At 47.7% G+C, this 115,343-nt stretch carries 93 protein-coding genes, 3 tRNA genes, 2 rRNA genes and 19 pseudogenes (2 of these 117 running past the window's edge); 91 read left to right on the forward strand and 26 right to left on the reverse strand.

The genetic code is table 11. From position 1 onward, the window contains the following. From LDO51_RS08900 to rrf, 3 genes are all read left to right on the forward strand, one after another. Nucleotides 1–34 (forward strand) — tRNA-Glu (locus LDO51_RS08900); it begins 42 nt to the left of the window's first position. A gap of 227 nt (nucleotides 35–261) precedes the next feature. After that, nucleotides 262–3,167: ribosomal RNA gene (locus LDO51_RS08905) — 23S ribosomal RNA — on the forward strand. 130 nt (nucleotides 3,168–3,297) lie between these two features. Beyond that, nucleotides 3,298–3,413 (forward strand): 5S ribosomal RNA (gene rrf, locus LDO51_RS08910). A 504-nt stretch (nucleotides 3,414–3,917) separates the two neighbouring features. Here rrf and idi read toward each other — a convergent pair. The 4 genes from idi to LDO51_RS08930 all read right to left on the reverse strand — a co-directional run bounded on the left by idi (nucleotide 3,918) and on the right by LDO51_RS08930 (nucleotide 8,084). Continuing rightward, entirely contained in the window at nucleotides 3,918–4,439 is a 522-nt protein-coding gene (idi, locus tag LDO51_RS08915; RefSeq protein WP_225577174.1) for an isopentenyl-diphosphate Delta-isomerase, read from the reverse strand. Between the two features lie 179 nt (nucleotides 4,440–4,618). Beyond that, complete coding sequence (gene narL / locus LDO51_RS08920; protein WP_006662852.1) at nucleotides 4,619–5,257, reverse strand: two-component system response regulator NarL; 639 nt, start codon at nucleotides 5,255–5,257, stop codon at nucleotides 4,619–4,621. 54 nt (nucleotides 5,258–5,311) lie between these two features. Continuing rightward, nucleotides 5,312–7,090, reverse strand: a complete 1,779-nt coding sequence (gene narX, locus LDO51_RS08925) for a nitrate/nitrite two-component system sensor histidine kinase NarX (protein WP_225577175.1) — start codon at nucleotides 7,088–7,090, stop codon at nucleotides 5,312–5,314. Between the two features lie 73 nt (nucleotides 7,091–7,163). After that, entirely contained in the window at nucleotides 7,164–8,084 is a 921-nt protein-coding gene (locus LDO51_RS08930) for a DUF808 domain-containing protein (protein WP_225577176.1), read from the reverse strand. Nucleotides 8,085–8,296: 212 nt separating this feature from the next. On the opposite strand from LDO51_RS08930, the gene LDO51_RS08935 reads away from it, so the two are divergent. The 5 genes from LDO51_RS08935 (at nucleotide 8,297) to LDO51_RS08955 (ending at nucleotide 13,870) form a co-directional block, all read left to right on the forward strand. Beyond that, the gene (locus LDO51_RS08935; RefSeq protein ID WP_225577177.1) at nucleotides 8,297–9,283 is read left to right on the forward strand and encodes a glycosyltransferase; all 987 of its coding nucleotides are present in this window, start codon (nucleotides 8,297–8,299) and stop codon (nucleotides 9,281–9,283) included. Nucleotides 9,284–9,523: 240 nt separating this feature from the next. Then, on the forward strand, nucleotides 9,524–10,270 hold the full coding sequence (locus LDO51_RS08940; protein WP_225577178.1) for a helix-turn-helix transcriptional regulator: 747 nt from the start codon (nucleotides 9,524–9,526) through the stop codon (nucleotides 10,268–10,270). A 349-nt stretch (nucleotides 10,271–10,619) separates the two neighbouring features. Further along, a complete protein-coding gene (locus LDO51_RS08945) occupies nucleotides 10,620–11,921 on the forward strand; it encodes an NAD(P)/FAD-dependent oxidoreductase (protein WP_225577179.1) in 1,302 nt (433 codons plus the stop codon). Between the two features lie 57 nt (nucleotides 11,922–11,978). Continuing rightward, a complete protein-coding gene (locus tag LDO51_RS08950; RefSeq protein WP_224060114.1) occupies nucleotides 11,979–12,347 on the forward strand; it encodes a cupin domain-containing protein in 369 nt (122 codons plus the stop codon). A gap of 29 nt (nucleotides 12,348–12,376) precedes the next feature. Next, complete coding sequence (locus tag LDO51_RS08955) at nucleotides 12,377–13,870, forward strand: aldehyde dehydrogenase family protein (protein ID WP_225577180.1); 1,494 nt, start codon at nucleotides 12,377–12,379, stop codon at nucleotides 13,868–13,870. A 63-nt stretch (nucleotides 13,871–13,933) separates the two neighbouring features. On the opposite strand, the gene LDO51_RS08960 is transcribed toward LDO51_RS08955, so the two are convergent. After that, entirely contained in the window at nucleotides 13,934–14,602 is a 669-nt protein-coding gene (locus LDO51_RS08960; RefSeq protein ID WP_225577181.1) for a helix-turn-helix transcriptional regulator, read from the reverse strand. A gap of 397 nt (nucleotides 14,603–14,999) precedes the next feature. Between LDO51_RS08960 and LDO51_RS08965 the strand changes: the two genes are divergently transcribed. The 4 genes from LDO51_RS08965 to LDO51_RS08980 all read left to right on the forward strand — a co-directional run bounded on the left by LDO51_RS08965 (nucleotide 15,000) and on the right by LDO51_RS08980 (nucleotide 19,196). After that, entirely contained in the window at nucleotides 15,000–16,493 is a 1,494-nt protein-coding gene (locus tag LDO51_RS08965) for an APC family permease (protein WP_225577182.1), read from the forward strand. Further along, a complete protein-coding gene (locus tag LDO51_RS08970) occupies nucleotides 16,468–17,073 on the forward strand; it encodes a DUF3156 family protein (protein ID WP_225577183.1) in 606 nt (201 codons plus the stop codon). Before LDO51_RS08965 ends, LDO51_RS08970 begins: the two co-directional genes overlap by 26 nt. Before the next feature lie 196 nt (nucleotides 17,074–17,269). Next, complete coding sequence (phoA, locus tag LDO51_RS08975; RefSeq protein ID WP_225577184.1) at nucleotides 17,270–18,709, forward strand: alkaline phosphatase; 1,440 nt, start codon at nucleotides 17,270–17,272, stop codon at nucleotides 18,707–18,709. Between the two features lie 232 nt (nucleotides 18,710–18,941). Then, complete coding sequence (locus tag LDO51_RS08980; protein ID WP_225577185.1) at nucleotides 18,942–19,196, forward strand: DUF1435 family protein; 255 nt, start codon at nucleotides 18,942–18,944, stop codon at nucleotides 19,194–19,196. A gap of 106 nt (nucleotides 19,197–19,302) precedes the next feature. On the opposite strand, the gene LDO51_RS08985 is transcribed toward LDO51_RS08980, so the two are convergent. From LDO51_RS08985 to rsmC, 3 genes are all read right to left on the reverse strand, one after another. Further along, nucleotides 19,303–19,388 (reverse strand) — tRNA-Leu (locus LDO51_RS08985). A gap of 94 nt (nucleotides 19,389–19,482) precedes the next feature. Next, nucleotides 19,483–19,568 (reverse strand) — tRNA-Leu (locus tag LDO51_RS08990). A gap of 174 nt (nucleotides 19,569–19,742) precedes the next feature. Next, nucleotides 19,743–20,756, reverse strand: coding sequence for a 16S rRNA (guanine(1207)-N(2))-methyltransferase RsmC (gene rsmC, locus LDO51_RS08995; protein ID WP_225577186.1), 1,014 nt, complete (start codon nucleotides 20,754–20,756; stop codon nucleotides 19,743–19,745). Between the two features lie 134 nt (nucleotides 20,757–20,890). Between rsmC and LDO51_RS09000 the strand changes: the two genes are divergently transcribed. The 5 genes from LDO51_RS09000 (at nucleotide 20,891) to LDO51_RS09015 (ending at nucleotide 26,003) form a co-directional block, all read left to right on the forward strand. Further along, nucleotides 20,891–21,301 carry a DNA polymerase III subunit psi gene (locus LDO51_RS09000; protein ID WP_225577187.1) on the forward strand — a complete coding sequence of 137 codons (411 nt, stop codon included), beginning with the start codon at nucleotides 20,891–20,893 and terminating at the stop codon, nucleotides 21,299–21,301. Continuing rightward, a complete protein-coding gene (gene rimI / locus LDO51_RS09005) occupies nucleotides 21,270–21,740 on the forward strand; it encodes a ribosomal protein S18-alanine N-acetyltransferase (protein ID WP_225577188.1) in 471 nt (156 codons plus the stop codon). Before LDO51_RS09000 ends, rimI begins: the two co-directional genes overlap by 32 nt. 123 nt (nucleotides 21,741–21,863) lie before the next feature. Further along, nucleotides 21,864–22,934, forward strand: coding sequence for a tartrate dehydrogenase (locus tag LDO51_RS09010; RefSeq protein ID WP_225577189.1), 1,071 nt, complete (start codon nucleotides 21,864–21,866; stop codon nucleotides 22,932–22,934). 716 nt (nucleotides 22,935–23,650) lie between these two features. Further along, nucleotides 23,651–23,839 (forward strand): helix-turn-helix transcriptional regulator, encoded by a 189-nt coding sequence (locus LDO51_RS19650; RefSeq protein ID WP_000127615.1) that lies wholly within the window; start codon nucleotides 23,651–23,653, stop codon nucleotides 23,837–23,839. Between the two features lie 145 nt (nucleotides 23,840–23,984). Beyond that, nucleotides 23,985–26,003, forward strand: a complete 2,019-nt coding sequence (locus tag LDO51_RS09015; protein WP_000211147.1) for an ATP-binding protein — start codon at nucleotides 23,985–23,987, stop codon at nucleotides 26,001–26,003. Nucleotides 26,004–26,132: 129 nt separating this feature from the next. On the opposite strand, the gene LDO51_RS09020 is transcribed toward LDO51_RS09015, so the two are convergent. From LDO51_RS09020 to LDO51_RS09030, 3 genes are read right to left on the reverse strand one after another with little or no spacing between them, the layout of a single operon-like run. After that, entirely contained in the window at nucleotides 26,133–27,374 is a 1,242-nt protein-coding gene (locus LDO51_RS09020; protein WP_001218618.1) for a tyrosine-type recombinase/integrase, read from the reverse strand. 1 nt (nucleotide 27,375) lies between these two features. Continuing rightward, complete coding sequence (locus LDO51_RS19655; RefSeq protein ID WP_001995600.1) at nucleotides 27,376–27,645, reverse strand: hypothetical protein; 270 nt, start codon at nucleotides 27,643–27,645, stop codon at nucleotides 27,376–27,378. 2 nt (nucleotides 27,646–27,647) lie between these two features. Further along, on the reverse strand, nucleotides 27,648–28,622 hold the full coding sequence (locus LDO51_RS09030) for a ParM/StbA family protein (protein ID WP_000497807.1): 975 nt from the start codon (nucleotides 28,620–28,622) through the stop codon (nucleotides 27,648–27,650). 464 nt (nucleotides 28,623–29,086) lie between these two features. Between LDO51_RS09030 and mobI the strand changes: the two genes are divergently transcribed. Beyond that, nucleotides 29,087–29,530, forward strand: a complete 444-nt coding sequence (mobI, locus tag LDO51_RS09035; protein ID WP_000348524.1) for a conjugative transfer protein MobI(A/C) — start codon at nucleotides 29,087–29,089, stop codon at nucleotides 29,528–29,530. Nucleotides 29,531–29,540: 10 nt separating this feature from the next. Here the strand turns inward: mobI and umuC are convergent, their stop codons facing one another. Further along, nucleotides 29,541–30,713: a translesion error-prone DNA polymerase V subunit UmuC gene (gene umuC, locus LDO51_RS09040; protein WP_001142610.1), complete on the reverse strand. Its 1,173-nt coding sequence runs from the start codon at nucleotides 30,711–30,713 to the stop codon at nucleotides 29,541–29,543. A 274-nt stretch (nucleotides 30,714–30,987) separates the two neighbouring features. Here umuC and LDO51_RS09045 point away from each other — a divergent pair. The 10 genes and pseudogenes from LDO51_RS09045 to LDO51_RS09085 all read left to right on the forward strand — a co-directional run. Then, a pseudogene (locus LDO51_RS09045) lies at nucleotides 30,988–31,566 on the forward strand (Tn3 family transposase); the annotation flags it as partial. Nucleotides 31,567–31,703: 137 nt separating this feature from the next. Then, on the forward strand, nucleotides 31,704–34,682 hold the full coding sequence (locus LDO51_RS09050) for a Tn3 family transposase (RefSeq protein WP_156734129.1): 2,979 nt from the start codon (nucleotides 31,704–31,706) through the stop codon (nucleotides 34,680–34,682). A gap of 93 nt (nucleotides 34,683–34,775) precedes the next feature. Further along, nucleotides 34,776–34,988, forward strand: a pseudogene (locus LDO51_RS19660) (repA); the annotation flags it as partial. A 111-nt stretch (nucleotides 34,989–35,099) separates the two neighbouring features. Beyond that, nucleotides 35,100–36,593: an IS91-like element ISCR2 family transposase gene (locus tag LDO51_RS09055; RefSeq protein WP_001120888.1), complete on the forward strand. Its 1,494-nt coding sequence runs from the start codon at nucleotides 35,100–35,102 to the stop codon at nucleotides 36,591–36,593. A 30-nt stretch (nucleotides 36,594–36,623) separates the two neighbouring features. Beyond that, nucleotides 36,624–37,508: a DUF3363 domain-containing protein gene (locus LDO51_RS09060; protein ID WP_001447541.1), complete on the forward strand. Its 885-nt coding sequence runs from the start codon at nucleotides 36,624–36,626 to the stop codon at nucleotides 37,506–37,508. Nucleotides 37,509–37,730: 222 nt separating this feature from the next. Further along, nucleotides 37,731–38,942, forward strand: a pseudogene (floR, locus tag LDO51_RS09065) (chloramphenicol/florfenicol efflux MFS transporter FloR); the annotation flags it as partial. Nucleotides 38,943–38,971: 29 nt separating this feature from the next. Then, nucleotides 38,972–39,277 carry a LysR family transcriptional regulator gene (locus LDO51_RS09070; RefSeq protein ID WP_001255015.1) on the forward strand — a complete coding sequence of 102 codons (306 nt, stop codon included), beginning with the start codon at nucleotides 38,972–38,974 and terminating at the stop codon, nucleotides 39,275–39,277. 129 nt (nucleotides 39,278–39,406) lie between these two features. Beyond that, entirely contained in the window at nucleotides 39,407–40,390 is a 984-nt protein-coding gene (locus LDO51_RS09075) for an IS1595 family transposase (RefSeq protein WP_156734112.1), read from the forward strand. A gap of 59 nt (nucleotides 40,391–40,449) precedes the next feature. Further along, entirely contained in the window at nucleotides 40,450–41,943 is a 1,494-nt protein-coding gene (locus tag LDO51_RS09080; protein ID WP_001120888.1) for an IS91-like element ISCR2 family transposase, read from the forward strand. A 251-nt stretch (nucleotides 41,944–42,194) separates the two neighbouring features. Beyond that, nucleotides 42,195–43,715 carry an ATP-binding cassette domain-containing protein gene (locus LDO51_RS09085; protein ID WP_225577190.1) on the forward strand — a complete coding sequence of 507 codons (1,521 nt, stop codon included), beginning with the start codon at nucleotides 42,195–42,197 and terminating at the stop codon, nucleotides 43,713–43,715. Between the two features lie 174 nt (nucleotides 43,716–43,889). Here the strand turns inward: LDO51_RS09085 and LDO51_RS09090 are convergent, their stop codons facing one another. Next, nucleotides 43,890–44,519: a CatB-related O-acetyltransferase gene (locus LDO51_RS09090; RefSeq protein WP_156734125.1), complete on the reverse strand. Its 630-nt coding sequence runs from the start codon at nucleotides 44,517–44,519 to the stop codon at nucleotides 43,890–43,892. Between the two features lie 230 nt (nucleotides 44,520–44,749). On the opposite strand from LDO51_RS09090, the gene LDO51_RS09095 reads away from it, so the two are divergent. From LDO51_RS09095 to LDO51_RS09195, 22 genes and pseudogenes are all read left to right on the forward strand, one after another. Further along, on the forward strand, nucleotides 44,750–45,199 hold the full coding sequence (locus LDO51_RS09095) for a MarR family transcriptional regulator (RefSeq protein WP_156734123.1): 450 nt from the start codon (nucleotides 44,750–44,752) through the stop codon (nucleotides 45,197–45,199). 20 nt (nucleotides 45,200–45,219) lie between these two features. Then, a complete protein-coding gene (locus LDO51_RS09100; RefSeq protein WP_165122346.1) occupies nucleotides 45,220–45,609 on the forward strand; it encodes a nuclear transport factor 2 family protein in 390 nt (129 codons plus the stop codon). Between the two features lie 70 nt (nucleotides 45,610–45,679). After that, nucleotides 45,680–46,045, forward strand: coding sequence for a hypothetical protein (locus tag LDO51_RS09105; RefSeq protein WP_202981869.1), 366 nt, complete (start codon nucleotides 45,680–45,682; stop codon nucleotides 46,043–46,045). 36 nt (nucleotides 46,046–46,081) lie between these two features. Next, nucleotides 46,082–46,573 carry a phosphotransferase gene (locus LDO51_RS19435; protein WP_263869894.1) on the forward strand — a complete coding sequence of 164 codons (492 nt, stop codon included), beginning with the start codon at nucleotides 46,082–46,084 and terminating at the stop codon, nucleotides 46,571–46,573. 5 nt (nucleotides 46,574–46,578) lie between these two features. Then, nucleotides 46,579–46,878, forward strand: coding sequence for a phosphotransferase (locus LDO51_RS19440; RefSeq protein ID WP_263869895.1), 300 nt, complete (start codon nucleotides 46,579–46,581; stop codon nucleotides 46,876–46,878). After that, on the forward strand, nucleotides 46,878–47,303 hold the full coding sequence (locus tag LDO51_RS09115; RefSeq protein ID WP_156734117.1) for a GrpB family protein: 426 nt from the start codon (nucleotides 46,878–46,880) through the stop codon (nucleotides 47,301–47,303). Before LDO51_RS19440 ends, LDO51_RS09115 begins: the two co-directional genes overlap by 1 nt. A 285-nt stretch (nucleotides 47,304–47,588) precedes the next feature. Beyond that, a complete protein-coding gene (locus LDO51_RS09120; protein ID WP_220788971.1) occupies nucleotides 47,589–49,088 on the forward strand; it encodes a transposase in 1,500 nt (499 codons plus the stop codon). A gap of 570 nt (nucleotides 49,089–49,658) precedes the next feature. Continuing rightward, nucleotides 49,659–50,036: a hypothetical protein gene (locus LDO51_RS09125; protein WP_044502095.1), complete on the forward strand. Its 378-nt coding sequence runs from the start codon at nucleotides 49,659–49,661 to the stop codon at nucleotides 50,034–50,036. 23 nt (nucleotides 50,037–50,059) lie between these two features. Beyond that, nucleotides 50,060–51,196, forward strand: a complete 1,137-nt coding sequence (gene tet(X), locus LDO51_RS09130; protein ID WP_044502094.1) for a tetracycline-inactivating monooxygenase Tet(X) — start codon at nucleotides 50,060–50,062, stop codon at nucleotides 51,194–51,196. 17 nt (nucleotides 51,197–51,213) lie between these two features. Further along, the gene (gene estT / locus LDO51_RS09135; protein WP_077782102.1) at nucleotides 51,214–52,074 is read left to right on the forward strand and encodes a macrolide hydrolase EstT; all 861 of its coding nucleotides are present in this window, start codon (nucleotides 51,214–51,216) and stop codon (nucleotides 52,072–52,074) included. 56 nt (nucleotides 52,075–52,130) lie between these two features. Beyond that, nucleotides 52,131–52,607, forward strand: a pseudogene (locus tag LDO51_RS09140) (glutamine-hydrolyzing GMP synthase); the annotation flags it as partial. A gap of 111 nt (nucleotides 52,608–52,718) precedes the next feature. After that, nucleotides 52,719–54,212 carry an IS91-like element ISCR2 family transposase gene (locus tag LDO51_RS09145; protein WP_001120888.1) on the forward strand — a complete coding sequence of 498 codons (1,494 nt, stop codon included), beginning with the start codon at nucleotides 52,719–52,721 and terminating at the stop codon, nucleotides 54,210–54,212. Nucleotides 54,213–54,721: 509 nt separating this feature from the next. Continuing rightward, nucleotides 54,722–55,597 (forward strand): SDR family oxidoreductase, encoded by an 876-nt coding sequence (locus tag LDO51_RS09150; protein ID WP_078081115.1) that lies wholly within the window; start codon nucleotides 54,722–54,724, stop codon nucleotides 55,595–55,597. Between the two features lie 74 nt (nucleotides 55,598–55,671). Next, nucleotides 55,672–56,634: pseudogene (gene floR, locus LDO51_RS09155) on the forward strand (chloramphenicol/florfenicol efflux MFS transporter FloR); the annotation flags it as partial. 27 nt (nucleotides 56,635–56,661) lie between these two features. Continuing rightward, nucleotides 56,662–56,967, forward strand: a complete 306-nt coding sequence (locus tag LDO51_RS09160) for a LysR family transcriptional regulator (RefSeq protein ID WP_001255015.1) — start codon at nucleotides 56,662–56,664, stop codon at nucleotides 56,965–56,967. Between the two features lie 111 nt (nucleotides 56,968–57,078). Continuing rightward, nucleotides 57,079–58,572, forward strand: a complete 1,494-nt coding sequence (locus LDO51_RS09165; protein WP_001120888.1) for an IS91-like element ISCR2 family transposase — start codon at nucleotides 57,079–57,081, stop codon at nucleotides 58,570–58,572. Nucleotides 58,573–59,142: 570 nt separating this feature from the next. Further along, complete coding sequence (locus tag LDO51_RS09170; RefSeq protein ID WP_044502095.1) at nucleotides 59,143–59,520, forward strand: hypothetical protein; 378 nt, start codon at nucleotides 59,143–59,145, stop codon at nucleotides 59,518–59,520. A 23-nt stretch (nucleotides 59,521–59,543) separates the two neighbouring features. Further along, nucleotides 59,544–60,680: a tetracycline-inactivating monooxygenase Tet(X) gene (tet(X), locus tag LDO51_RS09175; RefSeq protein WP_044502094.1), complete on the forward strand. Its 1,137-nt coding sequence runs from the start codon at nucleotides 59,544–59,546 to the stop codon at nucleotides 60,678–60,680. Between the two features lie 17 nt (nucleotides 60,681–60,697). Next, nucleotides 60,698–61,558, forward strand: coding sequence for a macrolide hydrolase EstT (gene estT / locus LDO51_RS09180; RefSeq protein ID WP_077782102.1), 861 nt, complete (start codon nucleotides 60,698–60,700; stop codon nucleotides 61,556–61,558). A 56-nt stretch (nucleotides 61,559–61,614) separates the two neighbouring features. Then, nucleotides 61,615–62,091 (forward strand): annotated as a pseudogene (locus LDO51_RS09185) (glutamine-hydrolyzing GMP synthase); the annotation flags it as partial. Between the two features lie 111 nt (nucleotides 62,092–62,202). Then, the gene (locus LDO51_RS09190) at nucleotides 62,203–63,696 is read left to right on the forward strand and encodes an IS91-like element ISCR2 family transposase (protein WP_001120888.1); all 1,494 of its coding nucleotides are present in this window, start codon (nucleotides 62,203–62,205) and stop codon (nucleotides 63,694–63,696) included. A gap of 252 nt (nucleotides 63,697–63,948) precedes the next feature. Further along, on the forward strand, nucleotides 63,949–65,571 hold the full coding sequence (locus LDO51_RS09195) for an ABC-F family ATP-binding cassette domain-containing protein (protein WP_156734127.1): 1,623 nt from the start codon (nucleotides 63,949–63,951) through the stop codon (nucleotides 65,569–65,571). Between the two features lie 70 nt (nucleotides 65,572–65,641). Here LDO51_RS09195 and LDO51_RS09200 read toward each other — a convergent pair whose 3' ends face one another. Then, a complete protein-coding gene (locus tag LDO51_RS09200; protein WP_156734125.1) occupies nucleotides 65,642–66,271 on the reverse strand; it encodes a CatB-related O-acetyltransferase in 630 nt (209 codons plus the stop codon). Nucleotides 66,272–66,499: 228 nt separating this feature from the next. On the opposite strand from LDO51_RS09200, the gene LDO51_RS09205 reads away from it, so the two are divergent. The 22 genes and pseudogenes from LDO51_RS09205 to LDO51_RS09310 all read left to right on the forward strand — a co-directional run bounded on the left by LDO51_RS09205 (nucleotide 66,500) and on the right by LDO51_RS09310 (nucleotide 87,298). Further along, entirely contained in the window at nucleotides 66,500–66,949 is a 450-nt protein-coding gene (locus tag LDO51_RS09205; protein WP_156734123.1) for a MarR family transcriptional regulator, read from the forward strand. 20 nt (nucleotides 66,950–66,969) lie between these two features. Further along, nucleotides 66,970–67,359 carry a nuclear transport factor 2 family protein gene (locus LDO51_RS09210; RefSeq protein WP_165122346.1) on the forward strand — a complete coding sequence of 130 codons (390 nt, stop codon included), beginning with the start codon at nucleotides 66,970–66,972 and terminating at the stop codon, nucleotides 67,357–67,359. Between the two features lie 68 nt (nucleotides 67,360–67,427). Then, complete coding sequence (locus LDO51_RS09215) at nucleotides 67,428–67,793, forward strand: hypothetical protein (RefSeq protein ID WP_202981869.1); 366 nt, start codon at nucleotides 67,428–67,430, stop codon at nucleotides 67,791–67,793. A 36-nt stretch (nucleotides 67,794–67,829) separates the two neighbouring features. Next, nucleotides 67,830–68,624: an APH(3') family aminoglycoside O-phosphotransferase gene (locus LDO51_RS09220; protein WP_165122347.1), complete on the forward strand. Its 795-nt coding sequence runs from the start codon at nucleotides 67,830–67,832 to the stop codon at nucleotides 68,622–68,624. Beyond that, nucleotides 68,624–69,049 carry a GrpB family protein gene (locus LDO51_RS09225; RefSeq protein WP_156734117.1) on the forward strand — a complete coding sequence of 142 codons (426 nt, stop codon included), beginning with the start codon at nucleotides 68,624–68,626 and terminating at the stop codon, nucleotides 69,047–69,049. The genes LDO51_RS09220 and LDO51_RS09225 overlap by 1 nt, the downstream gene beginning before the upstream one ends. A gap of 282 nt (nucleotides 69,050–69,331) precedes the next feature. After that, the gene (locus tag LDO51_RS09230) at nucleotides 69,332–70,831 is read left to right on the forward strand and encodes a transposase (protein WP_220788971.1); all 1,500 of its coding nucleotides are present in this window, start codon (nucleotides 69,332–69,334) and stop codon (nucleotides 70,829–70,831) included. A 570-nt stretch (nucleotides 70,832–71,401) separates the two neighbouring features. Beyond that, entirely contained in the window at nucleotides 71,402–71,779 is a 378-nt protein-coding gene (locus tag LDO51_RS09235; protein WP_044502095.1) for a hypothetical protein, read from the forward strand. A gap of 23 nt (nucleotides 71,780–71,802) precedes the next feature. Continuing rightward, nucleotides 71,803–72,939, forward strand: a complete 1,137-nt coding sequence (tet(X), locus tag LDO51_RS09240; protein WP_044502094.1) for a tetracycline-inactivating monooxygenase Tet(X) — start codon at nucleotides 71,803–71,805, stop codon at nucleotides 72,937–72,939. A gap of 17 nt (nucleotides 72,940–72,956) precedes the next feature. Then, nucleotides 72,957–73,817 (forward strand): macrolide hydrolase EstT, encoded by an 861-nt coding sequence (gene estT, locus LDO51_RS09245; RefSeq protein ID WP_077782102.1) that lies wholly within the window; start codon nucleotides 72,957–72,959, stop codon nucleotides 73,815–73,817. 56 nt (nucleotides 73,818–73,873) lie between these two features. Beyond that, nucleotides 73,874–74,350, forward strand: a pseudogene (locus LDO51_RS09250) (glutamine-hydrolyzing GMP synthase); the annotation flags it as partial. A 111-nt stretch (nucleotides 74,351–74,461) separates the two neighbouring features. Then, nucleotides 74,462–75,955: an IS91-like element ISCR2 family transposase gene (locus LDO51_RS09255; protein WP_001120888.1), complete on the forward strand. Its 1,494-nt coding sequence runs from the start codon at nucleotides 74,462–74,464 to the stop codon at nucleotides 75,953–75,955. Nucleotides 75,956–76,239: 284 nt separating this feature from the next. Then, nucleotides 76,240–76,398 (forward strand): annotated as a pseudogene (locus LDO51_RS19885) (hypothetical protein); the annotation flags it as partial. An 82-nt stretch (nucleotides 76,399–76,480) separates the two neighbouring features. Next, nucleotides 76,481–76,942 (forward strand): DUF3363 domain-containing protein, encoded by a 462-nt coding sequence (locus LDO51_RS19890; protein WP_282560335.1) that lies wholly within the window; start codon nucleotides 76,481–76,483, stop codon nucleotides 76,940–76,942. 203 nt (nucleotides 76,943–77,145) lie between these two features. After that, nucleotides 77,146–78,357: pseudogene (floR, locus tag LDO51_RS09270) on the forward strand (chloramphenicol/florfenicol efflux MFS transporter FloR); the annotation flags it as partial. A 29-nt stretch (nucleotides 78,358–78,386) separates the two neighbouring features. Beyond that, a complete protein-coding gene (locus LDO51_RS09275; RefSeq protein ID WP_001255015.1) occupies nucleotides 78,387–78,692 on the forward strand; it encodes a LysR family transcriptional regulator in 306 nt (101 codons plus the stop codon). Nucleotides 78,693–78,803: 111 nt separating this feature from the next. After that, nucleotides 78,804–80,297, forward strand: a complete 1,494-nt coding sequence (locus tag LDO51_RS09280; protein ID WP_001120888.1) for an IS91-like element ISCR2 family transposase — start codon at nucleotides 78,804–78,806, stop codon at nucleotides 80,295–80,297. A gap of 573 nt (nucleotides 80,298–80,870) precedes the next feature. Beyond that, a complete protein-coding gene (locus tag LDO51_RS09285) occupies nucleotides 80,871–81,248 on the forward strand; it encodes a hypothetical protein (protein ID WP_044502095.1) in 378 nt (125 codons plus the stop codon). Nucleotides 81,249–81,271: 23 nt separating this feature from the next. Next, the gene (gene tet(X), locus LDO51_RS09290) at nucleotides 81,272–82,408 is read left to right on the forward strand and encodes a tetracycline-inactivating monooxygenase Tet(X) (RefSeq protein ID WP_044502094.1); all 1,137 of its coding nucleotides are present in this window, start codon (nucleotides 81,272–81,274) and stop codon (nucleotides 82,406–82,408) included. Nucleotides 82,409–82,425: 17 nt separating this feature from the next. Further along, nucleotides 82,426–83,286: a macrolide hydrolase EstT gene (estT, locus tag LDO51_RS09295; protein ID WP_077782102.1), complete on the forward strand. Its 861-nt coding sequence runs from the start codon at nucleotides 82,426–82,428 to the stop codon at nucleotides 83,284–83,286. 56 nt (nucleotides 83,287–83,342) lie between these two features. Next, nucleotides 83,343–83,819 (forward strand): annotated as a pseudogene (locus LDO51_RS09300) (glutamine-hydrolyzing GMP synthase); the annotation flags it as partial. Nucleotides 83,820–83,930: 111 nt separating this feature from the next. After that, nucleotides 83,931–85,424: an IS91-like element ISCR2 family transposase gene (locus tag LDO51_RS09305; protein WP_001120888.1), complete on the forward strand. Its 1,494-nt coding sequence runs from the start codon at nucleotides 83,931–83,933 to the stop codon at nucleotides 85,422–85,424. Between the two features lie 251 nt (nucleotides 85,425–85,675). Then, complete coding sequence (locus LDO51_RS09310; protein WP_156734127.1) at nucleotides 85,676–87,298, forward strand: ABC-F family ATP-binding cassette domain-containing protein; 1,623 nt, start codon at nucleotides 85,676–85,678, stop codon at nucleotides 87,296–87,298. Between the two features lie 70 nt (nucleotides 87,299–87,368). Here the strand turns inward: LDO51_RS09310 and LDO51_RS09315 are convergent, their stop codons facing one another. Then, nucleotides 87,369–87,998 carry a CatB-related O-acetyltransferase gene (locus LDO51_RS09315; RefSeq protein ID WP_156734125.1) on the reverse strand — a complete coding sequence of 210 codons (630 nt, stop codon included), beginning with the start codon at nucleotides 87,996–87,998 and terminating at the stop codon, nucleotides 87,369–87,371. 228 nt (nucleotides 87,999–88,226) lie between these two features. Here LDO51_RS09315 and LDO51_RS09320 point away from each other — a divergent pair, with 228 nt between their 5' ends. The 6 genes and pseudogenes from LDO51_RS09320 to LDO51_RS09345 all read left to right on the forward strand — a co-directional run bounded on the left by LDO51_RS09320 (nucleotide 88,227) and on the right by LDO51_RS09345 (nucleotide 92,562). Next, a complete protein-coding gene (locus LDO51_RS09320; protein WP_156734123.1) occupies nucleotides 88,227–88,676 on the forward strand; it encodes a MarR family transcriptional regulator in 450 nt (149 codons plus the stop codon). A 20-nt stretch (nucleotides 88,677–88,696) separates the two neighbouring features. Further along, nucleotides 88,697–89,086 carry a nuclear transport factor 2 family protein gene (locus LDO51_RS09325; protein WP_165122346.1) on the forward strand — a complete coding sequence of 130 codons (390 nt, stop codon included), beginning with the start codon at nucleotides 88,697–88,699 and terminating at the stop codon, nucleotides 89,084–89,086. A 68-nt stretch (nucleotides 89,087–89,154) separates the two neighbouring features. Beyond that, nucleotides 89,155–89,520: a hypothetical protein gene (locus LDO51_RS09330; RefSeq protein WP_202981869.1), complete on the forward strand. Its 366-nt coding sequence runs from the start codon at nucleotides 89,155–89,157 to the stop codon at nucleotides 89,518–89,520. A 36-nt stretch (nucleotides 89,521–89,556) separates the two neighbouring features. Next, nucleotides 89,557–90,351, forward strand: coding sequence for an APH(3') family aminoglycoside O-phosphotransferase (locus LDO51_RS09335; protein ID WP_165122347.1), 795 nt, complete (start codon nucleotides 89,557–89,559; stop codon nucleotides 90,349–90,351). Further along, a complete protein-coding gene (locus LDO51_RS09340) occupies nucleotides 90,351–90,776 on the forward strand; it encodes a GrpB family protein (protein ID WP_156734117.1) in 426 nt (141 codons plus the stop codon). Before LDO51_RS09335 ends, LDO51_RS09340 begins: the two co-directional genes overlap by 1 nt. A gap of 282 nt (nucleotides 90,777–91,058) precedes the next feature. Then, nucleotides 91,059–92,562, forward strand: a pseudogene (locus tag LDO51_RS09345) (transposase). Nucleotides 92,563–92,740: 178 nt separating this feature from the next. On the opposite strand, the gene LDO51_RS09350 reads toward LDO51_RS09345, so the two are convergent. Further along, a complete protein-coding gene (locus tag LDO51_RS09350; RefSeq protein ID WP_000251875.1) occupies nucleotides 92,741–93,043 on the reverse strand; it encodes a phosphoglucosamine mutase in 303 nt (100 codons plus the stop codon). A gap of 86 nt (nucleotides 93,044–93,129) precedes the next feature. Continuing rightward, entirely contained in the window at nucleotides 93,130–93,945 is an 816-nt protein-coding gene (gene sul2, locus LDO51_RS09355) for a sulfonamide-resistant dihydropteroate synthase Sul2 (protein ID WP_001043260.1), read from the reverse strand. A gap of 470 nt (nucleotides 93,946–94,415) precedes the next feature. On the opposite strand from sul2, the gene LDO51_RS09360 reads away from it, so the two are divergent. Both LDO51_RS09360 and LDO51_RS09365 read left to right on the forward strand, forming a co-directional pair. Beyond that, the gene (locus LDO51_RS09360; protein WP_156734129.1) at nucleotides 94,416–97,394 is read left to right on the forward strand and encodes a Tn3 family transposase; all 2,979 of its coding nucleotides are present in this window, start codon (nucleotides 94,416–94,418) and stop codon (nucleotides 97,392–97,394) included. 93 nt (nucleotides 97,395–97,487) lie between these two features. Further along, nucleotides 97,488–97,682, forward strand: a pseudogene (locus tag LDO51_RS09365) (DDE-type integrase/transposase/recombinase); the annotation flags it as partial. Between the two features lie 189 nt (nucleotides 97,683–97,871). On the opposite strand, the gene LDO51_RS09370 reads toward LDO51_RS09365, so the two are convergent. Beyond that, nucleotides 97,872–98,687 (reverse strand): aminoglycoside O-phosphotransferase APH(3')-Ia, encoded by an 816-nt coding sequence (locus LDO51_RS09370; RefSeq protein ID WP_000018329.1) that lies wholly within the window; start codon nucleotides 98,685–98,687, stop codon nucleotides 97,872–97,874. Nucleotides 98,688–98,837: 150 nt separating this feature from the next. Between LDO51_RS09370 and LDO51_RS09375 the strand changes: the two genes are divergently transcribed. The 4 genes and pseudogenes from LDO51_RS09375 to istA all read left to right on the forward strand — a co-directional run. Next, complete coding sequence (locus LDO51_RS09375; RefSeq protein WP_001067855.1) at nucleotides 98,838–99,542, forward strand: IS6-like element IS26 family transposase; 705 nt, start codon at nucleotides 98,838–98,840, stop codon at nucleotides 99,540–99,542. Between the two features lie 53 nt (nucleotides 99,543–99,595). Then, a pseudogene (locus LDO51_RS09380) lies at nucleotides 99,596–100,030 on the forward strand (Mu transposase C-terminal domain-containing protein); the annotation flags it as partial. Between the two features lie 2 nt (nucleotides 100,031–100,032). Next, nucleotides 100,033–100,452, forward strand: a pseudogene (locus LDO51_RS09385) (TniB family NTP-binding protein); the annotation flags it as partial. 103 nt (nucleotides 100,453–100,555) lie between these two features. Continuing rightward, nucleotides 100,556–101,716 (forward strand): annotated as a pseudogene (gene istA, locus LDO51_RS09390) (IS21-like element IS1326 family transposase); the annotation flags it as partial. 35 nt (nucleotides 101,717–101,751) lie between these two features. Here istA and LDO51_RS09395 read toward each other — a convergent pair. Further along, a pseudogene (locus tag LDO51_RS09395) lies at nucleotides 101,752–103,503 on the reverse strand (Tn3-like element TnAs1 family transposase); the annotation flags it as partial. 3 nt (nucleotides 103,504–103,506) lie between these two features. Between LDO51_RS09395 and LDO51_RS09400 the strand changes: the two are divergent. Then, nucleotides 103,507–103,899, forward strand: a complete 393-nt coding sequence (locus LDO51_RS09400) for a cysteine hydrolase family protein (protein ID WP_001351729.1) — start codon at nucleotides 103,507–103,509, stop codon at nucleotides 103,897–103,899. 137 nt (nucleotides 103,900–104,036) lie between these two features. Next, a complete protein-coding gene (locus LDO51_RS09405; protein WP_000058717.1) occupies nucleotides 104,037–104,921 on the forward strand; it encodes a DMT family transporter in 885 nt (294 codons plus the stop codon). Nucleotides 104,922–104,952: 31 nt separating this feature from the next. Here LDO51_RS09405 and tet(A) read toward each other — a convergent pair whose 3' ends face one another. Next, nucleotides 104,953–106,152: a tetracycline efflux MFS transporter Tet(A) gene (gene tet(A) / locus LDO51_RS09410; RefSeq protein ID WP_000804064.1), complete on the reverse strand. Its 1,200-nt coding sequence runs from the start codon at nucleotides 106,150–106,152 to the stop codon at nucleotides 104,953–104,955. Between the two features lie 105 nt (nucleotides 106,153–106,257). Here tet(A) and tetR(A) point away from each other — a divergent pair, with 105 nt between their 5' ends. After that, the gene (gene tetR(A) / locus LDO51_RS09415) at nucleotides 106,258–106,908 is read left to right on the forward strand and encodes a tetracycline resistance transcriptional repressor TetR(A) (RefSeq protein ID WP_000164043.1); all 651 of its coding nucleotides are present in this window, start codon (nucleotides 106,258–106,260) and stop codon (nucleotides 106,906–106,908) included. 31 nt (nucleotides 106,909–106,939) lie between these two features. Here the strand turns inward: tetR(A) and LDO51_RS09420 are convergent, their stop codons facing one another. The 6 genes and pseudogenes from LDO51_RS09420 to umuD form a co-directional block, all read right to left on the reverse strand. Then, on the reverse strand, nucleotides 106,940–107,182 hold the full coding sequence (locus tag LDO51_RS09420; RefSeq protein WP_000844627.1) for a transposase: 243 nt from the start codon (nucleotides 107,180–107,182) through the stop codon (nucleotides 106,940–106,942). A gap of 57 nt (nucleotides 107,183–107,239) precedes the next feature. Further along, a pseudogene (locus LDO51_RS09425) lies at nucleotides 107,240–108,571 on the reverse strand (Tn3-like element TnAs1 family transposase); the annotation flags it as partial. A gap of 87 nt (nucleotides 108,572–108,658) precedes the next feature. Next, nucleotides 108,659–109,363 (reverse strand): annotated as a pseudogene (locus tag LDO51_RS09430) (Tn3 family transposase); the annotation flags it as partial. Between the two features lie 34 nt (nucleotides 109,364–109,397). After that, nucleotides 109,398–110,582, reverse strand: coding sequence for an IS4-like element ISEc29 family transposase (locus LDO51_RS09435; RefSeq protein WP_225577192.1), 1,185 nt, complete (start codon nucleotides 110,580–110,582; stop codon nucleotides 109,398–109,400). Nucleotides 110,583–110,687: 105 nt separating this feature from the next. Next, nucleotides 110,688–111,347: pseudogene (locus tag LDO51_RS09440) on the reverse strand (Y-family DNA polymerase); the annotation flags it as partial. Between the two features lie 7 nt (nucleotides 111,348–111,354). Beyond that, nucleotides 111,355–111,804, reverse strand: a complete 450-nt coding sequence (gene umuD, locus LDO51_RS09445) for a translesion error-prone DNA polymerase V autoproteolytic subunit (protein ID WP_031500429.1) — start codon at nucleotides 111,802–111,804, stop codon at nucleotides 111,355–111,357. Between the two features lie 640 nt (nucleotides 111,805–112,444). On the opposite strand from umuD, the gene LDO51_RS09450 reads away from it, so the two are divergent. From LDO51_RS09450 to LDO51_RS09465, 4 genes are all read left to right on the forward strand, one after another. After that, nucleotides 112,445–113,350: a 3'-5' exonuclease gene (locus LDO51_RS09450; protein WP_225577193.1), complete on the forward strand. Its 906-nt coding sequence runs from the start codon at nucleotides 112,445–112,447 to the stop codon at nucleotides 113,348–113,350. A gap of 213 nt (nucleotides 113,351–113,563) precedes the next feature. Continuing rightward, nucleotides 113,564–113,863, forward strand: a complete 300-nt coding sequence (locus tag LDO51_RS09455) for a hypothetical protein (protein WP_074989776.1) — start codon at nucleotides 113,564–113,566, stop codon at nucleotides 113,861–113,863. A 317-nt stretch (nucleotides 113,864–114,180) separates the two neighbouring features. After that, nucleotides 114,181–115,104, forward strand: coding sequence for a WYL domain-containing protein (locus LDO51_RS09460; RefSeq protein WP_181489221.1), 924 nt, complete (start codon nucleotides 114,181–114,183; stop codon nucleotides 115,102–115,104). A gap of 113 nt (nucleotides 115,105–115,217) precedes the next feature. Further along, nucleotides 115,218–115,343, forward strand: the beginning of a protein-coding gene (locus LDO51_RS09465; RefSeq protein ID WP_181489223.1) for a type I restriction-modification system subunit M. The gene runs 2,298 nt beyond the window's last position; only the first 126 of its 2,424 coding nucleotides appear in the window; it begins with the start codon at nucleotides 115,218–115,220; its stop codon lies beyond the right edge, outside the window.

Raw genomic sequence — 115,343 nt, forward strand, 5'->3', positions numbered from 1 at the left:
GGTAACAGGGGTTCGAATCCCCTAGGGGACGCCAATTGCGCGGAGAATGAGTGAAAGACGTTCCCCACAAATAATGATTAAGCCAATTACGTTGTAGTTGGTTTAACAATTATGCTCTTTAACAATCTGGAACAAGCTGAAAATTGAAAACAACGCACATTGTTTATCGCTTAAACAATGTGAGAGTCTCTCAAAAATCTCAACTTGAAAGTGTTCAATTGGCCGTCGGGTCAGTTGATAAAAGACACCTTCGGGTTGTGAGGTTAAGCGACTAAGCGTACACGGTGGATGCCTAGGCAATCAGAGGCGATGAAGGACGTGCTAATCTGCGATAAGCGTCGGTAAGGTGATATGAACCGTTACAACCGACGATTTCCGAATGGGGAAACCCAGTGCAATTCGTTGCACTATCGTTTGATGAATACATAGTCAAACGAGGCGAACCGAGGGAACTGAAACATCTCAGTACCTCGAGGAAAAGAAATCAACCGAGATTCCCCTAGTAGCGGCGAGCGAACGGGGAGCAGCCCAGAGTCTTAATCAGCATTAGCATCAGGAGAACGGTCTGGAAAGGCCGGCAGTAAAGGGTGATAGCCCCGTATCCGAAGGTGTTAGTGTTGTGAACTCGACGAGTAGGGCGGGACACGTGTTATCCTGTCTGAATATGGGGGGACCATCCTCCAAGGCTAAATACTCCTGATTGACCGATAGTGAACCAGTACCGTGAGGGAAAGGCGAAAAGAACCCCGGCGAGGGGAGTGAAATAGAACCTGAAACCGTGTACGTACAAGCAGTGGGAGCACCCTTGTGGTGTGACTGCGTACCTTTTGTATAATGGGTCAGCGACTTATATTCTGTAGCAAGGTTAACCGTATAGGGGAGCCGTAGGGAAACCGAGTCTTAACTGGGCGAATAAGTTGCAGGGTATAGACCCGAAACCCGGTGATCTAGCCATGGGCAGGTTGAAGGTTGGGTAACACTAACTGGAGGACCGAACCGACTAATGTTGAAAAATTAGCGGATGACTTGTGGCTGGGGGTGAAAGGCCAATCAAACCGGGAGATAGCTGGTTCTCCCCGAAAGCTATTTAGGTAGCGCCTCGTGAACTCATCTTCGGGGGTAGAGCACTGTTTCGACTAGGGGGTCATCCCGACTTACCAACTCGATGCAAACTACGAATACCGAAGAATGTTATCACGGGAGACACACGGCGGGTGCTAACGTTCGTCGTGAAGAGGGAAACAACCCAGACCGCCAGCTAAGGTCCCAAAGTCATAGTTAAGTGGGAAACGAAGTGGGAAGGCTCAGACAGCCAGGATGTTGGCTTAGAAGCAGCCATCATTTAAAGAAAGCGTAATAGCTCACTGGTCGAGTCGGCCTGCGCGGAAGATGTAACGGGGCTAAACTATGCACCGAAGCTGCGGCAGCGATATGTAAATATTGTTGGGTAGGGGAGCGTTCTGTAAGCCTGTGAAGGTGTGCTGTGAGGCATGCTGGAGGTATCAGAAGTGCGAATGCTGACATAAGTAACGATAATGCGGGTGAAAAACCCGCACGCCGGAAGACCAAGGGTTCCTGTCCAACGTTAATCGGGGCAGGGTGAGTCGACCCCTAAGGCGAGGCAGAAATGCGTAGTCGATGGGAAACGGGTTAATATTCCCGTACTGGTGATAATTGCGATGGGGGGACGGAGAAGGTTAGGCTGGCCGGGCGACGGTTGTCCCGGTTTAAGGATGTAGGCAGGTGAATTAGGCAAATCCGGTTCACTATATGCTGAGGTCTGATGACGAGTCACTACGGTGGCGAAGTAGCTTATACCCCGCTTCCAGGAAAAGCCTCTAAGCTCTAGATTATCATTAATCGTACCCCAAACCGACACAGGTGGTCAGGTAGAGAATACTCAGGCGCTTGAGAGAACTCGGGTGAAGGAACTAGGCAAAATGGTGCCGTAACTTCGGGAGAAGGCACGCTGGCATTAGGTGAAGTGGTTTACCCATGGAGCTGAAGCCAGTCGCAGATACCAGCTGGCTGCAACTGTTTATTAAAAACACAGCACTGTGCAAACACGAAAGTGGACGTATACGGTGTGACGCCTGCCCGGTGCTGGAAGGTTAATTGATGGGGTTATCCGTAAGGAGAAGCTCTTGATCGAAGCCCCAGTAAACGGCGGCCGTAACTATAACGGTCCTAAGGTAGCGAAATTCCTTGTCGGGTAAGTTCCGACCTGCACGAATGGCGTAATGATGGCCAGGCTGTCTCCACCCGAGACTCAGTGAAATTGAACTCGCTGTGAAGATGCAGTGTACCCGCGGCAAGACGGAAAGACCCCGTGAACCTTTACTATAGCTTGACACTGAACATTGAGCCTTGATGTGTAGGATAGGTGGGAGGCTTTGAAGCGTGGACGCCAGTCTGCGTGGAGCCAACCTTGAAATACCACCCTTTAATGTTTGATGTTCTAACGTTGCCCCATTATCTGGGGTGCGGACAGTGTCTGGTGGGTAGTTTGACTGGGGCGGTCTCCTCCCAAAGAGTAACGGAGGAGCACGAAGGTTGGCTAAGCATGGTCGGACATCATGCGGTTAGTGCAAAGGCATAAGCCAGCTTGACTGCGAGAGTGACGGCTCGAGCAGGTACGAAAGTAGGTCTTAGTGATCCGGTGGTTCTGTATGGAAGGGCCATCGCTCAACGGATAAAAGGTACTCCGGGGATAACAGGCTGATACCGCCCAAGAGTTCATATCGACGGCGGTGTTTGGCACCTCGATGTCGGCTCATCACATCCTGGGGCTGAAGTAGGTCCCAAGGGTACGGCTGTTCGCCGTTTAAAGTGGTACGCGAGCTGGGTTTAGAACGTCGTGAGACAGTTCGGTCCCTATCTGCCGTGGGCGTTGGAAGATTGAAAGGGGCTGCTCCTAGTACGAGAGGACCGGAGTGGACGCACCACTGGTGTTCGGGTTGTCATGCCAATGGCATTGCCCGGTAGCTAAGTGCGGAAGAGATAACCGCTGAAAGCATCTAAGCGGGAAACTTGCCTTGAGATGAGTCTTCCCTGACCCTTTAAGGGTCCTAAAGGAACGTTTAAGACTAAGACGTTGATAGGTTGGGTGTGTAAGCGTAGCGATACGTTGAGCTAACCAATACTAATGAACCGTGAGGCTTAACCTGACAACACCGAAGGTGTTTTAGAGAGATTAAGTTGATTCAATAAAGTGGAAGCCACAAGGTGGACACACAGCTTGTTCAGGATTGATATTCTGGTTTAAGAAAAGACTTAAACGGGAATAAACAGAATTTGTCTGGCGGCAATAGCGCGGTGGTCCCACCTGACCCCATGCCGAACTCAGTAGTGAAACGCCGTAGCGCCGATGGTAGTGTGGGGTCTCCCCATGTGAGAGTAGGGAACTGCCAGACATTAAATTAGCCGAGAAGCCACCCATTGGGTGGCTTTTTTGCGTTTGAGGGGGATGAAAAAGGGGGGATAAAGGCAATATTATTATCCTCTGAAGCAGTCCCGTCGAAAGCGTTCCCTTTAGACCGGGCGAATAAAAGCACTTTAACGGTGAATCGCTGATCCGACATAATCTCAAATCTCAAATCTCAAATCTCAAATCTCAAATCTCAAATCTCAAATCTCAAATCTCAAATCTCAAATCTCAACTGCGTTGTGCTTACTCTCTAACTGCTTCTATTTAAACGCTATCATGCAAAAACTATCATCCGAAAATTTTTATTTGAAAAACTATAAATCTTAAAATGTTCTCTACTTTAGAATAAAAAAGCCTAAGCCATTTTAGCCATTATATTGTAATAAAAGACTTATATATTAATTTGTTATATTTCAACGTGCTTATCAAAAGAGTATCTGGCCACAGATAAAAATGAATGTGTTGTGGCTGACGTAATATAGAAGAAGGATTAGGAAGAAAAATTCAGCAACGGGTATTTTTCCCAGATTTTTTTAAACCACGGAGTGAATTTTTCAGGATGAGTACTGATTTCTTGGGCTAAAGTTTCAAGGCTAACCCAGCGGGTAGCACTGACTTCTTCAGGATTAGGAATGACTTGTTTGTCATAGTAGCCCACAAATAGGTGGTCATACTCATGCTCAATTAGCCCGCCATTAACATCCGCTTTATAAATAAACTCACCAACATGAGTTAATGAAGTTGAAAAACCGAGTTCTTCCGTTAAGCGACGTAAAGCTGCACCATGGGTATCTTCTTGTGGCCTTGGATGGCTACAGCAGGAATTAGCCCACTGTCCAGCGGAATGGTATTTATGAAATGCGCGTTGTTGAATGAGTAATTCATTCTTATGATTAAAAATGAAGATAGAAAATGCACGATGCAGGCAGCCTTGCTGATGAGCAAGTAGTTTTGGCATGCTACCAATCGGCGTGTCTTGTTCATTAACTAAAATAAGCTGTTCTTCTATCATAGGGGATCATCTGCATCAGTAAGAGTCAACAACAAGCTTATTATAACTGGAAAAAATGACTTGTAGATTAGAGCTATTAATAGCCTTCGCTAATTAGCAATGGGAGATTGATAAAGTACATTCATAGCTAGATGAATTGATCATTTAGCTATGAATGAAGATGGTATGATGAAGAAATATTATTTTTGTTGAAGCACCCAGACAGCAGCTTCAACTCTAGATTTTAGATTTAGTTTTTTAAGTAAATGTTTTACATGTACTTTTACTGTGCTCTCTGCGATATCTAAATTTCGAGCGATCATTTTATTTGATAATCCTTGAGCTATAAGCTCTAAAATATCGGATTCTCGTGGCGTTAGCGCGATAGCGTCGCTTTCATTTTGTGATTGATTTTCTCTTAATGATTCGGCAAGAACGGAGGTTAATGTCGGGCTAACCACCATTTTTCCACTTGCGGCTTCTTTGAGTGCGATAATCAGTTCTTCAGGTTCCATATCTTTTAGCAAATAACCATCAGCACCCCGTTTAAGCGCACTGATCAAATCGTCACTATAATTTGATACGGTAAAGAGAATAATTCTACCTGAAAGTTCGCGTTTTCTGAGTTCATCCAGGGTTTCAAAACCATTCATTCCGGGCATATTGAGATCTAAAAGGATCAGGTCAGGATCTTGTTCTTCTGCTATTTGAATTCCTGTTTTGCCATCTCCAGCTTCACCAATAACCTGAAGTGAAGGCTCTAAGCTAATCAGCTGTTTTACACCATTTCGTAGCATTGGGTGATCATCAATAAGTAGGATCGTTGATTTTTCGGTCATTATATTTTTAGTCTCCATGAATGATTTGATCCGGTGTTCTAAATATCAGATGCTTTAAATGTCAGATAAAGGGAATGTAACTTTCACTTCAGTCCCCCCTTCGGTACGTTGAGTAATGTAACACTCGCCATTCAGGCTAAGTGCTCTTTCTCTCATAATAATGAGGCCATAATGGTTAAGTTTATTTGGATTGTCATCGATACCATTACCGTTATCATCAATTGTAATGGTGACGGTGCCTCTATTTTGGCTTAATGAAACTTTAGCCCAAGTTGCATTGGCATGCTTCAAAATATTACTCAGAGCTTCACGAATAATTTGTATTATGTGAATAGATTGGTGTGGCGAAATACTTTTCGCTGGAATTTCATAATTAAGTTGAATACTAAAGCCAATACGCCCACTAAATTCACCTAAAGTGCTTTTGAGGGAAGGTAATAGACCTGATTCAGTGAGTTTCAAGCGGAAAGTGGTCAATAATTCTCGTAACTGGCTGTATGCAGTATTAATTTCTGTACGCATCTCATTGAGCAAATGTAGAGTTGTTTCTGGTAATGGTTCTGGTTGCATTTGCAGATAGCTAATTTGCATTTTTAAACATGAAAGTGATTGTGCGATAGAGTCATGAAGCTCTCTGGCAATCGCGGCACGTTCATCCATGATCAGCAGCTGTTGTTGTTGCTCTATTTGTTGCTCCATGGTGAGCATACCTGAAATCTGTTTCGCAAGCATAAGAACCAATCTGTTTTTTTCATCAGAAAATGGTTTATTTTGTTCAATTTCACCGATAATTACACCATATCGGTGCATGTTGTCAGAGAGATCCCACTGCAACGTTTGATATTCTTTCACTGAATCATTGTTTAATGGATGCTGATCAGTGGAAGATAGCTTTGTTTTATCTACTTCGAGATTGGTTGTGGAATAAGAGATTTCATGGAAATATTGTTCATTGCTATCTTCATATAATTTGAGACGCAAGTTTTCTAGCTGTGTAATGTTTTTCAGCTCAGCGAGAACTTTTTGTAATCTTGAATAAAGCGTTTCCGATGAGTGTAATATTTGATTTGATTGATAAAGATATGACAAAACACGGTTTTTAGCGAGTAAGTCCGCGGTTTTTTCTGCCACACGTTCTTCGAGTTGGTGGTAACTTTGCGCCAGCTCATCAGACATATGATTGAGGGTTTCACCTAGGGCATTGAGCTCATCTTGCTTATTATTTTTCATGGGATAGCGCTGAGTAAAGTCTTTACGCCCAATAGCATTAACCATAGAAAGTAGTTTCATCCATGGGTAATAAATTTTTCGTCTTAAATGCCAGATTGTTCCCATCAACAGTAAAAAGACTAAGCTAATAAAAATAAGCTGAGTCATCGCAACGTAAGCAATTTTTCTCTCAGTTTTATCATCAATGTTATGAACTAACTCATTGAGCATATTAACAAAAGTAATGACTTCATAGCGTGCATCATCAGGCGAAGATGCTTGAGTGAGTGCAGGTCTTAGAGTATTCAGCCAAAATTCATGTATTTTATTAAATTCAGGAGTGAGATTTTCAATTTTAACCACTTGGGTGAGGTCAGGGCTGAGTAAGTCTTTTTCTAATTCATCAAGGTAATTTTGGCTGTGTTGGTTTATGGGTGTTAAAGAAAGTAGACGGTAACTTTGCATGCGCAAGGAGCCTGATGTGTTAATGGCATGAGCGTTGCCTTGTACACTGATGATCATACGGTTGGAAATCGTCATACCTATAATGCCCAAAACAGCAATAAGCAGCATTAACCCAATAACCTGATTGATGATCGAAAATCGTCGGTGAAGTGTCGGCATTCTTTCTTTTCCTGATACAAAATAAACTGACTATTACCATAATGTATTTAAGGATATTAGTCAGTTTTTAGCTTTATTTTGTTTTTTTAAATCGAGCAAAAAAATTAATAATGAAAACAATAAATAAACCGATAACTAATCCAAAAATTAAATTAAGAACGGAAGGTGTCAAAAATTGTAGTGTATTACCAACAACACTGATGCTACCTGTTTTCTCTGCTATTTTTTCGAACCATAAATGCAGATAGGTAATTCCGTGAGTGAGTATGCCGCCTCCGACCATAAACATCGCAGCAGTTCCTACAACAGATAATGTTTTCATTAAGTAAGGGGTTACATAGATTAACCCATTACCGCATTTACGCAGCAAAGTAGATGCTTTTTTCTGTAGATAGAAGCCTAAGTCATCTAGTTTGACTATACCTGCAACTAATCCATACACCCCGACAGTCATGACAATGGCAATAATTGCTAAAACTGCAAATTGGTTCAGGAGGGTTGTTGAAGACACGATACCTAAAGTAATAGCGATAATTTCCGCAGATAAAACAAAATCAGTACGGATTGCACCTTTAATTTTTTGTTTTTCAAATGCTGCTATTTCTTGTTCCGAAAGCTGAGCCTCTCGTACAGCTTCTGATGGTGAAGCCTCATGTTTGTGTAGATACTTATGAGCAAGTTTTTCAGCGCCTTCAAAGCAGAGATATGCGCCTCCAATCATTAATAATGGTGTGACTGCCCACGGAATGAAAGCGCTAATCAATAATGCGAGTGGGACTAAAATGAGTTTGTTGATGAATGAGCCCTTTGCGACAGCCCAGACGACAGGGATCTCTCTTTCAGCGCGAACGCCAGTGACTTGTTGTGCATTTAAAGCGAGGTCATCACCCAGAACACCGGACGTTTTTTTTGCTGCCATTTTTGTCATCACTGACACATCATCTAAAACTGCTGCGATATCATCTAATAAGGCAAGTAAGCTACTTCCAGCCACAGGAGGATCCTTTTGTTAAGGTGAGGTATAATTGACATTTCTTAGGTAAGATAAGTCAAAATTAGTTCACAGCGATTTGATAATTTGAGTAATTATAGGGATAGGTAAAGTTACCCCTATCATAACAGTTTTGCTTTAATTATGAATTTTTCATAAAAGACTAGAATATATTTTGTCATTATCATCATTTTTAATGAGCGTAAGGTTAATCCATGTCCCCTCAACCTGTATTGAGTATCGTTGTTGCGGTTTATAACGGCGAGAAGTTTTTACCCCATTTTTTTGATAGCTTAATTGCGCAAAAGCTCGAAAATTGGGAACTGATCATTGTGAACGATGGTTCAAAAGATGATAGTGAATCGGTCATTCGTCAATACGAGAATAAGTTTGATAATATCAAAGTACTCAATCAGGAAAACGGCGGTGTTTCCGTTGCGCGTAATACCGGAATGGCTGTCGCAACAGGGAAATACATCACTTTCCCTGATATTGATGATGAAATTGATGCCAGAATGTATGGGCGCTTATTAGAGATTGCCTTAGCCGGGGATCTGGACGTAGCAACTTGCAATGGTACTTACGTGTACACCAACGGGGATGCGCCAAAAGCTATTTTCCCACCAAATAAAGTGCCTTCTACTGGCGTGATCACGGGCCCTCAATGGTTACAAATTGGCTTGAGTTCCCGTAAATTTCTCCATGTAACTTGGTTGAATCTGTATCGCTTGTCATTAATTCGAGAACACAATTTTACCTTTGAACCGAGATTACACCATCAAGATATTCCTTGGACTACCGAAATGCTGCTCGTTGCTAAACGCGTGCAGTTTATCAATGAACAATATTATGAATATCTGATCCATAACCAATCCGTTTCTCACTCCTTAACCGGAGATGAGCGCTCAGTACGTAAGATCAATACCTACCTGAAGATCTTAGATATGTTGATGGATATCTATAAACGTCATCCAGAGGAAGTGAAGCAAGCACCGGCTTGTTTATGGCAAGTTGGGAAAGAGGGCTTAGGGGTTGTTTTAGCGCTATTAGCCATCAAGTCACCGGAAACACAAAAGCAGATGGTTCAGCTGTTTTTTGATAAAGGTTACTGGGATATTGTTTGGAAGCATGCCACAACGCTGAAATTAAAATGGCGTTTGATCCGTCGTTACAGCAAGTTGAAAGCCATTATCAATAACTAGTTTTCTAGCAGCCTTTCGGGGCTGCTCTCTTTTATCTTTCCTGAACTTTCCTCTATCTCCCTTCAATTTATTAAATAATTGATTAAATATTATTAATATTCATAGCGTATATTGTGATTTAATTAACATATTAATAACAAAAAAATTGAGCTTCCTCTCATAATATGGTCTTTATAGGGGTATGGTTCGCCAGAATATACACGGTGATAAATTATTAATAAGTTAATGAGTGAGGGCTAAATGGATCATTATCTGCATAAATTACCTGACCTTATTGACTCCGTGGCAACCAATCAGTTTTACCCCAATTTATTGTCATGGCTGTCCTCTTTTGTGGCTTTTGATAACGCTATTATCTATGCCTTCGAAAAAGAAGGCGCGCCGCGTTTTCTGTCGAAAGTTGAGAAGCGCAATAGTGATAGTATCAATCGTATTTATCAGCGTGGCGCTTACCTAATGGATCCTTTCTATCAAGAGCTACAAAAAGGTGGCAGCTCGAAGGTATTAACACTAAAAGAATTAGCACCTAAAGGTTTTTATCATACAGATTATTATCTTAATTTTTATCGTAAGACCGGTTGGTGTGACGAGGCGGGTTTATTGCTGGAGCTATCAACCGATAAACAATTAGGTATTTTCTTTGGTAATGAAGATCAGCCTTTTCTTTCAGATGAAAATAAACAAGCTTCATTAAAAGAAGCCTTTGATATTATTCGAAGTATTGCTCGATTACATAAGGAAGTGGTACCTAATTCAGTCTCTAGCCATTACCGCAATACTGACTTACAGACGTGCTTTGGTTTGACGCCAAGAGAGTGTGAGGTAGTTGAATTAATTTTGGAAGGTAAAGGTTCCCCACAAATTGCTGAGTCGTTGTTTATTAGCTTAGGCACCGTCAAAAATCACCGTAAGAATATCTATCAAAAATTAGAGATCAACTCTCAAGTTGAATTGTTTAATTTATTAATGGCCCCAATAAAACAGTAATTTAGTAGGCTTAGTTTATTTCTTGTATGCATCATATGGTTAAACTGAGATATTAAAATAAAGTTTTATTTTTCAATTAATTGCATGTTTCTCTCAATGATAAAATACTCCTCGCCTTTATTCCGCATTAAAATATGCAATATTTTCTATTAATATAATAACAAATATATATCATATTGAATTTAAACATAAAATATTTATATTGATTTAATCTTGTTTATAAGTAAATATTGTACCCGCGTCACAAATGTTAACTTTATGTTTCGAATGTCCCTAAAGGGATATGTAACTGTTAATGATTGGTTAAGATAATCAAGGTTATTGCAAGATACTAGATAGGGTATCCATTATGAATAACCAAGTAGAATCATTAACTTATTACTCAGCAACCAAAAAATATGACCTGCGTTTTCCAACCTTGAAAGAAGATATCGATGTGGATGTCGTGATCATCGGTGGTGGATTCTCAGGGATTAATACCGCATTGGAATTATGTGAAAAGGGAATTACCAATATTGCTATCTTGGAAGGTCGCCATCTTGGGTATGGCGGTACAGGACGTAATGGTGGGCAAGTAATGGCTGGTATTGGTCATGACCTCGATGCGATTAAAAAGCACGTTGGTTCTGAAGGTTTAGAAACGATTTTTAAACTGAGCAATATGGGCGCGGGGATCATGCGTGAGCGTATCGCTAAATACAATATTGATGCGGATTTTTGCCATGGTTATGCCTATTTAGGTAGCAACAAGCGCCAAGAAAAAACATTGCGTAGTTGGCTTGCAGATTTTAAAGCCGTCGCGCCAGATGAAGAAATTGAATTTTATACAGGTTCAGATTTAAAGCAGATTATCGGCTCTGACGCTTATACATGTGGGATCAAACACATGGGCGGCGGACATGTTCATTCACTTAACCTGTTACTGGGGGAAGCGAAAGCGGTGAGTGAATATGGCGCAAAAATTTTTGAAAACAGCCAAGTTTTGAATGTTGAGTACGGCGATACAGTGACGGTTCGTACTGCGATGGGCTCCGTGAAAGCGAAAAAAATGTTGTGGGCGTGCGATGGCTTCTTGAATGGCCTTGAGCCGACGTTATACCCAAAAACAATTAACACCTATGCCTATCAGTTAATGACGGAAGAGCTTTCCGATGAATTGATTGAACGCATTAGCCCAATTCGCGGGGCATACAGCGATATTCGCCCAGTCATCGATTATTACCGAGTGACAAACGAAAATCGCCTGCTATTTGGTAGCTCGACGTACTTTTTAGAATACATTCCATCCGACTTGAAAGAGTGGAACCGTAAATTGATGCTGAATGTTTTCCCATACCTAAAAGATGTCAAAATCGAGTTGGCATGGGGTGGTCCAATGGCGTGCAGTGCCAACTTGTTCCCTCAAATTGGCACGATCCCAGGTCATAAAAACGTGTTCTATGTGCAAGGCTATTCAGGATTTGGTGTTACGCCAAGCCAGATCGTGTGCAAGGTACTTGCAGAGGGGATGGTTGAAGGTTCCAGCCGCTATGACCTGATGAGCTCGATTCCTCATGCTGACATTATGGGGAAAGACAGCATGCGTAATGCCATTGTGTCACTTGCCAAGTGTTGGCATCAGGTATCGGGATATTGGCAAGGTCGCCGCTAAGTTTTCCTAAATTTAATGTCCATTTTTGATTTTATTACATAAGAGAAGGTAAGAAAGATGATCAGCCCATTACTGTTAAACAAGGCACTTCCTGAATTACTGAACATTGGTAGCGTGAGCAATTTAGGTTCTGTGGTTGTTGAAGGGGATCCGCAAGCAAGCGTGGCGATGATCCACGGCGAGCCAACAGATAATCTGACTTGCGGTATTTTTGCTTGTACAACAGGTAAATTTAAGATGGTTTACCCATTTGATGAAATGGCAACTGTCCATGAAGGTTCAGTGAAATTAACCGACGTGAAAACGGGCGTCACCGTGGAATACCACAAAGGCGACACTTGGTTTGCAGCCAAAGGCACTGAAGTGCTATGGGAAATTAGCGCAGCGCGTTTTGTAAAACACTATTTAGCCTGTGTGAATGCGTAATTCGATAAATTAACGAGGTGGAGATAACGATGAGTGAGTTAACCCTGTTACCAGAAGTTAGAGAATTCTTGAACCGCCAACACGGTCATTTTATTAAGGGATTGCCTGTTTCTGGCAAGGGAGATGCTTATTTTGACGTCGTGAATCCAGCCACGGAGCAAGTGATTGCGAAAGTGAAAGAAGGGACGCGTGAAGAAGTTGATGCAGCGATGAATGCGGCATATGCCGCATTTAAAGGTTCATGGGCAAATACCACGCCGATGGAACGAGGCAATTGTTTGAATCGTTTAGCGGATTTGCTTGAAAAACACTTAGAAGAGTTAGCACAACTAGAAACCTTAAGTTCTGGGAAAACTATTCAGTTATCACGTTTTCTGGAAGTGGGTTCAGCGGCCCAGTTTTTACGTTATTTTGCAGGCTGGGCGACCAAAATTAGCGGTGAAACTCTGAATGTTTCTTTGCCATCATTTAATGGCGAAAAATACTCGGCATTTACCCAGCGTGAACCCGTTGGGGTCGTTGCGGGGATTATTCCATGGAATTTCTCCATTATGATTTCCATTTGGAAATTAGCAGCGGCATTGACATGTGGCTGCACGATTGTGCTGAAACCAAGTGAGTTTACCCCTCTGACCATGTTACGCGTGGCTGAACTCGCCAAAGAAGCGGGCATTCCTGATGGCGTGATTAACATCGTGAATGGTGGCGGTCGCGAAGTGGGACCTGCTTTAATTAGCCATGAACTTTGCTCGAAAGTGACCTTTACAGGCTCTGTTCCGACAGGGTTAGCCGTTGGGCGCTCCGCAATGGAAGGAAAACTGACCCGTGTTACATTAGAGTTGGGCGGTAAAAATGGCGCTGCATTCTTAGCGGATTTATCCGTAGATAAGATTGTGAGCGGCATTATTGAAGCGGGTTATTTAAATCAAGGGCAAATCTGCGCAGCGGCAGAGCGTTTTTATATTCCATCTAAATTGATGGATGCGGTTCTGGACGAGCTAAAAGCGCGTTTATCGGCGATGAAGATTGGTTCTCCATTAGATGAAGCCACAGAAATGGGCCCATTAGCCAACAAAGCTCACTACGATAAAATTTTAAGTTTATTTGAAAAAGCACGCCAAGATGGTAGCGAAATTATCTATGGTGGGCAGCCAATTGCAGGGGCTGGTTACTTTGTACCGCCTACGATTATCCGAGCAAACAGCCCTGATGACCTCTTAATGAAAGAAGAAACATTTGGCCCAGTAGGCACTTTCCTTGCTTATGATGATGAAGAAGAGCTGATTAAAATGATGAATAGCACGCCATTTGGTTTAGCGGCGAGCGTATGGACAAATGATCTTAGTAAAGCAATGCGCATGGTTTCACAAATTGAAGCAGGAACCGTTTGGGTGAATATGCATACTTTCCTCGACCCTGCTGTGCCTTTCGGTGGCATTAAATCCTCTGGAATTGGTCGTGAATTTGGTAGTGCATTCATCGAACACTACACTGAATTAAAGTCCGTCATGGTGCGTTATTAGAGCGTTAGTGGTTTTGTTTTTTCTGTAAAGCAACAGTTTTCCCGGTCAATGCGCCGGGATTTTTTATAGAATTTTATCTTGGCGGAGAATAAATCCGGATGACACTAATTCTGTCCGGTTGCTCACATTGGCTTTGGTAAAAATATTGCGTAGATGGGTTTTTACAGTGGAAAGCGAAACACCCAACAGCAGCGCAATACGCTTATTACTGGCGCCTTCTCGCACTAAATGAATGATTTCGTGCTCTTTCGGGGTATAGGAAACCAGAGAATCGGGTCGCACATCAAATGTCATAAGCTCCGCAATTGGTAAGATTGCATTGAGCCTAATCACCTCTTCCGGCGTAAATGGCGTATCGCGTAGCACGGAAATTCCCGCCACAATCTTATTTTTACGGCGAATAAAAATCTCTGCCATATCTGCGATATGGTTTGGCTGCATAAAATCATGGAAGAAGGTTTGATCGTGCTGACGCATTTCCACTGGCATCTTCACTAAACGGAGATCCTCCCCGCGGAAATGGTCTGGATGTAGAGGGTCATGCTGGGAAAACGCAGAGAGATACTCTTCATGCATATGTGCGGAAATCCCATACAGTACATGGTTTTCTGGCTGCCAGTGCTCATTCACTAGATAATAAACCGCCGCAGAAATAGGAATGATATGGGCAATTGTATTTAGGCAGCAGTCGATTAAACCCTGTTGATTCTCACTAAATAGCGGTTGAGCCATCATCATACCCCATCAAAATATACAGCTTACTATCATGCAATTTAATCATATTAACATAAAGTAAACATGTTAATAACGTGAGCGTGGTTACACTATTTAAAACTTGTTTTTTATCGCTTAAAGGGAGTTTGCTGCCTTTGGGTATCTTTCGTAGTGTATTTGTTAATATATTAATGAGGTCACTTTTGACTAATCATTGATATTTAAATGATTATTATATTATTTGAGTTTTAAAAGGGTACTTTTCGTCTTGAGCTCTGCGTGCTCCCCTCTCTCTGGGTATCGTTCTAAAGGACGATGGCGACATGTTTATGCTTATTTCTATAGTGAGAATACAGTCACTTCATTTTTACAAAAAATTCACAATTCAGGCTGTGAGCAGAGAGAGGGAAGCAAAATGAATTTATCCTCAAAATTAACATCACATATTGAAAAAGGTAAGGTTGGCTTTCCAACAACGCTCGCCAGTTCGGTTGGCGTGATTATGGCAAGCCCTGTGATCCTCACTGTAACTAGTGGTTTTGGGATTGGTGGAGATACTTTTGCCTTAGCCGTTTTACTGAGCTTTATCATGATGCAGGCTCAATTAACCACATTTTCTGAAGCGGCGGCAATTTTACCGACTTCCGGTTCCGTTTACGATTATATCTCCTGTGGTATGGGGCGTTTTTGGGCAATAACAGGGGCGCTGTCAGCCTATCTGATTGTTCACGTTTTTGCTGGCACCGCAGAGACTATTTTGTCCGGCATTATGGCGTTAGTGAACTTTGAAAGCCTGAATACGGTGCTGGAAACCAATAACTCCTCTTGGATGGTGGGGGTTGGGTTAGTTGTGGCATTCGGTTTACTGAATGCATTTGGTATCGAAGCTTTCGGCAAGGTGGAAGTGGTGCTCACTTTTGCAATGTGGAGTACGTTGGTGATTTTCAGTATTTGTGGGCTACTGATGCCATTTCATGTTTCCGCAGAAGGCTGGTTTGGTCAAGGGCTGAATATTTCTGACCCGACCATCGTTCTCAGCTTTGTGGGAATGGCGATGTTTATGTTTGTCGGCTGTGAGTTAGTGACACCAATGGCGCCTGAAATTAAAAACTCAGCCAAAGTGATCCCGCGTGCGATGGCGATTGGCTTATGCGGCGTAGCATTCTGTATGTTTTTGTTTGGTGCGGCACTCACAAACCAAGTCGAAAACGTGATTGTCGACCCTCAAAATGGCGTGAGTCTATTAGAAACACCGATGGCTATTCCTGCATTTGCTGGGCAAATTATGGGTGACTTCGGTAAATACTGGATTGGGATTGCATTATTGCTAGCGGGTGGGGCGACCATTAACACCTTAATGGCAGCGGTTCCGCGTATTCTTTACGGTATGGCGTTAGATGGGGCATTACCAAAAGTATTTGCCTATTTACACCCTCGTTTTAAAACGCCTGTGTTCGGTATTTTAGTGGCGGTGATGATCCCTTGTTTGCATGCATTTGCTATCCAAGGGGATTTAGACAGAATTATCCCGTTGGTGCTGGCGGCTGTATGTTCGTGGGGAACGGCGTACTTATTAGTGACGATTTCTGTGGTGTTATTGCGTATTCGTCGCCCTGATTTGCACCGTGCTTATCGCTCACCATTCTTCCCTATCCCTCAAATTATTTCGAGTGTGGGGATTATTCTAGCAATTGTTTACATCACGCCTCCGGGCATGAATAAAGCGGACGTGTATATTCCATTTGCCATTATGTTGGGATTAACCGCGAGTTATGCATTAGGTTGGACCGTGTTAGTGCAGAAAGTGAATCCATTTAAGCCTGTTCCGGTTGAACAAGTATTGTCTAATTCATTTGACGATGATAATGCAGAGGAGGTGGAACTTGAGCCTTTACGTAACCTTGCCTAAGTTATCGTGGTGGAAAAGGCTAACTCAAAAGCGCCTCCCGACAGGGTATCAAGCGGGGTTAACTTTAAATCGGATAGAGAAAGATATTGCCCCTTATGTTTGTGAGTGGGGGGCACCTGGAGTGCTCCTCATCCAATTGCCTCAAGGCATTAAAGTGGAGGTGACTGAGCGTGTGAAAACCTTGTTTATGGCGTTTATTGTGCATAGCCGCTTTGCAGTTTCGGGAAAATGTGACAACGCGCTGGTGGCACAGATTGATGTGAAAACAACAGGATCTACACGGAAAAAACAGGTTCATTTCACGACTCAGCAAGCGGATGGGAAATTTTTTGTCAAAAACTTAGAACAGTACCCGGTGATCCGCCAAACTTTCGAAGAGCTAGACTTCACTCACTGTCATATTGCTGTCAAAAATGGCGTTTGGCGTTGTGAAATTGAGCCTTATACCGCTTCGGAAATGGTCAGTAGGATCCCCGCTGCTCGGCGTTATTTACGTTTGACTGACCAGCAACGCCATCGATTGTTAAGCGCATTACAGCTGATTTCTCAGCTTATGAACCAACAGGCTTCTCACCAATAATTTTTCTCATCGATAACGCCCAGATTGGGCGTTTCGCATTTAAGGTTGTCATGCTAATGGTAGCCATGTTTGTGACAATCATCTTTATATCGACATAAAACCGTCATTCAACTGTCATCTGGCTGCTCTAGCATGCTGGTCAACTATTCGAAGCATACTTATTTACTCTTCTTATTGATTGGCAAGGATAAAATTTATGACAGGTCATTTTATGAAATCTATGTTAGCCGTCGCCGTAAGTACGTTAATTCTAGGGACTGCAATTCCAGCTTATGCTGCGGATAAAAATGATGCAGTTTCAGAAAGTCGTGCGGCAAAAGGGGATATCACTAAGTTTGGTGGTGCTCGTCGTTTATCGACAGAACAGACGGATATCATGAAAGCAGCACTGCATAATGGTCAAGCGAAGAACGTCATTTTATTTATCGGCGATGGTATGGGGGATTCTGAAATTACTGTCGCACGTAACTATGCGGAAGGGGCTGGCGGTTTCTTTAAAGGAATCGATGCACTGCCAATCACTGGGCAATACACCCATTACGCATTAGATAAGAAAACACAAAAACCAGACTATGTAACTGATTCTGCTGCCTCTGCAACGGCGTGGTCTTCCGGTGTGAAAACCTATAATGGTGCGTTAGGGATTGATGTGTTCGGTAAAGACCATGACACATTGATTGAAATTGCAAAACGTAATGGCAAAGCAACAGGCAACGTGACGACATCTGAAATTCAAGATGCAACGCCAGCAGCTCAGTTTGCTCACGTGACAGGGCGTAAATGCTACGGCCCTGAAGAAACCAGCGAAAAGTGTGCAACCAATGCGCTGGAAAATGGCGGTCGGGGTTCTATCTCTGAACAGTTAATGATCACCCGCGCCGATGTCACATTAGGTGGTGGTGCGAAAAGCTTTAAGCAGGAAGCTAAAGCGGGCGATTACAAAGGAAAAACCTTGGAGCAACAAGCTACAGATCGCGGATTCACTATCGTCCGTGATGCTAAGTCACTCGATGCAATCAAAGAAGCTAACCAAGATAAACCTGTGTTAGGCCTATTCCATGACGGCAATATGACCGTGGCGTGGGAAGGTCCAAAAGCCACTTATCACGGCAATTTAAATAATGCGGCATTAGAGTGTAAACCGAATTCTAAGTTAGACCCGAATGCGCCAACACTAGCGCAAATGACTGAAAAAGCAATTGATTTGCTGAAAGTAAATCCAAATGGTTTCTTCTTACAGGTTGAAAGCGCTTCTATCGATAAACAGGATCATAAAGCGAATCCATGTGGCCAAATCGGCGAGACTGTCTCGCTGGATCAAGCGGTACAAGTTGGCTTAGATTTCGCTAAGAAGCACGGTGATACGTTGGTTATCGTGACGGCTGACCACTCGCATTCTAGTCAAATTATTCCAGATGGAACTAAATCATCAGGTTTAACTCAAGCGCTGATTACCAAAGATGGCACTGTGATGACAGTGAACTATGGTAACTCTGAAGAAGAAGATTCACAGGAGCATACAGGTGCTCAGCTACGTGTCGCAGCCTATGGTCCACATGCTGCGAACGTGATGGGTCTGACTGACCAAACCGATTTGTTCTTTACCATGCGCGATGCGATGGGATTGAAGCAATAAACCAACCCCTGTAGTTAAAAGTTCTCTGCGGCAGGATGCTACAGAGAACTTTTTTGTTTATAAAATCCAATAAATCCTCATTAAGTTTCCTTCTTCATACCCTCAAGTCACACTAAAATTTAATTGATTTTTATAAAAACGCAGATATGATTGATAATCATTATCATCTTTATTTGGTTATAGACTAATTTTGAGTTAGCTAAAGACTCGTTAGCTATAAATGGGAGGCGTTATGGGAACTAGCGTATCAAAAGCAACTGGGTTGCGGCGTATTGGCGCTGGTTTGTGGGGCGTCTTCGCGGTGGTGTTACTGAGTATTATGTATTTACTGAGCAATATGGGGTTTGAGCCACTGAAAGTGGCGATGATCACGTTGATGATTGCGACAGCGGGCATGCTGTTTAATCGTGGCTCACGGCGTTTATTAATTATTCCGGCAGTGATGTCTTTAGGCTGTTTTTTGCTGATTTTTATTATGCGAACCTAATATTGTTTAAGCAATATCTACGTTAGGAAGAGTGCGCGAGAGGCTATTGAGAATTGAATATCTGAAGATTGAATTCTTGAAGATTAAGGCTACGAATCATTAACAGTGGTGCGAAAGGGGGGACTTGAACCCCCACGTCCATAGGACACTAACACCTGAAGCTAGCGCGTCTACCAATTCCGCCACCCTCGCAAATACTGTCAAAATTCTTTCTATTGATACTGACTTCTATAATGAGCTGCTAAGAGCAGTCAACGCATAGATAATTGAAATTATGAAGAGTAAGTGGTGCGAAAGGGGGGACTTGAACCCCCACGTCCATAGGACACTAACACCTGAAGCTAGCGCGTCTACCAATTCCGCCACTCTCGCAATACTAACTCTTTTGCATAATTGCTCATGCATCAATAGTACGGTGCGGATTTTAGGCTAATTTGCACAGACGTCAATAAATTTTTATCGGCGTCATCGTGTTTGATGAAAAAACGGTCAACTTATGAGGTTGACCGTTAGAAACAAAACTGATACTGAGATAATTTCGTCGTTTTAGCGCTTAATAGCTTCGTAAACTTTGAATTTACCTGTCTTAGCCAGAACCACATGACCGCCAAACGCTTTATCCAGTAAGTCAGGATAAGGTAAAAATGCATTCGCGACGATACGTAAGCGACCGCCTTTTTTCAGGTGCTTAGGTGCTTGGAAAATAAGCGTTTCTACCGCGTTATAACTGGTGTTGATTCCATCATGGAACGGTGGATTAGAAATGATCCAATCAAATTTATCATTAACATCGGAATAGACGTCGCTAGGGATCACTTTTCCGGTGAGGTTGTTGGCCGCGAGCGTTGCAGTGGCGGAATCAATCGCGGATGCACTGACATCACTCAGGGTTAAGGTGACATCCGGATTTTGTGAGCCGATAACCGCAGCGAGTACGCCGTTACCACACGCCAGATCAAGCACATTTCCGCTCATTGGCTCCGTCAATGTGGAAAGCAGCAAATCACTGCCGATGTCTAACTCGTTATGGCTGAATACACCTGGAAGTGCATGAATTTTCACGTTATCAACCTGATAGTTACGCCACCAGCGTTTAATATCAAATTCAGTTGGTTGCTCTAATTCACCATAATAGAGCCCACAACGGCGTGCGGAGTCAATTTTTTGCAGTGTCGCAATCCCTTCCATAATTGCTTCGGCACTTTTTACGCCGCTACGATTTTCGCCGACGATAAAAATTTGGCTGCCGGTAGCCAGATGGGTACATAAGTCATCAAGTTGGAATGCCGCTTCTTGTTTGTTCTTAGACCAAAAGTAAATTAAGGTATCACAAGGTTGAACAAATTCCGCGGTTGCTGTCGAAGCAAACAGAATATTTTCACCCAATGCTGGCTGTAAGTTTTTCCAGCGATGATACTGGTTAGTGAGAACACGCACACTGGCGGCTTCTAAAATTGCGCCCAGTTCATCCTGAATATCCCCTGCCAAAAGAACATGACGATCGATAAAGTGCTCTAAATGGCGTTGAATAACTTCGCTGGCGGGTGTCAGTAATGACATATTCTGTCTATCTCCTAAAATGAATATAACCACGCGGACTACCTTACCAGAAAAAAGATAAATAGCATTGCTCTGTTGGCGCTATTAATCCCCTTTGATAAGATGTGGTTGTTAACTAACGACTGGGTAAAGCAATGACACGACGTGACAGACTTTTAGAACAAATGGGGATCACTCAATGGATGGTGAGAAATCCGACTGTGTTACGTGGTGAACGTGGTGTACGCATTCCTGAGTCGACTAAGCTTATTATTATCACTGATGAGAACCTTGATTTAAACAGCCAGCTGCTAAAAGATATTTTTCTCACAATGAAGGTCGATGAGATTGACATTGTGTGCATTAATTCCGAACAGCTCAAACTCATTCCAACACCAATAACAATACCTTGTTGGGTGATAGGGGATGGTATTCATCCCGAAGGTTCAAAAGTCACATTTATTTCTCCTGTTTTGTCTGAACTGATAGCAAGCAGCAATGCTAAACAGGCACTATGGAAACAAATTTATCAATATGATGAAAATTTCAACACTCAAGCAATCTGATCTCGCGACAGCCTTCTTAATTGAAAAGTTAAGCCATGATTTTCCATGGACTGAGCGAGTTTTTTATGGGAATCAAGGTGAAAAGTACCATAATCTGAAAATATCAGTTAATAATCAAATTGTTGGGTATGCAATAACACAGTATGTATTAGATGAGGCGACGCTGTTTAATATTGCCATTCACCCTGACTTTCAAGGGCATGGTTATGGACGAATGTTATTAGAAAGATTGATCAATGACCTAGTCAGCCGCGGGGTATCAACATTGTGGTTGGAAGTGAGGGAATCGAACGCCTCTGCCATTCATCTGTATGACAAACTTGGTTTTCAACAAGCAACAGTGCGTAAAGATTATTATCCAACAAAAAGTGGCCGAGAAGATGCGTTAGTACTGGCATTAACCTTATTTAGCGAAGATATGTTTAGCCAAAAAGCATAATACAATAAGTGCCCGATAAAAATAGATTAAAAAAACAAACCACGAGGTAGCAATTTATTGTGATTCGTGGTTTTTTGTATTGGAGGATATGAACTAATAATAGAATAATAAGAGGCGTTGAGAATGACACAATTTAATATAGCAGTAATTCCGGGTGATGGTATTGGAACTGAAGTTATCCCTGAAGGATTACGAGTATTAGAAGCCGCAGCAAGAAAGCATCATGTAGAACTTAATTTTACGCATTTTGACTGGTCGTGTGAAACGTATCATCGCACTGGGCGGATGATGCCTGAAGATGGATTAGAACAACTGAAAAAATTCGATGCTATTTTCTTAGGCGCTGTTGGCTTTCCTGGTGTGCCAGATCACATTTCCTTGTGGGGCTTATTACTACCAATTCGTCGCGCGTTTAATCAATATGTGAATCTGCGCCCAGTACGTTTATTTGAAGGTATTAAATGCCCGCTGGCGGATAAAAAGCCGGGTGATATTGATTTTTATGTGGTTCGGGAAAATGTGGAAGGGGAGTATTCCGCGATTGGTGGAATTCAGTATGAAGGGACGGAAGATGAAATGGTGTCCCAGCAAAGTATTTTTACCCGCAAAGGGACTGACCGTATTTTAAAATATGCTTTTGAACTTGCTCGTTCTCGCGATAAAAAACATTTAAGTTCAGCCACGAAATCCAATGGATTATTCCACTCAATGCCTTATTGGGATAGCCGTGTGGCTGAAATGGCAAAACAGTATCCTGATGTGAAAGTCGATCAATTCCACATTGATATTTTTGCGGCTAACTTAGTGAGAATGCCGGAATTTTATGATGTGATTGTGGGATCAAACTTATTTGGGGATATTTTGTCAGACCTTGGACCCGCGTGTACGGGGACGATTGCCATTGCACCGTCAGCGAATATCAACCCGGAAAAACAGTTCCCATCAATGTTTGAACCTGTACATGGTTCTGCACCAGATATTGCCGGAAAAAATATTGCCAACCCAATTGGGACTATCTGGGCGGCAGCGATGATGATGCAGCATCTCGGTTGCCAAGAAATGCACGACACAATTATGTCAGCGGTTGAAACGGCTATTCGTGAGCGTCGTCACTTGACTCGCGACATGGGCGGAAATGCCAGCACACAAGAATTAGGGCTGGAAATTGCTCAGTTAGTGACTGCGTCGGTGTAAGTTTATTGGGCTCCACCCAGTGGGTGGAGCGCTTAACATTTCAGGCTCTGATTGTTTATAACCCCAAGATCTGCGAAAATAACCGCCAATTACGATTAACAATACGGATTTGCTGCGCTTAGAGCCACCTCGAGCCTCTTCCTGATGCCCATACAAATCTGGATATAGACGAAAAGAACGGTTAAATGACAGATCAGAATTTTCTCCATGAAGTTAGCACCCGTAGAACGTTTGCTATCATTTCGCACCCTGATGCCGCCCAGCCTTTCAACGCTTAAAACCACCTTTCATTGCACACCACAATCACATCTCTACGTACTGAATTTAAAGGCTTTTTGTCTTTTTCTCGTTTCTTTGCTTTTCAATGATGTTCAAGCGTAACCTCGGAAAATGTGTACAAACTTGAGTACAAATCGCCATATTTACCGTTTTTAGCCAAATTCCATGACACAAACCTAGCTGTAGGCCTTGTTCCTACTGGGTTTTAGCCAAAACTTGCCTATATTTTTTATGCCAAAAATCGAGAAATGATGGTAAGACGTTCGCGATTATCTCTAATTGTTTGCCGGTTGAGTTGGTTACCGGTTGCTTTCTTGCTGTCCTAAAAGTTCATTTGTATGGGCCTGATCTTCTGAACAAATCATGCATCTTTCTGACCATCAACAAGTGATGAATCAGGCGATGATAGCTTTACATTGATTTTCAGGAGAATGCAGATGACAGCAGTAGCGCACCAAGTAACCCCTTTTCTAACGTCTTACGAAGTTATGGCTCGTTACCACATTAGCTATACGACGCTCTGGCGAAGAATAAAAGATGGCAGCTTGCCGCAACCTCGTATCAACCGAAATACACGAAACAAGCTGTGGCACATTGAAGACTTGGAGGAGTATGAGAAGAATTAGGAATAGATAGCGTAGCTTAGTTTTTCTGTTGGAGCTTGGACTAACGCTTTGAAACGCCGGCTTGTGCCAACAATATAGTTAATATGTACACCAACTTAGGCTAAGATAGCAGCATGGATTTTTTATTGATTGGATGGATAGGTAAGTGACGACTCCTCAAGAACGGACAACAGGTATTACAAATGCGTCGATAAAAAAACGTTTCGGCTCAATTCCCGCTTGGAAGATGTTGAGTGAATATATCTGGAACGGTTTGGATGCTGGTGCATCAGATATTGATGTCATTATTAACACCTGTGATCTCGGCGGGGTGGAGTCAATAGAGATCCATGATAATGGTGAAGGAATTGACTTTCATAACCTAGACCGAAATTTTGATAATTGGGATGACTCATCCAAAAAACAGGTTACCCAAAAAGGCAGTCAAGGCAGAGGGCGGTATTCATTTCATAAATATGCTGCAACAGCAACCTGGCTTACGAGAAGACAATCTGAGAATGCACGTATTACCATAGACTCGTCTCGTATTAAAACGTACAAAGTTGAGTTGATCGACGATAAAGAACAGCATAGTAGTATTCTTTCAAATGGAAGTGGGACATCAGTATTTCTTACGGGCATTACGAGTGAAAAATCTCAAAAAATCCCTAATATTGAAAATATCATGGAGGAGCTTTCAAATGAATTTGGTTGGAAGCTAATAGTTTTTTCTAACCTTAAAATATCAGTTAATAGAGTCCGAGTGACGCCTCCCCAACATAGGTTGTTTCAAGAGCTTATAGATGTTGATGGAAATATATTTAGTTCAAGTATCATTCAGTGGATAAAAAAACCATCTGGTGAAAAGTCATACAATTATTTTAGAGATTCAAAAGAACATCAGAAGTATAGAAATCTGACTGGTTTTAACTACAAAAACAATTTTTTCATAAGTGGATATATACAATCTGAGTGGTTCGATAATTTTCAAGATACCTCATCTCCAAATGCTGATCTCTTCATTAGTGAAAAGAGTGATGGGAATAAAGTTTTAGCTATGCTGCTAAAAGAACTGCGCAACAAAACAGCCGAGATTTATCAGGGGTTCCTTAGAGAAAGAGCTGTTCAGCTTGTCGATTCTTTCGAAGAAAAAGGATATTTTCCTGTTTACAATTGGGAGTCTGACGAAGATCGTTCCTTTAGAATTGCACATACGAAGAAATTAGTAACTAGTATCTGCGTTGCTGATCCAGCAGCTTTTAATGGGCTAAAGGCTAAGCAAACAAAAATTATAATCGGTTTGCTTGATAGGCTATCTACATCAAGTGAAAATGATAGTTTGATAGATATATTGGAAGGCGTTTTAGACTTAAATAAGGAGCAAATGGATGAATTTGCATCTCAAATAAGTAAATCTAAACTTGATTATATAATTAGCACGATTGGACACATTCATAAGCGAGATCTAGTCGTACAGAAAATGAAGTACCTTTTTAAAGAGCACGCTAAAGAAGTTCTAGAAACACCAGACTTACAAGGTATTATTGAGGCTAATACATGGTTGTTTGGCCCTCAGTACACAACTATAGGTGCCGAAGAGGATGACTTTTCTAATACAGCTAGAAATCTTCGGAATTCAGATATTGAAATATTGGATGGGGACGATATCAGTACCAGTGATCTTATTGAAGGCGCTACCATAGAGGGGGCAAAAGGCCAAGTAGATTTGTTTCTTGCACGCAAAATGGTCACAATTGATCATTCTACACAAGAAGAATTTATTAAATGTACGATCATTGAAATAAAAAGACCAAGTGTAGCATTGAATAAGAAACATTTAGCTCAAGCTGAACGTTATGCTGAGGTACTTGATAAGCATCCTGCCTTTAATGATGAGAGAATGAGATTTGATGTTGTTCTTGTTGGAACTAAAATCTCCCAGAATGATACTCAAATTACAAGGCGGTTGAAAGACCTTGCTGGTAAGGGCGGCGCGGGCCTTGTTTCCGGGGCGGATGAAAGAATTCGAGTATACGTTAAAAGTTGGTCTACAATTTTTAATGATTTCGAGGTGACTCATAGTGCTTTATTACAAAAGCTAAAAATAAAGAGAAGCGAGCTAGAGTATAAATCTAAGCAAACCCTTGTGGATGAATTGCAAATACCTCTCTCTGAGGCGTCGTGAGACTTATAATAATTATTCGATAAGTTGTTTTTTTGTAACTGGAAAAACAACTAATCTAAACCGAGCCAAATGCACTACTTGACTCGGTCATTTGTACTAGCTCAGTCTCTTCCTTAATTCAGCTACCCCTTATTGTCCGAAACGCCAGTTGAATGGAAAGCCTGTCGGCTCGATGATGGTTTCTAGTTGTTGATACCAAACGTCGTAAGCATGACGCATTTCGTCCAGGTACTGATATTGGTTGTAGATAGCATCCAGCCCTTTTTTGCTGTGGCCAATCATCAACTCGGCAACTTCTTGCGTCGTGATGGCAGACATTCGCGTTCGCATCGTTCTGCGAAGATCATGCATAGACCAGTGTTCCATCTCAATACCAAGCGATCTGCGAGCCCAGATTTTCACATTGTTAGGAATAGTGGTATCAAAGCCATTTGTGGCAAGCTCTTCTTGTCCGTTCGCGGGAAACAAGTAAGTTGATTTGCTCATCTGCATCGCCAGTTCAATCAGCTCAATAGCTGGCTTAATCAATGGCCGCATGATCGGCGCTCCAATTTTCTCACCTTGTTTGCGGATCTCTATGGGCACTGTCCACATTGCAGATTGCAAGTCAAAGTGATGCTTTTCAGCTTGAATGAGTTCGCCCTTGCGCCCTCCCAATAAGAGAAGCAGTTTTATGTAGATGCGATTCTTCTCAGTGATTTTTGACTCATGCAAATAGCGCCAAAGTATCCTGATCTCGTTGTCATTTAGCACCCGAGTTCGTTTTCCTTTTTTACCGCCAACCTTTTTTGCTGTGATCCCAGCGGCAGCGTTAATTTCCAAAATTTGTTCATCAATCAGCCAGTCATAGAACTTATGCAGTACAGACACTAGGCGCTCTGTGTTTGACGGAGACGATTCCGAAACCTCACGAAGACAGTTTCGCAAGGACAATTCAGTGATGTCAGTTAATGGATACTTGCCAAGTCGGGGCAGCAAATATATTTCACTGCTGCGTTTTTGGTAGTGCCACGTTTTCTCCTTTAGCCCTTGCTTACCGGCAGAGTCTATCCAGTCTCGAAAAATCGATTCGAAGCTTTGATTAGCAGAATACTTAGCCCGTTCCTGCTGTAGGTAAAGCTTGGGGTTTCGGCCTTGATCAAGTACTGCCCTTAACCTATCCAGCTCATTCCTGGCTTCAGCCAGCTTCATAAGGGGGTAAGTACCTATGTCTACCCGCTGTTGCTTGCCATCGAACCGATAACGAAACTGAAAAACAATTTTGCCCTTGGGCGATACCCGAGCACTTAGCCCATCTCGGTCGGCTTTTACTACGGTTTCTTTTGCTTCTTTATTTAACCTGGCATCGAGCCAGCTAACTGATAACGCCATGTTATAAGCCCAGCCCTAGTTTTGATTTTAATGATTGTTTACGTGTTTCTGCTTTGGGTTCTGGCGCTGTACTCATAGAAGTAACTTCACCATCTGGTGCAAGGCCATCCACCGGTACAGATGTCGTGGATAGATTGGGTTGGCTCATTTGAATTAACCCAAAGGTTGCCAGCATCCGCAGACGCTCAGCGCGTTCCCGTGGTGGCGTCTTTTCCAATTCTTTGAGTAGTTCTGGGTGGCTCCCTGGGGGAATGTTGACGACAACTCTCATGATCATGCCCCATAAAACCAGAAGCCTCGGACGTTCGCCAAAACAGACTGCTCAGGCACGATGATCTTGCTTCGTGAAAAAATCTCCTTGGCCGCTTCCTTATAAGCCAAGGCTCCACCTCCGGCGATCAATACCAAGTCCGCATTAATGCTTTCGTCACGCATGGATTGACGCATGGCTGTAAGAGCAACAGGCGCTACCTTTTTCATGGCAGCATTCAGATAAGGTGAAATATCGACTTTTTCTCCAAATAGCAGGACCTGTAAGTCGCCGGTTCTCATGGCTTTTTCAAGTCGATCCATTCCGACTTTGGCACCATGATCTTCCGAAATCAGCTTATCGATGGTTTCCAGTAGCACGGACATTGCCTGAAGACTGGTTCCTGATGAGCTGTAGCGAATTTCTCCGGCCTCAAGGGCAACCCAATCAACAGAAAAGAAGCCGGGATCAATGACGACGACACGACCTTCTTCAATCAAGCCCAGATCACCACCCGTTTGAACCAGATCCATATAGGCACCGGCAGGCTGTGGTAGTACTTTGACGTCATGAACGGTGATGCTGCGCTTAGGCGTCACTTGATGGACACCTTTTAAACGCTGCACAAGGTCAGACTTACGTTGTGGTTCATGAAACTGGGAAACCGGTAATCCAGTGACAACCAAATCGATGGATTCTGTTTCAGCCATTAACAAGGCGGCATGAAAAAGTGCCTTATAGGTTTTTGTGGTGGGATATTCCGGGTGAAGCTCTCGTTCCCAGCCTTGAAGGCGTCCAGCAGGAACACCAGCGGCCCAGCGCTCATTATCGACAGAGACATACAAACAAGTTTCATCATCGCCTCCACCGATACGCTCCGGCATACGATCCGCTGGACCGGCACCCGCAGGTAGAATAATGGTTTTCGGTTCACTACCTGATTGGCCAATTGCCAGCTTCAGGTTTGAGTAACCGATATCTACGCCTAGTACAAACATACTTATCTCCTGTGCACTCAAAGTGCTCTAACGGTTTTCAATCAACCGCGCTGTTCACGCTTGGGCATTTCCAAGTGCTCTGGCGGTTTACTCAAATGTCATTATCAGGATTCGGTGCACTGGCGGTGGGCAGAAAGGTGACAAATCCTTTCATCTATCTGCCTATTGCATTTTTGCAAAAGTATGAGAATAGGCTCTGTTTGGCGGCTGGTGACCTAGCCAAAAAAATTGAGACGCCAAACGTCGTTTGCATTCTGGCCTGAACTTGCCAAACGGTTTGTATCTTCATGGCGATACGTCTTTTTAGGTGTTTTTAAGTGAAATCAGCCTGTATCCCTTGTCGGGTATGGGATTGAGCGAGTCGATTTATATCGAGACGCCAAACAGTGATTGTGACGGCAGTTTTACGTTTGGCGTTTCGATCCAAAAGCCAAACGGATAGTGGTTTTGGCTTTAGGGGTTAATTGGATGGGGAAATTGGTTTGGTAGAAATCGTCAATGAACAATGGAAAGCAGATGTATCAGATTTACTTCAGCAAGAAACGGACAGGCTAAAAGCGCTGGCACGAGCTGAAGTTGATGACTTTTGGGTTACCCATTACAAGGTTCGAGAGAATGAGCCCTTTAAAGACTGGGGTCTGCTTGGTGTCCGTATCAGAGACTTTAAGTATGGCTTTGGCATAGAGTGGTATATCAACAGTTTTCACGGTCAACGAGGCAAACGCGTGGTCTTTAGCAAGGGGCTGCGTATCTCAAAGACGAAGCTGAGATACGCATTTTTAGACTGCCAAGGTTTGGCCAAAGAATGGGAGCTAGCGCTGGCCATGGAGAAAGAGGAATTCTTCAGTGATATTCGACGCCAGGTTGATAAGCTCAACATGCTGCGTCGCAGAGTGAATGCGTATTGAGTCAACTGCGCTACTTCACTCGCGGTAACTGGTCCCAGCGTGTTGTATAAGCGGGAGACAAATGCTCTCGCTTCATCGACCAATCTTTCTTGAGTCCTTGTCCAGCAAAGAAAACCTTTCCGGCACCGCTTTGGTTAATGGTGTCCAATACAGACATTAGCTGCTGGCTATTAGAGCGGGTCGATACGTCATCGAATAGTCCTGGTTGAAACATGCCAGGATCGTAAAAGTCAGACAGCATGACGCCCGCTTTGGCATAACGAAAACCATCCTTCCATATCCGCTTGAGTAAGTGATTGGCCAGCTCGATAAAATCCCGCGTGTCGCAACTGGGGATTAGCAATTCACCCGATGCAGAGTTGCTGTACTGCGGCTCGTTGTCCTTAAAGGGGCTGGTACGTATGAACACGGTCAGCACTTTGGCTTGCTGCTGTTCTTTGCGAAGTTTCTCAGTGGCGCGGGTTGCGTATTCGCATACGGCTTCACTTAAAAATTCAAAGTGCGTCACTTTTACGCCAAATGAACGGCTACAGACGATTTGCTTCTTAGTTGGCGGGATCTCTTCAAGTTCAATGCACGACTCACCATTGAGCTCTCTGACGGTTCTTTCTAAAACCTCTGAAAACTGGTCTCTGATGGCTCTAGGAGAGGCATTGGCGAGATCTAAGGCTGTGGTGATACCCAACGCATTTAAACGCTTAGAAAGCCGTCTACCAACGCCCCAAACATCATCAACCGGGACTAATGCGAGCAATCGACGTTGCCGATCTGGATTGGTCAGGTCTACAACCCCCTGAGTAGCTGGATATTTTTTGGCGGCATGGTTAGCCAGTTTGGCGAGTGTTTTAGTCGGTGCAATGCCTACACAGACGGTGATCCCAATCCAGTGGCCTATGCGCTCTCGCACTTGTTGTCCGAACTCGACAAGAGATATGGCAGACTCAATACCGGTTAAATCCAAAAACGCTTCGTCAATAGAGTAAACCTCTACTCGTGGTGCCATCTCCTCCAAAGTGCGCATCACTCGACTGCTTAAATCTGCATACAGCGCGTACAGTTGGCTAAGAATTCCCGCTAAAAATAGACGAGTAAGTGAGCAACCATTCTGCCGCATGGGTTGCTGGCGTCTAACACCAGAAAAATCACCCAGCCCAACCCGCTGTCTATTTTTTAAGGTGGGCATTCATCTACATGTCTAATTTTTTACCAATTTGATCGCTAAGATGTACTAATTTGATTACCGAGGGAGACTGACGGACTAATTACTTAGGGGCTTAATCGTACAATCTCCACTCGACACCACACAACTCACTTCTGGACATTTCTGAGTTGCATTTTAGCTAATTTAGAAAAACATGAATTAGATAAAGTATGGAAATTTCAAATCAATATGAGGCGGACATGAAGAAATTGAAAAAAGTAGCTTAACTGGGTTGGTCAATTTTGGTTGACCACGTCATGTTCCGGTGAGTACGCAAGTCATTGGCGCTAACGAATATGAAGGTCACTTTGCTTTTGACTTACTCTATAACAACTCTTCAGATATACAGCCTAATACCTTATCGACCGATACGCATGGTACCAATAATGTTAACTTCGCTATATTAGATTTCTTTGGTTACACATTCGCCCCTCGATACGCGAAAATGAAAAAGGTGTTTTTTGAGCTATTTGAAGTGACTGAAGAGAACGGAGGCCGTATTCAATTAAAGAAAGATATTAATCATAAGCTAATTGCTGAAGAATGGGACAATATTCAGCATATTGTTTGTTCATTGAGTCGTAAAACCACCACTCAAAGCACAATCATTAGAAAGTTGAGTAACGGCAAGAGCCGAAGATTGTCAGCATTGCATGAGTACGACCGTTTAATTAAATCTATTTATGTTTTGGAGTATGTTGATAATTCAACGTTGCGTCATTACGTCCAGCAAGCCTTGAACAGAGGTGAAGCATACCATCAGTTAAAACGTGCTATTACTTCAGTTAATGGCAATAAATTTCGTGGGGGGAATGATTACCAAGTATCACAATGGGGTTCTAGGGATTTTCCCCTCTAAAAAGACTTAATCCTCTGTAGACCACACCAATAAATGGCTGCGGAGGTGGGTTACTACTTATAAGTGTGGCAAATTAGGTAAATATCGTACATTTAATACGGAACAGCCCTGATATGGCCATCAAAAACGAAATTACTATTCTCACGAGAGCAGAACAGGCAGATCTTTATTCCCCACCCATTTTTTCAATCGAAGAACAACGTCTGTACTTTTCTCTGAACGATGCGGAATTGGCAGTTTTTCGGTCAATTCGTCTCAGAGCTCATAGATGTTACTTTGTCGCGATTTTGGGATACTTCAAATCAAAGCCCGTCATCCTAGATATCGCTTACTCGCAGGTTTCTAAGGATTTAATGTTCATCAGTAAAGAGCTGCTTGGCGGCAAGGGGCTCAGACCATTCACTCCCTCACAAAAACAAAAAGATCGACTCTACGCAAAAGTATTAGACCTTGCTGGTTATCACAAATGGGACGAAAGTCAGCACTTCAATTCTCTTTTCGACCACCTTGTTCAGGTGGGCAATGCCTGGCTGGAGCCGCGTTACCTCTTTGATACTGCTATTGAATTCCTAACCAGTCACAGCATTGCTATCCCTAGGTACACCGTACTCCAGAGACTGATAAGCAGAGCGATGCAGCAGGTCAGAAAAGACCTGGCGCACCAACTTAATCAACTCACCAGTCCTGAACTTCACGTCTTTCTGGACAGCATAACAGCCATTGATGACGGACTAAGCCTGAACCAGCTCAGAGGCGGTGCAAAAAGTCTGACCGTACCTGAACTTAAAAAAGAGCTTGCCCTTTATCATCAGTTAGCGCCATGGCGCACGCAAATCAATGGCGTTATCGATGGGCTTAATCTGTCTCTTAAAAATCGACAACACTTCGGTGAGCTCATCAACTATTACGGTAGTAAACTCAAACGATTCAAACGCGCACAGCAGCATCTATGGTTGCTATGTCACCTGACAGAGCGGATACAACTGGCACTGGAACGGTTAACTGATGGGTTCATTTACCATATCCGCAAGCAACAAGAAGCTGCCAACACCTTTGCACAACAAGCAGTGTTCCTGTCCTGGCAGTCAGCCGCGGACAATGTCACGAAAGCGGCAGAGTTACTGCATCTGTTTGTGGATGAGAACATTGATGATAATCAACCCTTCTCAGTAGTCAGACAACAGGCATTGAAGGTCATGAATGACAGGGATATCCAGACCCTCTGCCTTTACCTGAAAAAACAGAAACGGACCGTGGAAGAGTACCAGTGGCAACATTACGATGAACAATGCAATCTCCTGGAGCAACTGTTAAGGCAGGTGTTCTTGTGCCTTGAATGTGAGGCCGGTAAAGGCTCAGAAGCCGTCGTCGCCCAACTTCAACAGATGCAGACGGAAATCGCATTCGGTGGACCACTGAAGACGATGGATACGTCGCTCATCCCGAAAAAGCACCTCCCATGGTTGGTTAAACAGGATAACGTTAACCCGCAACGTTACGAATGGCTGCTCTACCGGCAGTTAACCTCACGACTGAATGGACGCATTTATTTGCCAAATGTTACCAAATACCGCGCACTGAAAGACGACCTGATCCCCCAGACATCGCAGGATACCTTGCTGGCCTCATCAACACTGGACAGACTAAAACAGCCCGCAGAGTTATTGTTACAGGAGAAACAACACCGGCTGGAAAGTGCACTCAAAGACGTTGCTCTCCATATTGATGAGGGAGACAATCGAAATGTGATCATGAAAAATCGTACCGGTACCCGCTGGCGTCTGCCGACCAAAAGCGCTACATCTCTGGTCAACAATCCCTTTTTTAAGCGAATGCAACCGGTCGGTATCGCGGATGTACTGCGGTATGTAGAGCGCGAAACCGGGTTCATGAAATGTCTGACTCATGTACTTCCGATACAAAAACAAGGGTTCACTCATCAGGATGATTTACTGGCCATTCTGATTGCCAACGCCACTCACCGTGGTGTGTATGGCATGGCGCAGATCTCCGATCGAAGCTATGAACACCTGAGTACGGTGCAGGCCAACTATATCCGGCCTGAAACGCTGCATGACGCCAGCGACGTGATCAATAATGCGGTTGCAGCGCTACCCATCTTCCGCCACTACCATATTCAGGAGGACCAGCTGCATGCCAGTGCGGATGGTCAGAAATTCGAAACCCATCTGGAAACCTTTAAAACCCGGTACTCCTCTAAGTATTTCGGCACCAACAAAGGGATCACGGCCATGACACTGGTGGCCAACCACAGCGCCCTCAATGCTCGGATCATCGGTTCCAACGAGCACGAATCACACTATATTTATGACCTGTTACAATCCAACAGCAGTGAAATCAAACCTGACGTACTCTCGACAGATACACACGGTGTCAATCATGTTAACTTCGCCTTACTGGATCTATGCGGTTACAGTTTTGCACCGCGATACGCGCAGTTCAGTAGTGTCATCAATGATCTGTTTGATGTGACTGAAAGTGAACAAGGCAGCACCATACTGGCGCTAAAGAAGCCTATCAGAACGAATGTTATTACAACGGGATGGCAAGATATCAGGCGTATTGTTCTGTCACTTCAGACAAAGCGGACGACACAAGCAATGCTGGTAAGAAAGTTGTCTGGTTACCCTTCTGGACACCCAATATTACAGGCTCTGACGGAGTATAATCGACTGGTTAAAGCGCAATATTTACTTGACTACATCGACGATGCCAGTTTGCGGCAGTATGTGCAACGTGCCCTGAACCGGGGAGAAGCATGGCACTTCCTTAGACGAGCCATTGCGTCGGTGAATGGTGATCAGTTCCGTGGCAAAAACGAGTCTGAAATCGCTATCTGGAATGAATGCGCAAGATTGCTTGCCAACGCGATCATCTACTTCAACTCCGCGATACTGAGTCATCTTCTGGGACACTTTGAAGCGAGAGGAGATGAAGAGAAAGCGGGTATCACTCGTGCTGTTTCGCCCGTTGCGTGGCAAAATATCAACTTAAGCGGAACGTATAACTTCACTAATACTGGGAAATTGCCCAATATTGGCGAAATAACAAGGCCGATAGTGGATGATTAGGCTCCAAGCTGAAAGTAAACCACCTCCGCAGCCATTTATTGGTGTGGTCTACAGAGGATTATGTCTTTTTAGAGGGGAAAATCCCTAGAACCCCACCTTGAGACAGAACGCGCCTTGGTCAGAATCCCAGTCGCTGGGCGGGTTTGCGCCTACGCTCTTGACCCCCACGAGGTCTGGAAAGGGTACGACAACGCCAAAGAATACGCGGCCTTCGTGACCAAGACGCTGGTCAACAAGGACGGCGATATTAAGCGCCGGATCATGTCGATGTTTAGCCCAGAGGAACGCCCAGACGACAGGGAGTGACGGGCACTGGCTGGCAATGTCTAGCAACGGCAGGCATTTCGGCTGAGGGTAAAAGAACTTTCCGCTAAGCGATAGACTGTATGTAAACACAGTATTGCAAGGACGCGGAACATGCCTCATGTGGCGGCCAGGACGGCCAGCCGGGATCGGGATACTGGTCGTTACCAGAGCCACCGACCCGAGCAAACCCTTCTCTATCAGATCGTTGACGAGTATTACCCGGCATTCGCTGCGCTTATGGCAGAGCAGGGAAAGGAATTGCCGGGCTATGTGCAACGGGAATTTGAAGAATTTCTCCAATGCGGGCGGCTGGAGCATGGCTTTCTACGGGTTCGCTGCGAGTCTTGCCACGCCGAGCACCTGGTCGCTTTCAGCTGTAAGCGTCGCGGTTTCTGCCCGAGCTGTGGGGCGCGGCGGATGGCCGAAAGTGCCGCCTTGCTGGTTGATGAAGTACTGCCTGAACAACCCATGCGTCAGTGGGTGTTGAGCTTCCCGTTTCAGCTGCGTTTCCTGTTTGCCAGCCGGCCCGAGATCATGGGGTGGGTGCTGGGCATCGTTTACCGCGTCATTGCCACGCACCTGGTCAAGAAAGCGGGCCATACCCACCAAGTGGCCAAGACGGGCGCGGTCACCCTGATCCAGCGTTTTGGATCGGCGCTCAATCTGAATGTTCACTTCCACATGCTGTTTCTCGACGGTGTGTATGTCGAGCAATCCCACGGCTCAGCGCGTTTCCGCTGGGTCAAGGCGCCGACCAGCCCAGAGCTCACCCAGCTGACGCACACCATCGCCCACCGGGTGGGTCGCTATCTGGAACGGCAAGGCCTGCTGGAACGGGATGTCGAAAACAGCTATCTGGCCTCGGATGCGGTGGATGACGACCCGATGACACCCCTGCTGGGGCACTCGATCACTTACCGTATCGCTGTCGGTTCACAGGCGGGGCGAAAGGTGTTCACTTTGCAAACTCTGCCGACCAGTGGTGATCCGTTCGGTGACGGGATTGGCAAGGTAGCCGGGTCCAGCCTGCACGCCGGCGTGGCGGCCAGGGCCGATGAACGCAAGAAGCTCGAACGGCTGTGCCGGTACATCAGCCGCCCGGCGGTATCCGAGAAGCGGCTGTCGTTAACACGAGGCGGCAACGTGCGCTACCAGCTCAAGACGCCGTACCGGGACGGCACCACGCACGTCATTTTCGAACCATTGGATTTCATTGCAAGGCTGGCCGCCCTGGTACCGAAGCCCAGAGTCAACCTAACCCGCTTCCACGGGGTGTTCGCACCCAACAGTCGGCACCGGGCGTTGGTCACGCCGGCAAAACGGGGCAGGGGCAACAAGGTCAGGGTGGCTGATGAACCGGCAACACCAGCACAACGGCGAGCGTCGATGACATGGGCGCAACGGCTCAAGCGTGTTTTCAATATCGACATCGAGACCTGCAGCGGCTGCGGCGGCGCCATGAAAGTCATCGCCTGCATTGAAGACCCTATAGTGATCAAGCAGATCCTTGATCACCTGAAGCACAAAGCCGAAACCAGCGGGACCAGGGCGTTACCCGAAAGCCGGGCGCCACCGGCTGAGCTGCTCCTGGGTCTGTTTGACTGACGAGCCTGAAGGCCAACGATACCAATCAAAATGCTGCGTTCACAGCGCCGCGGCAGGGATCCGCCGTGCTGGTTGTCGGAAAAGGAGCCGCTAGTGGGAAAGAGGAGGGTAAATTTTCAGCGTTGCTGGCTCCCCGTCAGCCGGATTGGGTTGCATCGCAGGGGTGTCGAAAGAGTCAACTGCGGTCCAAAGCTGTTGGACTTGGGTGAAAAGGGCGTTTATTCTTCCTATACGTGCCGCGTTCCAGGCGGCGACTATGAGGGCTATGTCGATGCCCATGTGCGCCGGCTGGAGGCGCTACGCCGGGCCGGTATCGTCGAGCGGATCGACGCCGACCAATGGCGCATCCCCGATGATCTGGTCAGCCGTGCCGCCGCCCATGACGCCGGCCGAGACAGTCAGGCCAGCGTTCGCGTCCTTTCCCCGGTCGATCTGAACAAACAGATCGGATCGGACGGCGCGACCTGGCTGGACCGGCGGCTGATCCACGGCGAGACGGCCGACCTTGCGCCAACCGGCTTCGGGCAACAAGTCCGCGAAGCCATGGACCAGCGCCGCGAGCACCATATCGAACAGGGCGACGCCACCCGCAGCCGGGACAGCCGCGTCTTCTACCGGCGCAACCTTCTCGCCATCCTGCGGGAGCGCGAGGTAGCCGGCGTCGGATCGGATATGGCTTTGAGTAAGGGCCTGCCGTTCCGCGCCGCCACGGACGGCGAGAGCGTCAGCGGCAAGTTTACCGGAACCGTGCATCTATCGAGCGGCAAGTTCGCCGTGGTCGAGAAATCCCATGAGTTCACCCTTGTCCCGTGGCGGCCGATCATCGACCGCCAACTCGGCCGCGAGGTTATGGGCATCGTGCAGGGCGGGTCGGTGTCGTGGCAGTTAGGGCGGCAGAGGGGGCTGGAACGCTGAGTGCGCCCATGCCGCATTGCGAAGCAAAAGATAATCTGATAAAATGTAGCAATTCATATTCGTAAGCGTGGAGTAATCAGATGGGAAATTCCAAGTCAGCAGACAAGTAAGCCGCAACAACCAGTATTGTTGTTGCGGCGCTCTGTAAGGCTAGTCTCATCTGATTGCTGACGAGCAGACGTCGCCCGGTATTCCTTAATCTTAATCGAGGGTTGATTCGTCATGACCACCACACGCCCCGCGTGGGCCTATACGCTGCCGGCAGCACTGCTGCTGATGGCTCCTTTCGACATCCTCGCTTCACTGGCGATGGATATTTATCTCCCTGTCGTTCCAGCGATGCCCGGCATCCTGAACACGACGCCCGCTATGATCCAACTCACGTTGAGCCTCTATATGGTGATGCTCGGCGTGGGCCAGGTGATTTTTGGTCCGCTCTCAGACAGAATCGGGCGACGGCCAATTCTACTTGCGGGCGCAACGGCTTTCGTCATTGCGTCTCTGGGAGCAGCTTGGTCTTCAACTGCACCGGCCTTTGTCGCTTTCCGTCTACTTCAAGCAGTGGGCGCGTCGGCCATGCTGGTGGCGACGTTCGCGACGGTTCGCGACGTTTATGCCAACCGTCCTGAGGGTGTCGTCATCTACGGCCTTTTCAGTTCGATGCTGGCGTTCGTGCCTGCGCTCGGCCCTATCGCCGGAGCATTGATCGGCGAGTTCTTGGGATGGCAGGCGATATTCATTACTTTGGCTATACTGGCGATGCTCGCACTCCTAAATGCGGGTTTCAGGTGGCACGAAACCCGCCCTCTGGATCAAGTCAAGACGCGCCGATCTGTCTTGCCGATCTTCGCGAGTCCGGCTTTTTGGGTTTACACTGTCGGCTTTAGCGCCGGTATGGGCACCTTCTTCGTCTTCTTCTCGACGGCTCCCCGTGTGCTCATAGGCCAAGCGGAATATTCCGAGATCGGATTCAGCTTTGCCTTCGCCACTGTCGCGCTTGTAATGATCGTGACAACCCGTTTCGCGAAGTCCTTTGTCGCCAGATGGGGCATCGCAGGATGCGTGGCGCGTGGGATGGCGTTGCTTGTTTGCGGAGCGGTCCTGTTGGGGATCGGCGAACTTTACGGCTCGCCGTCATTCCTCACCTTCATCCTACCGATGTGGGTTGTCGCGGTCGGTATTGTCTTCACGGTGTCCGTTACCGCGAACGGCGCTTTGGCAGAGTTCGACGACATCGCGGGATCAGCGGTCGCGTTCTACTTCTGCATCCAAAGCCTGATAGTCAGTATCGTCGGGACATTGGCGGTGACGCTGTTAAACGGCGATACAGCGTGGCCCGTGATTTGTTACGCCACGGCAATGGCAGTGCTGGTGTCGTTGGGGCTGGCGCTCCTTCGATCCCGTGATGCTGCCACCGAGAAGTCGCCAGTCGTCTACCGACGACTGGTAGCAGGCCCGCTCCGATGCGGCGCACTAACCATCGAAACCTCGTGAATGTCGGTATCCTGTCTGGCAGGATACCGCTCATTTCCCTTGTTCAGTTCATCGCCGTCGCCGAGCATCTGAATTTTCGGCATGCGGCCAAGGCACTTGGTATCAGCCAGTCGAGCGTCAGCGCGCGTGTGAAAGCGCTGGAGGATAACCTTGGTGTCCTGCTATTTGAGCGCCATGCGCGGGGCGTTCGGCTAACAGACGCAGGCAGGCACTTCATGGAGCGTGTCACGGCGGGTGTCGATCAACTCGATCACGCAGTGAAGACCGCGGAGTGACGGGCACTGGCTGGCAATGTCTAGCAACGGCAGGCATTTCGGCTGAGGGTAAAAGAACTTTCCGCTAAGCGATAGACTGTATGTAAACACGGGGTATCCCTTTAGCTCCACAAGTGGCACAATCTCCCAATGGACATGCCAATAACTAACCCGATAGGTGGAAAAGATTATCCAACGACTTGGGTTCAATTCCTGGATTGGTTCCACTCTGAACAAGCGTGCCGCGATTATTTGGAAAGGCTACGCTGGTCGGATGGACTGATTTGCCCGAAGTGTGGGGTAGTATCGCAAGTCCAGCGACGCAGTCGCGGCAGATTGATCTGTCCAGCGTGCAGGCATCAAGCAACGGTAACAGCAGGCACCATTTTTGATAAAACGCGAACTGAGCTTCGCGTCTGGTTCGCTGCCATTTGGTACATCACAAACCAAAAACATGGTGTCAGCGCATTGGGATTGCAGCGTGTACTTGGCCTTGGCAGCTATGAGACAGCATGGACCATGCTGCACAGACTACGCCGCGCAATGGTTCGCCCGGATAGAGAGTTGCTCCATGGGGAGGTTGAGGTCGATGAAACCTATCTGGCACTCACTGACCGAATAGAGCCGTTGAGTGCGGTGGGACGGAAGGGCAACACCACCAAGGTTTTGGTCGCCATAGCGGTGGAGATTCTGCAGCCCAAGGGGTTTGGAAGAATACGGATCCAGCGGATTGAGCGTGGTGACCGCGATAGCCTGATGCCGTTCATTAAAGCCTCCATTCGTCCAGGATCGCTCATTCATACTGATGGATCATCTGCTTACCGCCAACTCAAGGAAAGCGGATATGAGCACCGACAAACGGTTCATCTTGGTTCAACCACACCAGCCCATGAATCAATGCCGGGAGTCCACCGTGTGGCATCACTCCTGCAACGCTGGATGATGGGCACACACCATGGTGCAGTCCAGCCAGGACAGTTGGACAATTACCTTGACGAATATGTATTTCGATTTAATCGCCGTAAATCAAAATCAAGAGGCTTACTGTTTTATCGCTTGCTCCAGCAAGTAGTTGTGACAAAGCCCGTTACTTACCAAGAGGTGGTGGAGCAGCGAGGAAAATCTGGAAATTAAGGCCTGTGGAGCTAAAGGGATACCCCGTATGTAAACACAGTATTGCAAGGACGCGGAACATGCCTCATGTGGCGGCCAGGACGGCCAGCCGGGATCGGGATACTGGTCGTTACCAGAGCCACCGACCCGAGCAAACCCTTCTCTATCAGATCGTTGACGAGTATTACCCGGCATTCGCTGCGCTTATGGCAGAGCAGGGAAAGGAATTGCCGGGCTATGTGCAACGGGAATTTGAAGAATTTCTCCAATGCGGGCGGCTGGAGCATGGCTTTCTACGGGTTCGCTGCGAGTCTTGCCACGCCGAGCACCTGGTCGCTTTCAGCTGTAAGCGTCGCGGTTTCTGCCCGAGCTGTGGGGCGCGGCGGATGGCCGAAAGTGCCGCCTTGCTGGTTGATGAAGTACTGCCTGAACAACCCATGCGTCAGTGGGTGTTGAGCTTCCCGTTTCAGCTGCGTTTCCTGTTTGCCAGCCGGCCCGAGATCATGGGGTGGGTGCTGGGCATCGTTTACCGCGTCATTGCCACGCACCTGGTCAAGAAAGCGGGCCATACCCACCAAGTGGCCAAGACGGGCGCGGTCACCCTGATCCAGCGTTTTGGATCGGCGCTCAATCTGAATGTTCACTTCCACATGCTGTTTCTCGACGGTGTGTATGTCGAGCAATCCCACGGCTCAGCGCGTTTCCGCTGGGTCAAGGCGCCGACCAGCCCAGAGCTCACCCAGCTGACGCACACCATCGCCCACCGGGTGGGTCGCTATCTGGAACGGCAAGGCCTGCTGGAACGGGATGTCGAAAACAGCTATCTGGCCTCGGATGCGGTGGATGACGACCCGATGACACCCCTGCTGGGGCACTCGATCACTTACCGTATCGCTGTCGGTTCACAGGCGGGGCGAAAGGTGTTCACTTTGCAAACTCTGCCGACCAGTGGTGATCCGTTCGGTGACGGGATTGGCAAGGTAGCCGGGTCCAGCCTGCACGCCGGCGTGGCGGCCAGGGCCGATGAACGCAAGAAGCTCGAACGGCTGTGCCGGTACATCAGCCGCCCGGCGGTATCCGAGAAGCGGCTGTCGTTAACACGAGGCGGCAACGTGCGCTACCAGCTCAAGACGCCGTACCGGGACGGCACCACGCACGTCATTTTCGAACCATTGGATTTCATTGCAAGGCTGGCCGCCCTGGTACCGAAGCCCAGAGTCAACCTAACCCGCTTCCACGGGGTGTTCGCACCCAACAGTCGGCACCGGGCGTTGGTCACGCCGGCAAAACGGGGCAGGGGCAACAAGGTCAGGGTGGCTGATGAACCGGCAACACCAGCACAACGGCGAGCGTCGATGACATGGGCGCAACGGCTCAAGCGTGTTTTCAATATCGACATCGAGACCTGCAGCGGCTGCGGCGGCGCCATGAAAGTCATCGCCTGCATTGAAGACCCTATAGTGATCAAGCAGATCCTTGATCACCTGAAGCACAAAGCCGAAACCAGCGGGACCAGGGCGTTACCCGAAAGCCGGGCGCCACCGGCTGAGCTGCTCCTGGGTCTGTTTGACTGACGAGCCTGAAGGCCAACGATACCAATCAAAATGCTGCGTTCACAGCGCCGCGGCAGGGATCCGCCGTGCTGGTTGTCGGAAAAGGAGCCGCTAGTGGGAAAGAGGAGGGTAAATTTTCAGCGTTGCTGGCTCCCCGTCAGCCGGATTGGGTTGCATCGCAGGGGTGTCGAAAGAGTCAACTGCGGTCCAAAGCTGTTGGACTTGGGTGAAAAGGGCGTTTATTCTTCCTATACGTCAATCAAGGAGGTTTTATGTCCAAATTTTTGCAGCTTAATCAGTTGTCTTATGGTTTGCCAAATGGCAACGCAGTTTTTTCAGACTTAACTTATACATTCTCTCAGCCAATCACAGCTTTGATTGGGCGAAATGGCGTTGGCAAAAGCTTATTGGCACAAATCATGGCGGGGCGATTATTGCCAACGGAAGGCTCATGTATCAATAGTGATTTAGTTTATTACTTATCACAAAAAGCCCATGAAAAAAGCGCTGAAACCATTGCTGAAGCATTGGGAATTCAATATATATTGAATTCATTGCAACGCATCGAAAATGGTAGTGTTGATCCTGATGATTTTGAAACTGTGGGTTCGCGTTGGTGCATTCAGGATGAGGCTCTGAATTTATTGGCTGATCTGTCTTTATCCCATGTTTCGTTAGCAACTGCTATGCAGCAATTAAGCGGTGGTGAGCAAATGCGTATTCGCATTGCGGCTGCTTTTTTATCACAAGCGCAGATTTTGATTCTAGATGAACCTAGCAACCATTTGGATTATCACTATAAACAAGTTTTATGGTCGATGATTCAATCATGGCAAGGGCAGGTGGTCATTATCACCCATGATCGTTATTTGTTGAACCGAGTGAGCGCCATTGTGGAATTATCTGCTAAAGGCTTAACAGCATACAGCGGTGCTTATCAAGATTATATTGAGCAAAGGGATGCCGAATTAGCTTCTGCTATTCAGCAGTTGAATGCGGTGAAACAGACAGAGAAAAAGCGCTTGGCAGTTGCACAGCAACAATTAGAACGACAAGCGAAACGATCCTCTCAAGCCAATAAACAACGTGGTGAGCAAAATCAAGCGAAGATATTGCTAGATCGTCAAAAGAATCGCAGTGAATTAAGTTCAGGCAAAGCCAAACAACAAAGAGATCAGATTGCTGAACAAGGCAAGCTAGCCATTCAATCTGCAAAAGATCGTCTAGATCAGCAAGAAACAGTTGTGTTACATGGTTATGATGTGGACGCTTTTGTGCCAAAAGTATTGGCAGAATTGAATCAGCTTACATTGCCACATTTATCTGAGCATTTGCGAGAATTTCATGGGCAGATTGAAAAAGGCGATCGCATTGCTATTGTGGGCAAAAATGGCAGTGGCAAATCTGTATTACTGAAAACATTGGCAGGGTTGGTTTCACCCTTACAAGGCGAAGTGAAGCATCATGTGAATTTTGCTTATTTGGATCAGCAATTGTCTTCATTGGATTTATCACAATCTATTTTGGATCAAATTTCAGATGGGCAAACTAAAGAAAAAATTACAGATTTAAGAATGCAATTGGCACAATTGGGTTTGGATAATACAGTGATTAATCAACCCATGAATGCTTTAAGTGGCGGAGAGCAATTGAAAGCTGCTTTGATTCTGTCTTTATATCAAAAAAAGAACCTGCACAATTATTGTTATTGGATGAGCCCAATAACCATTTGGATTTGCCATCATTACAAGCATTGGAGCAATTATTGCAGAGTTATCGAGGTGCTTTGGTGATTGTTGCACATGACCAAGAGTTTTTAGCGAATATTGGTATTACCAAATATTTAGTGGCGACTGAAAGTGGTTGGCAGTGGCAGGAAAAATTCCCAGCCATGTAATGGACAATGCAATAGGTTTAAGCTCTATCCCTCCTACTGAGAGGGATAGTTTCATTGATAATAACAATAATTAAAATGGATAATTTTTCTCAGCTTCAATCAATGCTTCAATATTATTTTGCGTTAAGAATGGGCGAAGTACCTGAAATTTCTCAGGTGCCCAATCATAAATATGCAATGCTAATAATTGTTGAATGATTTCTGGTGGAAATCTATATTTCATTAATTGCGCAGGTGATCCACCCACAATGGCATAAGGCTCGACATCTTTTGTCACAATGCTGCCTGCAGCAATGATTGCACCTTCACCAATTGTAATACCAGGCATAATCATCGCTCGCATGCCTATCCAATCGCCATCGTGAATATGTGTATCACCTTTGCTTTGATAAGCTTCTTCGATTGTTTCCATAAAAGGATATAAGCTGAACCAATCAGCGCGATGTGTATGATTGCCGCCCATAAGAATCACAGCTTCTGCACCAATGCAGACATAATCACCAATGTATAGCTGATCAATATGCCATAAAGGCTCCCACTTTAAGCTTTCTTCATCGCCATATAAATAGCGCACAACAGAAGCTTCAAAGCCTTGATCCCAGCAATCGCTGTAATAGCTATGTTGACCTTTAATGATAATGTTTGAGTTTTTAACAGTTTCGTGGAGATATTCCACTTTTGACCAATGTTTTTTTTCCATGACAAAGCTCCAAATAAAATGGCAAATACATGGAATGTTTTATCGATTCGATGCACTACATTCCAAGTGCATCAACCACGAGCGATTCTCGGCTTTTTTTCAGTAAAGGATTATTGATCATTGAGACATTATAAGTATTTATCAAGCTAACTCAAATTTATAGTTAACCAGTTGACAATAATTTAAATCAAGAATATAGTTAACTGGTAAACAAAGTTAGGGCGATAATTATGGCAACACAAACAGAAAAAATGTATCGAGCTTTAGTAAAGTTAACGCATGCACAGGAAATTCATCGAGAAAAAAAGCGTGAAACTTTATTGAAGGATTTAGGCAATTACACATTGACACAATTGCATATCTTGAGCTGTATTCAGCAGCATGATGCTGTGAATAATAAAGTGCTCAGCGATGCTTTGGCATTAACAAAAGCAGCAGTTTCAAAGGCTGTGAATAAATTATTGAAGGATGAATTGATCACAACATATCAAGTTGAGGATAACCAAAAGTCGATCTTTTATCAGTTAACGAAAGAAGGTGAGCATATTGCTGATATTCATCATGTATTGCATGAGCAAGCCAAAGCAAATTACTTGAATTTCTTAGCAACAATGGATGATGAAACATTGGCTAAAGCCCAGCTGTTCTTGGAAGCTTTAACAAATTACTTAGAAGAATAATGAAAAAAGGAGATCAAAACATGCATAAATATCAGAAATTAGTGGCTGAATCATTTGAAGTATTATTCGATGCGAATCAATCAGTGGATGATGTTAGACCGTTTTTTGCAAATAACTATACACAATGGGTGGATGGTAAAAGCTTGGATTACGATGGTTTCTTTCAGCATGTTGTCGCATTGAAAGAAGTGATTGCTACAGCTCATGTAGAATTCATTGAATTTATGGTGGAAGGCGATACAGCTGCGGATATTCACGATGTATTTGTGACTAAAAAGAATGGTGAAACATTACATGTACGAGTGATTGCATTTTTCACGTTTGAGAACAATCAAATTGCTTCTGTGCGTGAAATGACACATCTATTGGAAGGTAATGAAAGCGATCACGATTTAGGTTCAAGAACCTAATCCCAAAATTAAAATCATTGCGCTATAATCGAGCATCAAATTAAAAAGATGTAGCAAAAGTGAGATCATCGTGACAAACCAACCAAAACGCGTTTTAACTATCCAATCCCATGTTGCTTTTGGGCATGTTGGCAACTCGGCAGCTGTATTTACATTACAAAGAATGGGCATTGAAGCGATGCCAATTAATACTGTGCAATTCTCTAATCACAGTGGCCTGAATATTTTGATTACTGCATATTTTACAGCTTTAGGTGCGGCTAAATATTCTCTCATCATTGCTGCATTACATAGCTTAGTGTTTGTTTTGATTGGTATTGCAATTTTCCCACGGATATTTGGCATTGATGGCATTTGGCTAACCAGTGTTGTGGCAGAAACGTTGACAGTTTTCATCGGATTAAAGTTAGTCAGCATCGTGAACAGAAAGATATAAATGATATTGTTATTACCTCAATCAAGGATCAAAAAAATGATAAACAATTTACCCATTAATATTCGTGAACATTTGGGCGATCGCACTTATCGAATTGATAATGTTGGCATGTCGAATGCTAATGTGATGTTTTATGAAGATTTGGTCTTGAAGGTTGAAAAATCTACTGCTGAAGCTCAGCGTGAACATCAAATGTATCAATGGTTACAAGGTCAATTACCATTACCAAATATTGTTAAAGCCATGGAGCATGAAGAACATCATTATCTTTTAATGGAAAAGTTAAAAGGTGAATATGCATGCTCTGATTTTTGGTTAAAACAACCTGAATCATTGGTGGAAATGTTGGTGCAAGCGCTACAAATGTTATGGAATATTCCGATTGAGCATTGTCCTTATGATGCGACATTGTCGCAGAAATTAAAGCATGCAGAATACAATGTGGAACATGGTTTGTGTGATATGGATGATGCAGAAGCGGGTACTTATGGTGAGAATGGTTTTTTTCGTCACCCAAAGCATTACTAGAATGGTTGAAACAAAATCAGCCTGAGGAAGATCTCGTTTTTTCTCATGGTGATTTCTGTTTGCCCAATATCTTTATCGATCAAGGTGAGATCAGTGGTTTTATTGATTTAGGCCGAAGTGGTATTGCTGATCGTTATCAGGATATTGCATTGTGCTATCGCAGTTTATTGCATAATTTTGATGGACGATATAACGGCGGAATGGCTTACCCAAATTTTGATCCCAATATGCTGTTTGAGAAGTTGAATATCACACCTGATTGGGAAAAGATTCGCTATTACATTTTATTGGATGAATTGTTCTAATGTTAAAAAATCGATTAACACAACAACAAAAAGCGGCTATTTATATTTTTGAAGAAGGCGATCCTAATGAAAATCCTTGGGTGAAAGGTAAACCTGAGCAAGTACATATTGAAATAGTCGCGCATGATCCTGATTGGCTTGCACGATTTAGCGTACAAAAATCTTTGATTAAGAGTGCTTTGGGTGATTTAGTATTATCAATTGATCATGTTGGATCAACAGCAGTTGAAGGCTTAGCCGCTAAACCAATCATTGATATTGATTTGATTGTAGAAAATCCTGAAGATGAAGCATCTTATCTTCTAGCTTTGGAAGCATTGGGTTATGAGCTGACGATTCGTGAACCATCGTGGTATCAGCATCGTATGCTGAAATTGCACCATCCTATGGTGAATTTGCATGTATTTGGTAAGGATTGTCCTTAATATTATCGCCACTTGCATACGCCGTAAAATGGCGCATTTATCCGCTCAAAATAAATTTTTTTACAAGAAATTTCTGAGCATGGTATTTTTGATGGTATTGTGAATATGCTTCTTTGTAACTGTTTGAAAATAAATAGAAATATGCACTCATTTACAATCGAGTGGGAGTGACTGGCACTCACAGGCAATGTCTGGCACTGGCTGGCATCACAGCTGAGACTTCAATATCTCGCAGCTGAGCGATAAACTGTATAAAAAAAACACAGTATCGCAAGGATGCGGATCATGCCCCAAGTGGCGGCCAGGATGGCCAGCCGGGACGAGAACACTGGTCGTTACCAGCGTCACCGGCCCGAGCAAACCCTGCTCTATCGGATCGTCGAAGAATACTACCCGACGTTCGCTGCCCATTTGGCGGCGCAGGGCAGGGAACTGCCCGGTTATGTGCAACGCGAGTTTGACGCCTACCTCAAATGCGGCCGTCTCGAACACGGCTTTCTGCGGGTGCGTTGTGAGTCGTGTCACGCTGAGCACCTGGTTGCGTTCAGCTGCAAACGTCGGGGCTTCTGTCCTAGTTGTGGCGCACGGCGTATGGCCGAAAGCGCCGCGCTACTGGTCGATGAGGTTCTGCCCGTACAGCCCATGCGCCAATGGGTACTCAGCTTTCCCTTTCAATTGCGCTTTCTGTTCGCCAGCCGGCCGGAGGTCATGGGCCGGGTGTTGGGCATCGTTTACCGCGTCATCGCCACGCATCTGGTCAAGAAAGCGGGCTATACCCACCAAGCGGCCAAGACCGGTGCCGTCACCCTGATCCAGCGCTTCGGCAGTGCACTGAACCTCAACATTCACTTTCACATGCTGTTCCTCGATGGCGTGTACGTTGAGCGTCCCAATGGAACAGCCCGGTTCCTCTGGGTCAGGGCGCCGACCAGCGCCGAACTCACCCAACTGGCGCACACCATCGCCCATCGGGTCGGCCGCTATTTGGAGCGGCAAGGCCTACTGGAGCGGGATGCTGAAAACAGTTACCTGGCCTTGGATGCGGTGGATGAAGATGCGATGACTCCACTGCTGGGGCATTCCATCACGTATCGCATCGCCGTGGGGCCACAGGCAGGGCGCAAGGTGTTCACCCTGCAGACACTGCCCGCCTGCGACCCGGAAGATCAGTTTGGTGACATGCCCGGTAAGGTTGCCGGTTTCTCGCTACATGCCGGCGTAGCGGCCAAGGCCCATGAGCGCAGCAAACTCGAACGGCTGTGCCGGTACATCAGCCGCCCGGCGGTATCCGAGAAGCGGCTGTCGTTAACACGAGGCGGCAACGTGCGCTACCAGCTCAAGACGCCGTACCGGGACGGCACCACGCACGTCATTTTCGAACCATTGGATTTCATTGCAAGGCTGGCCGCCCTGGTACCGAAGCCCAGAGTCAACCTAACCCGCTTCCACGGGGTGTTCGCACCCAACAGTCGGCACCGGGCGTTGGTCACGCCGGCAAAACGGGGCAGGGGCAACAAGGTCAGGGTGGCTGATGAACCGGCAACACCAGCACAACGGCGAGCGTCGATGACATGGGCGCAACGGCTCAAGCGTGTTTTCAATATCGACATCGAGACCTGCAGCGGCTGCGGCGGCGCCATGAAAGTCATCGCCTGCATTGAAGACCCTATAGTGATCAAGCAGATCCTTGATCACCTGAAGCACAAAGCCGAAACCAGCGGGACCAGGGCGTTACCCGAAAGCCGGGCGCCACCGGCTGAGCTGCTCCTGGGTCTGTTTGACTGACGAGCCTGAAGGCCAACGATACCAATCAAAATGCTGCGTTCACAGCGCCGCGGCAGGGATCCGCCGTGCTGGTTGTCGGAAAAGGAGCCGCTAGTGGGAAAGAGGAGGGTAAATTTTCAGCGTTGCTGGCTCCCCGTCAGCCGGATTGGGTTGCATCGCAGGGGTGTCGAAAGAGTCAACTGCGGTCCAAAGCTGTTGGACTTGGGTGAAAAGGGCGTTTATTCTTCCTATACGTTGTTCAGAATAACATTGTTCCGCCAACAATCAATTCGGTAGATATTGAACCTGAATATAGGGATATATTTAACTTGACGTTACACCAATCACAACAACGGCAAGTGAATTACGCAATGAGTAATACTTTTGGTTTTGGCGGACACATTGCCACAAGTATTTTTAAAAAATATGCTGAATAGAGAGTAGGTGCTAACTTCGGTTTGCTCGTGTTGGCGCTAAATCGAAAGTTCAAGTATCCCAACATGTTCCTTCGTATAGAAGTTAAAAGTTGGCAATTATCGTAGAACAACCTACAGACAACACCAATATGTAACCGATAAATAATTACAAAATATGACCGACAGAGTAAACATCATCAATAACTACATCGATGGATACAACCAATTTGATATCAAAAAAATGGTTGCAGACCTTGACGATAATATTGTTTTTGAAAACATTCAAAATAATGATATAAGTTTATCGCTGAAAGGGTTAACAGCGTTTAAACAACAGGCAGAAACAGCAAAAACATACTTTGCAAAGAGAACACAGACAGTTAAATCGTTTAGGCATTTTGACAACAGCACTGAAATAGAAATTGATTATACAGCAATTTTAGCAATTGACTTTCCGAACGGCTTAAAAAAAGGGCAAAAGCTAAAGTTATCAGGAAAATCCGTGTTTGAATTTAAAAAAAACAAAGTGATTAAATTGACAGACATTAGTTGACATTAAAACCAGCGAACAAGAATATGACTTTACTAAAACATAAAAAAATTACAATAATTGGTGCCGGGCCTGTTGGATTAACAATGGCGAGATTGTTACAGCAAAACGGCGTGGACATTACAGTTTACGAGAGAGACAAAGACCAAGATGCAAGGATTTTTGGTGGGACACTTGATCTGCACAGGGATTCGGGACAGGAAGCAATGAAAAGAGCGGGATTGTTACAAACTTATTATGACTTAGCTTTACCAATGGGTGTAAATATTGTTGATGAAAAGGGCAATATTTTAACCACAAAAAATGTAAGACCCGAAAATCGTTTTGACAATCCTGAAATAAACAGAAATGACTTAAGGACTATCCTATTAAATAGTTTACAAAATGATACCGTCATTTGGGATAGAAAACTTGTTACCCTTGAACCTGATAAGGAGAAGTGGATACTAACTTTTGAGGATAAATCGAGTGAAACAGCAGATCTGGTTATTATTGCCAATGGTGGAATGTCTAAAGTAAGAAAATTTGTTACCGACACGGAAGTTGAAGAAACAGGTACTTTCAATATACAAGCCGATATTCATCAACCGGAGGTGAACTGTCCTGGATTTTTTCAGCTTTGCAATGGAAACCGGCTAATGGCTGCTCATCAAGGTAATTTATTATTTGCGAATCCTAATAATAATGGTGCATTGCATTTTGGAATAAGTTTTAAAACACCTGATGAATGGAAAAGCAAAACGCGGGTAGATTTTCAAGACAGAAATAGTGTCGTTGATTTTCTCCTGAAAAAATTTTCCGATTGGGACGAACGCTACAAAGAACTGATTCGTTTGACATCATCTTTTGTAGGGTTAGCGACACGAATATTTCCCTTAGATAAGTCTTGGAAAAGTAAGCGTCCATTACCCATAACGATGATTGGAGATGCTGCTCATTTGATGCCTCCTTTTGCAGGACAAGGCGTAAACAGTGGGTTGATGGATGCCTTGATATTGTCGGATAATCTGACCAATGGGAAATTTAACAGCATTGAAGAGGCTATTGAAAATTATGAACAGCAAATGTTTGCTTATGGAAGAGAAGCACAGGCAGAATCAATAATAAACGAAACGGAAATGTTCAGCCTCGACTTTTCTTTCCAAAAACTAATGAATCTATAAAACAGAAAGGCGAGGAAATGAAAGAGAAAATAGTTAAAAAAAACGGAATAAGACTTTTTACCGAAAGTTTTGGATGTGAAAAAGATCCGGCAATACTCTTGATTGCGGGAGCAACGGTATCCATGTTGTATTGGGATGCTGAATTTTGCCAGAAACTATCTGAAAAGGGATTTTTTGTTATTCGCTACGACAATAGGGACGTAGGAAAATCTACTAATTACGAACCGGGTTCAACCCCCTATGATATTGTTGACTTAACCCATGATGCTATTTCAATTTTGGACGGCTATAAAATAGTCAAAGCCAATTTTGTGGGAATTTCACTGGGCGGACTGATTTCTCAAATAGCATCAATAAAATATGCCGACAGGGTAAGTTCAATAACACTAATCTCATCAGGTCCTTGGGGCGACTCAGACCCCACAATTCCTGAAATGGATACGCGTATTTTAGATTTTCACGGAAAAGCTGAAACCGTAGATTGGACAAATGAAGACAGTGTGGCAAATTATTTAATTCAAGGTGCTGAATTGATGAGCGGCAGGAAACAATTTGACAAACAAAGAAGTGAAAAACTGATTAGAGCCGAATTTAAAAGAGCTAATAACTATATAAGTATGTTCAATCATGCGGCACTGCAAGGTGGTGAAGAATACTGGAACAGATTGAGCGAAATCAATCAACCAACCTTAATTGTACACGGAACGGACGATAAAATATGGCATTTTAAGAATTCAGCAGTTTTACTTGAAAAGATAAACGGCTCAAAACTAATAACGCTTGATGGAACCGGACACGAACTACATTTCGAAGATTGGAATAAAATTATTGATGGAATAACGCAACATACAACAAATAACAAAAGAATGAACAAATAGGGTATTATGTATTTCCAAATCAACGGTTTAGAGATTGAAGCTAATATCAATGTGTTATGACGCTCAAGCTGGTGGAGCCGCTGCGCGAGCTGTTTAAAGATGAGGTGCGCAAGATCGGTATGGAGTTAGGTCTGCCCTACGACATGGTTTACCGTCATCCCTTCCCTGGCCCTGGCTTGGGTGTGCGTATTCTTGGCGAAGTAAAAAAAGAATATGCCGACAGGTTGCGCTTGGCTGATGCCATCTTTATCGAAGAGCTGTATGCCGCTGACCTGTATCACAAAACCAGCCAAGCCTTCGCTGTATTCTTGCCAGTGAAGTCGGTTGGCGTAGTGGGCGATGCCCGCCGCTATGAGTATGTGGTGGCATTGCGCGCAGTAGAAACTATCGATTTTATGACAGCGCGCTGGGCACACTTGCCGTATGAGTTTTTAGAAACGGTTTCTAGCCGCATCATTAATGAGATTCCCGGTATTTCGCGGGTAACCTACGATGTTTCCTCAAAGCCGCCGGCAACTATTGAGTGGGAGTGACGGGCACTGGCTGGCAATGTCTAGCAACGGCAGGCATTTCGGCTGAGGGTAAAAGAACTTTCCGCTAAGCGATAGACTGTATGTAAACACAGTATTGCAAGGACGCGGAACATGCCTCATGTGGCGGCCAGGACGGCCAGCCGGGATCGGGATACTGGTCGTTACCAGAGCCACCGACCCGAGCAAACCCTTCTCTATCAGATCGTTGACGAGTATTACCCGGCATTCGCTGCGCTTATGGCAGAGCAGGGAAAGGAATTGCCGGGCTATGTGCAACGGGAATTTGAAGAATTTCTCCAATGCGGGCGGCTGGAGCATGGCTTTCTACGGGTTCGCTGCGAGTCTTGCCACGCCGAGCACCTGGTCGCTTTCAGCTGTAAGCGTCGCGGTTTCTGCCCGAGCTGTGGGGCGCGGCGGATGGCCGAAAGTGCCGCCTTGCTGGTTGATGAAGTACTGCCTGAACAACCCATGCGTCAGTGGGTGTTGAGCTTCCCGTTTCAGCTGCGTTTCCTGTTTGCCAGCCGGCCCGAGATCATGGGGTGGGTGCTGGGCATCGTTTACCGCGTCATTGCCACGCACCTGGTCAAGAAAGCGGGCCATACCCACCAAGTGGCCAAGACGGGCGCGGTCACCCTGATCCAGCGTTTTGGATCGGCGCTCAATCTGAATGTTCACTTCCACATGCTGTTTCTCGACGGTGTGTATGTCGAGCAATCCCACGGCTCAGCGCGTTTCCGCTGGGTCAAGGCGCCGACCAGCCCAGAGCTCACCCAGCTGACGCACACCATCGCCCACCGGGTGGGTCGCTATCTGGAACGGCAAGGCCTGCTGGAACGGGATGTCGAAAACAGCTATCTGGCCTCGGATGCGGTGGATGACGACCCGATGACACCCCTGCTGGGGCACTCGATCACTTACCGTATCGCTGTCGGTTCACAGGCGGGGCGAAAGGTGTTCACTTTGCAAACTCTGCCGACCAGTGGTGATCCGTTCGGTGACGGGATTGGCAAGGTAGCCGGGTCCAGCCTGCACGCCGGCGTGGCGGCCAGGGCCGATGAACGCAAGAAGCTCGAACGGCTGTGCCGGTACATCAGCCGCCCGGCGGTATCCGAGAAGCGGCTGTCGTTAACACGAGGCGGCAACGTGCGCTACCAGCTCAAGACGCCGTACCGGGACGGCACCACGCACGTCATTTTCGAACCATTGGATTTCATTGCAAGGCTGGCCGCCCTGGTACCGAAGCCCAGAGTCAACCTAACCCGCTTCCACGGGGTGTTCGCACCCAACAGTCGGCACCGGGCGTTGGTCACGCCGGCAAAACGGGGCAGGGGCAACAAGGTCAGGGTGGCTGATGAACCGGCAACACCAGCACAACGGCGAGCGTCGATGACATGGGCGCAACGGCTCAAGCGTGTTTTCAATATCGACATCGAGACCTGCAGCGGCTGCGGCGGCGCCATGAAAGTCATCGCCTGCATTGAAGACCCTATAGTGATCAAGCAGATCCTTGATCACCTGAAGCACAAAGCCGAAACCAGCGGGACCAGGGCGTTACCCGAAAGCCGGGCGCCACCGGCTGAGCTGCTCCTGGGTCTGTTTGACTGACGAGCCTGAAGGCCAACGATACCAATCAAAATGCTGCGTTCACAGCGCCGCGGCAGGGATCCGCCGTGCTGGTTGTCGGAAAAGGAGCCGCTAGTGGGAAAGAGGAGGGTAAATTTTCAGCGTTGCTGGCTCCCCGTCAGCCGGATTGGGTTGCATCGCAGGGGTGTCGAAAGAGTCAACTGCGGTCCAAAGCTGTTGGACTTGGGTGAAAAGGGCGTTTATTCTTCCTATACGTATAGGAAACCTTTATTATACGGTTATAGTAAAAAGGGGGAGAGGAATCTTCCTCTTTTTTATTTTAAAGGGAGATCTCCCATGACACTTCGTAGAAAAGGGTACATCAATGAATTTGATGGCTTATTTGTGATACCAACAATCGGATTAATCCTGTTGAAATTTTATATTTCTATATTTAGAGCATAGGCAGATTGCCTGTGCTCTTTATTTTGTTTGTTTTAAATTGGTATTGAATGATACCAATATTACATGATTAATGGAGGAGATTATTTATGACATTTAATAACAATGAAAATACACGTGTGTGGTTTATTACAGGTGCAAGCAGTGGACTAGGATACGAATTCACAAAAAAAGCATTGGAGTCAGGAGAGAAGGTTGTTGGTGTTGCTAGAAATATTGAAAAACTGAATGAGTTAAAATGCCAGTTTGAAGGAATGTTACTTCCTTTAAGTCTTGATGTTACTGATAGAAGTGCTGTTTCGACTACAGTGGAAACTGCCATTAAACATTTTGGAAGACTCGATATTGTCATTAACAATGCAGGGAATATGGTAATGGGAATGATTGAAGAATTTAGTGAAGATGAAGTTAGAAGCCAAATGGAAACTAATTTCTTCGGTACAGTATGGGTAAGTCAAGCTGTTATGCCGTACTTGCGGGCACAAGAATCAGGTCATATTATCCAGATATCTAGTATTGGTGGACTGATTAGTGGTCCAATGTCGGGAATCTATAGCGCTAGTAAATTTGCTTTAGAAGGATTTAGCGAGGCTTTAGCACAAGAAGCTGCACATTTTGGTATAAAAGTATCTATCGTAGAACCTGGAGGTTACTGGACGAATCTATACTTAAAAATGAGTTTTACTACACAGAAAAAAGAGTATGATTCATTACGTGAAAAGTTGGCCCAACAATATTCAAACGAATCGGTGGATAGTGATCCTAAGTTAGCCGCCGAAGCTATAATGAAACTGGTTAATAGTGAGAATCCGCCTCTCCGATTAGTTCTGGGAAGCCTTGTATATGATTTAGCTGTTGAAAATGCAGAAAAACGTATATTTACATGGAAAGAGTGGGAATCAGTCAGTCGTTCTTCGGAACATGGGATTCCTGCACCAGAAGGATACGGAATAATTGAGGAATAGAAACCCTAAGAAATAAACTCTCTAAACTACAAAAACTAATTAATGATTTAATATGTTTATTAACTTAATCGCCGGGCGCAACGGCTTTCGTCATTGCGTCTCTGGGAGCAGCTTGGTCTTCAACTGCACCGGCCTTTGTCGCTTTCCGTCTACTTCAAGCAGTGGGCGCGTCGGCCATGCTGGTGGCGACGTTCGCGACGGTTCGCGACGTTTATGCCAACCGTCCTGAGGGTGTCGTCATCTACGGCCTTTTCAGTTCGATGCTGGCGTTCGTGCCTGCGCTCGGCCCTATCGCCGGAGCATTGATCGGCGAGTTCTTGGGATGGCAGGCGATATTCATTACTTTGGCTATACTGGCGATGCTCGCACTCCTAAATGCGGGTTTCAGGTGGCACGAAACCCGCCCTCTGGATCAAGTCAAGACGCGCCGATCTGTCTTGCCGATCTTCGCGAGTCCGGCTTTTTGGGTTTACACTGTCGGCTTTAGCGCCGGTATGGGCACCTTCTTCGTCTTCTTCTCGACGGCTCCCCGTGTGCTCATAGGCCAAGCGGAATATTCCGAGATCGGATTCAGCTTTGCCTTCGCCACTGTCGCGCTTGTAATGATCGTGACAACCCGTTTCGCGAAGTCCTTTGTCGCCAGATGGGGCATCGCAGGATGCGTGGCGCGTGGGATGGCGTTGCTTGTTTGCGGAGCGGTCCTGTTGGGGATCGGCGAACTTTACGGCTCGCCGTCATTCCTCACCTTCATCCTACCGATGTGGGTTGTCGCGGTCGGTATTGTCTTCACGGTGTCCGTTACCGCGAACGGCGCTTTGGCAGAGTTCGACGACATCGCGGGATCAGCGGTCGCGTTCTACTTCTGCGTTCAAAGCCTGATAGTCAGCATTGTCGGGACATTGGCGGTGGCACTTTTAAACGGTGACACAGCGTGGCCCGTGATCTGTTACGCCACGGCGATGGCGGTACTGGTTTCGTTGGGGCTGGTGCTCCTTCGGCTCCGTGGGGCTGCCACCGAGAAGTCGCCAGTCGTCTAACCGACGACTGGTAGCAGGCCCGCTCCGATGCGGCGCACTAACCATCGAAACCTCGTGAATGTCGGTATCCTGTCTGGCAGGATACCGCTCATTTCCCTTGTTCAGTTCATCGCCGTCGCCGAGCATCTGAATTTTCGGCATGCGGCCAAGGCACTTGGTATCAGCCAGTCGAGCGTCAGCGCGCGTGTGAAAGCGCTGGAGGATAACCTTGGTGTCCTGCTATTTGAGCGCCATGCGCGGGGCGTTCGGCTAACAGACGCAGGCAGGCACTTCATGGAGCGTGTCACGGCGGGTGTCGATCAACTCGATCACGCAGTGAAGACCGCGGAGTGACGGGCACTGGCTGGCAATGTCTAGCAACGGCAGGCATTTCGGCTGAGGGTAAAAGAACTTTCCGCTAAGCGATAGACTGTATGTAAACACAGTATTGCAAGGACGCGGAACATGCCTCATGTGGCGGCCAGGACGGCCAGCCGGGATCGGGATACTGGTCGTTACCAGAGCCACCGACCCGAGCAAACCCTTCTCTATCAGATCGTTGACGAGTATTACCCGGCATTCGCTGCGCTTATGGCAGAGCAGGGAAAGGAATTGCCGGGCTATGTGCAACGGGAATTTGAAGAATTTCTCCAATGCGGGCGGCTGGAGCATGGCTTTCTACGGGTTCGCTGCGAGTCTTGCCACGCCGAGCACCTGGTCGCTTTCAGCTGTAAGCGTCGCGGTTTCTGCCCGAGCTGTGGGGCGCGGCGGATGGCCGAAAGTGCCGCCTTGCTGGTTGATGAAGTACTGCCTGAACAACCCATGCGTCAGTGGGTGTTGAGCTTCCCGTTTCAGCTGCGTTTCCTGTTTGCCAGCCGGCCCGAGATCATGGGGTGGGTGCTGGGCATCGTTTACCGCGTCATTGCCACGCACCTGGTCAAGAAAGCGGGCCATACCCACCAAGTGGCCAAGACGGGCGCGGTCACCCTGATCCAGCGTTTTGGATCGGCGCTCAATCTGAATGTTCACTTCCACATGCTGTTTCTCGACGGTGTGTATGTCGAGCAATCCCACGGCTCAGCGCGTTTCCGCTGGGTCAAGGCGCCGACCAGCCCAGAGCTCACCCAGCTGACGCACACCATCGCCCACCGGGTGGGTCGCTATCTGGAACGGCAAGGCCTGCTGGAACGGGATGTCGAAAACAGCTATCTGGCCTCGGATGCGGTGGATGACGACCCGATGACACCCCTGCTGGGGCACTCGATCACTTACCGTATCGCTGTCGGTTCACAGGCGGGGCGAAAGGTGTTCACTTTGCAAACTCTGCCGACCAGTGGTGATCCGTTCGGTGACGGGATTGGCAAGGTAGCCGGGTCCAGCCTGCACGCCGGCGTGGCGGCCAGGGCCGATGAACGCAAGAAGCTCGAACGGCTGTGCCGGTACATCAGCCGCCCGGCGGTATCCGAGAAGCGGCTGTCGTTAACACGAGGCGGCAACGTGCGCTACCAGCTCAAGACGCCGTACCGGGACGGCACCACGCACGTCATTTTCGAACCATTGGATTTCATTGCAAGGCTGGCCGCCCTGGTACCGAAGCCCAGAGTCAACCTAACCCGCTTCCACGGGGTGTTCGCACCCAACAGTCGGCACCGGGCGTTGGTCACGCCGGCAAAACGGGGCAGGGGCAACAAGGTCAGGGTGGCTGATGAACCGGCAACACCAGCACAACGGCGAGCGTCGATGACATGGGCGCAACGGCTCAAGCGTGTTTTCAATATCGACATCGAGACCTGCAGCGGCTGCGGCGGCGCCATGAAAGTCATCGCCTGCATTGAAGACCCTATAGTGATCAAGCAGATCCTTGATCACCTGAAGCACAAAGCCGAAACCAGCGGGACCAGGGCGTTACCCGAAAGCCGGGCGCCACCGGCTGAGCTGCTCCTGGGTCTGTTTGACTGACGAGCCTGAAGGCCAACGATACCAATCAAAATGCTGCGTTCACAGCGCCGCGGCAGGGATCCGCCGTGCTGGTTGTCGGAAAAGGAGCCGCTAGTGGGAAAGAGGAGGGTAAATTTTCAGCGTTGCTGGCTCCCCGTCAGCCGGATTGGGTTGCATCGCAGGGGTGTCGAAAGAGTCAACTGCGGTCCAAAGCTGTTGGACTTGGGTGAAAAGGGCGTTTATTCTTCCTATACGTTGTTCAGAATAACATTGTTCCGCCAACAATCAATTCGGTAGATATTGAACCTGAATATAGGGATATATTTAACTTGACGTTACACCAATCACAACAACGGCAAGTGAATTACGCAATGAGTAATACTTTTGGTTTTGGCGGACACATTGCCACAAGTATTTTTAAAAAATATGCTGAATAGAGAGTAGGTGCTAACTTCGGTTTGCTCGTGTTGGCGCTAAATCGAAAGTTCAAGTATCCCAACATGTTCCTTCGTATAGAAGTTAAAAGTTGGCAATTATCGTAGAACAACCTACAGACAACACCAATATGTAACCGATAAATAATTACAAAATATGACCGACAGAGTAAACATCATCAATAACTACATCGATGGATACAACCAATTTGATATCAAAAAAATGGTTGCAGACCTTGACGATAATATTGTTTTTGAAAACATTCAAAATAATGATATAAGTTTATCGCTGAAAGGGTTAACAGCGTTTAAACAACAGGCAGAAACAGCAAAAACATACTTTGCAAAGAGAACACAGACAGTTAAATCGTTTAGGCATTTTGACAACAGCACTGAAATAGAAATTGATTATACAGCAATTTTAGCAATTGACTTTCCGAACGGCTTAAAAAAAGGGCAAAAGCTAAAGTTATCAGGAAAATCCGTGTTTGAATTTAAAAAAAACAAAGTGATTAAATTGACAGACATTAGTTGACATTAAAACCAGCGAACAAGAATATGACTTTACTAAAACATAAAAAAATTACAATAATTGGTGCCGGGCCTGTTGGATTAACAATGGCGAGATTGTTACAGCAAAACGGCGTGGACATTACAGTTTACGAGAGAGACAAAGACCAAGATGCAAGGATTTTTGGTGGGACACTTGATCTGCACAGGGATTCGGGACAGGAAGCAATGAAAAGAGCGGGATTGTTACAAACTTATTATGACTTAGCTTTACCAATGGGTGTAAATATTGTTGATGAAAAGGGCAATATTTTAACCACAAAAAATGTAAGACCCGAAAATCGTTTTGACAATCCTGAAATAAACAGAAATGACTTAAGGACTATCCTATTAAATAGTTTACAAAATGATACCGTCATTTGGGATAGAAAACTTGTTACCCTTGAACCTGATAAGGAGAAGTGGATACTAACTTTTGAGGATAAATCGAGTGAAACAGCAGATCTGGTTATTATTGCCAATGGTGGAATGTCTAAAGTAAGAAAATTTGTTACCGACACGGAAGTTGAAGAAACAGGTACTTTCAATATACAAGCCGATATTCATCAACCGGAGGTGAACTGTCCTGGATTTTTTCAGCTTTGCAATGGAAACCGGCTAATGGCTGCTCATCAAGGTAATTTATTATTTGCGAATCCTAATAATAATGGTGCATTGCATTTTGGAATAAGTTTTAAAACACCTGATGAATGGAAAAGCAAAACGCGGGTAGATTTTCAAGACAGAAATAGTGTCGTTGATTTTCTCCTGAAAAAATTTTCCGATTGGGACGAACGCTACAAAGAACTGATTCGTTTGACATCATCTTTTGTAGGGTTAGCGACACGAATATTTCCCTTAGATAAGTCTTGGAAAAGTAAGCGTCCATTACCCATAACGATGATTGGAGATGCTGCTCATTTGATGCCTCCTTTTGCAGGACAAGGCGTAAACAGTGGGTTGATGGATGCCTTGATATTGTCGGATAATCTGACCAATGGGAAATTTAACAGCATTGAAGAGGCTATTGAAAATTATGAACAGCAAATGTTTGCTTATGGAAGAGAAGCACAGGCAGAATCAATAATAAACGAAACGGAAATGTTCAGCCTCGACTTTTCTTTCCAAAAACTAATGAATCTATAAAACAGAAAGGCGAGGAAATGAAAGAGAAAATAGTTAAAAAAAACGGAATAAGACTTTTTACCGAAAGTTTTGGATGTGAAAAAGATCCGGCAATACTCTTGATTGCGGGAGCAACGGTATCCATGTTGTATTGGGATGCTGAATTTTGCCAGAAACTATCTGAAAAGGGATTTTTTGTTATTCGCTACGACAATAGGGACGTAGGAAAATCTACTAATTACGAACCGGGTTCAACCCCCTATGATATTGTTGACTTAACCCATGATGCTATTTCAATTTTGGACGGCTATAAAATAGTCAAAGCCAATTTTGTGGGAATTTCACTGGGCGGACTGATTTCTCAAATAGCATCAATAAAATATGCCGACAGGGTAAGTTCAATAACACTAATCTCATCAGGTCCTTGGGGCGACTCAGACCCCACAATTCCTGAAATGGATACGCGTATTTTAGATTTTCACGGAAAAGCTGAAACCGTAGATTGGACAAATGAAGACAGTGTGGCAAATTATTTAATTCAAGGTGCTGAATTGATGAGCGGCAGGAAACAATTTGACAAACAAAGAAGTGAAAAACTGATTAGAGCCGAATTTAAAAGAGCTAATAACTATATAAGTATGTTCAATCATGCGGCACTGCAAGGTGGTGAAGAATACTGGAACAGATTGAGCGAAATCAATCAACCAACCTTAATTGTACACGGAACGGACGATAAAATATGGCATTTTAAGAATTCAGCAGTTTTACTTGAAAAGATAAACGGCTCAAAACTAATAACGCTTGATGGAACCGGACACGAACTACATTTCGAAGATTGGAATAAAATTATTGATGGAATAACGCAACATACAACAAATAACAAAAGAATGAACAAATAGGGTATTATGTATTTCCAAATCAACGGTTTAGAGATTGAAGCTAATATCAATGTGTTATGACGCTCAAGCTGGTGGAGCCGCTGCGCGAGCTGTTTAAAGATGAGGTGCGCAAGATCGGTATGGAGTTAGGTCTGCCCTACGACATGGTTTACCGTCATCCCTTCCCTGGCCCTGGCTTGGGTGTGCGTATTCTTGGCGAAGTAAAAAAAGAATATGCCGACAGGTTGCGCTTGGCTGATGCCATCTTTATCGAAGAGCTGTATGCCGCTGACCTGTATCACAAAACCAGCCAAGCCTTCGCTGTATTCTTGCCAGTGAAGTCGGTTGGCGTAGTGGGCGATGCCCGCCGCTATGAGTATGTGGTGGCATTGCGCGCAGTAGAAACTATCGATTTTATGACAGCGCGCTGGGCACACTTGCCGTATGAGTTTTTAGAAACGGTTTCTAGCCGCATCATTAATGAGATTCCCGGTATTTCGCGGGTAACCTACGATGTTTCCTCAAAGCCGCCGGCAACTATTGAGTGGGAGTGACGGGCACTGGCTGGCAATGTCTAGCAACGGCAGGCATTTCGGCTGAGGGTAAAAGAACTTTCCGCTAAGCGATAGACTGTATGTAAACACAGTATTGCAAGGACGCGGAACATGCCTCATGTGGCGGCCAGGACGGCCAGCCGGGATCGGGATACTGGTCGTTACCAGAGCCACCGACCCGAGCAAACCCTTCTCTATCAGATCGTTGACGAGTATTACCCGGCATTCGCTGCGCTTATGGCAGAGCAGGGAAAGGAATTGCCGGGCTATGTGCAACGGGAATTTGAAGAATTTCTCCAATGCGGGCGGCTGGAGCATGGCTTTCTACGGGTTCGCTGCGAGTCTTGCCACGCCGAGCACCTGGTCGCTTTCAGCTGTAAGCGTCGCGGTTTCTGCCCGAGCTGTGGGGCGCGGCGGATGGCCGAAAGTGCCGCCTTGCTGGTTGATGAAGTACTGCCTGAACAACCCATGCGTCAGTGGGTGTTGAGCTTCCCGTTTCAGCTGCGTTTCCTGTTTGCCAGCCGGCCCGAGATCATGGGGTGGGTGCTGGGCATCGTTTACCGCGTCATTGCCACGCACCTGGTCAAGAAAGCGGGCCATACCCACCAAGTGGCCAAGACGGGCGCGGTCACCCTGATCCAGCGTTTTGGATCGGCGCTCAATCTGAATGTTCACTTCCACATGCTGTTTCTCGACGGTGTGTATGTCGAGCAATCCCACGGCTCAGCGCGTTTCCGCTGGGTCAAGGCGCCGACCAGCCCAGAGCTCACCCAGCTGACGCACACCATCGCCCACCGGGTGGGTCGCTATCTGGAACGGCAAGGCCTGCTGGAACGGGATGTCGAAAACAGCTATCTGGCCTCGGATGCGGTGGATGACGACCCGATGACACCCCTGCTGGGGCACTCGATCACTTACCGTATCGCTGTCGGTTCACAGGCGGGGCGAAAGGTGTTCACTTTGCAAACTCTGCCGACCAGTGGTGATCCGTTCGGTGACGGGATTGGCAAGGTAGCCGGGTCCAGCCTGCACGCCGGCGTGGCGGCCAGGGCCGATGAACGCAAGAAGCTCGAACGGCTGTGCCGGTACATCAGCCGCCCGGCGGTATCCGAGAAGCGGCTGTCGTTAACACGAGGCGGCAACGTGCGCTACCAGCTCAAGACGCCGTACCGGGACGGCACCACGCACGTCATTTTCGAACCATTGGATTTCATTGCAAGGCTGGCCGCCCTGGTACCGAAGCCCAGAGTCAACCTAACCCGCTTCCACGGGGTGTTCGCACCCAACAGTCGGCACCGGGCGTTGGTCACGCCGGCAAAACGGGGCAGGGGCAACAAGGTCAGGGTGGCTGATGAACCGGCAACACCAGCACAACGGCGAGCGTCGATGACATGGGCGCAACGGCTCAAGCGTGTTTTCAATATCGACATCGAGACCTGCAGCGGCTGCGGCGGCGCCATGAAAGTCATCGCCTGCATTGAAGACCCTATAGTGATCAAGCAGATCCTTGATCACCTGAAGCACAAAGCCGAAACCAGCGGGACCAGGGCGTTACCCGAAAGCCGGGCGCCACCGGCTGAGCTGCTCCTGGGTCTGTTTGACTGACGAGCCTGAAGGCCAACGATACCAATCAAAATGCTGCGTTCACAGCGCCGCGGCAGGGATCCGCCGTGCTGGTTGTCGGAAAAAGGAGCCGCTAGTGGGAAAGAGGAGGGTAAATTTTCAGCGTTGCTGGCTCCCCGTCAGCCGGATTGGGTTGCATCGCAGGGGTGTCGAAAGAGTCAACTGCGGTCCAAAGCTGTTGGACTTGGGTGAAAAGGGCGTTTATTCTTCCTATACGTCAATCAAGGAGGTTTTATGTCCAAATTTTTGCAGCTTAATCAGTTGTCTTATGGTTTGCCAAATGGCAACGCAGTTTTTTCAGACTTAACTTATACATTCTCTCAGCCAATCACAGCTTTGATTGGGCGAAATGGCGTTGGCAAAAGCTTATTGGCACAAATCATGGCGGGGCGATTATTGCCAACGGAAGGCTCATGTATCAATAGTGATTTAGTTTATTACTTATCACAAAAAGCCCATGAAAAAAGCGCTGAAACCATTGCTGAAGCATTGGGAATTCAATATATATTGAATTCATTGCAACGCATCGAAAATGGTAGTGTTGATCCTGATGATTTTGAAACTGTGGGTTCGCGTTGGTGCATTCAGGATGAGGCTCTGAATTTATTGGCTGATCTGTCTTTATCCCATGTTTCGTTAGCAACTGCTATGCAGCAATTAAGCGGTGGTGAGCAAATGCGTATTCGCATTGCGGCTGCTTTTTTATCACAAGCGCAGATTTTGATTCTAGATGAACCTAGCAACCATTTGGATTATCACTATAAACAAGTTTTATGGTCGATGATTCAATCATGGCAAGGGCAGGTGGTCATTATCACCCATGATCGTTATTTGTTGAACCGAGTGAGCGCCATTGTGGAATTATCTGCTAAAGGCTTAACAGCATACAGCGGTGCTTATCAAGATTATATTGAGCAAAGGGATGCCGAATTAGCTTCTGCTATTCAGCAGTTGAATGCGGTGAAACAGACAGAGAAAAAGCGCTTGGCAGTTGCACAGCAACAATTAGAACGACAAGCGAAACGATCCTCTCAAGCCAATAAACAACGTGGTGAGCAAAATCAAGCGAAGATATTGCTAGATCGTCAAAAGAATCGCAGTGAATTAAGTTCAGGCAAAGCCAAACAACAAAGAGATCAGATTGCTGAACAAGGCAAGCTAGCCATTCAATCTGCAAAAGATCGTCTAGATCAGCAAGAAACAGTTGTGTTACATGGTTATGATGTGGACGCTTTTGTGCCAAAAGTATTGGCAGAATTGAATCAGCTTACATTGCCACATTTATCTGAGCATTTGCGAGAATTTCATGGGCAGATTGAAAAAGGCGATCGCATTGCTATTGTGGGCAAAAATGGCAGTGGCAAATCTGTATTACTGAAAACATTGGCAGGGTTGGTTTCACCCTTACAAGGCGAAGTGAAGCATCATGTGAATTTTGCTTATTTGGATCAGCAATTGTCTTCATTGGATTTATCACAATCTATTTTGGATCAAATTTCAGATGGGCAAACTAAAGAAAAAATTACAGATTTAAGAATGCAATTGGCACAATTGGGTTTGGATAATACAGTGATTAATCAACCCATGAATGCTTTAAGTGGCGGAGAGCAATTGAAAGCTGCTTTGATTCTGTCTTTATATCAAAAAGAACCTGCACAATTATTGTTATTGGATGAGCCCAATAACCATTTGGATTTGCCATCATTACAAGCATTGGAGCAATTATTGCAGAGTTATCGAGGTGCTTTGGTGATTGTTGCACATGACCAAGAGTTTTTAGCGAATATTGGTATTACCAAATATTTAGTGGCGACTGAAAGTGGTTGGCAGTGGCAGGAAAAATTCCCAGCCATGTAATGGACAATGCAATAGGTTTAAGCTCTATCCCTCCTACTGAGAGGGATAGTTTCATTGATAATAACAATAATTAAAATGGATAATTTTTCTCAGCTTCAATCAATGCTTCAATATTATTTTGCGTTAAGAATGGGCGAAGTACCTGAAATTTCTCAGGTGCCCAATCATAAATATGCAATGCTAATAATTGTTGAATGATTTCTGGTGGAAATCTATATTTCATTAATTGCGCAGGTGATCCACCCACAATGGCATAAGGCTCGACATCTTTTGTCACAATGCTGCCTGCAGCAATGATTGCACCTTCACCAATTGTAATACCAGGCATAATCATCGCTCGCATGCCTATCCAATCGCCATCGTGAATATGTGTATCACCTTTGCTTTGATAAGCTTCTTCGATTGTTTCCATAAAAGGATATAAGCTGAACCAATCAGCGCGATGTGTATGATTGCCGCCCATAAGAATCACAGCTTCTGCACCAATGCAGACATAATCACCAATGTATAGCTGATCAATATGCCATAAAGGCTCCCACTTTAAGCTTTCTTCATCGCCATATAAATAGCGCACAACAGAAGCTTCAAAGCCTTGATCCCAGCAATCGCTGTAATAGCTATGTTGACCTTTAATGATAATGTTTGAGTTTTTAACAGTTTCGTGGAGATATTCCACTTTTGACCAATGTTTTTTTTCCATGACAAAGCTCCAAATAAAATGGCAAATACATGGAATGTTTTATCGATTCGATGCACTACATTCCAAGTGCATCAACCACGAGCGATTCTCGGCTTTTTCAGTAAAGGATTATTGATCATTGAGACATTATAAGTATTTATCAAGCTAACTCAAATTTATAGTTAACCAGTTGACAATAATTTAAATCAAGAATATAGTTAACTGGTAAACAAAGTTAGGGCGATAATTATGGCAACACAAACAGAAAAAATGTATCGAGCTTTAGTAAAGTTAACGCATGCACAGGAAATTCATCGAGAAAAAAAGCGTGAAACTTTATTGAAGGATTTAGGCAATTACACATTGACACAATTGCATATCTTGAGCTGTATTCAGCAGCATGATGCTGTGAATAATAAAGTGCTCAGCGATGCTTTGGCATTAACAAAAGCAGCAGTTTCAAAGGCTGTGAATAAATTATTGAAGGATGAATTGATCACAACATATCAAGTTGAGGATAACCAAAAGTCGATCTTTTATCAGTTAACGAAAGAAGGTGAGCATATTGCTGATATTCATCATGTATTGCATGAGCAAGCCAAAGCAAATTACTTGAATTTCTTAGCAACAATGGATGATGAAACATTGGCTAAAGCCCAGCTGTTCTTGGAAGCTTTAACAAATTACTTAGAAGAATAATGAAAAAAGGAGATCAAAACATGCATAAATATCAGAAATTAGTGGCTGAATCATTTGAAGTATTATTCGATGCGAATCAATCAGTGGATGATGTTAGACCGTTTTTTGCAAATAACTATACACAATGGGTGGATGGTAAAAGCTTGGATTACGATGGTTTCTTTCAGCATGTTGTCGCATTGAAAGAAGTGATTGCTACAGCTCATGTAGAATTCATTGAATTTATGGTGGAAGGCGATACAGCTGCGGATATTCACGATGTATTTGTGACTAAAAAGAATGGTGAAACATTACATGTACGAGTGATTGCATTTTTCACGTTTGAGAACAATCAAATTGCTTCTGTGCGTGAAATGACACATCTATTGGAAGGTAATGAAAGCGATCACGATTTAGGTTCAAGAACCTAATCCCAAAATTAAAATCATTGCGCTATAATCGAGCATCAAATTAAAAGATGTAGCAAAGTGAGATCATCGTGACAAACCAACCAAAACGCGTTTTAACTATCCAATCCCATGTTGCTTTTGGGCATGTTGGCAACTCGGCAGCTGTATTTACATTACAAAGAATGGGCATTGAAGCGATGCCAATTAATACTGTGCAATTCTCTAATCACAGTGGCCTGAATATTTTGATTACTGCATATTTTACAGCTTTAGGTGCGGCTAAATATTCTCTCATCATTGCTGCATTACATAGCTTAGTGTTTGTTTTGATTGGTATTGCAATTTTCCCACGGATATTTGGCATTGATGGCATTTGGCTAACCAGTGTTGTGGCAGAAACGTTGACAGTTTTCATCGGATTAAAGTTAGTCAGCATCGTGAACAGAAAGATATAAATGATATTGTTATTACCTCAATCAAGGATCAAAAAAATGATAAACAATTTACCCATTAATATTCGTGAACATTTGGGCGATCGCACTTATCGAATTGATAATGTTGGCATGTCGAATGCTAATGTGATGTTTTATGAAGATTTGGTCTTGAAGGTTGAAAAATCTACTGCTGAAGCTCAGCGTGAACATCAAATGTATCAATGGTTACAAGGTCAATTACCATTACCAAATATTGTTAAAGCCATGGAGCATGAAGAACATCATTATCTTTTAATGGAAAAGTTAAAAGGTGAATATGCATGCTCTGATTTTTGGTTAAAACAACCTGAATCATTGGTGGAAATGTTGGTGCAAGCGCTACAAATGTTATGGAATATTCCGATTGAGCATTGTCCTTATGATGCGACATTGTCGCAGAAATTAAAGCATGCAGAATACAATGTGGAACATGGTTTGTGTGATATGGATGATGCAGAAGCGGGTACTTATGGTGAGAATGGTTTTTCGTCACCCAAAGCATTACTAGAATGGTTGAAACAAAATCAGCCTGAGGAAGATCTCGTTTTTTCTCATGGTGATTTCTGTTTGCCCAATATCTTTATCGATCAAGGTGAGATCAGTGGTTTTATTGATTTAGGCCGAAGTGGTATTGCTGATCGTTATCAGGATATTGCATTGTGCTATCGCAGTTTATTGCATAATTTTGATGGACGATATAACGGCGGAATGGCTTACCCAAATTTTGATCCCAATATGCTGTTTGAGAAGTTGAATATCACACCTGATTGGGAAAAGATTCGCTATTACATTTTATTGGATGAATTGTTCTAATGTTAAAAAATCGATTAACACAACAACAAAAAGCGGCTATTTATATTTTTGAAGAAGGCGATCCTAATGAAAATCCTTGGGTGAAAGGTAAACCTGAGCAAGTACATATTGAAATAGTCGCGCATGATCCTGATTGGCTTGCACGATTTAGCGTACAAAAATCTTTGATTAAGAGTGCTTTGGGTGATTTAGTATTATCAATTGATCATGTTGGATCAACAGCAGTTGAAGGCTTAGCCGCTAAACCAATCATTGATATTGATTTGATTGTAGAAAATCCTGAAGATGAAGCATCTTATCTTCTAGCTTTGGAAGCATTGGGTTATGAGCTGACGATTCGTGAACCATCGTGGTATCAGCATCGTATGCTGAAATTGCACCATCCTATGGTGAATTTGCATGTATTTGGTAAGGATTGTCCTTAATATTATCGCCACTTGCATACGCCGTAAAATGGCGCATTTATCCGCTCAAAATAAATTTTTTTACAAGAAATTTCTGAGCATGGTATTTTTGATGGTATTGTGAATATGCTTCTTTGTAACTGTTTGAAAATAAATAGAAATATGCACTCATTTACAATCGAGTGGGAGTGACTGGCACTCACAGGCAATGTCTGGCACTGGCTGGCATCACAGCTGAGACTTCAATATCTCGCAGCTGAGCGATAAACTGTATAAAAACACAGTATCGCAAGGATGCGGATCATGCCCCAAGTGGCGGCCAGGATGGCCAGCCGGGACGAGAACACTGGTCGTTACCAGCGTCACCGGCCCGAGCAAACCCTGCTCTATCGGATCGTCGAAGAATACTACCCGACGTTCGCTGCCCATTTGGCGGCGCAGGGCAGGGAACTGCCCGGTTATGTGCAACGCGAGTTTGACGCCTACCTCAAATGCGGCCGTCTCGAACACGGCTTTCTGCGGGTGCGTTGTGAGTCGTGTCACGCTGAGCACCTGGTTGCGTTCAGCTGCAAACGTCGGGGCTTCTGTCCTAGTTGTGGCGCACGGCGTATGGCCGAAAGCGCCGCGCTACTGGTCGATGAGGTTCTGCCCGTACAGCCCATGCGCCAATGGGTACTCAGCTTTCCCTTTCAATTGCGCTTTCTGTTCGCCAGCCGGCCGGAGGTCATGGGCCGGGTGTTGGGCATCGTTTACCGCGTCATCGCCACGCATCTGGTCAAGAAAGCGGGCTATACCCACCAAGCGGCCAAGACCGGTGCCGTCACCCTGATCCAGCGCTTCGGCAGTGCACTGAACCTCAACATTCACTTTCACATGCTGTTCCTCGATGGCGTGTACGTTGAGCGTCCCAATGGAACAGCCCGGTTCCTCTGGGTCAGGGCGCCGACCAGCGCCGAACTCACCCAACTGGCGCACACCATCGCCCATCGGGTCGGCCGCTATTTGGAGCGGCAAGGCCTACTGGAGCGGGATGCTGAAAACAGTTACCTGGCCTTGGATGCGGTGGATGAAGATGCGATGACTCCACTGCTGGGGCATTCCATCACGTATCGCATCGCCGTGGGGCCACAGGCAGGGCGCAAGGTGTTCACCCTGCAGACACTGCCCGCCTGCGACCCGGAAGATCAGTTTGGTGACATGCCCGGTAAGGTTGCCGGTTTCTCGCTACATGCCGGCGTAGCGGCCAAGGCCCATGAGCGCAGCAAACTCGAACGGCTGTGCCGGTACATCAGCCGCCCGGCGGTATCCGAGAAGCGGCTGTCGTTAACACGAGGCGGCAACGTGCGCTACCAGCTCAAGACGCCGTACCGGGACGGCACCACGCACGTCATTTTCGAACCATTGGATTTCATTGCAAGGCTGGCCGCCCTGGTACCGAAGCCCAGAGTCAACCTAACCCGCTTCCACGGGGTGTTCGCACCCAACAGTCGGCACCGGGCGTTGGTCACGCCGGCAAAACGGGGCAGGGGCAACAAGGTCAGGGTGGCTGATGAACCGGCAACACCAGCACAACGGCGAGCGTCGATGACATGGGCGCAACGGCTCAAGCGTGTTTTCAATATCGACATCGAGACCTGCAGCGGCTGCGGCGGCGCCATGAAAGTCATCGCCTGCATTGAAGACCCTATAGTGATCAAGCAGATCCTTGATCACCTGAAGCACAAAGCCGAAACCAGCGGGACCAGGGCGTTACCCGAAAGCCGGGCGCCACCGGCTGAGCTGCTCCTGGGTCTGTTTGACTGACGAGCCTGAAGGCCAACGATACCAATCAAAATGCTGCGTTCACAGCGCCGCGGCAGGGATCCGCCGTGCTGGTTGTCGGAAAAGGAGCCGCTAGTGGGAAAGAGGAGGGTAAATTTTCAGCGTTGCTGGCTCCCCGTCAGCCGGATTGGGTTGCATCGCAGGGGTGTCGAAAGAGTCAACTGCGGTCCAAAGCTGTTGGACTTGGGTGAAAAGGGCGTTTATTCTTCCTATACGTTGTTCAGAATAACATTGTTCCGCCAACAATCAATTCGGTAGATATTGAACCTGAATATAGGGATATATTTAACTTGACGTTACACCAATCACAACAACGGCAAGTGAATTACGCAATGAGTAATACTTTTGGTTTTGGCGGACACATTGCCACAAGTATTTTTAAAAAATATGCTGAATAGAGAGTAGGTGCTAACTTCGGTTTGCTCGTGTTGGCGCTAAATCGAAAGTTCAAGTATCCCAACATGTTCCTTCGTATAGAAGTTAAAAGTTGGCAATTATCGTAGAACAACCTACAGACAACACCAATATGTAACCGATAAATAATTACAAAATATGACCGACAGAGTAAACATCATCAATAACTACATCGATGGATACAACCAATTTGATATCAAAAAAATGGTTGCAGACCTTGACGATAATATTGTTTTTGAAAACATTCAAAATAATGATATAAGTTTATCGCTGAAAGGGTTAACAGCGTTTAAACAACAGGCAGAAACAGCAAAAACATACTTTGCAAAGAGAACACAGACAGTTAAATCGTTTAGGCATTTTGACAACAGCACTGAAATAGAAATTGATTATACAGCAATTTTAGCAATTGACTTTCCGAACGGCTTAAAAAAAGGGCAAAAGCTAAAGTTATCAGGAAAATCCGTGTTTGAATTTAAAAAAAACAAAGTGATTAAATTGACAGACATTAGTTGACATTAAAACCAGCGAACAAGAATATGACTTTACTAAAACATAAAAAAATTACAATAATTGGTGCCGGGCCTGTTGGATTAACAATGGCGAGATTGTTACAGCAAAACGGCGTGGACATTACAGTTTACGAGAGAGACAAAGACCAAGATGCAAGGATTTTTGGTGGGACACTTGATCTGCACAGGGATTCGGGACAGGAAGCAATGAAAAGAGCGGGATTGTTACAAACTTATTATGACTTAGCTTTACCAATGGGTGTAAATATTGTTGATGAAAAGGGCAATATTTTAACCACAAAAAATGTAAGACCCGAAAATCGTTTTGACAATCCTGAAATAAACAGAAATGACTTAAGGACTATCCTATTAAATAGTTTACAAAATGATACCGTCATTTGGGATAGAAAACTTGTTACCCTTGAACCTGATAAGGAGAAGTGGATACTAACTTTTGAGGATAAATCGAGTGAAACAGCAGATCTGGTTATTATTGCCAATGGTGGAATGTCTAAAGTAAGAAAATTTGTTACCGACACGGAAGTTGAAGAAACAGGTACTTTCAATATACAAGCCGATATTCATCAACCGGAGGTGAACTGTCCTGGATTTTTTCAGCTTTGCAATGGAAACCGGCTAATGGCTGCTCATCAAGGTAATTTATTATTTGCGAATCCTAATAATAATGGTGCATTGCATTTTGGAATAAGTTTTAAAACACCTGATGAATGGAAAAGCAAAACGCGGGTAGATTTTCAAGACAGAAATAGTGTCGTTGATTTTCTCCTGAAAAAATTTTCCGATTGGGACGAACGCTACAAAGAACTGATTCGTTTGACATCATCTTTTGTAGGGTTAGCGACACGAATATTTCCCTTAGATAAGTCTTGGAAAAGTAAGCGTCCATTACCCATAACGATGATTGGAGATGCTGCTCATTTGATGCCTCCTTTTGCAGGACAAGGCGTAAACAGTGGGTTGATGGATGCCTTGATATTGTCGGATAATCTGACCAATGGGAAATTTAACAGCATTGAAGAGGCTATTGAAAATTATGAACAGCAAATGTTTGCTTATGGAAGAGAAGCACAGGCAGAATCAATAATAAACGAAACGGAAATGTTCAGCCTCGACTTTTCTTTCCAAAAACTAATGAATCTATAAAACAGAAAGGCGAGGAAATGAAAGAGAAAATAGTTAAAAAAAACGGAATAAGACTTTTTACCGAAAGTTTTGGATGTGAAAAAGATCCGGCAATACTCTTGATTGCGGGAGCAACGGTATCCATGTTGTATTGGGATGCTGAATTTTGCCAGAAACTATCTGAAAAGGGATTTTTTGTTATTCGCTACGACAATAGGGACGTAGGAAAATCTACTAATTACGAACCGGGTTCAACCCCCTATGATATTGTTGACTTAACCCATGATGCTATTTCAATTTTGGACGGCTATAAAATAGTCAAAGCCAATTTTGTGGGAATTTCACTGGGCGGACTGATTTCTCAAATAGCATCAATAAAATATGCCGACAGGGTAAGTTCAATAACACTAATCTCATCAGGTCCTTGGGGCGACTCAGACCCCACAATTCCTGAAATGGATACGCGTATTTTAGATTTTCACGGAAAAGCTGAAACCGTAGATTGGACAAATGAAGACAGTGTGGCAAATTATTTAATTCAAGGTGCTGAATTGATGAGCGGCAGGAAACAATTTGACAAACAAAGAAGTGAAAAACTGATTAGAGCCGAATTTAAAAGAGCTAATAACTATATAAGTATGTTCAATCATGCGGCACTGCAAGGTGGTGAAGAATACTGGAACAGATTGAGCGAAATCAATCAACCAACCTTAATTGTACACGGAACGGACGATAAAATATGGCATTTTAAGAATTCAGCAGTTTTACTTGAAAAGATAAACGGCTCAAAACTAATAACGCTTGATGGAACCGGACACGAACTACATTTCGAAGATTGGAATAAAATTATTGATGGAATAACGCAACATACAACAAATAACAAAAGAATGAACAAATAGGGTATTATGTATTTCCAAATCAACGGTTTAGAGATTGAAGCTAATATCAATGTGTTATGACGCTCAAGCTGGTGGAGCCGCTGCGCGAGCTGTTTAAAGATGAGGTGCGCAAGATCGGTATGGAGTTAGGTCTGCCCTACGACATGGTTTACCGTCATCCCTTCCCTGGCCCTGGCTTGGGTGTGCGTATTCTTGGCGAAGTAAAAAAAGAATATGCCGACAGGTTGCGCTTGGCTGATGCCATCTTTATCGAAGAGCTGTATGCCGCTGACCTGTATCACAAAACCAGCCAAGCCTTCGCTGTATTCTTGCCAGTGAAGTCGGTTGGCGTAGTGGGCGATGCCCGCCGCTATGAGTATGTGGTGGCATTGCGCGCAGTAGAAACTATCGATTTTATGACAGCGCGCTGGGCACACTTGCCGTATGAGTTTTTAGAAACGGTTTCTAGCCGCATCATTAATGAGATTCCCGGTATTTCGCGGGTAACCTACGATGTTTCCTCAAAGCCGCCGGCAACTATTGAGTGGGAGTGACGGGCACTGGCTGGCAATGTCTAGCAACGGCAGGCATTTCGGCTGAGGGTAAAAGAACTTTCCGCTAAGCGATAGACTGTATGTAAACACAGTATTGCAAGGACGCGGAACATGCCTCATGTGGCGGCCAGGACGGCCAGCCGGGATCGGGATACTGGTCGTTACCAGAGCCACCGACCCGAGCAAACCCTTCTCTATCAGATCGTTGACGAGTATTACCCGGCATTCGCTGCGCTTATGGCAGAGCAGGGAAAGGAATTGCCGGGCTATGTGCAACGGGAATTTGAAGAATTTCTCCAATGCGGGCGGCTGGAGCATGGCTTTCTACGGGTTCGCTGCGAGTCTTGCCACGCCGAGCACCTGGTCGCTTTCAGCTGTAAGCGTCGCGGTTTCTGCCCGAGCTGTGGGGCGCGGCGGATGGCCGAAAGTGCCGCCTTGCTGGTTGATGAAGTACTGCCTGAACAACCCATGCGTCAGTGGGTGTTGAGCTTCCCGTTTCAGCTGCGTTTCCTGTTTGCCAGCCGGCCCGAGATCATGGGGTGGGTGCTGGGCATCGTTTACCGCGTCATTGCCACGCACCTGGTCAAGAAAGCGGGCCATACCCACCAAGTGGCCAAGACGGGCGCGGTCACCCTGATCCAGCGTTTTGGATCGGCGCTCAATCTGAATGTTCACTTCCACATGCTGTTTCTCGACGGTGTGTATGTCGAGCAATCCCACGGCTCAGCGCGTTTCCGCTGGGTCAAGGCGCCGACCAGCCCAGAGCTCACCCAGCTGACGCACACCATCGCCCACCGGGTGGGTCGCTATCTGGAACGGCAAGGCCTGCTGGAACGGGATGTCGAAAACAGCTATCTGGCCTCGGATGCGGTGGATGACGACCCGATGACACCCCTGCTGGGGCACTCGATCACTTACCGTATCGCTGTCGGTTCACAGGCGGGGCGAAAGGTGTTCACTTTGCAAACTCTGCCGACCAGTGGTGATCCGTTCGGTGACGGGATTGGCAAGGTAGCCGGGTCCAGCCTGCACGCCGGCGTGGCGGCCAGGGCCGATGAACGCAAGAAGCTCGAACGGCTGTGCCGGTACATCAGCCGCCCGGCGGTATCCGAGAAGCGGCTGTCGTTAACACGAGGCGGCAACGTGCGCTACCAGCTCAAGACGCCGTACCGGGACGGCACCACGCACGTCATTTTCGAACCATTGGATTTCATTGCAAGGCTGGCCGCCCTGGTACCGAAGCCCAGAGTCAACCTAACCCGCTTCCACGGGGTGTTCGCACCCAACAGTCGGCACCGGGCGTTGGTCACGCCGGCAAAACGGGGCAGGGGCAACAAGGTCAGGGTGGCTGATGAACCGGCAACACCAGCACAACGGCGAGCGTCGATGACATGGGCGCAACGGCTCAAGCGTGTTTTCAATATCGACATCGAGACCTGCAGCGGCTGCGGCGGCGCCATGAAAGTCATCGCCTGCATTGAAGACCCTATAGTGATCAAGCAGATCCTTGATCACCTGAAGCACAAAGCCGAAACCAGCGGGACCAGGGCGTTACCCGAAAGCCGGGCGCCACCGGCTGAGCTGCTCCTGGGTCTGTTTGACTGACGAGCCTGAAGGCCAACGATACCAATCAAAATGCTGCGTTCACAGCGCCGCGGCAGGGATCCGCCGTGCTGGTTGTCGGAAAAGGAGCCGCTAGTGGGAAAGAGGAGGGTAAATTTTCAGCGTTGCTGGCTCCCCGTCAGCCGGATTGGGTTGCATCGCAGGGGTGTCGAAAGAGTCAACTGCGGTCCAAAGCTGTTGGACTTGGGTGAAAAGGGCGTTTATTCTTCCCTGCCGTGCCGCGTTCCCGGGCGGCGGCGACGCTATGAGGCTATGTCGATGCCCATGTGCGCCGGCTGGAGGCGCTGCTGCTCGGAGCCGGTATCGTCAGGCGGATCGACGCGCCGAAGCCAATGGCGCATCCCGATGATCTGGTCAGCCGTGCCGCCGCGCATGGCAGCGCGGCCGAGCAGTCGAGGCCGGCGTTCGCGTCGCTTTCGGTCGATCTGAACGGAAACCGGAATCGGATCGGACGAGAAAGCGCGACCTGGCTGGGCCGGCTGGCTGATCCACGGCGAGACGCCGACCTTGCGCCAACCGGCTTCCGGGCAGCAAGTCCCTACGCAAGCCATGGACCAGCGCCGCGAAGCTCATATCGAACAGGGCGACGCCACCCTGCTGCCGGGACAGCCGCGTCTTCTGCGGCGCAGCTTCTCGCCATACTCCTGCGGGAGGCTGCAGGTCGCCGGCGTCGGATCGGATATGGCTTTGGTAGGGCCTGCCGTTCCGCGCGCCGCCACGACTGGCGAGAGCGTCGGCGGCAAAGTTTACCGGAACACGTGCATCTGTCGAGGCGGCAAGTTCGCCGTATGGTCGAGAAATCCCATGAGATTCACGCTTGTCCCGTGGCGGCCGTCATCGACCACCGCCAGCTCGGCCACGCACGGAGTTATGGGCATCGTGCAGGGCGGGTCGGTGTCGTGGCAGTTAGGGCGGCAGAGGGCTGGAGACGCTGAGTGCGCCCATGCCGCGTGCAGAAGCAAAAGATAATCGGATAAAATGTGGCAATTCATGTTCGGCAGCGTGGAGTAATCAGATGGGAAATTCCAGAGTCAGCGAACCAAAAGTGAGCCACGCAACAACCGGTATTGTGCATTGCGAAGGCGCTCTCTGCTGGAAACTAGTCTCTCATCTTCTGATTGCGAGGCGAGCAGACGTCGCCGGTATTCGCTTAATCGAGGTTGATTCGTCGCATGACCACCACACGCCCCGCGTGGGCCTATACGCTGCCGGCAGCACTGCTGCTGATGGCTCCTTTCGACATCCTCGCTTCACTGGCGATGGATATTTATCTCCCTGTCGTTCCAGCGATGCCCGGCATCCTGAACACGACGCCCGCTATGATCCAACTCACGTTGAGCCTCTATATGGTGATGCTCGGCGTGGGCCAGGTGATTTTTGGTCCGCTCTCAGACAGAATCGGGCGACGGCCAATTCTACTTGCGGGCGCAACGGCTTTCGTCATTGCGTCTCTGGGAGCAGCTTGGTCTTCAACTGCACCGGCCTTTGTCGCTTTCCGTCTACTTCAAGCAGTGGGCGCGTCGGCCATGCTGGTGGCGACGTTCGCGACGGTTCGCGACGTTTATGCCAACCGTCCTGAGGGTGTCGTCATCTACGGCCTTTTCAGTTCGATGCTGGCGTTCGTGCCTGCGCTCGGCCCTATCGCCGGAGCATTGATCGGCGAGTTCTTGGGATGGCAGGCGATATTCATTACTTTGGCTATACTGGCGATGCTCGCACTCCTAAATGCGGGTTTCAGGTGGCACGAAACCCGCCCTCTGGATCAAGTCAAGACGCGCCGATCTGTCTTGCCGATCTTCGCGAGTCCGGCTTTTTGGGTTTACACTGTCGGCTTTAGCGCCGGTATGGGCACCTTCTTCGTCTTCTTCTCGACGGCTCCCCGTGTGCTCATAGGCCAAGCGGAATATTCCGAGATCGGATTCAGCTTTGCCTTCGCCACTGTCGCGCTTGTAATGATCGTGACAACCCGTTTCGCGAAGTCCTTTGTCGCCAGATGGGGCATCGCAGGATGCGTGGCGCGTGGGATGGCGTTGCTTGTTTGCGGAGCGGTCCTGTTGGGGATCGGCGAACTTTACGGCTCGCCGTCATTCCTCACCTTCATCCTACCGATGTGGGTTGTCGCGGTCGGTATTGTCTTCACGGTGTCCGTTACCGCGAACGGCGCTTTGGCAGAGTTCGACGACATCGCGGGATCAGCGGTCGCGTTCTACTTCTGCATCCAAAGCCTGATAGTCAGTATCGTCGGGACATTGGCGGTGACGCTGTTAAACGGCGATACAGCGTGGCCCGTGATTTGTTACGCCACGGCAATGGCAGTGCTGGTGTCGTTGGGGCTGGCGCTCCTTCGATCCCGTGATGCTGCCACCGAGAAGTCGCCAGTCGTCTACCGACGACTGGTAGCAGGCCCGCTCCGATGCGGCGCACTAACCATCGAAACCTCGTGAATGTCGGTATCCTGTCTGGCAGGATACCGCTCATTTCCCTTGTTCAGTTCATCGCCGTCGCCGAGCATCTGAATTTTCGGCATGCGGCCAAGGCACTTGGTATCAGCCAGTCGAGCGTCAGCGCGCGTGTGAAAGCGCTGGAGGATAACCTTGGTGTCCTGCTATTTGAGCGCCATGCGCGGGGCGTTCGGCTAACAGACGCAGGCAGGCACTTCATGGAGCGTGTCACGGCGGGTGTCGATCAACTCGATCACGCAGTGAAGACCGCGGAGTGACGGGCACTGGCTGGCAATGTCTAGCAACGGCAGGCATTTCGGCTGAGGGTAAAAGAACTTTCCGCTAAGCGATAGACTGTATGTAAACACAGTATTGCAAGGACGCGGAACATGCCTCATGTGGCGGCCAGGACGGCCAGCCGGGATCGGGATACTGGTCGTTACCAGAGCCACCGACCCGAGCAAACCCTTCTCTATCAGATCGTTGACGAGTATTACCCGGCATTCGCTGCGCTTATGGCAGAGCAGGGAAAGGAATTGCCGGGCTATGTGCAACGGGAATTTGAAGAATTTCTCCAATGCGGGCGGCTGGAGCATGGCTTTCTACGGGTTCGCTGCGAGTCTTGCCACGCCGAGCACCTGGTCGCTTTCAGCTGTAAGCGTCGCGGTTTCTGCCCGAGCTGTGGGGCGCGGCGGATGGCCGAAAGTGCCGCCTTGCTGGTTGATGAAGTACTGCCTGAACAACCCATGCGTCAGTGGGTGTTGAGCTTCCCGTTTCAGCTGCGTTTCCTGTTTGCCAGCCGGCCCGAGATCATGGGGTGGGTGCTGGGCATCGTTTACCGCGTCATTGCCACGCACCTGGTCAAGAAAGCGGGCCATACCCACCAAGTGGCCAAGACGGGCGCGGTCACCCTGATCCAGCGTTTTGGATCGGCGCTCAATCTGAATGTTCACTTCCACATGCTGTTTCTCGACGGTGTGTATGTCGAGCAATCCCACGGCTCAGCGCGTTTCCGCTGGGTCAAGGCGCCGACCAGCCCAGAGCTCACCCAGCTGACGCACACCATCGCCCACCGGGTGGGTCGCTATCTGGAACGGCAAGGCCTGCTGGAACGGGATGTCGAAAACAGCTATCTGGCCTCGGATGCGGTGGATGACGACCCGATGACACCCCTGCTGGGGCACTCGATCACTTACCGTATCGCTGTCGGTTCACAGGCGGGGCGAAAGGTGTTCACTTTGCAAACTCTGCCGACCAGTGGTGATCCGTTCGGTGACGGGATTGGCAAGGTAGCCGGGTCCAGCCTGCACGCCGGCGTGGCGGCCAGGGCCGATGAACGCAAGAAGCTCGAACGGCTGTGCCGGTACATCAGCCGCCCGGCGGTATCCGAGAAGCGGCTGTCGTTAACACGAGGCGGCAACGTGCGCTACCAGCTCAAGACGCCGTACCGGGACGGCACCACGCACGTCATTTTCGAACCATTGGATTTCATTGCAAGGCTGGCCGCCCTGGTACCGAAGCCCAGAGTCAACCTAACCCGCTTCCACGGGGTGTTCGCACCCAACAGTCGGCACCGGGCGTTGGTCACGCCGGCAAAACGGGGCAGGGGCAACAAGGTCAGGGTGGCTGATGAACCGGCAACACCAGCACAACGGCGAGCGTCGATGACATGGGCGCAACGGCTCAAGCGTGTTTTCAATATCGACATCGAGACCTGCAGCGGCTGCGGCGGCGCCATGAAAGTCATCGCCTGCATTGAAGACCCTATAGTGATCAAGCAGATCCTTGATCACCTGAAGCACAAAGCCGAAACCAGCGGGACCAGGGCGTTACCCGAAAGCCGGGCGCCACCGGCTGAGCTGCTCCTGGGTCTGTTTGACTGAGACGAGGCGGTAGCAGTACAATGATACCAATCAAAATGCTGCGCTCCACAGCGCCAGGCGTGGCAGGGATCCGCCGTGCTGGATTTGGCCGGAAAAGGAGCCGCTAGTGGGAAAGAGAGAGTAAATCAGCGCTGCATGGCGTCGCCGGACGGTTGCATCGCAGGGAGTGTCGAAAGAGTCAACTGCGGTCCAAAGCTGTTGGACTTGGGTGAAAAGGGCGTTTATTCTTCCTATACGTTGTTCAGAATAACATTGTTCCGCCAACAATCAATTCGGTAGATATTGAACCTGAATATAGGGATATATTTAACTTGACGTTACACCAATCACAACAACGGCAAGTGAATTACGCAATGAGTAATACTTTTGGTTTTGGCGGACACATTGCCACAAGTATTTTTAAAAAATATGCTGAATAGAGAGTAGGTGCTAACTTCGGTTTGCTCGTGTTGGCGCTAAATCGAAAGTTCAAGTATCCCAACATGTTCCTTCGTATAGAAGTTAAAAGTTGGCAATTATCGTAGAACAACCTACAGACAACACCAATATGTAACCGATAAATAATTACAAAATATGACCGACAGAGTAAACATCATCAATAACTACATCGATGGATACAACCAATTTGATATCAAAAAAATGGTTGCAGACCTTGACGATAATATTGTTTTTGAAAACATTCAAAATAATGATATAAGTTTATCGCTGAAAGGGTTAACAGCGTTTAAACAACAGGCAGAAACAGCAAAAACATACTTTGCAAAGAGAACACAGACAGTTAAATCGTTTAGGCATTTTGACAACAGCACTGAAATAGAAATTGATTATACAGCAATTTTAGCAATTGACTTTCCGAACGGCTTAAAAAAAGGGCAAAAGCTAAAGTTATCAGGAAAATCCGTGTTTGAATTTAAAAAAAACAAAGTGATTAAATTGACAGACATTAGTTGACATTAAAACCAGCGAACAAGAATATGACTTTACTAAAACATAAAAAAATTACAATAATTGGTGCCGGGCCTGTTGGATTAACAATGGCGAGATTGTTACAGCAAAACGGCGTGGACATTACAGTTTACGAGAGAGACAAAGACCAAGATGCAAGGATTTTTGGTGGGACACTTGATCTGCACAGGGATTCGGGACAGGAAGCAATGAAAAGAGCGGGATTGTTACAAACTTATTATGACTTAGCTTTACCAATGGGTGTAAATATTGTTGATGAAAAGGGCAATATTTTAACCACAAAAAATGTAAGACCCGAAAATCGTTTTGACAATCCTGAAATAAACAGAAATGACTTAAGGACTATCCTATTAAATAGTTTACAAAATGATACCGTCATTTGGGATAGAAAACTTGTTACCCTTGAACCTGATAAGGAGAAGTGGATACTAACTTTTGAGGATAAATCGAGTGAAACAGCAGATCTGGTTATTATTGCCAATGGTGGAATGTCTAAAGTAAGAAAATTTGTTACCGACACGGAAGTTGAAGAAACAGGTACTTTCAATATACAAGCCGATATTCATCAACCGGAGGTGAACTGTCCTGGATTTTTTCAGCTTTGCAATGGAAACCGGCTAATGGCTGCTCATCAAGGTAATTTATTATTTGCGAATCCTAATAATAATGGTGCATTGCATTTTGGAATAAGTTTTAAAACACCTGATGAATGGAAAAGCAAAACGCGGGTAGATTTTCAAGACAGAAATAGTGTCGTTGATTTTCTCCTGAAAAAATTTTCCGATTGGGACGAACGCTACAAAGAACTGATTCGTTTGACATCATCTTTTGTAGGGTTAGCGACACGAATATTTCCCTTAGATAAGTCTTGGAAAAGTAAGCGTCCATTACCCATAACGATGATTGGAGATGCTGCTCATTTGATGCCTCCTTTTGCAGGACAAGGCGTAAACAGTGGGTTGATGGATGCCTTGATATTGTCGGATAATCTGACCAATGGGAAATTTAACAGCATTGAAGAGGCTATTGAAAATTATGAACAGCAAATGTTTGCTTATGGAAGAGAAGCACAGGCAGAATCAATAATAAACGAAACGGAAATGTTCAGCCTCGACTTTTCTTTCCAAAAACTAATGAATCTATAAAACAGAAAGGCGAGGAAATGAAAGAGAAAATAGTTAAAAAAAACGGAATAAGACTTTTTACCGAAAGTTTTGGATGTGAAAAAGATCCGGCAATACTCTTGATTGCGGGAGCAACGGTATCCATGTTGTATTGGGATGCTGAATTTTGCCAGAAACTATCTGAAAAGGGATTTTTTGTTATTCGCTACGACAATAGGGACGTAGGAAAATCTACTAATTACGAACCGGGTTCAACCCCCTATGATATTGTTGACTTAACCCATGATGCTATTTCAATTTTGGACGGCTATAAAATAGTCAAAGCCAATTTTGTGGGAATTTCACTGGGCGGACTGATTTCTCAAATAGCATCAATAAAATATGCCGACAGGGTAAGTTCAATAACACTAATCTCATCAGGTCCTTGGGGCGACTCAGACCCCACAATTCCTGAAATGGATACGCGTATTTTAGATTTTCACGGAAAAGCTGAAACCGTAGATTGGACAAATGAAGACAGTGTGGCAAATTATTTAATTCAAGGTGCTGAATTGATGAGCGGCAGGAAACAATTTGACAAACAAAGAAGTGAAAAACTGATTAGAGCCGAATTTAAAAGAGCTAATAACTATATAAGTATGTTCAATCATGCGGCACTGCAAGGTGGTGAAGAATACTGGAACAGATTGAGCGAAATCAATCAACCAACCTTAATTGTACACGGAACGGACGATAAAATATGGCATTTTAAGAATTCAGCAGTTTTACTTGAAAAGATAAACGGCTCAAAACTAATAACGCTTGATGGAACCGGACACGAACTACATTTCGAAGATTGGAATAAAATTATTGATGGAATAACGCAACATACAACAAATAACAAAAGAATGAACAAATAGGGTATTATGTATTTCCAAATCAACGGTTTAGAGATTGAAGCTAATATCAATGTGTTATGACGCTCAAGCTGGTGGAGCCGCTGCGCGAGCTGTTTAAAGATGAGGTGCGCAAGATCGGTATGGAGTTAGGTCTGCCCTACGACATGGTTTACCGTCATCCCTTCCCTGGCCCTGGCTTGGGTGTGCGTATTCTTGGCGAAGTAAAAAAAGAATATGCCGACAGGTTGCGCTTGGCTGATGCCATCTTTATCGAAGAGCTGTATGCCGCTGACCTGTATCACAAAACCAGCCAAGCCTTCGCTGTATTCTTGCCAGTGAAGTCGGTTGGCGTAGTGGGCGATGCCCGCCGCTATGAGTATGTGGTGGCATTGCGCGCAGTAGAAACTATCGATTTTATGACAGCGCGCTGGGCACACTTGCCGTATGAGTTTTTAGAAACGGTTTCTAGCCGCATCATTAATGAGATTCCCGGTATTTCGCGGGTAACCTACGATGTTTCCTCAAAGCCGCCGGCAACTATTGAGTGGGAGTGACGGGCACTGGCTGGCAATGTCTAGCAACGGCAGGCATTTCGGCTGAGGGTAAAAGAACTTTCCGCTAAGCGATAGACTGTATGTAAACACAGTATTGCAAGGACGCGGAACATGCCTCATGTGGCGGCCAGGACGGCCAGCCGGGATCGGGATACTGGTCGTTACCAGAGCCACCGACCCGAGCAAACCCTTCTCTATCAGATCGTTGACGAGTATTACCCGGCATTCGCTGCGCTTATGGCAGAGCAGGGAAAGGAATTGCCGGGCTATGTGCAACGGGAATTTGAAGAATTTCTCCAATGCGGGCGGCTGGAGCATGGCTTTCTACGGGTTCGCTGCGAGTCTTGCCACGCCGAGCACCTGGTCGCTTTCAGCTGTAAGCGTCGCGGTTTCTGCCCGAGCTGTGGGGCGCGGCGGATGGCCGAAAGTGCCGCCTTGCTGGTTGATGAAGTACTGCCTGAACAACCCATGCGTCAGTGGGTGTTGAGCTTCCCGTTTCAGCTGCGTTTCCTGTTTGCCAGCCGGCCCGAGATCATGGGGTGGGTGCTGGGCATCGTTTACCGCGTCATTGCCACGCACCTGGTCAAGAAAGCGGGCCATACCCACCAAGTGGCCAAGACGGGCGCGGTCACCCTGATCCAGCGTTTTGGATCGGCGCTCAATCTGAATGTTCACTTCCACATGCTGTTTCTCGACGGTGTGTATGTCGAGCAATCCCACGGCTCAGCGCGTTTCCGCTGGGTCAAGGCGCCGACCAGCCCAGAGCTCACCCAGCTGACGCACACCATCGCCCACCGGGTGGGTCGCTATCTGGAACGGCAAGGCCTGCTGGAACGGGATGTCGAAAACAGCTATCTGGCCTCGGATGCGGTGGATGACGACCCGATGACACCCCTGCTGGGGCACTCGATCACTTACCGTATCGCTGTCGGTTCACAGGCGGGGCGAAAGGTGTTCACTTTGCAAACTCTGCCGACCAGTGGTGATCCGTTCGGTGACGGGATTGGCAAGGTAGCCGGGTCCAGCCTGCACGCCGGCGTGGCGGCCAGGGCCGATGAACGCAAGAAGCTCGAACGGCTGTGCCGGTACATCAGCCGCCCGGCGGTATCCGAGAAGCGGCTGTCGTTAACACGAGGCGGCAACGTGCGCTACCAGCTCAAGACGCCGTACCGGGACGGCACCACGCACGTCATTTTCGAACCATTGGATTTCATTGCAAGGCTGGCCGCCCTGGTACCGAAGCCCAGAGTCAACCTAACCCGCTTCCACGGGGTGTTCGCACCCAACAGTCGGCACCGGGCGTTGGTCACGCCGGCAAAACGGGGCAGGGGCAACAAGGTCAGGGTGGCTGATGAACCGGCAACACCAGCACAACGGCGAGCGTCGATGACATGGGCGCAACGGCTCAAGCGTGTTTTCAATATCGACATCGAGACCTGCAGCGGCTGCGGCGGCGCCATGAAAGTCATCGCCTGCATTGAAGACCCTATAGTGATCAAGCAGATCCTTGATCACCTGAAGCACAAAGCCGAAACCAGCGGGACCAGGGCGTTACCCGAAAGCCGGGCGCCACCGGCTGAGCTGCTCCTGGGTCTGTTTGACTGACGAGCCTGAAGGCCAACGATACCAATCAAAATGCTGCGTTCACAGCGCCGCGGCAGGGATCCGCCGTGCTGGTTGTCGGAAAAGGAGCCGCTAGTGGGAAAGAGGAGGGTAAATTTTCAGCGTTGCTGGCTCCCCGTCAGCCGGATTGGGTTGCATCGCAGGGGTGTCGAAAGAGTCAACTGCGGTCCAAAGCTGTTGGACTTGGGTGAAAAGGGCGTTTATTCTTCCTATACGTCAATCAAGGAGGTTTTATGTCCAAATTTTTGCAGCTTAATCAGTTGTCTTATGGTTTGCCAAATGGCAACGCAGTTTTTTCAGACTTAACTTATACATTCTCTCAGCCAATCACAGCTTTGATTGGGCGAAATGGCGTTGGCAAAAGCTTATTGGCACAAATCATGGCGGGGCGATTATTGCCAACGGAAGGCTCATGTATCAATAGTGATTTAGTTTATTACTTATCACAAAAAGCCCATGAAAAAAGCGCTGAAACCATTGCTGAAGCATTGGGAATTCAATATATATTGAATTCATTGCAACGCATCGAAAATGGTAGTGTTGATCCTGATGATTTTGAAACTGTGGGTTCGCGTTGGTGCATTCAGGATGAGGCTCTGAATTTATTGGCTGATCTGTCTTTATCCCATGTTTCGTTAGCAACTGCTATGCAGCAATTAAGCGGTGGTGAGCAAATGCGTATTCGCATTGCGGCTGCTTTTTTATCACAAGCGCAGATTTTGATTCTAGATGAACCTAGCAACCATTTGGATTATCACTATAAACAAGTTTTATGGTCGATGATTCAATCATGGCAAGGGCAGGTGGTCATTATCACCCATGATCGTTATTTGTTGAACCGAGTGAGCGCCATTGTGGAATTATCTGCTAAAGGCTTAACAGCATACAGCGGTGCTTATCAAGATTATATTGAGCAAAGGGATGCCGAATTAGCTTCTGCTATTCAGCAGTTGAATGCGGTGAAACAGACAGAGAAAAAGCGCTTGGCAGTTGCACAGCAACAATTAGAACGACAAGCGAAACGATCCTCTCAAGCCAATAAACAACGTGGTGAGCAAAATCAAGCGAAGATATTGCTAGATCGTCAAAAGAATCGCAGTGAATTAAGTTCAGGCAAAGCCAAACAACAAAGAGATCAGATTGCTGAACAAGGCAAGCTAGCCATTCAATCTGCAAAAGATCGTCTAGATCAGCAAGAAACAGTTGTGTTACATGGTTATGATGTGGACGCTTTTGTGCCAAAAGTATTGGCAGAATTGAATCAGCTTACATTGCCACATTTATCTGAGCATTTGCGAGAATTTCATGGGCAGATTGAAAAAGGCGATCGCATTGCTATTGTGGGCAAAAATGGCAGTGGCAAATCTGTATTACTGAAAACATTGGCAGGGTTGGTTTCACCCTTACAAGGCGAAGTGAAGCATCATGTGAATTTTGCTTATTTGGATCAGCAATTGTCTTCATTGGATTTATCACAATCTATTTTGGATCAAATTTCAGATGGGCAAACTAAAGAAAAAATTACAGATTTAAGAATGCAATTGGCACAATTGGGTTTGGATAATACAGTGATTAATCAACCCATGAATGCTTTAAGTGGCGGAGAGCAATTGAAAGCTGCTTTGATTCTGTCTTTATATCAAAAAGAACCTGCACAATTATTGTTATTGGATGAGCCCAATAACCATTTGGATTTGCCATCATTACAAGCATTGGAGCAATTATTGCAGAGTTATCGAGGTGCTTTGGTGATTGTTGCACATGACCAAGAGTTTTTAGCGAATATTGGTATTACCAAATATTTAGTGGCGACTGAAAGTGGTTGGCAGTGGCAGGAAAAATTCCCAGCCATGTAATGGACAATGCAATAGGTTTAAGCTCTATCCCTCCTACTGAGAGGGATAGTTTCATTGATAATAACAATAATTAAAATGGATAATTTTTCTCAGCTTCAATCAATGCTTCAATATTATTTTGCGTTAAGAATGGGCGAAGTACCTGAAATTTCTCAGGTGCCCAATCATAAATATGCAATGCTAATAATTGTTGAATGATTTCTGGTGGAAATCTATATTTCATTAATTGCGCAGGTGATCCACCCACAATGGCATAAGGCTCGACATCTTTTGTCACAATGCTGCCTGCAGCAATGATTGCACCTTCACCAATTGTAATACCAGGCATAATCATCGCTCGCATGCCTATCCAATCGCCATCGTGAATATGTGTATCACCTTTGCTTTGATAAGCTTCTTCGATTGTTTCCATAAAAGGATATAAGCTGAACCAATCAGCGCGATGTGTATGATTGCCGCCCATAAGAATCACAGCTTCTGCACCAATGCAGACATAATCACCAATGTATAGCTGATCAATATGCCATAAAGGCTCCCACTTTAAGCTTTCTTCATCGCCATATAAATAGCGCACAACAGAAGCTTCAAAGCCTTGATCCCAGCAATCGCTGTAATAGCTATGTTGACCTTTAATGATAATGTTTGAGTTTTTAACAGTTTCGTGGAGATATTCCACTTTTGACCAATGTTTTTTTTCCATGACAAAGCTCCAAATAAAATGGCAAATACATGGAATGTTTTATCGATTCGATGCACTACATTCCAAGTGCATCAACCACGAGCGATTCTCGGCTTTTTCAGTAAAGGATTATTGATCATTGAGACATTATAAGTATTTATCAAGCTAACTCAAATTTATAGTTAACCAGTTGACAATAATTTAAATCAAGAATATAGTTAACTGGTAAACAAAGTTAGGGCGATAATTATGGCAACACAAACAGAAAAAATGTATCGAGCTTTAGTAAAGTTAACGCATGCACAGGAAATTCATCGAGAAAAAAAGCGTGAAACTTTATTGAAGGATTTAGGCAATTACACATTGACACAATTGCATATCTTGAGCTGTATTCAGCAGCATGATGCTGTGAATAATAAAGTGCTCAGCGATGCTTTGGCATTAACAAAAGCAGCAGTTTCAAAGGCTGTGAATAAATTATTGAAGGATGAATTGATCACAACATATCAAGTTGAGGATAACCAAAAGTCGATCTTTTATCAGTTAACGAAAGAAGGTGAGCATATTGCTGATATTCATCATGTATTGCATGAGCAAGCCAAAGCAAATTACTTGAATTTCTTAGCAACAATGGATGATGAAACATTGGCTAAAGCCCAGCTGTTCTTGGAAGCTTTAACAAATTACTTAGAAGAATAATGAAAAAAGGAGATCAAAACATGCATAAATATCAGAAATTAGTGGCTGAATCATTTGAAGTATTATTCGATGCGAATCAATCAGTGGATGATGTTAGACCGTTTTTTGCAAATAACTATACACAATGGGTGGATGGTAAAAGCTTGGATTACGATGGTTTCTTTCAGCATGTTGTCGCATTGAAAGAAGTGATTGCTACAGCTCATGTAGAATTCATTGAATTTATGGTGGAAGGCGATACAGCTGCGGATATTCACGATGTATTTGTGACTAAAAAGAATGGTGAAACATTACATGTACGAGTGATTGCATTTTTCACGTTTGAGAACAATCAAATTGCTTCTGTGCGTGAAATGACACATCTATTGGAAGGTAATGAAAGCGATCACGATTTAGGTTCAAGAACCTAATCCCAAAATTAAAATCATTGCGCTATAATCGAGCATCAAATTAAAAGATGTAGCAAAGTGAGATCATCGTGACAAACCAACCAAAACGCGTTTTAACTATCCAATCCCATGTTGCTTTTGGGCATGTTGGCAACTCGGCAGCTGTATTTACATTACAAAGAATGGGCATTGAAGCGATGCCAATTAATACTGTGCAATTCTCTAATCACAGTGGCCTGAATATTTTGATTACTGCATATTTTACAGCTTTAGGTGCGGCTAAATATTCTCTCATCATTGCTGCATTACATAGCTTAGTGTTTGTTTTGATTGGTATTGCAATTTTCCCACGGATATTTGGCATTGATGGCATTTGGCTAACCAGTGTTGTGGCAGAAACGTTGACAGTTTTCATCGGATTAAAGTTAGTCAGCATCGTGAACAGAAAGATATAAATGATATTGTTATTACCTCAATCAAGGATCAAAAAAATGATAAACAATTTACCCATTAATATTCGTGAACATTTGGGCGATCGCACTTATCGAATTGATAATGTTGGCATGTCGAATGCTAATGTGATGTTTTATGAAGATTTGGTCTTGAAGGTTGAAAAATCTACTGCTGAAGCTCAGCGTGAACATCAAATGTATCAATGGTTACAAGGTCAATTACCATTACCAAATATTGTTAAAGCCATGGAGCATGAAGAACATCATTATCTTTTAATGGAAAAGTTAAAAGGTGAATATGCATGCTCTGATTTTTGGTTAAAACAACCTGAATCATTGGTGGAAATGTTGGTGCAAGCGCTACAAATGTTATGGAATATTCCGATTGAGCATTGTCCTTATGATGCGACATTGTCGCAGAAATTAAAGCATGCAGAATACAATGTGGAACATGGTTTGTGTGATATGGATGATGCAGAAGCGGGTACTTATGGTGAGAATGGTTTTTCGTCACCCAAAGCATTACTAGAATGGTTGAAACAAAATCAGCCTGAGGAAGATCTCGTTTTTTCTCATGGTGATTTCTGTTTGCCCAATATCTTTATCGATCAAGGTGAGATCAGTGGTTTTATTGATTTAGGCCGAAGTGGTATTGCTGATCGTTATCAGGATATTGCATTGTGCTATCGCAGTTTATTGCATAATTTTGATGGACGATATAACGGCGGAATGGCTTACCCAAATTTTGATCCCAATATGCTGTTTGAGAAGTTGAATATCACACCTGATTGGGAAAAGATTCGCTATTACATTTTATTGGATGAATTGTTCTAATGTTAAAAAATCGATTAACACAACAACAAAAAGCGGCTATTTATATTTTTGAAGAAGGCGATCCTAATGAAAATCCTTGGGTGAAAGGTAAACCTGAGCAAGTACATATTGAAATAGTCGCGCATGATCCTGATTGGCTTGCACGATTTAGCGTACAAAAATCTTTGATTAAGAGTGCTTTGGGTGATTTAGTATTATCAATTGATCATGTTGGATCAACAGCAGTTGAAGGCTTAGCCGCTAAACCAATCATTGATATTGATTTGATTGTAGAAAATCCTGAAGATGAAGCATCTTATCTTCTAGCTTTGGAAGCATTGGGTTATGAGCTGACGATTCGTGAACCATCGTGGTATCAGCATCGTATGCTGAAATTGCACCATCCTATGGTGAATTTGCATGTATTTGGTAAGGATTGTCCTTAATATTATCGCCACTTGCATACGCCGTAAAATGGCGCATTTATCCGCTCAAAATAAATTTTTTTACAAGAAATTTCTGAGCATGGTATTTTTGATGGTATTGTGAATATGCTTCTTTGTAACTGTTTGAAAATAAATAGAAATATGCACTCATTTACAATCGAGTGGGAGTGACTGGCACTCACAGGCAATGTCTGGCACTGGCTGGCATCACAGCTGAGACTTCAATATCTCGCAGCTGAGCGATAAACTGTATAAAAACACAGTATCGCAAGGATGCGGATCATGCCCCAAGTGGCGGCCAGGATGGCCAGCCGGGACGAGAACACTGGTCGTTACCAGCGTCACCGGCCCGAGCAAACCCTGCTCTATCGGATCGTCGAAGAATACTACCCGACGTTCGCTGCCCATTTGGCGGCGCAGGGCAGGGAACTGCCCGGTTATGTGCAACGCGAGTTTGACGCCTACCTCAAATGCGGCCGTCTCGAACACGGCTTTCTGCGGGTGCGTTGTGAGTCGTGTCACGCTGAGCACCTGGTTGCGTTCAGCTGCAAACGTCGGGGCTTCTGTCCTAGTTGTGGCGCACGGCGTATGGCCGAAAGCGCCGCGCTACTGGTCGATGAGGTTCTGCCCGTACAGCCCATGCGCCAATGGGTACTCAGCTTTCCCTTTCAATTGCGCTTTCTGTTCGCCAGCCGGCCGGAGGTCATGGGCCGGGTGTTGGGCATCGTTTACCGCGTCATCGCCACGCATCTGGTCAAGAAAGCGGGCTATACCCACCAAGCGGCCAAGACCGGTGCCGTCACCCTGATCCAGCGCTTCGGCAGTGCACTGAACCTCAACATTCACTTTCACATGCTGTTCCTCGATGGCGTGTACGTTGAGCGTCCCAATGGAACAGCCCGGTTCCTCTGGGTCAGGGCGCCGACCAGCGCCGAACTCACCCAACTGGCGCACACCATCGCCCATCGGGTCGGCCGCTATTTGGAGCGGCAAGGCCTACTGGAGCGGGATGCTGAAAACAGTTACCTGGCCTTGGATGCGGTGGATGAAGATGCGATGACTCCACTGCTGGGGCATTCCATCACGTATCGCATCGCCGTGGGGCCACAGGCAGGGCGCAAGGTGTTCACCCTGCAGACACTGCCCGCCTGCGACCCGGAAGATCAGTTTGGTGACATGCCCGGTAAGGTTGCCGGTTTCTCGCTACATGCCGGCGTAGCGGCCAAGGCCCATGAGCGCAGCAAACTCGAACGGCTGTGCCGGTACATCAGCCGCCCGGCGGTATCCGAGAAGCGGCTGTCGTTAACACGAGGCGGCAACGTGCGCTACCAGCTCAAGACGCCGTACCGGGACGGCACCACGCACGTCATTTTTCGAACCATTGGATTTCATTGCAAGGCTGGCCGCCCTGGTACCGAAGCCCAGAGTCAACCTAACCCGCTTCCACGGGGTGTTCGCACTCAACAGTCGGCACCGGGCGTTGGTCACGCCGGCAAAAACGGGGGCAGGGGCAACAAGGTCAGGGTGGCTGATGAACCGGCAACACCAGCACAACGGCGAGCGTCGATGACATGGGCGCAACGGCTCAAGCGTGTTTTTCAATATCGACATCGAGACCTGCAGCGGCTGCGGCGGCGCCATGAAAGTCATCGCCTGCATTGAAGACCCTATAGTGATCAAGCAGATCCTTGATCACCTGAAGCACAAAGCCGAAACCAGCGGGACCAGGGCGTTACCCGAAAGCCGGGCGCCACCGGCTGAGCTGCTCCTGGGTCTGTTTGACTGACGAGCCTGAAGGCCAACGATACCAATCAAAATGCTGCGTTCACAGCGCCGCGGCAGGGATCCGCCGTGCTGGTTGTCGGAAAAAGGAGCCGCTAGTGGGAAAGAGGAGGGTAAATTTTTCAGCGTTGCTGGCTCCCCCGTCAGCCGGATTGGGTTGCATCGCAGGGGTGTCGAAAGAGTCAACTGCGGTCCAAAGCTGTTGGACTTGGGTGAAAAGGGCGTTTATTCTTCCTATACGTTGTCGGCAGCGGGCCAAAAAGGAATACGTCCATGCCCATCGAGGTGAAACCGGCTGTGAGCGCGGGTTCAAGCATATAGCCCGACAGGCGCGTATCCTTGCCGATCACGACACGATGGCGGTGGTCACCGCGACGAAAGACACGGCCAGCCGCCATGCCGACGCGCAAGGCGGTTTCCGCCGTCATCGCGCCTTCGTTGGCTTTGCCACGAATACCGTCTGTGCCGAAATATTTGCGCACCATAAGGTCGATTATCCTGTCGTCGGGTCGCCCTCAAAGGGGACATGCCTGCTGAACCGCGAATATAGAGAAATATCCCGAATGTGCAGTTAACGAATTCTTGCGGTTTCTTTCAGCGCCGCCAATACCGCCAGCCCGTCGCGCAAGGGGCGCGGCTCGTGTGTGCGGATGAAGTCAGCTCCACCTGCGGCGGCGGCAAGCTCTGCAGCGAGTGTCGCGGCCCCGACATCCCCCGGACCACGGCCTGTGAGCGCGCGCAGAAAGGATTTGCGCGAAACAGACAGAAGCACCGGCAAATCGAAGCGCAGCCGCAATTCATCGAACCGCGCCAGCACCGAGAGCGAGGTTTCGGGAGCAGCCCCCAGAAAAAACCCCATGCCGGGATCAAGGACAAGGCGGTTGCGTTTGATACCGGCACCCGTCAGCGCCGCGATGCGCGCGTCAAAGAACGCCGCAATGTGATCCATGATGTCGCCAGCGGGTGCCTCGCGCCGATCTGCCTGCCCGTCTTGCACCGAATGCATAACGACGAGTTTGGCAGATGATTTCGCCAATTGCGGATAGAACGCAGCGTCTGGAAAACCGCGAATATCATTGAGATAGGCCACACCACGCGACAAGGCATAGGCTTGCGTCGCGGGTTGATAACTGTCGAGCGAGACGGGAATGCCATCTGCCTTGAGCGCGTCCAGCACCGGCGCGATACGCGCGATTTCTGTGTCGGACGAAACAGGCGCGGCGTCGGGATTGCTGGATGCCGGACCGAGGTCGATCACATCTGCCCCCTCGGCCATCAGCTTACGCGCCTGCGCAATGGCTGCGTCTGGCGCCAGATACCGGCCTCCATCGGAGAAACTGTCCGAGGTTATGTTGACGATGCCGAAAATGATGAGCGATTTATTCATGGGGGCTTCTATAATAATAATAATCGAGCATGAGTCTCATACGGATGCTCGGGTCGAAAGGGAATCCCCAGGCGAGTAACCTGTTTGCGGTGATCCATTAGCTGCAGGAGCAGAATAGCATACATCTGGAAGCAAAGCCAGGAAAGCGGCCTATGGAGCTGTGCGGCAGCGCTCAGTAGGCAATTTTTCAAAATATTGTTAAGCCTTTTCTGAGCATGGTATTTTTCATGGTATTACCAATTAGCAGGAAAATAAGCCATTGAATATAAAAGATAAAAATGTCTTGTTTACAATAGAGTGGGATACAGACACGCTTGATATGTTTGGAGATGGGGTTCTAGGGATTTTCCCCTCTAAAAAGACTTAATCCTCTGTAGACCACACCAATAAATGGCTGCGGAGGTGGGTTACTACTTATAAGTGTGGCAAATTAGGTAAATATCGTACATTTAATACGGAACAGCCCTGATATGGCCATCAAAAACGAAATTACTATTCTCACGAGAGCAGAACAGGCAGATCTTTATTCCCCACCCATTTTTTCAATCGAAGAACAACGTCTGTACTTTTCTCTGAACGATGCGGAATTGGCAGTTTTTCGGTCAATTCGTCTCAGAGCTCATAGATGTTACTTTGTCGCGATTTTGGGATACTTCAAATCAAAGCCCGTCATCCTAGATATCGCTTACTCGCAGGTTTCTAAGGATTTAATGTTCATCAGTAAAGAGCTGCTTGGCGGCAAGGGGCTCAGACCATTCACTCCCTCACAAAAACAAAAAGATCGACTCTACGCAAAAGTATTAGACCTTGCTGGTTATCACAAATGGGACGAAAGTCAGCACTTCAATTCTCTTTTCGACCACCTTGTTCAGGTGGGCAATGCCTGGCTGGAGCCGCGTTACCTCTTTGATACTGCTATTGAATTCCTAACCAGTCACAGCATTGCTATCCCTAGGTACACCGTACTCCAGAGACTGATAAGCAGAGCGATGCAGCAGGTCAGAAAAGACCTGGCGCACCAACTTAATCAACTCACCAGTCCTGAACTTCACGTCTTTCTGGACAGCATAACAGCCATTGATGACGGACTAAGCCTGAACCAGCTCAGAGGCGGTGCAAAAAGTCTGACCGTACCTGAACTTAAAAAAGAGCTTGCCCTTTATCATCAGTTAGCGCCATGGCGCACGCAAATCAATGGCGTTATCGATGGGCTTAATCTGTCTCTTAAAAATCGACAACACTTCGGTGAGCTCATCAACTATTACGGTAGTAAACTCAAACGATTCAAACGCGCACAGCAGCATCTATGGTTGCTATGTCACCTGACAGAGCGGATACAACTGGCACTGGAACGGTTAACTGATGGGTTCATTTACCATATCCGCAAGCAACAAGAAGCTGCCAACACCTTTGCACAACAAGCAGTGTTCCTGTCCTGGCAGTCAGCCGCGGACAATGTCACGAAAGCGGCAGAGTTACTGCATCTGTTTGTGGATGAGAACATTGATGATAATCAACCCTTCTCAGTAGTCAGACAACAGGCATTGAAGGTCATGAATGACAGGGATATCCAGACCCTCTGCCTTTACCTGAAAAAACAGAAACGGACCGTGGAAGAGTACCAGTGGCAACATTACGATGAACAATGCAATCTCCTGGAGCAACTGTTAAGGCAGGTGTTCTTGTGCCTTGAATGTGAGGCCGGTAAAGGCTCAGAAGCCGTCGTCGCCCAACTTCAACAGATGCAGACGGAAATCGCATTCGGTGGACCACTGAAGACGATGGATACGTCGCTCATCCCGAAAAAGCACCTCCCATGGTTGGTTAAACAGGATAACGTTAACCCGCAACGTTACGAATGGCTGCTCTACCGGCAGTTAACCTCACGACTGAATGGACGCATTTATTTGCCAAATGTTACCAAATACCGCGCACTGAAAGACGACCTGATCCCCCAGACATCGCAGGATACCTTGCTGGCCTCATCAACACTGGACAGACTAAAACAGCCCGCAGAGTTATTGTTACAGGAGAAACAACACCGGCTGGAAAGTGCACTCAAAGACGTTGCTCTCCATATTGATGAGGGAGACAATCGAAATGTGATCATGAAAAATCGTACCGGTACCCGCTGGCGTCTGCCGACCAAAAGCGCTACATCTCTGGTCAACAATCCCTTTTTTAAGCGAATGCAACCGGTCGGTATCGCGGATGTACTGCGGTATGTAGAGCGCGAAACCGGGTTCATGAAATGTCTGACTCATGTACTTCCGATACAAAAACAAGGGTTCACTCATCAGGATGATTTACTGGCCATTCTGATTGCCAACGCCACTCACCGTGGTGTGTATGGCATGGCGCAGATCTCCGATCGAAGCTATGAACACCTGAGTACGGTGCAGGCCAACTATATCCGGCCTGAAACGCTGCATGACGCCAGCGACGTGATCAATAATGCGGTTGCAGCGCTACCCATCTTCCGCCACTACCATATTCAGGAGGACCAGCTGCATGCCAGTGCGGATGGTCAGAAATTCGAAACCCATCTGGAAACCTTTAAAACCCGGTACTCCTCTAAGTATTTCGGCACCAACAAAGGGATCACGGCCATGACACTGGTGGCCAACCACAGCGCCCTCAATGCTCGGATCATCGGTTCCAACGAGCACGAATCACACTATATTTATGACCTGTTACAATCCAACAGCAGTGAAATCAAACCTGACGTACTCTCGACAGATACACACGGTGTCAATCATGTTAACTTCGCCTTACTGGATCTATGCGGTTACAGTTTTGCACCGCGATACGCGCAGTTCAGTAGTGTCATCAATGATCTGTTTGATGTGACTGAAAGTGAACAAGGCAGCACCATACTGGCGCTAAAGAAGCCTATCAGAACGAATGTTATTACAACGGGATGGCAAGATATCAGGCGTATTGTTCTGTCACTTCAGACAAAGCGGACGACACAAGCAATGCTGGTAAGAAAGTTGTCTGGTTACCCTTCTGGACACCCAATATTACAGGCTCTGACGGAGTATAATCGACTGGTTAAAGCGCAATATTTACTTGACTACATCGACGATGCCAGTTTGCGGCAGTATGTGCAACGTGCCCTGAACCGGGGAGAAGCATGGCACTTCCTTAGACGAGCCATTGCGTCGGTGAATGGTGATCAGTTCCGTGGCAAAAACGAGTCTGAAATCGCTATCTGGAATGAATGCGCAAGATTGCTTGCCAACGCGATCATCTACTTCAACTCCGCGATACTGAGTCATCTTCTGGGACACTTTGAAGCGAGAGGAGATGAAGAGAAAGCGGGTATCACTCGTGCTGTTTCGCCCGTTGCGTGGCAAAATATCAACTTAAGCGGAACGTATAACTTCACTAATACTGGGAAATTGCCCAATATTGGCGAAATAACAAGGCCGATAGTGGATGATTAGGCTCCAAGCTGAAAGTAAACCACCTCCGCAGCCATTTATTGGTGTGGTCTACAGAGGATTATGTCTTTTTAGAGGGGAAAATCCCTAGAACCCCTGATTGAATGCGATCATGGCAAACTGAAACGGATAATCGGCGCCACGCTGGGATTTAAATCCATGAAGACGGCTTACGCCACCATCAAAGGTATTGAGGTGATGCGTGCACTACGCAAAGGCCAGGCCTCAGCATTTTATTATGGTGATCCCCTGGGCGAAATGCGCCTGGTAAGCAGAGTTTTTGAAATGTAAGGCCTTTGAATAAGACAAAAGGCTGCCTCATCGCTAACTTTGCAACAGTGCCAATTTATGAGTAAAGGATTATGTCCACGATAAGCACCTGGGTCGATTCCTGGGAGGCGGCCATGAGGGTAGGGAAGCGCCGTCCCGTCAAGTCAGCGTAATGCTCTGCCAGTGTTACAACCAATTAACCAATTCTGATTAGAAAAACTCATCGAGCATCAAATGAAACTGCAATTTATTCATATCAGGATTATCAATACCATATTTTTGAAAAAGCCGTTTCTGTAATGAAGGAGAAAACTCACCGAGGCAGTTCCATAGGATGGCAAGATCCTGGTATCGGTCTGCGATTCCGACTCGTCCAACATCAATACAACCTATTAATTTCCCCTCGTCAAAAATAAGGTTATCAAGTGAGAAATCACCATGAGTGACGACTGAATCCGGTGAGAATGGCAAAAGCTTATGCATTTCTTTCCAGACTTGTTCAACAGGCCAGCCATTACGCTCGTCATCAAAATCACTCGCATCAACCAAACCGTTATTCATTCGTGATTGCGCCTGAGCGAGACGAAATACGCGATCGCTGTTAAAAGGACAATTACAAACAGGAATCGAATGCAACCGGCGCAGGAACACTGCCAGCGCATCAACAATATTTTCACCTGAATCAGGATATTCTTCTAATACCTGGAATGCTGTTTTCCCGGGGATCGCAGTGGTGAGTAACCATGCATCATCAGGAGTACGGATAAAATGCTTGATGGTCGGAAGAGGCATAAATTCCGTCAGCCAGTTTAGTCTGACCATCTCATCTGTAACATCATTGGCAACGCTACCTTTGCCATGTTTCAGAAACAACTCTGGCGCATCGGGCTTCCCATACAATCGATAGATTGTCGCACCTGATTGCCCGACATTATCGCGAGCCCATTTATACCCATATAAATCAGCATCCATGTTGGAATTTAATCGCGGCCTCGAGCAAGACGTTTCCCGTTGAATATGGCTCATAACACCCCTTGTATTACTGTTTATGTAAGCAGACAGTTTTATTGTTCATGATGATATATTTTTATCTTGTGCAATGTAACATCAGAGGGCACTGTTGCAAATAGTCGGTGGTGATAAACTTATCATCCCCTTTTGCTGATGGAGCTGCACATGAACCCATTCAAAGGCCGGCATTTTCAGCGTGACATCATTCTGTGGGCCGTACGCTGGTACTGCAAATACGGCATCAGTTACCGTGAGCTGCAGGAGATGCTGGCTGAACGCGGAGTGAATGTCGATCACTCCACGATTTACCGCTGGGTTCAGCGTTATGCGCCTGAAATGGAAAAACGGCTGCGCTGGTACTGGCGTAACCCTTCCGATCTTTGCCCGTGGCACATGGATGAAACCTACGTGAAGGTCAATGGCCGCTGGGCGTATCTGTACCGGGCCGTCGACAGCCGGGGCCGCACTGTCGATTTTTATCTCTCCTCCCGTCGTAACAGCAAAGCTGCATACCGGTTTCTGGGTAAAATCCTCAACAACGTGAAGAAGTGGCAGATCCCGCGATTCATCAACACGGATAAAGCGCCCGCCTATGGTCGCGCGCTTGCTCTGCTCAAACGCGAAGGCCGGTGCCCGTCTGACGTTGAACACCGACAGATTAAGTACCGGAACAACGTGATTGAATGCGATCATGGCAAACTGAAACGGATAATCGGCGCCACGCTGGGATTTAAATCCATGAAGACGGCTTACGCCACCATCAAAGGTATTGAGGTGATGCGTGCACTACGCAAAGGCCAGGCCTCAGCATTTTATTATGGTGATCCCCTGGGCGAAATGCGCCTGGTAAGCAGAGTTTTTGAAATGTAAGGCCTTTGAATAAGACAAAAGGCTGCCTCATCGCTAACTTTGCAACAGTGCCCGCCGATGCGCTCAAGCCGTGGATTGCGCGGCGTGAACGCTGGCCGTCCTTTCTGATCCGGCGCGATCCGCGCGACATCAGCCGTATCTGGGTCCTGGAACCGGAGGGACAGCATTACCTGGAAATTCCCTACCGTACCTTGTCGCATCCGGCTGTCACCCTCTGGGAACAACGGCAGGCGCTGGCGAAACTGCGGCAGCAAGGGCGCGAACAGGTGGATGAGTCGGCGCTGTTCCGCATGATCGGCCAGATGCGTGAGATTGTGACCAGCGCGCAGAAGGCCACACGCAAGGCGCGGCGTGACGCGGATCGCCGCCAGCACCTCAAGACATCAGCTCGGCCGGACAAGCCCGTTCCGCCGGATACGGATATTGCCGACCCGCAGGCAGACAACTTGCCACCCGCCAAACCGTTCGACCAGATTGAGGAGTGGTAGCCGTGGACGAATATCCCATCATCGACCTGTCCCACCTGCTGCCGGCGGCCCAGGGCTTGGCCCGTCTTCCGGCGGACGAGCGCATCCAGCGCCTTCGCGCCGACCGCTGGATCGGCTATCCGCGCGCAGTCGAGGCGCTGAACCGGCTGGAAGCCCTTTATGCGTGGCCAAACAAGCAACGCATGCCCAACCTGCTGCTGGTTGGCCCGACCAACAATGGCAAGTCGATGATCGTCGAGAAGTTCCGCCGCACCCACCCGGCCAGCTCCGACGCCGACCAGGAGCACATCCCGGTGTTGGTCGTGCAGATGCCGTCCGAGCCGTCCGTGATCCGCTTCTACGTCGCGCTGCTCGCCGCGATGGGCGCGCCGCTGCGCCCACGCCCACGGTTGCCGGAAATGGAGCAACTGGCTCTGGCTGTTGAGTTGCATCTAAAATTGACCCACTTAGGGTAAAGATTTGCGTCGAAATTTGACCCACGTATGACACTGTTTCCCGTCTGGATATGGCGGGAGAAATCAAGGAGTGATAAACGTGGCGATATTGAGCGCAATTCGACGCTGGCATTTTCGCGATGGTGCGTCGATTCGGGAAATAGCCCGACGAAGCGGCCTGTCCAGGAACACCGTTCGCAAGTATTTGCAAAGCAAGGTGGTTGAACCGCAGTACCCAGCGCGAGACAGCGTTGGCAAGTTAAGTCCTTTTGAGCCCAAGTTAAGGCAGTGGCTCTCCACCGAGCACAAAAAGACAAAGAAGCTGCGCAGAAACCTGCGCAGCATGTACCGGGATTTGGTCGCTTTGGGCTTTACCGGGTCTTATGACCGAGTGTGTGCCTTTGCCCGACAGTGGAAAGATTCCGAACAGTTCAAGGCGCAAACCTCGGGCAAGGGTTGTTTCATCCCCTTGCGCTTTGCTTGTGGCGAAGCCTTCCAATTCGATTGGAGTGAGGACTTTGCCCGCATAGCGGGCAAACAGGTCAAACTTCAGATTGCCCAGTTTAAGTTGGCCCACAGCCGGGCCTTTGTGCTTCGGGCTTACTACCAGCAAAAACATGAAATGCTGTTTGATGCCCACTGGCATGCCTTTCAAATCTTCGGTGGCATTCCCAAGCGCGGCATCTACGACAACATGAAGACCGCTGTGGATTCGGTGGGGCGTGGCAAAGAGCGCAGGGTCAATCAGCGGTTCACTGCCATGGTCAGCCACTACCTGTTTGATGCGCAGTTCTGTAATCCAGCATCGGGTTGGGAGAAAGGCCAGATTGAGAAGAACGTGCAGGATTCCCGCCAACGCCTGTGGCAAGGGGCACCAGACTTTCAAAGCCTTGCTGATTTGAATGTGTGGCTTGAGCATCGCTGCAAAGCGCTGTGGTCTGAGCTGCGCCACCCCGAATTGGACCAAACCGTGCAAGAGGCCTTTGCCGATGAACAAGGCGAGTTGATGGCGCTACCCAATGCCTTTGATGCATTCGTGGAGCAAACCAAGCGAGTCACTTCAACCTGCCTTGTTCACCACGAGGGCAATCGCTACAGCGTTCCTGCCAGTTACGCCAACAGGGCCATCAGCCTTCGGATTTATGCAGACAAGCTGGTGATGGCTGCCGAAGGCCAACACATTGCCGAGCATCCAAGATTGTTTGGCAGTGGCCACGCTCGGCGTGGCCACACACAATACGACTGGCACCATTAGGGGAGCCCGCAGAATTCGGAAAAAATCGTACGCTAAGGTTTTCCGGGCATCCGTAAGGGCCGAAACTTCCCGTCTTCCAGTCTGCGGCTCTGCCGCCAGACGTAATCGCCGGTTAGGTTGATGTGCTCCCAGCCCAGCGGCGACAGGAATTGCAGCAGCTCGCCGTCCACCGGCTTGCCGGCCTCGACCAACCCCTGGGTGGCGCGTTCCAGGTACACCGTGTTCCACAGCACGATAGCCGCCGTCACCAGGTTGAGGCCGCTGGCCCGGTAGCGCTGCTGCTCGAAGCTCCGATCCCTGATTTCCCCAAGGCGGTTGAAGAACACCGCCCTGGCCAGCGAGTTGCGCGCCTCACCTTTGTTCAGGCCGGCATGCACGCGGCGGCGCAGTTCAACACTTTGCAGCCAGTCCAGGATGAACAGCGTGCGCTCGATCCGGCCCAGCTCGCGCAGGGCCACGGCCAGTCCGTTCTGGCGCGGGTAGCTGCCGAGCTTGCGCAGCATCAGCGAGGCGGTGACGGTGCCCTGCTTGATCGAGCTGGCCAGGCGCAGGATGTCGTCCCAGTGGGCACGCACGTGCTTGATGTTCAGGGTGCCGCCGATCAGCGGGCGCAACGTCGGGTAGGCTTGCACGCCCTGCGGCACGTACAGCTTGGTTTCGCCGAGGTCGCGGATGCGCGGCGCGAAGCGGAAGCCTAGCAGGTGCATCAGGGCAAAGACGTGATCGGTGAAGCCGGCCGTGTCGGTGTAGTGCTCCTCGATCCGCAGGTCGGACTCGTGGTACAGCAGGCCGTCGAGCACATAGGTGGAATCGCGGACGCCGACATTCACCACGCGGGTGCTGAACGGCGCGTACTGGTCGGAGATATGGGTATAGAACAGCCGTCCCGGCTCGCTACCGTACTTCGGGTTGACGTGCCCGGTGCTCTCGCCCCGGCCACCCGCGCGGAAGCGCTGGCCATCGGAGGATGAGGTCGTGCCGTCGCCCCAGTGGGCGGCAAAGGCGTGGCGATACTGGTGGTTGACCAGCTCGGCCAAGGCCGCCGAATAGGTTTCGTCGCGGATGTGCCAGGCTTGCAGCCAGGACAGCTTGGCGTAGGTCAGGCCGGGGCTCGACTCGGCCATCTTGGTCAGCCCGAGGTTGATCGCATCACCGAGGATTGCGGACAGCAGCAACGTCCTGTCTTTGGCCTCGGCCCCGTCCTTCAAGTGGGTGAAGTGGCGGCTGAAGCCCGTCCAGTCGTCCACGTCCATCAGCAGTTCGGTGATCTTGATGCGCGGCAGTAACTGGCTGGTTTGGTCGATCAGCGCCTGCGCCCGATCCGGCACCGCCGCATCCAGCGGGGTGATTTTCAGCCCTGACTCGGTGAGGATGGCATCGGGCAGCTCGTTGTCCTTGGCCAGGCGGGTGACGGTGGCCAACTGCTCGTCCAGCAGCTGCAAACGCTCTTCCAGGTACTGGTCGCTGTTCGGGTTGATCGCCAGGGGCAGGGCCTGCTCGCGCTTGAGTGCGGCGAACTTCTCGGCCGGCAGCAGGTAGTCGTCGAAGTCGCGGAACTGCCGCGAGCCCTTGACCCAGATGTCGCCGGAGCGCAGGGCGTTCTTCAGCTCGGACAGGGCGCAGATTTCGTAGAATTTCCGGTCGAGGCCTTCCGGGGTGATCACCAGCGGCTTCCAGCGCGGCTTGATGAAGGCCGTGGGTGCATCGGCCGGCACCTTGCGCAGGTTGTCGGCGTTCATCTCACGCAGGGTCTGCACGGCTGCCAGCACGCCTTGCGCGGCCGGCCCGTGCTGTTCCCCAACTTTTCGCTCGGCGAAGAGTATGAACATGCGCCGCCGGCGACGAATCGCCAAATCTCACCGTATCTCCCGAGCGGACGATTTCGCACCGGTCTGCCCGTCGAAGGGCTTGCGATCGAACGGGGCGACCTTTTCTATGCATGTCCGCGAGCCAGCGTCTTTTATGGCACGGCGCTCGACGCCGACCTTCGGACGCGCGGCGTAAGCACGCTTGTCATGGCCGGGATAAGCACCACCGGCGTTGTTCTTTCAAGCGTCGCCTGGGCTAGTGATGCGGACTACGACGTGCGTTTGGTCCAGGACTGCTGCTACGACCCGGATCGGGATGCCCACGAAGCTCTGTTGCGTTCCGGGTTCGGCGGACGTGTACAGGTCGTGTAATTTTCGGGCCTCGCATGATCGCGGCCATAGCCGCAGGTGGATTGGTGCGAGGCAGGGCCAGTCCAAGTCAGGGTGCGGTCATCGCGGCGCCTGCAACTCTCAAAAACCCATCGCCGTAGCGGAGGTCTTGTAATCGCATGTCATTACGCACGCCCGATTTATTGTTCACAGCGATAGCACCTGCCATTTGGGGCAGCACCTACATTGTCACCACCCAATACCTGCCGAACTTCTCACCGATGACGGTCGCGATGCTGCGGGCGTTGCCGGCGGGTTTATTGCTCGTGATGATCGTCCGACAGATTCCAACGGGAATCTGGTGGATGCGCATCTTCATCCTCGGCGCACTTAATATTTCGCTATTCTGGAGCTTGTTGTTTATTTCGGTCTACCGCCTGCCGGGCGGGGTCGCGGCGACGGTAGGCGCTGTGCAGCCGCTGATGGTCGTGTTCATCTCTGCCGCTCTGCTAGGTAGCCCGATACGATTGATGGCGGTCCTGGGGGCTATTTGCGGAACTGCGGGCGTGGCGCTGTTGGTGTTGACACCAAACGCAGCGCTAGATCCTGTCGGCGTCGCAGCGGGCCTGGCGGGGGCGGTTTCCATGGCGTTCGGAACCGTGCTGACCCGCAAGTGGCAACCTCCCGTGCCTCTGCTCACCTTTACCGCCTGGCAACTGGCGGCCGGAGGACTTCTGCTCGTTCCAGTAGCTTTAGTGTTTGATCCGCCAATCCCGATGCCTACAGGAACCAATGTTCTCGGCCTGGCGTGGCTCGGCCTGATCGGAGCGGGTTTAACCTACTTCCTTTGGTTCCGGGGGATCTCGCGACTCGAACCTACAGTTGTTTCCTTACTGGGCTTTCTCAGCCCGGGGACCGCCGTGTTGCTAGGATGGTTGTTCTTGGATCAGACGCTGAGTGCGCTTCAAATCATCGGCGTCCTGCTCGTGATCGGGAGTATCTGGCTGGGCCAACGTTCCAACCGCACTCCTAGGGCGCGTATAGCTTGCCGGAAGTCGCCTTGACCCGCATGGCATAGGCCTATCGTTTCCACGATCAGCGATCGGCTCGTTGCCCTGCGCCGCTCCAAAGCCCGCGACGCAGCGCCGGCAGGCAGAGCAAGTAGAGGGCAGCGCCTGCAATCCATGCCCACCCGTTCCACGTTGTTATAGAAGCCGCATAGATCGCCGTGAAGAGGAGGGGTCCGACGATCGAGGTCAGGCTGGTGAGCGCCGCCAGTGAGCCTTGCAGCTGCCCCTGACGTTCCTCATCCACCTGCCTGGACAACATTGCTTGCAGCGCCGGCATTCCGATGCCACCCGAAGCAAGCAGGACCATGATCGGGAACGCCATCCATCCCCGTGTCGCGAAGGCAAGCAGGATGTAGCCTGTGCCGTCGGCAATCATTCCGAGCATGAGTGCCCGCCTTTCGCCGAGCCGGGCGGCTACAGGGCCGGTGATCATTGCCTGGGCGAGTGAATGCAGAATGCCAAATGCGGCAAGCGAAATGCCGATCGTGGTCGCGTCCCAGTGAAAGCGATCCTCGCCGAAAATGACCCAAAGCGCGGCCGGCACCTGTCCGACAAGTTGCATGATGAAGAAGACCGCCATCAGGGCGGCGACGACGGTCATGCCCCGGGCCCACCGGAACGAAGCGAGCGGGTTGAGAGCCTCCCGGCGTAACGGCCGGCGTTCGCCTTTGTGCGACTCCGGCAAAAGGAAACAGCCCGTCAGGAAATTGAGGCCGTTCAAGGCTGCCGCGGCGAAGAACGGAGCGTGGGGGGAGAAACCGCCCATCAGCCCACCGAGCACAGGTCCCGCGACCATCCCGAACCCGAAACAGGCGCTCATGAAGCCGAAGTGCCGCGCGCGCTCATCGCCATCAGTGATATCGGCAATATAAGCGCCGGCTACCGCCCCAGTCGCCCCGGTGATGCCGGCCACGATCCGCCCGATATAGAGAACCCAAAGGAAAGGCGCCGTCGCCATGATGGCGTAGTCGACAGCAGCGCCGGCCAGCGAGACGAGCAAGACCGGCCGCCGCCCGAAACGATCCGACAGCGCGCCCAGCACAGGTGCGCAGGCAAATTGCATCAACGCATACAGCGCCAGCAGAATGCCATAGTGGGCGGTGACGTCGTTCGAGTGAACCAGATCGCGCAGGAGGCCCGGCAGCACCGGCATAATCAGGCCGATGCCGACAGCGTCGAGCGCGACAGTGCTCAGAATTACGATCAGGGGTCTGTTGGGTTTCACGTCTGGCCTCCGGACCAGCCTCCGCTGGTCCGATTGAACGCGCGGATTCTTTATCACTGATAAGTTGGTGGACATATTATGTTTATCAGTGATAAAGTGTCAAGCATGACAAAGTTGCAGCCGAATACAGTGATCCGTGCCGCCCTGGACCTGTTGAACGAGGTCGGCGTAGACGGTCTGACGACACGCAAACTGGCGGAACGGTTGGGGGTTCAGCAGCCGGCGCTTTACTGGCACTTCAGGAACAAGCGGGCGCTGCTCGACGCACTGGCCGAAGCCATGCTGGCGGAGAATCATACGCATTCGGTGCCGAGAGCCGACGACGACTGGCGCTCATTTCTGATCGGGAATGCCCGCAGCTTCAGGCAGGCGCTGCTCGCCTACCGCGATGGCGCGCGCATCCATGCCGGCACGCGACCGGGCGCACCGCAGATGGAAACGGCCGACGCGCAGCTTCGCTTCCTCTGCGAGGCGGGTTTTTCGGCCGGGGACGCCGTCAATGCGCTGATGACAATCAGCTACTTCACTGTTGGGGCCGTGCTTGAGGAGCAGGCCGGCGACAGCGATGCCGGCGAGCGCGGCGGCACCGTTGAACAGGCTCCGCTCTCGCCGCTGTTGCGGGCCGCGATAGACGCCTTCGACGAAGCCGGTCCGGACGCAGCGTTCGAGCAGGGACTCGCGGTGATTGTCGATGGATTGGCGAAAAGGAGGCTCGTTGTCAGGAACGTTGAAGGACCGAGAAAGGGTGACGATTGATCAGGACCGCTGCCGGAGCGCAACCCACTCACTACAGCAGAGCCATGTAGACAACATCCCCTCCCCCTTTCCACCGCGTCAGACGCCCGTAGCAGCCCGCTACGGGCTTTTTCATGCCCTGCCCTAGCGTCCAAGCCTCACGGCCGCGCTCGGCCTCTCTGGCGGCCTTCTGGCGCTCCTGCTGCGGCGTCCGCTCGTGGGCCGTGGCGCGGGTCCGCGCGCCGGCCTCGTGCGCCTGGCGCTCGCGGGCGAGGTCCAGGGCGGCCGTCTTCACGTTCTGCCTTGCGCAGATGAGATAGGGGAGCCCGCAGAATTCGGAAAAAATCGTACGCTAAGGTTTTCCGGGCATCCGTAAGGGCCGAAACTTCCCGTCTTCCAGTCTGCGGCTCTGCCGCCAGACGTAATCGCCGGTTAGGTTGATGTGCTCCCAGCCCAGCGGCGACAGGAATTGCAGCAGCTCGCCGTCCACCGGCTTGCCGGCCTCGACCAACCCCTGGGTGGCGCGTTCCAGGTACACCGTGTTCCACAGCACGATAGCCGCCGTCACCAGGTTGAGGCCGCTGGCCCGGTAGCGCTGCTGCTCGAAGCTCCGATCCCTGATTTCCCCAAGGCGGTTGAAGAACACCGCCCTGGCCAGCGAGTTGCGCGCCTCACCTTTGTTCAGGCCGGCATGCACGCGGCGGCGCAGTTCAACACTTTGCAGCCAGTCCAGGATGAACAGCGTGCGCTCGATCCGGCCCAGCTCGCGCAGGGCCACGGCCAGTCCGTTCTGGCGCGGGTAGCTGCCGAGCTTGCGCAGCATCAGCGAGGCGGTGACGGTGCCCTGCTTGATCGAGCTGGCCAGGCGCAGGATGTCGTCCCAGTGGGCACGCACGTGCTTGATGTTCAGGGTGCCGCCGATCAGCGGGCGCAACGTCGGGTAGGCTTGCACGCCCTGCGGCACGTACAGCTTGGTTTCGCCGAGGTCGCGGATGCGCGGCGCGAAGCGGAAGCCTAGCAGGTGCATCAGGGCAAAGACGTGATCGGTGAAGCCGGCCGTGTCGGTGTAGTGCTCCTCGATCCGCAGGTCGGACTCGTGGTACAGCAGGCCGTCGAGCACATAGGTGGAATCGCGGACGCCGACATTCACCACGCGGGTGCTGAACGGCGCGTACTGGTCGGAGATATGGGTATAGAACAGCCGTCCCGGCTCGCTACCGTACTTCGGGTTGACGTGCCCGGTGCTCTCGCCCCGGCCACCCGCGCGGAAGCGCTGGCCATCGGAGGATGAGGTCGTGCCGTCGCCCCAGTGGGCGGCAAAGGCGTGGCGATACTGGTGGTTGACCAGCTCGGCCAAGGCCGCCGAATAGGTTTCGTCGCGGATGTGCCAGGCTTGCAGCCAGGACAGCTTGGCGTAGGTCAGGCCGGGGCTCGACTCGGCCATCTTGGTCAGCCCGAGGTTGATCGCATCACCGAGGATTGCGGACAGCAGCAACGTCCTGTCTTTGGCCTCGGCCCCGTCCTTCAAGTGGGTGAAGTGGCGGCTGAAGCCCGTCCAGTCGTCCACGTCCATCAGCAGTTCGGTGATCTTGATGCGCGGCAGTAACTGGCTGGTTTGGTCGATCAGCGCCTGCGCCCGATCCGGCACCGCCGCATCCAGCGGGGTGATTTTCAGCCCTGACTGGGGTTCTAGGGATTTTCCCCTCTAAAGTAACATAAATCGCCACAACCCTCGCAGTTAATGGCTTGTGGAGCTGGGTTACCTTTCATTTTAGACTTCATTTTCAACAATAGGCCTAGTTATTTCCTGTAAATCAGGTAGTTTGCGGTTACTAGCGAACTGATAAGTGCCGCTCAGATTAATGTTCTGCCATGCAACGGGTGATACTTGTCGAGTTATTGCTGCTTTTTCCTCGTCACCAACTTCTTCAAAGTGCAGTAATAGATGACTTAGGATCATCGAGTTAAAGTAGATAATAGCATTTGCCGTCAAACGGGCACACTCGTTCCAGACGACTATTTCTGATTCGTTTTTTCCACGGAACTGGTCACGATTGACCGATGCAATAGCTCGCCTGAGGAAATGCCAGGCTTCGCCTCGGTTCAGTGCTCGTTGAACATATTGGCGCAGACTTGCATCATCAATATAATCAAGTAAATATTGGGCTTTGATGAGCCTATTATATTCCGTTAATGCTTGTAATATAGGGTGTCTAGATGGATAACCAGATAATTTGCGTACTAGCAATGCCTGTGTTGTGCGTTTTTCTTGAAGGGATAACACAATACGCTGAATATCCTGCCAGCCTTCTTCAATCACATTCATTTTTATCGGCTTTTTCAGCGCCAGATGCGTGTTTCCGTCGTCGCTTTCAGTTACGTTAAATAGGTCATTGATCACACTGGTGAACTGAGCATACCTAGGCGCAAAACTATAACCGCATAAATCCAATAAGGCATAATTAACATGATTAACCTGAGGGATCCCCACAAAATTTCCATTCATACAATCAGCTATCAGCCTGTTTGATTACTGCCCAGTCCCACTGAACCACCCACTGTAGTATTTGTTTAAGTCCCTGCTGATAATATTGCCTGCGTATTCGCTGTTTGGGTTCTTTGCAAAGTAATATCCCAAGGAAATTCAGGGCCAATACCCGCCTATTTTTAACGGTGTTAGCTTGATAACGCAGGTGCAAACCCGCTTTCTCCGCTGCGCTACCTAGCAGGTAATGAAACCAATTAACCAATGCGGCCAGTAGTAGCAGTATCTCTAAGCGAGATTTCTTCTTGGTACCATGCAAATCGCTACCCAGGCCATAGCGGTGACTTTTCTGATCACGGAAGCTTTCTTCAATTTGCATTCGGCTACTGTAGCACTTAGCAATTTTATCCGCATACCCATGGCAGTCAGCTAAGGATGACACCAACAACCATGGTTCCTTATACGTCTTATTTTTATCGCGTTTCAATAGCTTATAACCTTTGCCAACCAGGACGGCCTGCGTTTCATAGTGTTGTGTTTGGGCAAGCATGATTTTTCCTACACTTTTTGGATCCTTCTTCGCTTGCCGATAAAGCTGATTAACACTGATAAACTTGTCCTGCTCTGCCAATTTAAGCTTCACATTGCCTCGAACTCTAGCTACATAATGCCATCCCAGCTTACGCACTTGTTTCAGCCATGGAACTTTAAACCCCGCGTCAGTGACAATTACGGGCTTACAGTCCTTGGGTAGCATGGCTTTAAGCTGCTTTAAAAACGCCCCGTGTAGGTGTGGGCAGGTATAATCTTCTGCGGCGGCAATCTTCTGTAGCAGAGTCAACGCTCTACCGTCAGCGGCAATGCTGGCACGCAGGGTAAAGTGTCGCTTGGCAGTATCGGCATTGCTCCAGTCAACCAAAATCATCGGCTTAGTTTTATGGCCAACAATAGAAGCCGTCAGCGCAGCATAAATCAATGGCAGCTCTCGTTGCAGGTTAGGATTATTGAGTAGACGATCTGCCCGTTTGATACTGACCTTATCTGAAGAGCCAGGCATCGCCCGGCCAATCGCAGTAACGGTGCAACACGCATCCTTTGCCAGGGCGGTTACCGCATCTAGCAAAACCGAAAATCGGGCTTTATGCATTGATTTTGGCGTGACAAAGGTGAGGAAATCAGCGAGCATAGCTTTTACATTCATGGTGAGCATCCGCGGTGTGGGAGTTTTGGCGAATGATCAGATCAGGAACCGCCATGAATGTTCCCCAATCAACTAACATTTTATTTTAACTACAGAATTTCTGGGGATACCTCAGGAAAACTGGTCTCTGATGGCTCTAGGAGAGGCATTGGCTAGGTCTAAGGCTGTGGTGATACCCAACGCATTTAAACGCTTAGAAAGCCGTTTACCAACGCCCCAAACATCATCAACCGGGACTAAATCGAGCAATCGACGTTGCCGATCTGGGTTGGTCAGGTCTACAACGCCCTGAGTGGCGGGATATTTCTTGGCGGCATGGTTAGCCAGCTTGGCGAGTGTTTTAGTCGGTGCAATGCCTACACAAACGGTGATCCCAATCCAGTGGCCTATGCGCTCTCGCACTTTTTGTCCGAACTCGACAAGGGATATGGCCGACTCAATACCGGTTAAATCCAAAAACGCTTCGTCAATGGAGTAAACCTCTACTCGTGGTGCCATCTCTTCTAAAGTGCGCATCACTCGACTGCTCAAATCTGCGTACAGCGCGTAATTGGACGAGAATGCCAAAATGCCATGGCGCTGCATTTCAGCTTTGATCTGAAAGACGGGTACGCCCATTTTTATACCGAGTAACTTAGCTTCACGTGAGCGTGCAACCACGCAGCCGTCATTGTTAGACAGCACCACAACCGGCGTATCTTTTAAATCAGGACGAAACAGCTTCTCACAACTGGCGTAAAAATTGTTGCAGTCCACCAAGGCAAATACAGGCATGGGATACTCACGACTTGCGGCGCATGTTTCGCACCACATTGGTGACCACACCAAATATCTCTAACTCTGTCCCTTCAGGAATATGAATGGGCTCATACACCTGGTTTCTTGGGAGCAGCATGACGCACGGCCTTAGCTGAAGCTCCTTTACCGTGAGTTCACCATGGATACCAGCGATGACAATGTCACCGTGTTCTGCTTGGACAGAGCGATCAACCACCAGAATATCATCTGGGTGAATCCCAGCATCAATCATAGAATCACCTTCAACACGCACAAAGAACGTTGCAGCCGGTCGTTTGATGCAAAGCTCGTTAAGGTCGAGCGTTTGCTCAACATAATCCTGCGCTGGTGAGGGAAAACCAGCAGAAACACGTTCCATGAACAATGGAATACGAAGGCGCTTGGCTTTGATGAAGGCAAGTGCGCCGCTACGGCCTATCAGCGAGACACTCATGACGAACCTCGAAAAATCACAATTGATACTGTTTGTTTATACAGTATCTAATGCTATGCTGATTTCTACAAGTAAAATTGTAGGTAAAACTGTAGTTGTTCGAGTAAGACGCTGTGTTGTCGGTGATTTATTTTTTGTGATGAAAAACTAGATGTGGGGGATCGCTCGCCCTCGTCAAAGCCTGCAAGGCTTGGACAATACTGCTTCTGCCTACTGCTCTTGTTTCTGTTACTGATCCTGTTACTGCTACTGGTTAACGCATGGGTCAAGTAACCGTCAGGCAAGGCTTGTTGAACCCTTTGCAAAGAGTTTCAAAACAGTTAGTAAAATTCTGCTTCGTATTGAATTTACTGGCTTAAAGCGAAGTCAGGAGCATCTTTAAAATGCTCAGTCGAACTCAGTTCAAGCCTTTTGCAACCGTTTGAAAAGGGGTTGGCTAAGCCATAAGTAAAGGGTATCGGTAAGGGTTACCTAAATGGTTTAGCTAAGGCTTTCTGAAAGGCTTAGCCAAAGCCTTCATACATGGGTTCACCTATTAGAAAGATTAAAAAAACGCTGAGGTATCCAAGGTGCATTTTGTACAACCTGTGGCACAGTGAAATAACCCAAAGCGAACAATAGAATTGAAGAGGAACCATCAATGACAAGAGCCCCTGCGCCATTTCCGCTAGAGCGCCTCGCGGATATCCCAGAAAGGCCAGAAGATTTTAGATTGCTGGAGCGTATTCCATTAACGCGTGAGCCGCAGTCCTGGCCACTTGAACTATCTCCCATGGTCGGTGATGAACAGCCAATGGTGCTGCTCGATACTGAGACAACCGGACTGTCTGCCGATGACGAGTCCATTATTGAGCTTGGTTTGGTTAAGGTGCTTTACAGCCCGTCGGCTAAGCGGATTGTGTCTATTGTTGATGTGATCAGCCTGTATGATGATCCCGGCAAGCCAATCCCCGAACTGATTACCGAGTTAACCGGTATCACCGATGAGATGGTGCAAGGCCAGCGCATTGATGATTCACTGGTAGCGAGTTGGTTATCCGATGATCCGCTGGTGGTTGCACACAATGCACAGTTTGATCGTCCTTTCTTTGAAAAGCGGTTTGCTGCATTAGGACATCTATCTTGGGCCTGTTCAGCCAGTGGCATAGATTGGAAGGCGCTGGGTTTTGAAAGTCGAAAGCTTGAGTACCTGCTGCTTCGCTTAGGTTGGTTTTATGAAGGACACCGAGCTGCAACCGATTGTTTGGCGATGGCCTGGTTGTTTCATTTGTTGCCCGAGTCCGTTGCAAACTTGTTGTCTGAAGCAGACAGGCGAACTGTGTTAGTTCGTGCGTTTGGTGCGCCGTTTGACGTAAAGGACTATTTAAAAGAGCGTGGTTACCGCTGGCATGACGGTGTTAAAGGTGCTAACAAACATTGGTGGCGCGAAATCAGCGAAGACGAGTTGCCGCAGGAACAAACTTACCTGGATGATTTGTATCATCGTGGCTCAGAACATGCCCACTATGACTACAAAGATGCCCGCAATCGATTTAAAGCTTTGTAGCTCTCTACAAGGTAAGCCTTGCATATTTGAAAACCTCTGGAAAATGGAAAGTGAACTTACGTTATACCCAAACTACTTGGTGTTGCAGCTAGGCGGCAAGTGAGCGAATGCCCATGAGCATAGATCTTCTATGTGATTGGGGTGAGCGAATGCAGGTAACACCGCTGCGGCTGCAAGTAGGCAGGGTATATAACCAACAAGAGGAATCTTTCCATGTACCAAGACACCTACATTGAATACTGGGGCGAAATCTTCGTCTCTGCCCGCATCATTGAATTTGGCATCACGTTTGAGCGCTTTATTAAAGATCCATGGAAGCACTTGATGTCCTGTGGTCAAGAGTCTGCTCCAGACGCGATTGCTGAAGGGATGTTGCCATTGCTACCATCCCAGGCGGAAGTTGCTAGGCGCATTCGGGAAAGTGAGCAACGAGCCCAGATGTCTACAGAGTCGGACAAAGGGGTATCTCATCGTGGCAACATCGTGGTGCCATTGGTTCGGGTAGCGCATTGATAGCGGCTATCAGCAATGGCATGAAACAATGTCTTCACGCCCATACCTGAGCGGCAATTGCATTCCAGATCAAAAAGTTGCCGCTTACTCTTCCCTACAAAATAATTTGTGATAGGATGATACCTAATAAAATTAATTAGGTTGAAGCCTATTCAGTGTTTTATGGCCATCTGTCCAGCTTCAACCGGTAGAGATTGATTAGTCATTGCGGATGAAGAGCAGCATTGAGTGATGCTTTTCAATGTGATTACGCGATGTCGGTCCGTACTTTATAAACAGAGTTTTAAGAATCTGGTTGAATTGGATAAACAAGACGCATGACAAATGATGGTCTAAAACAAACGGTAGTGGCGAAGCCAGATAGGCTTTCGCAGATAGCGCAGTTGCCACAAGCAACCAGGGATCGCATTGCCCATATCGATTTCACCTTATTGTTTAAGGGAGAAGCGGTACGGGCGGATTTAGTCGATCGCTTCAGCATAGCCGCCGCACAAGCAACGAAAGACTTCACAATGTACCGAGAGCTTGCGCCTGGCAACATTGAGTATGATCAAAAGCTCAAGTTGCACAAGCGTGGTGAAGCATTTGAACCCCTGTTCGACTACGACGTTGTGAGAACTCTGGCAACCATTAGCCAAGGCTACGGCGATGGCTTCACTGGAAAGGTAAAACCACCTCTGGCTTGTGAAGCGCCTTATCACCTTAACAAGCCGAGTTTATCGATAGTAGCGAAAGTCACCGAGGCCATCCACAAAGGCAAAGCCTTGAGTATCACCTATGTGTCGTTATCGAGCGGTGAAACAACGCGTGAAATTGTACCGCATACGCTGGTGGACAATGGCCTGCGTTGGCATGTTCGTGGTTTTGACCGCAAGCATGGTGAGTTCCGTGACTTTGTATTGACCCGCATTAAAGCTGCGGTTGTGCTTGAAGATTCCACTTTGTCTGAAACGGAGCTCGAAACCCAAGACCGGCAATGGAACCGATTTGTAGAGCTTGAGTTAGTGCCACACCCACGTATTGAGCACAGCGAAGCGATAGAGCTGGACTATGGCATGACGGGTGGCGTTCTAAAGGTTGAGATTAGAGCAGCAACCGCTGGCTATTTGCTACGCCAATGGCATGTGGATTGTTCTACGGAACACTCATTAATGGGCTTTGAGTATCAGCTTTGGTTGCGTAACAGCCAGGCTCTTTATGGTGTCACAAACTTAAGTATTGCGCCGGGTAGAACAAGTTAATCGAACGATGTAGCGACCATTGAGACGTTACATAAAGAACAGAATTTTAAATTTATAGTGAAGCCGTTGCAGCAACCTAGTGGGGTGCAACCAACACTGAACAGGAAAAGAAAATGGATCATAGTGTACATAACAAGCTCATCTCATTTATTTGGAATATTGCCGACGACTGTTTACGGGATGTGTACGTTCGCGGTAAGTACCGTGATGTGATTTTACCTATGGTGGTATTACGACGT

The sequence above is a fragment of the Providencia alcalifaciens genome, assembly GCF_020271745.1.
GTDB classification, from domain to species: domain Bacteria; phylum Pseudomonadota; class Gammaproteobacteria; order Enterobacterales; family Enterobacteriaceae; genus Providencia; species Providencia alcalifaciens_B.

Bases quoted from the DNA above. Each gene is read 5' to 3' on its own strand.
- LDO51_RS09100 (WP_165122346.1), top strand. From the start codon at position 45,220: ATGCATAAATATCAGAAATTAGTGGCTGAATCATTTGAAGTATTATTC.
- LDO51_RS09280 (WP_001120888.1), top strand. From the start codon at position 78,804: ATGCCTCATGTGGCGGCCAGGACGGCCAGCCGGGATCGGGATACTGGT.
- estT (WP_077782102.1), top strand. From the start codon at position 72,957: ATGAAAGAGAAAATAGTTAAAAAAAACGGAATAAGACTTTTTACCGAA.
- LDO51_RS08935 (WP_225577177.1), top strand. From the start codon at position 8,297: ATGTCCCCTCAACCTGTATTGAGTATCGTTGTTGCGGTTTATAACGGC.
- LDO51_RS09050 (WP_156734129.1), top strand. From the start codon at position 31,704: ATGGCCATCAAAAACGAAATTACTATTCTCACGAGAGCAGAACAGGCA.
- LDO51_RS19655 (WP_001995600.1), bottom strand. From the start codon at position 27,645: ATGAGAGTTGTCGTCAACATTCCCCCAGGGAGCCACCCAGAACTACTC.
- LDO51_RS19650 (WP_000127615.1), top strand. From the start codon at position 23,651: ATGACAGCAGTAGCGCACCAAGTAACCCCTTTTCTAACGTCTTACGAA.
- estT (WP_077782102.1), top strand. From the start codon at position 51,214: ATGAAAGAGAAAATAGTTAAAAAAAACGGAATAAGACTTTTTACCGAA.
- LDO51_RS09160 (WP_001255015.1), top strand. From the start codon at position 56,662: ATGCGGCGCACTAACCATCGAAACCTCGTGAATGTCGGTATCCTGTCT.
- LDO51_RS09230 (WP_220788971.1), top strand. From the start codon at position 69,332: ATGCCCCAAGTGGCGGCCAGGATGGCCAGCCGGGACGAGAACACTGGT.
- LDO51_RS09255 (WP_001120888.1), top strand. From the start codon at position 74,462: ATGCCTCATGTGGCGGCCAGGACGGCCAGCCGGGATCGGGATACTGGT.
- LDO51_RS09275 (WP_001255015.1), top strand. From the start codon at position 78,387: ATGCGGCGCACTAACCATCGAAACCTCGTGAATGTCGGTATCCTGTCT.
- LDO51_RS09055 (WP_001120888.1), top strand. From the start codon at position 35,100: ATGCCTCATGTGGCGGCCAGGACGGCCAGCCGGGATCGGGATACTGGT.
- LDO51_RS09120 (WP_220788971.1), top strand. From the start codon at position 47,589: ATGCCCCAAGTGGCGGCCAGGATGGCCAGCCGGGACGAGAACACTGGT.
- LDO51_RS08940 (WP_225577178.1), top strand. From the start codon at position 9,524: ATGGATCATTATCTGCATAAATTACCTGACCTTATTGACTCCGTGGCA.
- LDO51_RS09340 (WP_156734117.1), top strand. From the start codon at position 90,351: ATGTTAAAAAATCGATTAACACAACAACAAAAAGCGGCTATTTATATT.
- estT (WP_077782102.1), top strand. From the start codon at position 60,698: ATGAAAGAGAAAATAGTTAAAAAAAACGGAATAAGACTTTTTACCGAA.
- LDO51_RS09455 (WP_074989776.1), top strand. From the start codon at position 113,564: ATGTACCAAGACACCTACATTGAATACTGGGGCGAAATCTTCGTCTCT.
- LDO51_RS09325 (WP_165122346.1), top strand. From the start codon at position 88,697: ATGCATAAATATCAGAAATTAGTGGCTGAATCATTTGAAGTATTATTC.
- phoA (WP_225577184.1), top strand. From the start codon at position 17,270: ATGACAGGTCATTTTATGAAATCTATGTTAGCCGTCGCCGTAAGTACG.
- LDO51_RS09060 (WP_001447541.1), top strand. From the start codon at position 36,624: ATGCTGCGTTCACAGCGCCGCGGCAGGGATCCGCCGTGCTGGTTGTCG.
- estT (WP_077782102.1), top strand. From the start codon at position 82,426: ATGAAAGAGAAAATAGTTAAAAAAAACGGAATAAGACTTTTTACCGAA.
- LDO51_RS09460 (WP_181489221.1), top strand. From the start codon at position 114,181: ATGACAAATGATGGTCTAAAACAAACGGTAGTGGCGAAGCCAGATAGG.
- sul2 (WP_001043260.1), bottom strand. From the start codon at position 93,945: ATGAATAAATCGCTCATCATTTTCGGCATCGTCAACATAACCTCGGAC.
- narX (WP_225577175.1), bottom strand. From the start codon at position 7,090: ATGCCGACACTTCACCGACGATTTTCGATCATCAATCAGGTTATTGGG.
- LDO51_RS09335 (WP_165122347.1), top strand. From the start codon at position 89,557: ATGATAAACAATTTACCCATTAATATTCGTGAACATTTGGGCGATCGC.
- LDO51_RS09205 (WP_156734123.1), top strand. From the start codon at position 66,500: ATGGCAACACAAACAGAAAAAATGTATCGAGCTTTAGTAAAGTTAACG.
- umuD (WP_031500429.1), bottom strand. From the start codon at position 111,804: ATGAGTGTCTCGCTGATAGGCCGTAGCGGCGCACTTGCCTTCATCAAA.
- LDO51_RS09235 (WP_044502095.1), top strand. From the start codon at position 71,402: ATGACCGACAGAGTAAACATCATCAATAACTACATCGATGGATACAAC.
- LDO51_RS09145 (WP_001120888.1), top strand. From the start codon at position 52,719: ATGCCTCATGTGGCGGCCAGGACGGCCAGCCGGGATCGGGATACTGGT.
- LDO51_RS19435 (WP_263869894.1), top strand. From the start codon at position 46,082: ATGATAAACAATTTACCCATTAATATTCGTGAACATTTGGGCGATCGC.
- LDO51_RS09450 (WP_225577193.1), top strand. From the start codon at position 112,445: ATGACAAGAGCCCCTGCGCCATTTCCGCTAGAGCGCCTCGCGGATATC.
- umuC (WP_001142610.1), bottom strand. From the start codon at position 30,713: ATGCCCACCTTAAAAAATAGACAGCGGGTTGGGCTGGGTGATTTTTCT.
- LDO51_RS09080 (WP_001120888.1), top strand. From the start codon at position 40,450: ATGCCTCATGTGGCGGCCAGGACGGCCAGCCGGGATCGGGATACTGGT.
- LDO51_RS09020 (WP_001218618.1), bottom strand. From the start codon at position 27,374: ATGGCGTTATCAGTTAGCTGGCTCGATGCCAGGTTAAATAAAGAAGCA.
- LDO51_RS09090 (WP_156734125.1), bottom strand. From the start codon at position 44,519: ATGGAAAAAAAACATTGGTCAAAAGTGGAATATCTCCACGAAACTGTT.
- LDO51_RS09000 (WP_225577187.1), top strand. From the start codon at position 20,891: ATGACACGACGTGACAGACTTTTAGAACAAATGGGGATCACTCAATGG.
- LDO51_RS09375 (WP_001067855.1), top strand. From the start codon at position 98,838: ATGAACCCATTCAAAGGCCGGCATTTTCAGCGTGACATCATTCTGTGG.
- LDO51_RS09320 (WP_156734123.1), top strand. From the start codon at position 88,227: ATGGCAACACAAACAGAAAAAATGTATCGAGCTTTAGTAAAGTTAACG.
- LDO51_RS09285 (WP_044502095.1), top strand. From the start codon at position 80,871: ATGACCGACAGAGTAAACATCATCAATAACTACATCGATGGATACAAC.
- LDO51_RS09435 (WP_225577192.1), bottom strand. From the start codon at position 110,582: ATGCTCACCATGAATGTAAAAGCTATGCTCGCTGATTTCCTCACCTTT.
- LDO51_RS08980 (WP_225577185.1), top strand. From the start codon at position 18,942: ATGGGAACTAGCGTATCAAAAGCAACTGGGTTGCGGCGTATTGGCGCT.
- LDO51_RS09220 (WP_165122347.1), top strand. From the start codon at position 67,830: ATGATAAACAATTTACCCATTAATATTCGTGAACATTTGGGCGATCGC.
- LDO51_RS09370 (WP_000018329.1), bottom strand. From the start codon at position 98,687: ATGAGCCATATTCAACGGGAAACGTCTTGCTCGAGGCCGCGATTAAAT.
- rimI (WP_225577188.1), top strand. From the start codon at position 21,270: ATGATGAAAATTTCAACACTCAAGCAATCTGATCTCGCGACAGCCTTC.
- LDO51_RS09315 (WP_156734125.1), bottom strand. From the start codon at position 87,998: ATGGAAAAAAAACATTGGTCAAAAGTGGAATATCTCCACGAAACTGTT.
- LDO51_RS08955 (WP_225577180.1), top strand. From the start codon at position 12,377: ATGAGTGAGTTAACCCTGTTACCAGAAGTTAGAGAATTCTTGAACCGC.
- LDO51_RS09170 (WP_044502095.1), top strand. From the start codon at position 59,143: ATGACCGACAGAGTAAACATCATCAATAACTACATCGATGGATACAAC.
- idi (WP_225577174.1), bottom strand. From the start codon at position 4,439: ATGATAGAAGAACAGCTTATTTTAGTTAATGAACAAGACACGCCGATT.
- LDO51_RS08950 (WP_224060114.1), top strand. From the start codon at position 11,979: ATGATCAGCCCATTACTGTTAAACAAGGCACTTCCTGAATTACTGAAC.
- LDO51_RS09125 (WP_044502095.1), top strand. From the start codon at position 49,659: ATGACCGACAGAGTAAACATCATCAATAACTACATCGATGGATACAAC.
- rsmC (WP_225577186.1), bottom strand. From the start codon at position 20,756: ATGTCATTACTGACACCCGCCAGCGAAGTTATTCAACGCCATTTAGAG.
- LDO51_RS09150 (WP_078081115.1), top strand. From the start codon at position 54,722: ATGACATTTAATAACAATGAAAATACACGTGTGTGGTTTATTACAGGT.
- LDO51_RS09350 (WP_000251875.1), bottom strand. From the start codon at position 93,043: ATGGTGCGCAAATATTTCGGCACAGACGGTATTCGTGGCAAAGCCAAC.
- LDO51_RS09085 (WP_225577190.1), top strand. From the start codon at position 42,195: ATGTCCAAATTTTTGCAGCTTAATCAGTTGTCTTATGGTTTGCCAAAT.
- LDO51_RS09225 (WP_156734117.1), top strand. From the start codon at position 68,624: ATGTTAAAAAATCGATTAACACAACAACAAAAAGCGGCTATTTATATT.
- LDO51_RS09360 (WP_156734129.1), top strand. From the start codon at position 94,416: ATGGCCATCAAAAACGAAATTACTATTCTCACGAGAGCAGAACAGGCA.
- LDO51_RS09195 (WP_156734127.1), top strand. From the start codon at position 63,949: ATGTCCAAATTTTTGCAGCTTAATCAGTTGTCTTATGGTTTGCCAAAT.
- LDO51_RS08945 (WP_225577179.1), top strand. From the start codon at position 10,620: ATGAATAACCAAGTAGAATCATTAACTTATTACTCAGCAACCAAAAAA.
- LDO51_RS09305 (WP_001120888.1), top strand. From the start codon at position 83,931: ATGCCTCATGTGGCGGCCAGGACGGCCAGCCGGGATCGGGATACTGGT.
- LDO51_RS09010 (WP_225577189.1), top strand. From the start codon at position 21,864: ATGACACAATTTAATATAGCAGTAATTCCGGGTGATGGTATTGGAACT.
- LDO51_RS09405 (WP_000058717.1), top strand. From the start codon at position 104,037: ATGTCATTACGCACGCCCGATTTATTGTTCACAGCGATAGCACCTGCC.
- LDO51_RS09190 (WP_001120888.1), top strand. From the start codon at position 62,203: ATGCCTCATGTGGCGGCCAGGACGGCCAGCCGGGATCGGGATACTGGT.
- narL (WP_006662852.1), bottom strand. From the start codon at position 5,257: ATGACCGAAAAATCAACGATCCTACTTATTGATGATCACCCAATGCTA.
- LDO51_RS09310 (WP_156734127.1), top strand. From the start codon at position 85,676: ATGTCCAAATTTTTGCAGCTTAATCAGTTGTCTTATGGTTTGCCAAAT.
- LDO51_RS09210 (WP_165122346.1), top strand. From the start codon at position 66,970: ATGCATAAATATCAGAAATTAGTGGCTGAATCATTTGAAGTATTATTC.
- LDO51_RS08960 (WP_225577181.1), bottom strand. From the start codon at position 14,602: ATGGCTCAACCGCTATTTAGTGAGAATCAACAGGGTTTAATCGACTGC.
- LDO51_RS09095 (WP_156734123.1), top strand. From the start codon at position 44,750: ATGGCAACACAAACAGAAAAAATGTATCGAGCTTTAGTAAAGTTAACG.
- LDO51_RS09115 (WP_156734117.1), top strand. From the start codon at position 46,878: ATGTTAAAAAATCGATTAACACAACAACAAAAAGCGGCTATTTATATT.
- LDO51_RS09030 (WP_000497807.1), bottom strand. From the start codon at position 28,622: ATGTTTGTACTAGGCGTAGATATCGGTTACTCAAACCTGAAGCTGGCA.
- LDO51_RS08965 (WP_225577182.1), top strand. From the start codon at position 15,000: ATGAATTTATCCTCAAAATTAACATCACATATTGAAAAAGGTAAGGTT.
- LDO51_RS09200 (WP_156734125.1), bottom strand. From the start codon at position 66,271: ATGGAAAAAAAACATTGGTCAAAAGTGGAATATCTCCACGAAACTGTT.
- LDO51_RS09075 (WP_156734112.1), top strand. From the start codon at position 39,407: ATGGACATGCCAATAACTAACCCGATAGGTGGAAAAGATTATCCAACG.
- LDO51_RS09070 (WP_001255015.1), top strand. From the start codon at position 38,972: ATGCGGCGCACTAACCATCGAAACCTCGTGAATGTCGGTATCCTGTCT.
- LDO51_RS09165 (WP_001120888.1), top strand. From the start codon at position 57,079: ATGCCTCATGTGGCGGCCAGGACGGCCAGCCGGGATCGGGATACTGGT.